The 115,343-nt window shown below is 42.8% G+C and carries 103 protein-coding genes, 5 tRNA genes and 1 riboswitch (2 of these 109 running past the window's edge); of the genes, 30 read left to right on the top strand and 78 right to left on the bottom strand.

Annotated features, from left to right (window positions below; all coding sequences use genetic code 11):
- The 6 genes from L870_RS0101000 to L870_RS0100975 all read right to left on the bottom strand — a co-directional run.
- Positions 1 to 621 carry the 5' portion of a zinc ribbon domain-containing protein gene (locus L870_RS0101000; protein WP_278244591.1) on the bottom strand. Its footprint begins 273 nt before the window's first position, so 621 of the gene's 894 nt are visible here — the first part of the coding sequence; the start codon lies at positions 619 to 621; its stop codon lies beyond the left edge, outside the window.
- Between the two features lie 102 nt (positions 622 to 723).
- Positions 724 to 1,470: a type 1 glutamine amidotransferase gene (locus tag L870_RS0100995; protein WP_028516520.1), complete on the bottom strand. Its 747-nt coding sequence runs from the start codon at positions 1,468 to 1,470 to the stop codon at positions 724 to 726.
- Positions 1,467 to 2,804, bottom strand: coding sequence for a Mur ligase family protein (locus L870_RS0100990; RefSeq protein WP_028516519.1), 1,338 nt, complete (start codon positions 2,802 to 2,804; stop codon positions 1,467 to 1,469). The genes L870_RS0100995 and L870_RS0100990 overlap by 4 nt, the downstream gene beginning before the upstream one ends.
- 17 nt (positions 2,805 to 2,821) lie before the next feature.
- Positions 2,822 to 8,596, bottom strand: a complete 5,775-nt coding sequence (locus L870_RS0100985) for a DUF4011 domain-containing protein (RefSeq protein ID WP_037270707.1) — start codon at positions 8,594 to 8,596, stop codon at positions 2,822 to 2,824.
- A gap of 125 nt (positions 8,597 to 8,721) precedes the next feature.
- Positions 8,722 to 9,597, bottom strand: a complete 876-nt coding sequence (locus L870_RS0100980) for a hypothetical protein (protein WP_028516517.1) — start codon at positions 9,595 to 9,597, stop codon at positions 8,722 to 8,724.
- Positions 9,598 to 9,615: 18 nt separating this feature from the next.
- Complete coding sequence (locus tag L870_RS0100975) at positions 9,616 to 10,281, bottom strand: acyltransferase (RefSeq protein WP_028516516.1); 666 nt, start codon at positions 10,279 to 10,281, stop codon at positions 9,616 to 9,618.
- Positions 10,282 to 10,498: 217 nt separating this feature from the next.
- Between L870_RS0100975 and L870_RS0100970 the strand changes: the two genes are divergently transcribed.
- The gene (locus L870_RS0100970; RefSeq protein ID WP_028516515.1) at positions 10,499 to 11,395 is read left to right on the top strand and encodes an SGNH/GDSL hydrolase family protein; all 897 of its coding nucleotides are present in this window, start codon (positions 10,499 to 10,501) and stop codon (positions 11,393 to 11,395) included.
- 38 nt (positions 11,396 to 11,433) lie between these two features.
- Here L870_RS0100970 and hisE read toward each other — a convergent pair whose 3' ends face one another.
- From hisE to pyrH, 26 genes are all read right to left on the bottom strand, one after another.
- Positions 11,434 to 11,772: a phosphoribosyl-ATP diphosphatase gene (gene hisE, locus L870_RS0100965; protein WP_028516514.1), complete on the bottom strand. Its 339-nt coding sequence runs from the start codon at positions 11,770 to 11,772 to the stop codon at positions 11,434 to 11,436.
- Positions 11,772 to 12,122: a phosphoribosyl-AMP cyclohydrolase gene (gene hisI, locus L870_RS0100960; RefSeq protein WP_028515665.1), complete on the bottom strand. Its 351-nt coding sequence runs from the start codon at positions 12,120 to 12,122 to the stop codon at positions 11,772 to 11,774. The genes hisE and hisI overlap by 1 nt, the downstream gene beginning before the upstream one ends.
- Positions 12,123 to 12,139: 17 nt before the next feature.
- Complete coding sequence (locus tag L870_RS0100955; RefSeq protein WP_028516512.1) at positions 12,140 to 12,538, bottom strand: cytidine deaminase family protein; 399 nt, start codon at positions 12,536 to 12,538, stop codon at positions 12,140 to 12,142.
- 3 nt (positions 12,539 to 12,541) lie between these two features.
- Complete coding sequence (gene hisF, locus L870_RS0100950) at positions 12,542 to 13,297, bottom strand: imidazole glycerol phosphate synthase subunit HisF (RefSeq protein WP_019678610.1); 756 nt, start codon at positions 13,295 to 13,297, stop codon at positions 12,542 to 12,544.
- A gap of 12 nt (positions 13,298 to 13,309) precedes the next feature.
- Entirely contained in the window at positions 13,310 to 13,876 is a 567-nt protein-coding gene (locus tag L870_RS0100945) for a DUF1648 domain-containing protein (protein WP_028516511.1), read from the bottom strand.
- On the bottom strand, positions 13,869 to 14,594 hold the full coding sequence (hisA, locus tag L870_RS0100940; protein ID WP_028516510.1) for a 1-(5-phosphoribosyl)-5-[(5-phosphoribosylamino)methylideneamino]imidazole-4-carboxamide isomerase: 726 nt from the start codon (positions 14,592 to 14,594) through the stop codon (positions 13,869 to 13,871). Before hisA ends, L870_RS0100945 begins: the two co-directional genes overlap by 8 nt.
- 22 nt (positions 14,595 to 14,616) lie before the next feature.
- Positions 14,617 to 15,030, bottom strand: coding sequence for a hypothetical protein (locus tag L870_RS0100935; protein WP_028516509.1), 414 nt, complete (start codon positions 15,028 to 15,030; stop codon positions 14,617 to 14,619).
- Positions 15,031 to 15,043: 13 nt separating this feature from the next.
- Positions 15,044 to 15,733, bottom strand: a complete 690-nt coding sequence (locus L870_RS0100930) for a tyrosine-protein phosphatase (RefSeq protein WP_028516508.1) — start codon at positions 15,731 to 15,733, stop codon at positions 15,044 to 15,046.
- A gap of 12 nt (positions 15,734 to 15,745) precedes the next feature.
- On the bottom strand, positions 15,746 to 16,525 hold the full coding sequence (locus L870_RS0100925; protein ID WP_028516507.1) for a P-loop NTPase family protein: 780 nt from the start codon (positions 16,523 to 16,525) through the stop codon (positions 15,746 to 15,748).
- On the bottom strand, positions 16,522 to 17,127 hold the full coding sequence (gene hisH / locus L870_RS0100920; RefSeq protein ID WP_028516506.1) for an imidazole glycerol phosphate synthase subunit HisH: 606 nt from the start codon (positions 17,125 to 17,127) through the stop codon (positions 16,522 to 16,524). Before hisH ends, L870_RS0100925 begins: the two co-directional genes overlap by 4 nt.
- Positions 17,127 to 17,708, bottom strand: a complete 582-nt coding sequence (gene hisB, locus L870_RS0100915; protein WP_028516505.1) for an imidazoleglycerol-phosphate dehydratase HisB — start codon at positions 17,706 to 17,708, stop codon at positions 17,127 to 17,129. The genes hisH and hisB overlap by 1 nt, the downstream gene beginning before the upstream one ends.
- Before the next feature lie 11 nt (positions 17,709 to 17,719).
- Complete coding sequence (locus L870_RS0100910) at positions 17,720 to 18,778, bottom strand: pyridoxal phosphate-dependent aminotransferase (RefSeq protein WP_028516504.1); 1,059 nt, start codon at positions 18,776 to 18,778, stop codon at positions 17,720 to 17,722.
- Between the two features lie 58 nt (positions 18,779 to 18,836).
- The gene (locus tag L870_RS0100905) at positions 18,837 to 19,616 is read right to left on the bottom strand and encodes a hypothetical protein (protein WP_028516503.1); all 780 of its coding nucleotides are present in this window, start codon (positions 19,614 to 19,616) and stop codon (positions 18,837 to 18,839) included.
- Positions 19,609 to 20,892: a histidinol dehydrogenase gene (gene hisD, locus L870_RS0100900; RefSeq protein ID WP_028516502.1), complete on the bottom strand. Its 1,284-nt coding sequence runs from the start codon at positions 20,890 to 20,892 to the stop codon at positions 19,609 to 19,611. The genes L870_RS0100905 and hisD overlap by 8 nt, the downstream gene beginning before the upstream one ends.
- Positions 20,892 to 21,521 carry an ATP phosphoribosyltransferase gene (gene hisG / locus L870_RS0100895; protein ID WP_028516501.1) on the bottom strand — a complete coding sequence of 210 codons (630 nt, stop codon included), beginning with the start codon at positions 21,519 to 21,521 and terminating at the stop codon, positions 20,892 to 20,894. The genes hisD and hisG overlap by 1 nt, the downstream gene beginning before the upstream one ends.
- Positions 21,518 to 22,714, bottom strand: a complete 1,197-nt coding sequence (gene hisZ, locus L870_RS0100890; RefSeq protein WP_028516500.1) for an ATP phosphoribosyltransferase regulatory subunit — start codon at positions 22,712 to 22,714, stop codon at positions 21,518 to 21,520. The genes hisG and hisZ overlap by 4 nt, the downstream gene beginning before the upstream one ends.
- A gap of 73 nt (positions 22,715 to 22,787) precedes the next feature.
- Complete coding sequence (locus tag L870_RS0100885) at positions 22,788 to 27,113, bottom strand: PolC-type DNA polymerase III (RefSeq protein ID WP_028516499.1); 4,326 nt, start codon at positions 27,111 to 27,113, stop codon at positions 22,788 to 22,790.
- Positions 27,114 to 27,177: 64 nt separating this feature from the next.
- On the bottom strand, positions 27,178 to 27,465 hold the full coding sequence (locus tag L870_RS0100880) for a hypothetical protein (protein WP_028516498.1): 288 nt from the start codon (positions 27,463 to 27,465) through the stop codon (positions 27,178 to 27,180).
- Between the two features lie 37 nt (positions 27,466 to 27,502).
- Positions 27,503 to 28,540: a flavodoxin-dependent (E)-4-hydroxy-3-methylbut-2-enyl-diphosphate synthase gene (ispG, locus tag L870_RS0100875; protein WP_028516497.1), complete on the bottom strand. Its 1,038-nt coding sequence runs from the start codon at positions 28,538 to 28,540 to the stop codon at positions 27,503 to 27,505.
- Between the two features lie 23 nt (positions 28,541 to 28,563).
- Positions 28,564 to 29,478 carry a ribonuclease Z gene (locus L870_RS0100870; protein WP_028516496.1) on the bottom strand — a complete coding sequence of 305 codons (915 nt, stop codon included), beginning with the start codon at positions 29,476 to 29,478 and terminating at the stop codon, positions 28,564 to 28,566.
- Positions 29,471 to 30,541, bottom strand: a complete 1,071-nt coding sequence (locus tag L870_RS0100865) for a M50 family metallopeptidase (protein ID WP_028516495.1) — start codon at positions 30,539 to 30,541, stop codon at positions 29,471 to 29,473. Before L870_RS0100865 ends, L870_RS0100870 begins: the two co-directional genes overlap by 8 nt.
- A gap of 16 nt (positions 30,542 to 30,557) precedes the next feature.
- Positions 30,558 to 31,721 carry a 1-deoxy-D-xylulose-5-phosphate reductoisomerase gene (locus L870_RS0100860; protein WP_028516494.1) on the bottom strand — a complete coding sequence of 388 codons (1,164 nt, stop codon included), beginning with the start codon at positions 31,719 to 31,721 and terminating at the stop codon, positions 30,558 to 30,560.
- Positions 31,722 to 31,825: 104 nt separating this feature from the next.
- Complete coding sequence (locus L870_RS0100855; RefSeq protein WP_028516493.1) at positions 31,826 to 32,704, bottom strand: phosphatidate cytidylyltransferase; 879 nt, start codon at positions 32,702 to 32,704, stop codon at positions 31,826 to 31,828.
- On the bottom strand, positions 32,704 to 33,444 hold the full coding sequence (gene uppS / locus L870_RS0100850; RefSeq protein WP_028516492.1) for a polyprenyl diphosphate synthase: 741 nt from the start codon (positions 33,442 to 33,444) through the stop codon (positions 32,704 to 32,706). Before uppS ends, L870_RS0100855 begins: the two co-directional genes overlap by 1 nt.
- Before the next feature lie 10 nt (positions 33,445 to 33,454).
- A complete protein-coding gene (gene frr, locus L870_RS0100845) occupies positions 33,455 to 34,009 on the bottom strand; it encodes a ribosome recycling factor (RefSeq protein ID WP_028516491.1) in 555 nt (184 codons plus the stop codon).
- 36 nt (positions 34,010 to 34,045) lie between these two features.
- Complete coding sequence (pyrH, locus tag L870_RS0100840) at positions 34,046 to 34,756, bottom strand: UMP kinase (RefSeq protein WP_028516490.1); 711 nt, start codon at positions 34,754 to 34,756, stop codon at positions 34,046 to 34,048.
- A gap of 278 nt (positions 34,757 to 35,034) precedes the next feature.
- Here pyrH and L870_RS0100835 point away from each other — a divergent pair.
- Both L870_RS0100835 and L870_RS0100830 read left to right on the top strand, forming a co-directional pair.
- Positions 35,035 to 35,123, top strand: a tRNA-Ser gene (locus L870_RS0100835).
- A 35-nt stretch (positions 35,124 to 35,158) separates the two neighbouring features.
- Positions 35,159 to 35,248 (top strand) — tRNA-Ser (locus L870_RS0100830).
- A 71-nt stretch (positions 35,249 to 35,319) separates the two neighbouring features.
- On the opposite strand, the gene L870_RS18205 is transcribed toward L870_RS0100830, so the two are convergent.
- Positions 35,320 to 36,210 (bottom strand): hypothetical protein, encoded by an 891-nt coding sequence (locus L870_RS18205; protein WP_051411318.1) that lies wholly within the window; start codon positions 36,208 to 36,210, stop codon positions 35,320 to 35,322.
- A gap of 330 nt (positions 36,211 to 36,540) precedes the next feature.
- Between L870_RS18205 and L870_RS0100820 the strand changes: the two genes are divergently transcribed.
- On the top strand, positions 36,541 to 37,494 hold the full coding sequence (locus tag L870_RS0100820) for a glycoside hydrolase family 5 protein (protein ID WP_028516489.1): 954 nt from the start codon (positions 36,541 to 36,543) through the stop codon (positions 37,492 to 37,494).
- A 44-nt stretch (positions 37,495 to 37,538) separates the two neighbouring features.
- On the opposite strand, the gene L870_RS0100815 is transcribed toward L870_RS0100820, so the two are convergent.
- Both L870_RS0100815 and L870_RS0100810 read right to left on the bottom strand, forming a co-directional pair.
- Entirely contained in the window at positions 37,539 to 39,506 is a 1,968-nt protein-coding gene (locus L870_RS0100815) for a hypothetical protein (protein WP_028516488.1), read from the bottom strand.
- A gap of 13 nt (positions 39,507 to 39,519) precedes the next feature.
- Positions 39,520 to 40,080, bottom strand: coding sequence for an RNA polymerase sigma factor (locus L870_RS0100810; RefSeq protein WP_028516487.1), 561 nt, complete (start codon positions 40,078 to 40,080; stop codon positions 39,520 to 39,522).
- 457 nt (positions 40,081 to 40,537) lie between these two features.
- Here L870_RS0100810 and L870_RS0100805 point away from each other — a divergent pair, with 457 nt between their 5' ends.
- Positions 40,538 to 41,173, top strand: coding sequence for a glycerol-3-phosphate acyltransferase (locus tag L870_RS0100805; RefSeq protein ID WP_028516486.1), 636 nt, complete (start codon positions 40,538 to 40,540; stop codon positions 41,171 to 41,173).
- Between the two features lie 72 nt (positions 41,174 to 41,245).
- Positions 41,246 to 42,607 (top strand): MATE family efflux transporter, encoded by a 1,362-nt coding sequence (locus tag L870_RS0100800; RefSeq protein ID WP_028516485.1) that lies wholly within the window; start codon positions 41,246 to 41,248, stop codon positions 42,605 to 42,607.
- Positions 42,608 to 42,677: 70 nt separating this feature from the next.
- Here L870_RS0100800 and L870_RS0100795 read toward each other — a convergent pair whose 3' ends face one another.
- The 5 genes from L870_RS0100795 to L870_RS0100775 form a co-directional block, all read right to left on the bottom strand.
- Entirely contained in the window at positions 42,678 to 43,295 is a 618-nt protein-coding gene (locus tag L870_RS0100795; RefSeq protein ID WP_028516484.1) for a rubrerythrin family protein, read from the bottom strand.
- Between the two features lie 83 nt (positions 43,296 to 43,378).
- On the bottom strand, positions 43,379 to 43,600 hold the full coding sequence (locus L870_RS0100790; RefSeq protein WP_028516483.1) for a hypothetical protein: 222 nt from the start codon (positions 43,598 to 43,600) through the stop codon (positions 43,379 to 43,381).
- Positions 43,601 to 43,717: 117 nt separating this feature from the next.
- Positions 43,718 to 45,466 (bottom strand): NADH-dependent [FeFe] hydrogenase, group A6, encoded by a 1,749-nt coding sequence (locus L870_RS0100785; protein WP_028516482.1) that lies wholly within the window; start codon positions 45,464 to 45,466, stop codon positions 43,718 to 43,720.
- A 14-nt stretch (positions 45,467 to 45,480) separates the two neighbouring features.
- Positions 45,481 to 47,382 carry an NADH-quinone oxidoreductase subunit NuoF gene (locus L870_RS0100780; protein ID WP_028516481.1) on the bottom strand — a complete coding sequence of 634 codons (1,902 nt, stop codon included), beginning with the start codon at positions 47,380 to 47,382 and terminating at the stop codon, positions 45,481 to 45,483.
- A 31-nt stretch (positions 47,383 to 47,413) separates the two neighbouring features.
- Positions 47,414 to 47,908, bottom strand: coding sequence for an NADH-quinone oxidoreductase subunit NuoE family protein (locus L870_RS0100775; protein WP_019678580.1), 495 nt, complete (start codon positions 47,906 to 47,908; stop codon positions 47,414 to 47,416).
- A gap of 600 nt (positions 47,909 to 48,508) precedes the next feature.
- Between L870_RS0100775 and L870_RS18845 the strand changes: the two genes are divergently transcribed.
- Positions 48,509 to 48,685, top strand: a complete 177-nt coding sequence (locus tag L870_RS18845) for a DUF4250 domain-containing protein (RefSeq protein WP_080676304.1) — start codon at positions 48,509 to 48,511, stop codon at positions 48,683 to 48,685.
- A gap of 52 nt (positions 48,686 to 48,737) precedes the next feature.
- Positions 48,738 to 50,246, top strand: coding sequence for a dockerin type I repeat-containing protein (locus L870_RS0100765; protein WP_028516480.1), 1,509 nt, complete (start codon positions 48,738 to 48,740; stop codon positions 50,244 to 50,246).
- Positions 50,247 to 50,281: 35 nt separating this feature from the next.
- On the opposite strand, the gene L870_RS0100760 is transcribed toward L870_RS0100765, so the two are convergent.
- The 23 genes from L870_RS0100760 to L870_RS0100650 all read right to left on the bottom strand — a co-directional run bounded on the left by L870_RS0100760 (position 50,282) and on the right by L870_RS0100650 (position 69,805).
- A complete protein-coding gene (locus tag L870_RS0100760; RefSeq protein WP_028516479.1) occupies positions 50,282 to 50,851 on the bottom strand; it encodes a manganese efflux pump MntP in 570 nt (189 codons plus the stop codon).
- Positions 50,852 to 51,082: 231 nt separating this feature from the next.
- Positions 51,083 to 51,583 carry a GNAT family N-acetyltransferase gene (locus L870_RS0100755; protein WP_037270696.1) on the bottom strand — a complete coding sequence of 167 codons (501 nt, stop codon included), beginning with the start codon at positions 51,581 to 51,583 and terminating at the stop codon, positions 51,083 to 51,085.
- A gap of 59 nt (positions 51,584 to 51,642) precedes the next feature.
- Positions 51,643 to 52,377, bottom strand: a complete 735-nt coding sequence (locus tag L870_RS0100750; protein ID WP_028516477.1) for a YebC/PmpR family DNA-binding transcriptional regulator — start codon at positions 52,375 to 52,377, stop codon at positions 51,643 to 51,645.
- 5 nt (positions 52,378 to 52,382) lie between these two features.
- The gene (locus L870_RS0100745; protein ID WP_028516476.1) at positions 52,383 to 52,799 is read right to left on the bottom strand and encodes a Mini-ribonuclease 3; all 417 of its coding nucleotides are present in this window, start codon (positions 52,797 to 52,799) and stop codon (positions 52,383 to 52,385) included.
- 1 nt (position 52,800) lies between these two features.
- Entirely contained in the window at positions 52,801 to 54,078 is a 1,278-nt protein-coding gene (obgE, locus tag L870_RS0100740; RefSeq protein ID WP_028516475.1) for a GTPase ObgE, read from the bottom strand.
- A gap of 67 nt (positions 54,079 to 54,145) precedes the next feature.
- Entirely contained in the window at positions 54,146 to 54,430 is a 285-nt protein-coding gene (gene rpmA / locus L870_RS0100735; protein WP_019678572.1) for a 50S ribosomal protein L27, read from the bottom strand.
- Between the two features lie 2 nt (positions 54,431 to 54,432).
- Positions 54,433 to 54,744, bottom strand: a complete 312-nt coding sequence (locus L870_RS0100730; protein ID WP_028516474.1) for a ribosomal-processing cysteine protease Prp — start codon at positions 54,742 to 54,744, stop codon at positions 54,433 to 54,435.
- A 2-nt stretch (positions 54,745 to 54,746) separates the two neighbouring features.
- The gene (gene rplU, locus L870_RS0100725; RefSeq protein ID WP_028516473.1) at positions 54,747 to 55,058 is read right to left on the bottom strand and encodes a 50S ribosomal protein L21; all 312 of its coding nucleotides are present in this window, start codon (positions 55,056 to 55,058) and stop codon (positions 54,747 to 54,749) included.
- A gap of 174 nt (positions 55,059 to 55,232) precedes the next feature.
- The gene (locus tag L870_RS0100720; RefSeq protein WP_028516472.1) at positions 55,233 to 56,429 is read right to left on the bottom strand and encodes a DUF6348 family protein; all 1,197 of its coding nucleotides are present in this window, start codon (positions 56,427 to 56,429) and stop codon (positions 55,233 to 55,235) included.
- A 47-nt stretch (positions 56,430 to 56,476) separates the two neighbouring features.
- On the bottom strand, positions 56,477 to 57,442 hold the full coding sequence (gene prmA, locus L870_RS0100715) for a 50S ribosomal protein L11 methyltransferase (protein WP_028516471.1): 966 nt from the start codon (positions 57,440 to 57,442) through the stop codon (positions 56,477 to 56,479).
- Positions 57,443 to 57,457: 15 nt separating this feature from the next.
- Positions 57,458 to 58,696, bottom strand: a complete 1,239-nt coding sequence (locus L870_RS0100710; protein ID WP_028516470.1) for a dockerin type I repeat-containing protein — start codon at positions 58,694 to 58,696, stop codon at positions 57,458 to 57,460.
- A 19-nt stretch (positions 58,697 to 58,715) separates the two neighbouring features.
- On the bottom strand, positions 58,716 to 61,049 hold the full coding sequence (locus L870_RS0100705) for a transglutaminase-like domain-containing protein (protein WP_028516469.1): 2,334 nt from the start codon (positions 61,047 to 61,049) through the stop codon (positions 58,716 to 58,718).
- A gap of 3 nt (positions 61,050 to 61,052) precedes the next feature.
- Positions 61,053 to 62,225 carry a DUF58 domain-containing protein gene (locus L870_RS18200; RefSeq protein WP_051411316.1) on the bottom strand — a complete coding sequence of 391 codons (1,173 nt, stop codon included), beginning with the start codon at positions 62,223 to 62,225 and terminating at the stop codon, positions 61,053 to 61,055.
- Positions 62,225 to 63,160, bottom strand: coding sequence for an AAA family ATPase (locus L870_RS0100695; protein WP_028516468.1), 936 nt, complete (start codon positions 63,158 to 63,160; stop codon positions 62,225 to 62,227). The genes L870_RS18200 and L870_RS0100695 overlap by 1 nt, the downstream gene beginning before the upstream one ends.
- Before the next feature lie 167 nt (positions 63,161 to 63,327).
- Positions 63,328 to 64,020, bottom strand: a complete 693-nt coding sequence (locus L870_RS0100690) for a DUF6709 family protein (protein ID WP_028516467.1) — start codon at positions 64,018 to 64,020, stop codon at positions 63,328 to 63,330.
- Between the two features lie 67 nt (positions 64,021 to 64,087).
- A complete protein-coding gene (tsf, locus tag L870_RS0100685; RefSeq protein WP_028516466.1) occupies positions 64,088 to 65,005 on the bottom strand; it encodes a translation elongation factor Ts in 918 nt (305 codons plus the stop codon).
- 86 nt (positions 65,006 to 65,091) lie between these two features.
- On the bottom strand, positions 65,092 to 65,838 hold the full coding sequence (gene rpsB, locus L870_RS0100680; RefSeq protein WP_028516465.1) for a 30S ribosomal protein S2: 747 nt from the start codon (positions 65,836 to 65,838) through the stop codon (positions 65,092 to 65,094).
- Between the two features lie 160 nt (positions 65,839 to 65,998).
- On the bottom strand, positions 65,999 to 66,298 hold the full coding sequence (locus L870_RS0100675; protein WP_028516464.1) for a YlmC/YmxH family sporulation protein: 300 nt from the start codon (positions 66,296 to 66,298) through the stop codon (positions 65,999 to 66,001).
- A gap of 39 nt (positions 66,299 to 66,337) precedes the next feature.
- Positions 66,338 to 67,357 carry a leucine-rich repeat protein gene (locus L870_RS0100670; RefSeq protein WP_028516463.1) on the bottom strand — a complete coding sequence of 340 codons (1,020 nt, stop codon included), beginning with the start codon at positions 67,355 to 67,357 and terminating at the stop codon, positions 66,338 to 66,340.
- Positions 67,338 to 67,505 (bottom strand): LPXTG cell wall anchor domain-containing protein, encoded by a 168-nt coding sequence (locus L870_RS19160; protein WP_155250122.1) that lies wholly within the window; start codon positions 67,503 to 67,505, stop codon positions 67,338 to 67,340. Before L870_RS19160 ends, L870_RS0100670 begins: the two co-directional genes overlap by 20 nt.
- A gap of 101 nt (positions 67,506 to 67,606) precedes the next feature.
- Positions 67,607 to 69,058 carry a [FeFe] hydrogenase H-cluster radical SAM maturase HydG gene (gene hydG, locus L870_RS0100660; protein ID WP_028516461.1) on the bottom strand — a complete coding sequence of 484 codons (1,452 nt, stop codon included), beginning with the start codon at positions 69,056 to 69,058 and terminating at the stop codon, positions 67,607 to 67,609.
- Positions 69,059 to 69,075: 17 nt separating this feature from the next.
- Positions 69,076 to 69,543: a pyridoxamine 5'-phosphate oxidase family protein gene (locus L870_RS0100655; protein WP_028516460.1), complete on the bottom strand. Its 468-nt coding sequence runs from the start codon at positions 69,541 to 69,543 to the stop codon at positions 69,076 to 69,078.
- Between the two features lie 13 nt (positions 69,544 to 69,556).
- Entirely contained in the window at positions 69,557 to 69,805 is a 249-nt protein-coding gene (locus L870_RS0100650; RefSeq protein ID WP_028516459.1) for a TM1266 family iron-only hydrogenase system putative regulator, read from the bottom strand.
- Positions 69,806 to 70,233: 428 nt separating this feature from the next.
- On the opposite strand from L870_RS0100650, the gene L870_RS19825 reads away from it, so the two are divergent.
- The 4 genes from L870_RS19825 to L870_RS0100630 all read left to right on the top strand — a co-directional run bounded on the left by L870_RS19825 (position 70,234) and on the right by L870_RS0100630 (position 72,163).
- Entirely contained in the window at positions 70,234 to 70,869 is a 636-nt protein-coding gene (locus tag L870_RS19825) for a hypothetical protein (RefSeq protein WP_037270693.1), read from the top strand.
- Positions 70,870 to 71,010: 141 nt separating this feature from the next.
- A complete protein-coding gene (locus L870_RS0100640; protein ID WP_028516458.1) occupies positions 71,011 to 71,517 on the top strand; it encodes a hypothetical protein in 507 nt (168 codons plus the stop codon).
- A 93-nt stretch (positions 71,518 to 71,610) separates the two neighbouring features.
- Positions 71,611 to 72,072, top strand: a complete 462-nt coding sequence (locus tag L870_RS18190; RefSeq protein ID WP_051411315.1) for a hypothetical protein — start codon at positions 71,611 to 71,613, stop codon at positions 72,070 to 72,072.
- A 6-nt stretch (positions 72,073 to 72,078) separates the two neighbouring features.
- A tRNA-Leu gene (locus L870_RS0100630) sits at positions 72,079 to 72,163 on the top strand.
- A gap of 525 nt (positions 72,164 to 72,688) precedes the next feature.
- On the opposite strand, the gene L870_RS0100625 is transcribed toward L870_RS0100630, so the two are convergent.
- The 7 genes from L870_RS0100625 to L870_RS0100595 form a co-directional block, all read right to left on the bottom strand.
- Positions 72,689 to 77,314 (bottom strand): leucine-rich repeat protein, encoded by a 4,626-nt coding sequence (locus L870_RS0100625; protein ID WP_028516457.1) that lies wholly within the window; start codon positions 77,312 to 77,314, stop codon positions 72,689 to 72,691.
- Between the two features lie 347 nt (positions 77,315 to 77,661).
- Positions 77,662 to 78,609: a DMT family transporter gene (locus L870_RS0100620; RefSeq protein ID WP_028516456.1), complete on the bottom strand. Its 948-nt coding sequence runs from the start codon at positions 78,607 to 78,609 to the stop codon at positions 77,662 to 77,664.
- Positions 78,602 to 79,714: an ABC transporter ATP-binding protein gene (locus tag L870_RS0100615; protein WP_028516455.1), complete on the bottom strand. Its 1,113-nt coding sequence runs from the start codon at positions 79,712 to 79,714 to the stop codon at positions 78,602 to 78,604. The genes L870_RS0100620 and L870_RS0100615 overlap by 8 nt, the downstream gene beginning before the upstream one ends.
- A 1-nt stretch (position 79,715) precedes the next feature.
- Positions 79,716 to 80,729 carry a FecCD family ABC transporter permease gene (locus L870_RS0100610; RefSeq protein ID WP_341349455.1) on the bottom strand — a complete coding sequence of 338 codons (1,014 nt, stop codon included), beginning with the start codon at positions 80,727 to 80,729 and terminating at the stop codon, positions 79,716 to 79,718.
- Between the two features lie 5 nt (positions 80,730 to 80,734).
- Positions 80,735 to 81,847 carry an ABC transporter substrate-binding protein gene (locus L870_RS0100605; RefSeq protein ID WP_028516453.1) on the bottom strand — a complete coding sequence of 371 codons (1,113 nt, stop codon included), beginning with the start codon at positions 81,845 to 81,847 and terminating at the stop codon, positions 80,735 to 80,737.
- 1 nt (position 81,848) lies between these two features.
- Positions 81,849 to 82,781, bottom strand: coding sequence for a hypothetical protein (locus L870_RS0100600; protein WP_051411313.1), 933 nt, complete (start codon positions 82,779 to 82,781; stop codon positions 81,849 to 81,851).
- Positions 82,782 to 82,840: 59 nt separating this feature from the next.
- On the bottom strand, positions 82,841 to 83,881 hold the full coding sequence (locus tag L870_RS0100595; protein WP_341349454.1) for a sirohydrochlorin cobaltochelatase: 1,041 nt from the start codon (positions 83,879 to 83,881) through the stop codon (positions 82,841 to 82,843).
- Between the two features lie 144 nt (positions 83,882 to 84,025).
- Positions 84,026 to 84,227, bottom strand: a riboswitch (cobalamin riboswitch).
- A 247-nt stretch (positions 84,228 to 84,474) separates the two neighbouring features.
- Between L870_RS0100595 and L870_RS0100590 the strand changes: the two genes are divergently transcribed.
- The 4 genes from L870_RS0100590 (at position 84,475) to L870_RS0100575 (ending at position 90,052) form a co-directional block, all read left to right on the top strand.
- Positions 84,475 to 87,210, top strand: a complete 2,736-nt coding sequence (locus tag L870_RS0100590) for a family 43 glycosylhydrolase (RefSeq protein WP_028516450.1) — start codon at positions 84,475 to 84,477, stop codon at positions 87,208 to 87,210.
- Positions 87,211 to 87,372: 162 nt separating this feature from the next.
- Positions 87,373 to 89,721: a clostripain-related cysteine peptidase gene (locus tag L870_RS0100585; RefSeq protein WP_028516449.1), complete on the top strand. Its 2,349-nt coding sequence runs from the start codon at positions 87,373 to 87,375 to the stop codon at positions 89,719 to 89,721.
- A gap of 128 nt (positions 89,722 to 89,849) precedes the next feature.
- Positions 89,850 to 89,926, top strand: a tRNA-Pro gene (locus L870_RS0100580).
- A gap of 42 nt (positions 89,927 to 89,968) precedes the next feature.
- A tRNA-Leu gene (locus L870_RS0100575) sits at positions 89,969 to 90,052 on the top strand.
- A gap of 101 nt (positions 90,053 to 90,153) precedes the next feature.
- Here the strand turns inward: L870_RS0100575 and L870_RS16235 are convergent.
- The 4 genes from L870_RS16235 to L870_RS0100555 all read right to left on the bottom strand — a co-directional run bounded on the left by L870_RS16235 (position 90,154) and on the right by L870_RS0100555 (position 93,557).
- Positions 90,154 to 90,885 carry a glycosyltransferase family 2 protein gene (locus tag L870_RS16235; RefSeq protein WP_051411310.1) on the bottom strand — a complete coding sequence of 244 codons (732 nt, stop codon included), beginning with the start codon at positions 90,883 to 90,885 and terminating at the stop codon, positions 90,154 to 90,156.
- A 20-nt stretch (positions 90,886 to 90,905) separates the two neighbouring features.
- Positions 90,906 to 92,105 (bottom strand): nicotinate phosphoribosyltransferase, encoded by a 1,200-nt coding sequence (pncB, locus tag L870_RS0100565; protein WP_028516448.1) that lies wholly within the window; start codon positions 92,103 to 92,105, stop codon positions 90,906 to 90,908.
- A gap of 18 nt (positions 92,106 to 92,123) precedes the next feature.
- Positions 92,124 to 92,648, bottom strand: coding sequence for a cysteine hydrolase family protein (locus L870_RS0100560; protein ID WP_028516447.1), 525 nt, complete (start codon positions 92,646 to 92,648; stop codon positions 92,124 to 92,126).
- A 93-nt stretch (positions 92,649 to 92,741) separates the two neighbouring features.
- A complete protein-coding gene (locus L870_RS0100555; protein WP_028516446.1) occupies positions 92,742 to 93,557 on the bottom strand; it encodes an NUDIX hydrolase in 816 nt (271 codons plus the stop codon).
- Positions 93,558 to 93,741: 184 nt separating this feature from the next.
- On the opposite strand from L870_RS0100555, the gene L870_RS0100550 reads away from it, so the two are divergent.
- From L870_RS0100550 to L870_RS0100535, 4 genes are all read left to right on the top strand, one after another.
- Positions 93,742 to 94,806, top strand: a complete 1,065-nt coding sequence (locus L870_RS0100550) for an iron-containing alcohol dehydrogenase family protein (protein WP_028516445.1) — start codon at positions 93,742 to 93,744, stop codon at positions 94,804 to 94,806.
- Positions 94,803 to 95,435, top strand: coding sequence for an HAD family hydrolase (locus L870_RS0100545; protein ID WP_028516444.1), 633 nt, complete (start codon positions 94,803 to 94,805; stop codon positions 95,433 to 95,435). Before L870_RS0100550 ends, L870_RS0100545 begins: the two co-directional genes overlap by 4 nt.
- 1 nt (position 95,436) lies before the next feature.
- Positions 95,437 to 95,922, top strand: coding sequence for a hypothetical protein (locus tag L870_RS0100540; protein ID WP_028516443.1), 486 nt, complete (start codon positions 95,437 to 95,439; stop codon positions 95,920 to 95,922).
- 195 nt (positions 95,923 to 96,117) lie between these two features.
- Positions 96,118 to 96,774, top strand: coding sequence for a GNAT family N-acetyltransferase (locus L870_RS0100535; protein ID WP_028516442.1), 657 nt, complete (start codon positions 96,118 to 96,120; stop codon positions 96,772 to 96,774).
- An 86-nt stretch (positions 96,775 to 96,860) separates the two neighbouring features.
- Here L870_RS0100535 and L870_RS0100530 read toward each other — a convergent pair whose 3' ends face one another.
- From L870_RS0100530 to L870_RS16230, 4 genes are all read right to left on the bottom strand, one after another.
- A complete protein-coding gene (locus L870_RS0100530; RefSeq protein WP_028516441.1) occupies positions 96,861 to 98,555 on the bottom strand; it encodes a vWA domain-containing protein in 1,695 nt (564 codons plus the stop codon).
- Positions 98,555 to 99,229 carry a hypothetical protein gene (locus tag L870_RS0100525; protein WP_028516440.1) on the bottom strand — a complete coding sequence of 225 codons (675 nt, stop codon included), beginning with the start codon at positions 99,227 to 99,229 and terminating at the stop codon, positions 98,555 to 98,557. Before L870_RS0100525 ends, L870_RS0100530 begins: the two co-directional genes overlap by 1 nt.
- A gap of 431 nt (positions 99,230 to 99,660) precedes the next feature.
- Positions 99,661 to 101,187 carry a ribosomal protection-like ABC-F family protein gene (gene abc-f / locus L870_RS0100520; protein WP_028516439.1) on the bottom strand — a complete coding sequence of 509 codons (1,527 nt, stop codon included), beginning with the start codon at positions 101,185 to 101,187 and terminating at the stop codon, positions 99,661 to 99,663.
- A gap of 365 nt (positions 101,188 to 101,552) precedes the next feature.
- Entirely contained in the window at positions 101,553 to 103,511 is a 1,959-nt protein-coding gene (locus L870_RS16230; protein ID WP_051411308.1) for a glycoside hydrolase family 3 protein, read from the bottom strand.
- 204 nt (positions 103,512 to 103,715) lie between these two features.
- On the opposite strand from L870_RS16230, the gene L870_RS16225 reads away from it, so the two are divergent.
- The 10 genes from L870_RS16225 to mreB form a co-directional block, all read left to right on the top strand.
- The gene (locus L870_RS16225) at positions 103,716 to 105,218 is read left to right on the top strand and encodes a serpin family protein (protein WP_051411305.1); all 1,503 of its coding nucleotides are present in this window, start codon (positions 103,716 to 103,718) and stop codon (positions 105,216 to 105,218) included.
- A gap of 264 nt (positions 105,219 to 105,482) precedes the next feature.
- Positions 105,483 to 105,944, top strand: a complete 462-nt coding sequence (locus L870_RS0100505; RefSeq protein ID WP_028516438.1) for an RNA polymerase sigma factor — start codon at positions 105,483 to 105,485, stop codon at positions 105,942 to 105,944.
- On the top strand, positions 105,941 to 107,155 hold the full coding sequence (locus L870_RS0100500) for a hypothetical protein (RefSeq protein WP_028516437.1): 1,215 nt from the start codon (positions 105,941 to 105,943) through the stop codon (positions 107,153 to 107,155). Before L870_RS0100505 ends, L870_RS0100500 begins: the two co-directional genes overlap by 4 nt.
- Positions 107,156 to 107,329: 174 nt before the next feature.
- Positions 107,330 to 108,784, top strand: a complete 1,455-nt coding sequence (locus L870_RS0100495; protein WP_028516436.1) for a dockerin type I domain-containing protein — start codon at positions 107,330 to 107,332, stop codon at positions 108,782 to 108,784.
- A gap of 14 nt (positions 108,785 to 108,798) precedes the next feature.
- Positions 108,799 to 109,752, top strand: a complete 954-nt coding sequence (locus tag L870_RS0100490) for a hypothetical protein (RefSeq protein ID WP_028516435.1) — start codon at positions 108,799 to 108,801, stop codon at positions 109,750 to 109,752.
- Positions 109,753 to 109,758: 6 nt separating this feature from the next.
- Positions 109,759 to 110,805: an acyltransferase gene (locus L870_RS16220; protein WP_051411303.1), complete on the top strand. Its 1,047-nt coding sequence runs from the start codon at positions 109,759 to 109,761 to the stop codon at positions 110,803 to 110,805.
- A 52-nt stretch (positions 110,806 to 110,857) separates the two neighbouring features.
- On the top strand, positions 110,858 to 111,598 hold the full coding sequence (locus L870_RS18185; RefSeq protein WP_051411302.1) for a GNAT family N-acetyltransferase: 741 nt from the start codon (positions 110,858 to 110,860) through the stop codon (positions 111,596 to 111,598).
- Positions 111,599 to 111,672: 74 nt separating this feature from the next.
- Entirely contained in the window at positions 111,673 to 112,008 is a 336-nt protein-coding gene (locus L870_RS0100475; protein ID WP_028516434.1) for a hypothetical protein, read from the top strand.
- A gap of 172 nt (positions 112,009 to 112,180) precedes the next feature.
- Complete coding sequence (gene recD2, locus L870_RS0100470; protein WP_051411300.1) at positions 112,181 to 114,403, top strand: SF1B family DNA helicase RecD2; 2,223 nt, start codon at positions 112,181 to 112,183, stop codon at positions 114,401 to 114,403.
- A gap of 15 nt (positions 114,404 to 114,418) precedes the next feature.
- Positions 114,419 to 115,343, top strand: the 5' portion of a protein-coding gene (gene mreB / locus L870_RS0100465) for a rod shape-determining protein (protein ID WP_028516432.1). Its footprint extends 95 nt past the window's final position; 925 of the gene's 1,020 nt are visible here — the first part of the coding sequence; it begins with the start codon at positions 114,419 to 114,421; its stop codon lies off the right edge, out of view.

The raw sequence follows: 115,343 nt of genomic DNA, 5'->3' as shown, positions 1-115,343 counted from the left end.
AATAAGCTGCTTCTTGAAAAGTTCAAACTTGCCGCCGTCCTCAAGCTCCTTATGATTTTTCCAGTAACTGAGCTTCGGCAGCATATCCTTCATATATTCACGAGCCTGTTCCTCAGTGAAGCCCTGCCCAGCCATATGCTTTACACATATATCAATAAGATCGTCCATATTATGATAGGTATACTGACCGTCAGCATAGCACCATTTGCAGTAATCCTCGTTGAATGAACCGTCCTTTTCCTTGCTTATCAGAGAGTTCTCAAGTGGCATTCCGCAGCACTGACACACAAGCTTTCTCGGTGAGCCCAAAAGCTCGTTTATGGAAACATCAAATAGCTGCGACAGAAGCTTCAGTGTTTCAGTATTAGGGATAGTACCGCCTGTCTCCCAGCGCGACACAGCCTGTCGTGTAACAAAGACCTTTTCTGCAAGCTCGTCCTGAGACATTCCGTGTTTAGTCCTGAGTTCAAGTATTATATTTTTGGTATCCATTATCATCACCTCTGATGTCATTATAACATATCTGCCGTCAAAATCAAGCAACTGTCTGTTGCCCTTGTAAGTCATTAGCTTGTAGAGAACGGCGCCCTCGCCGTTCCATGAAGCACCGTTACATAACAAATGGGACGTCGAGGACGCCGTCCCCTACAGAATGTTTCAGGCTGCATATTCAAATCTGTCCACGAAAGCGGACACGATTAATTATGAATTACGCATTATGAATTATGAATTTTTAAGAAGTCTGTCCAGCATTACCTGCCTGCATTCTTTTTCGAGAGTATCGTCAAGAGCTTCGATAGCAATATGCTCTGACTCTCCCCTGTTTACGCAGTATTCTATCATGTAATCGGATATTTCAGGGTTTTTTGAAAGACATGGTCCATGAAGATAAGTTGCGATGACATTCTTTTCACAATATCCTTCAGCCTCACTCTTGGAGCAGTTTCCGTTTCCGTAAAGAACCTTGCCAAACGGAGCTTTCACTCCCTGAGTCTGACCGCCGTGATTCTCAAAGCCTACTACCTTTACAGGCTTTCCCGTGAGCTTGGTCTCAATGACGATATTGCCGATACAGCGCTTTCTGCGGCTGTTGGGAGCTACAGTGAAATAGTCAAAAAGTCCGAGTCCTTTTATATCGTTGCCGTCAGCATCACGATAGTATTTTCCCATGAGCTGATATCCGCCGCATATGAGGAACAGAAATGTGCCATTCTTATAAGCTTTTACAATGCCGTCTTTGCATTTGAGCAGGTCGGCGGAAATATGCTGCTGTTCAAGGTCAGCGCCGCCGCCTATATAAATAAGGTCATAGGAGCTGAAATCAGGCATTTCCGAGTCGATGGAATACTTGTCTATCTGACACTCTATACCACGCTTTTTGCATCGGAACGCCATGACCTCCATGTTTCCGCTGTCACCGTAAAGATCAAGCATATCGGCATACATATGAAGAATTTTTATTGTTTTCATTTGTTACCTCCATGCTTTGCGATATAGCGTTTAAGCGCACTTCTTGTAGGCTGTACAGCCGTATAGTTTGCGATTATGAACTTTCTGCTCTCTGTACTTGCAAGCTCCTCGACCGCCTTGTCAAGATCGGGACGAACAACTATCTTCGCAGGATCATAGCCTGCTGTCTTTATTCTAACAGCAATGTCATATGCTCTTGTACCCGATGTAACTACTCGTGAAACACGTTCAAAGATGCTGAAATTTATATCGTAGATCCAAGAAACGTCAAGTCCGTCCGCAACATTATCGTTGAGTACGAAAAGAAGCTCTTTTTCTCCGTTCATTTCGTTCATTACACGAAGAGTCATATTTGCTCCGACCGGATTTTTAGCGAGATTGAGAGTTGCCTTGCTATTTCCAAGCATGAAATTTTCCATACGTCCGTTTTTGACAGTATAGCTGTTGATAACTTCGTCGGTTATCTTCTGGTCAATGCTGTAGAGCTTTGCTGCTGACGCAACTGCGGTCATATTGTAGACATTGTAGATACTGTTCAGCTTTGGTGAATAGGTATGACCATCAGCCGTAAATACGGGCTTTTCAAGGTCAATATCCTTTGCTGTGATGTAAGGCTCATAATCTCCGAAACCGCACTTCTTACAGATGAACTTTCCGATATGTGAATACTGATAGTAATCATACTCCAATGTTTCACCGCAGAATGGGCAGAAACGTCCCTCAGAGGCTTCAAATATCTTCTTTGTAGCAAAAGCATATGGCTCTGCGTGGAAGTATCTTACATTCTTGTTCTTGGGATTGGCTCTTCCAAGACGAGCTGTATTCGGGTCGTCACCGTTGAGAATAAGATTGCCCTCAAATGTCTTGCAGAAGCCGTTTATTTTCTGGATAAGGGTTTCCATTTCGCCGTTTCTGTCAAGCTGGTCGCGGAAGAAGTTCAGTACCACAAGTGTATCAAGCTTTAGCTGAGAATACACCACAGGTACATGAGACTCGTCTGTTTCAAGTATAAGGTAGTCAGCCCTGACCCTACCTGACATATCACAGTATTTCAGCAGCATGGAGCATATTCCCGTATCAAGGTTGTTGCCTTCTTTGTTTATGATGATCTTCTTGCCGCTTCGTTCAAAAAGCTGAGCTATACAGTTAGTGACGGAGGTCTTTCCGTTGGTGCCTGTTATTGCTATTATAGGGCACTCAACCTTGAACATGGAAACTGCCTTATGCCGTGACAGGTGCCACAGCACAATACCGGGCAGATTTCCTGCATTGCGGTGCAGAAGCTTCAAAAGCTTTACTATTATTTTTCCAATAATTATGAGAAGTCGTTTCAATTTCGTCCTCCATATTTTTAGTTTCCTGTGTAGGTCACTCTGCCATCCTCGGCAAAGCCTACCCAGCCGCGGTTCTTAGCCGCCTTTATGCCAAGAGCTACAGACGTTTCGAGAGTACCTGTAATTCTTGTAAATCCGAAGAGATGTGCTACCTCACGGAGCAAGTCCTCACGAGCCATAGCTACCTGTCGTAACATTATCGCTTTTATTCCCACTGCTATCTCCTCAGGAGCTACCTCGTCGATATCACGCTTTTCATCGCTGTTATATACAGTTCTGCACTTGTCATATGCCTCCGGAGACTGCTCCTTCAGCCATGCATACTCGTTTTCTCCTGCTGTCGTTACCTGTGCATCTGAATTTTCAAAAGCTTTATCGAAAAGTGCCTTCATATTTGCTCCCGGACGTGATATGCCCCAGCATGAAAATGTCTTTTTAGCAAGTGTTTTCTTGTTCATCGGAGCTTCGGCAGTAAGTATATCGTTTATACACTTGGTTATCTTAGCAGTACTGCTTTCGTTGAAGTTTTCGGAAGTTCCCAGAGCTTTTATCTTGAATGACTTGAACTCGTCGAAGCTCTCGGAAAAGCTGCTTACTTCTTCTGTCTCAAACACGATCTCCTGCTTCTTCTTTTCCTCTGCTTTCGGAGCAGCCTGAGGGTTACGATATCTCACAATCGCACCGTCTATCTCAGCCTTTATCTTACTGAGTACTTTTTCCTTATTGTCAAGCCAGTCTATGATATAAACGCTCATAACGTTCCAGCCCAGTCCCTTGAGTACGCTTGGCTGCGAAAGAGTTCTGTCGCTTGCTGTACCATTGTGGAAGTTTGCTTCGTTGCCGCAGTTTATACCCATAATGTAAGTATCAGGCTTATCGGGATTTACTACTGCAACATCTACCTTATAGTCAGAGCAGCCAACACTGCATCTGCACTCATAACCGAGCTTTCTGATCTCTTCGGCTACTACTGTCTCAAAGCCGTCAGAGCTGCCCCTTGAACCAGCTCTTACAGGAAGTGCACTTCTTCCCTTTGCGGCAAATTCAAGGAAGCCCTTGAGCCCCTCAACACCGTCGGAGCGTGTACGTGAAAGGTCTATCATATCTGGAGTGATAACGGAGAATACAATCATCTGACACTTTGAACGTGAGATAGCGACGTTAAGACGTCTCCAACCGCCGTCACGGTTAAGAGGACCGAAGTTCATTGATACCTTGCCGTCCTTGTCAGGACCGTAGCCGATAGAGAACATGATAACATCACGCTCATCCCCCTGTACATTTTCAAGGTTCTTGATGAGGATAGGCTCATACATCTCATTTGCGTATTCTTCAAGCTTAGGGTCATCGCGGTATGCGTCCATGAGAAGGTCGTCAATGAGATTCTGCTGAGGCTGACTGAATGTTACAACACCTATGCTGAGCTTTCTAAGCTTTTCATCTCTAAGTCTGCGGCATATCTCCTCTACAACTGCCTGTGCTTCTGCCTTGTTGGTGCGTGTAGAGCTCTTGTCATAGTAACCTTCAACGTGTACCCAACTTACCTCGGATACCTGATCGTCAGGCGACGGGAAAGTATAGAGCTTGTTCTCGTAATACTTTGAGTTGCTGTAAGCAATAAGGCTCTCATGGCGTGAACGATAGTGCCAGAGCAGATGCTTCTGAGGCATAGAAAGTGCGAGACAGTCGTCAAGTACGCTTTCAAGATCTTCCTTCTCGTAGTTCTCCTCGTCAACCTGATTTGAAGCAAAGAAGCTTGTAGGCGGAAGCTGCTTCGGGTCGCCGACAACTATAACGTTCTCGCCCCTTGCAATAGCTCCTACAGCCTCGCAGGTAGGAAGCTGTGAAGCCTCATCGAATATAACAAGGTCAAACTTAGGATATGACGGGTCTATATACTGAGCTACGGAAATAGGGCTCATAAGCATTACAGGACACATTCTGCGGAGCAGATTAGGTATGCTGTCAAAAAGCTTTCGTATGGACATCATTCTGCCGTTTGACTTTATTGCCTTTTGAAGAATTCCTATCTCTGAGCTGTTTACGGAGCTGCCGGGAGTAGGTATCTTTGCAGAAAGATCGGCTGCAAGCTCCTTGATAGAAAGTGTAGAGAAATCGTCGAGGACTTCGCCGAATTTTCTGATAGTCTCCTCAAAGAGAGTACCCTGAAAACGTGATAATACGCTGTTTCGGGAAATAGTGCTTGTTACCATAGCTTTGCTTATATCACTGTCGAATGCACCGATAAGCTGTTCTGTCGGCACATCGCCGTTCATGTAAGCATCGGCAACATTGCCTATGCCAAGCTCACGGAGCTTATTGCATATGGTAACAATACCTGTCCATTCCTTTAGCTGTGGAAGAGACTCAATAACCGCATCTGCTTTCTGCTGAGCGTCAATTCCCCAGCTTTCGCCTGTTATGAGCTTGTCTGTATTTATACCAAAATTGCTCCTTAGCTGAGATGATACATTCTCCAATGCTGCGTAATCAACAGATATCTTCGATGTATCACTGCTGACTCCGTTAGTCAAGCTCTCACAGAGCTTCTGCTTTATTTCGGGAGCAAATGACGAAGCTGACATTCTTTCGCCAAGCTCAGATGAACGTGCAACGCACTTCTCAATGCTGATCCAGTCGGCATTTTCATCAAGCTTAAATGAGCCGAAATACTTCACAAGCTCAGGCTGAGCGGAAGATACCTGATCTTTAAGAGCATTGAAATGGTTTATCTTGTCATAATACTCGGTGATATTGGACTTTGTGACCGTTGACGACGATTTGGCATGAGCGGAAAGCTCCTTGACAAGCTTCTTGCTGCCTAAAGCCTTTCCTATGAGCCATTTGCTCTGCGCAGTTTTCCATCTTACAAGAGCATCGCTTGCATTATAGCCGAGGACAGAAGGCTCAAACTTTGTGAGGAGCTCGTCTTTCGCCTGTGAAAGCTCCTTACCTGTATTTATAATCCCCTGTGCCGACTCCTTGAAGCCGTTCCAGCGGCTGTCACCGATAATATCGGGAAGAAGCTGGTCTCCGCCAGATGCAGCGGTAAGTATTTCTGCGGCAAGCTTGCACTGCTCAAATGTCATTTCGCTGCTGCCTGTAAACGCAGCAAGCTGCTGTGTGTCGCTCTGAGCAGCGGTAAGAGCTGTTTTCAGCTCTCGGAGCTTTGCCTCCATAGCTCCCCTTGTTTCGGGAGTGCATGAAGTAAGCTCGCATACTCCGAGAGCCGTTGTAGTAACGTCACCGAACTCTCTCCCTGCCGCAGTAAGGCTTTCGAGAGTCTCACGCCATACAGAATAAGATGTTTCGCTCATTGCGTCGATCTGTTCATTGGTAAATGTGAATTTACCGCCATAGCTGCTGTTCTTTTCATATCTTACAGCTGCATCATACATTGAGCAGCCGAAATTACGCTTTTTATGTATCTCCTCCATTGTACTGTTGAGTTCTTTGCGCATTTCGGATATCTTGTCAGCCTGAGCCTTGTATTCGGCAGGCTTTTTGATGCGTCCCACATTTAAAGTCTCTTCAAGCTGCTTGAGAACAGCACGTTTCTGTGCCTTATTGGAATGGAGCTCAATACAGAAAGGTCCCAGACCGACCTTGTTAAGACGCTTCTGAACAACGGATAGAGCTGCCATCTTTTCGGCTACGAAAAGTACAGATTTTCCCTGATACAGCGCACTTGCTATCATATTAGTGATTGTCTGTGACTTACCGCTTCCGGGAGGTCCGTGAAGAACGAAGCTCTTGCCCTGAGATGCAGCATATACAGCCGCAAGCTGCGATGAATCAGCACTCAGCGGCACTACAAGGTCAGAGGGTGCTACTTTGTTATCAAGATCAAGAGGAGATATGTACAGGTCATCGCCTGCCCATTCAGTCTTGCCTGAGATAAGACTTGCAACGACCTTATTCTTTGCCAGCTCGTCAGCACGGTTGCGGATATCGTTCCACATGATGAAACGATTAAAGGAGAACTGTCCTATGAAGGCATAATCAACGATATCCCAGCGCGGCTGAGACATTATCCCCTGACGGATAGTGTTGAATATTATCTGCAAGTTTACGCCGTTTTCGTCCTCGGGAACAGGATCAAGACCATTTATATCAATACCGAAGAACTGCCTCAGCATCTCAAGCATGGTTATATTCACCTGCGTATCCTCATCACGCATACGGATAAGATAGGTCTTTTCCTGTACCTTTCTGATTATATCTATAGGTACGAGTACAAGAGGTGCATAACGAGGCTTATCACTCTTATCAGTCTCATACCAGCGCAGGAAGCCAAGTGCAAGATATATGGTATTTACACCGTTTTCTTCAATACTTACTTTAGCCTGTCTGTGGAGCTTTTTCATTACTTTTTCAAGGTCTGTCTCACTCATGAACGTCCTCAGACGATGGCTCTTAAATTCAGACTCTGAAATGGAAGTAATAAGGTCACGGTCATTCTCTATTTCGTATATCTTACTGTCGGACATCTGTAATGTAGTATCATTTGGCATGGACATGACCTTGAAGTCCTCGCCCTTGGATATCTCGTCCTCAAGTACTCCAAGGTCACTTATCATCAGCTGTACGCTCATAGCTGACGGACGGAAATTGAGCAGACTGTTTCTCAGACTGAGGTCAAGAAGCTTTCTCTCCCATATCACCTGTTTCGTGACCTCTTTAGCCTCACCGCCCGCAATAGCCTGACCGATAATATCTATTTCATTGGGAGCAGATGTTATCTCAGATTTTTTACGCTCACCGTAGTCAACTGCCTTGAATGCACCGTTTTCGTATACTCTTGCAGGTACGGGGCGTATTCCGCTTGAACGGGTACGGCTTATATCTATTGCAAAGAAGAACTTGGCTGCATCATCAAGATGACCTGCTGCGTGCTTCTCGGCGCTGTCGAAGTCTGTATTCTTTCCTGCAACAAAATCTGTACACTCAACTGCACATACAGCATCTATACCGTGAGCTATACGCTTTGTAACAGCGGACATATCATATTGCAGACAATCGGAGAAGGTCTCGTTATCCAGCCAACAGGCTGCAAAAGCGTGCCCCTGCACAAGAACTATCATAGGGTTGAGTCCTGCTGCTTCAAGGCATGAACAATAAAGCACTGACAGATCAAGACAAGTACCCTGCTTAATTTCAAGCACAGTATCGGGCATACGTATGCGCTGAGACTCCTCAAAGCTTGCAGGCGGCATGGCATAGGCTATGTTCTGTTCCTGTAAGGCTGCATATATCGCGCCCATCTGCTGCTTTACTATATTCGGATTCTTTGTCTGATAACCAGTAAATGCAGGATCACCGCACCATTTTTTCAGATACGTGCCTGCAACAGACATTATCTCCTGAACCTTCGGGTGATTGGGACTTACAAAAGCTGCAACAGTCTCGGGCATGAAATTTATGCCTGACCACTGATCATAGGCAAGAAGTTCTATGCTGCTTGTCTCCGATGCAATTACTTCTTCGCCCTGAAGTGCTTCTATGGTAACGCTTCCAACAAGCTTTTCAGTAAGACTGAAAAGATAATCGGAAAGCATGATAATATTTATCGGAACTATCTCTACAGGCTGTGCAGGCAGAAGATCAATAGGAGCTGATTCAAATACCTTTGCGAATTCAGGCTCAAAGCTTATCCTCAGTCTGACATTTTTAATTTCCTCATCGGAATTATTTGTCATAACGATATTTCTGAATACAGGGACATAATTCTGCTGCATTGCAAAATTGATCTGAGCGGTCATATTGCCGCTGAAAGTGATTTTATTATCCATACAGTCCTCCATTCTGCCTTTAGCGGTGTAAAAATACTACTTCTATGATACCACATTTTGCTGTATTTTACAATATTTACAGCAAAAAAAATCAAACAAAAAAGCTGCCCGAAGGCAGCTCTGTGTTATCTTTGTGCGTAAACTCTTATATTATGTCCGCCGTTTTCTATGAAATCAAGCCCGTCAGCGGAGAATACGCCTTCAAAGTCAATGAATTTCTTATCATCGGCTTCTACGATCCACTCCGAACCTTCAAAGCTTGCAGTTACTTTTCCGTCGGGAGCGATATTGGTTACCTGACCAATAGTTATAAAGCTGGACTTCTTTCCCATCTGGGGCTCATATTCAAAAACAGCCTGCAAATCGCCGTGATCTCCTACGTCCTCAACAGTGAGCTTTATAGTATTGTCACCTGTATCAGGGGAATAGATGCCGTCATAATTGTTTATAAGATAAGTGAGATCAGCACCTGCTGATTTTTTCAGCTTTATTTCATAATCATCTGATTCAAGCGTACCGTTTTTAACATCAAAAACGGCCTTGAATTCAATTATATGATATGTTTCAGGCTTTTTCTCCCATTCTGCACCCTTAAAAGTAACTGTTACAATATCATCATTGTCGGATTTTTCAACAGTACCTTCCATATGATAGCTTCCTGTAGGTACACCCGGATTTGCAGGATCTTCATGAAACGAGAACAATGCCTGTATTTTACCTTCTTCATCAGTACCGAATACTGAAAAATCAAGTCCTGTCAGTCCCTGAGTTGCTACATAAGTACCGGAATATGTACTTACAAGCTCCTTGTACTCTTTCTTAGCAGCAGTAGCAACTTCGGTAGTCGTCTCAGTTGTGGTAGTCGTTTCTGTAGCAGTTGTTGTTACTGTAGTTGCCTGTTCTTTGAGATAATCGTCACTGTTATTGTCGGAGCAGGCAACTGTTATTGTAAGTGCAAAAGCAGCTGTCATAATGACAGAAGCAAGTATCTTTCTTTTCAAATCCAACGCCTCCGAATATCAGACTTTGTGGACAATGACTCCGCCTGTCTTGTAAATGCTGTCAGAGGGTATAACTCCCCTCACACAGCTTGTAGGGTAAATATTTGAATTCCTGCCGATAACAGTACCGGGATTCAAAACGCTGTTGCAGCCGACTTCAACGAAGTCACCAAGCATTGCACCGATCTTCTTTATTCCTGTTTCGATCTTTTCATCGCCCGACTTGATAACTACATTGGTCTTGTCAGACTTAACGTTTGATGTAATAGAACCTGCACCCATATGTGACTTGTAGCCGAGGATACTGTCGCCAACATAATTATAATGAGGTGTCTGAACATTATCAAAAAGGATAACATTTTTAAGCTCTACTGAGTTTCCAACAACACAGTTCTCTCCCACAAGTGCGCTTCCTCTTATGAATGCGCCGTGACGCACCTCTGTGCCTGCACCAATAATGCATGGTGAACCGAGATAAGCTGTTGAAAATACCTTTGCTGTCTTGTGTACCCATACGTTTTCTGACGGGTTATCATATTCATCGGGACTCAGAGTTGCTCCGAGTTCGATAATAAAGCTGCTTATTCCCTTTAAAGCTTCCCAAGGGTATGTAAAGCGGCTGAGATATTCCTTTGAAGCTGTATGAGTAAGATCATACAATTCTGATATTTTTACGCTGTCCATTTGTATCAACTCCTGAAAGTTCATAAATATTGCAAATATTATTATACTATCCATTTGCCATGATGTCAAGGAAATATGACAAAAACACTGCTTATTCGCAGCTACTTTACAATTTCGTAAAAATATGGTAAAATATAATTTGCACTTAATGGTGCGTTAGCTTTTGCACAGAGTTTGTGCGAAAATTTTTCCACGTTTTACACAGGAAGTGTATCTAATGAAATACAAGCTTTTATTTCTGCTGAAATATCCTATGACGGCACTGCTTCTGATACTTTTATCGGTATGTCTGTCTTTCTGCCTTACCTCTTCTCTCGGACACGCAGAAAGAACACAGGATAACATATGCTGCTTTGCTGATACTATAAAATCTGCCGCGGATATATTAAATAATGAGTTTACCTGCCCTCCGACAACTGCAAATACCACTTCAGCGACCACTACAACCACAACTGTAACTACAACTTCAAAGTATGAGGTGTGTGAGCCCGAACGACTTGCAGGGCAGTCTCCCAACAGCAAGTTCTATCAAGAGCGACTTGCAATTGCAGGCGACTCTATAACTCTCGGATTATGTTACTATGGTTTTATTCCCAATATGCACAATATTGCAGCCGACTCTGTATCAATGTGGAATCTTGATTACTTTACATTTGACCTCGGCGGCGGAGAAATGGGAATGGTCGATGCCATAGATTATGTACACCCAAGACTGCTTTATATGTCTGTAGGTATGAACGATGTAAATCTTAACTATCCCGATCCATACGTAGAGCGATACCGTGAGGTCATAGAAGAGCTTATAAAGCGTATGCCTGATATAAATATCGTTGTCGCCGCAATTACACCTGTAAGCTCTTACTGCAATGTTGTGCGGAACGATATCATACGCGAATATAATGCGGCACTTAAAGATATGGTAATGGATATGGATCTTCCGCAGGTAGTCTTTTTCGATACATACTCAGTAGTATGTGATAATGAGCAGAATCTGAAAGATGACTATTCATCAGGTGACGGTATGCATCTTTATATTCCATGCTACAATAATATCCTTACAGCATTGTTTGATTTCCTTGACACCACTGATTTCAAGCAAAGACTCGGCGGATAAAAATTCAAGCCTGAGAGTTTAACCTCTCAGGCTTTTCATCATGTATTCTTGTCAACTTCGTGGAATTTCTTGAGATTGCCTATTTTCTCGTTTCTTTCATCAAGAACTCTCTCAACGTCAGACCAGTCAAGTCCCTGATTTGCACAAAGTACCATTACGTGATAGAGAAGATCGTTTATCTCGTTCATAAGCTCATCGTTGTCGCCGTTCTTTGCTGCGATAACTGTCTCTGTAGCTTCCTCGCCTACCTTCTTGCATATCTTATCTACACCTTTTTCAAAAAGGTAGCAGGTATAAGAATTTTCAGCAGCAGTTCCATTCTCGAACTGCTTTTTTCTTTCCTTGATAACTTCAAAAATTTCCTGATAAACTGTCATTATTCATTCTCCTCTGTATTATATATTTCATTGAAAAAGCAACTGTAGCTGCCTGTATGACAGGCAACTCCCGTCTGCTCAACATTTACAAGCAGTGTATCGTTATCACAGTCGCCGTATATAGAGACAACCTTCTGCAAATGTCCCGAAGTTGCACCCTTGTTCCAGTACTCCTGACGGGAACGGCTCCAGAACCATGTATAGCCTGTTTCGAGAGTCTTTTTCAGGCTCTCCTTGTTCATATACGCAAGCATAAGAACTGTTTTTGTATTGACCTCATAGCATATCGCAGGGATAAGTTCACCCTTTACGAAGAATTTGTCAAGGTCGTTCATGTCTATCTTTATCATTGTTTTTACCTTTCGTTTCAATAATCTATCCACCAGTTTGGAGTTATTTCTCCCAGTTTTATTACCTTGCCGTTTCTGTAATCGAGCATTATCTCGATATCCTTGTAGCTTTCCGGCATCAACTGTACCATAAGCTCACGGCAGGCACCGCATGGAGCTCCTTTGCCCTCTCTCGGCGAGATACACAGTACCTTGTCGATCTCATTCTCACCGTTGGTTATCATGTTGAATATGGCGTTTCTCTCCGCACATATTCCCAGCGTTGAACAAGTGTCGATACATACGCCTGTGTATATTTTACCTGACTTGCTGAGCACAGCCGCAGATACTTCACCTGCCGTAACATACTCAGATATACGCCGAGGTGCAAGCACAGTTTTAGCCGCCGCATACATTTCTTCCCATATCTTTTCCATAGCTTATCTCACTATTACGCCCTTTCCACGGCAGTAGTCCTTGACTTCGCCGACAGTAAGCTCCTTGAAGTGAAAAAGAGAAGCAGCAAGAGCAGCAGTAGCTCCTGTTTTCTCAAACACCTCATAGAAGTCGTTTATCTTGCCTGCTCCGCCGCTGGCGATAACAGGTATAGAGCAGTTGTCGCATACAGCTTTCAGCATAGGGATATCGAAACCTTCTTTTGTGCCATCGGCATCAATGGAGTTGAGACATATCTCACCTGCTCCAAGCTTTTCGATAGTGTGTACCCAGTCGATAAGGTCAATGCCCATATCTTTTCGTCCGCCGTTTATATAAACAGTCCACTTGTTATCAGCTATCTTCTTTGCGTCGATACCTACACAGATGCACTGACTTCCGAATATGTCTGCACCGTCCTTTATAAGCTGCGGATTCTGTACAGCCTGAGAGTTTACGGATACTTTATCAGCACCTGCTCTCAGAGCTTCGCGGATATCGTCAACTGTCTTGATACCGCCGCCGACTGTAAGCGGTACGAATACCTTCTTAGCTGTATCTCTTACTACATCGAGGAAAACTCCGCGTCCCTCAAATGAAGCAGTTATATCATAGAATACTATCTCGTCTGCGCCCTGCTTGTTGTACTCCTCAGCACACTCCACAGGATCGCCTACATCACGTACTCCCTCAAAATTTACGCCTTTTACTACCTTGCCGTTTCTTACATCAAGGCAAGGGATTATTCTCTTTGCAAGCATTTTCTCACTTCCTTAAAAATTGTTCTTTATTATAACTACGAATATTACCACTGCAATTAATAATAACTCAGCAGTGATTATATACTTTTTAGACTTTTTCAGTCTGACTTTGCTGTCAGCTGCCAGAAAAGCTCCTATTATTATCAATAATGGCAAAGTCTGTAATTCCCTTATAGGTAAGCCGAAAGTGAACATTCTCGTCTGGTGTATAACACAGTGCGCCCATATGGTGTAGAACACTGACCAGAACAGCTTCATTGCGTCAAGAGCTGCAATGAAAGTTATCCTGATGAACCTGTAATCTTCTTCAATTAATTTCTTGCCGATACGCTTTATCTTTCCGGCCGCTATCTGAGCTAATGTGAATATCCACGTAAGTCCGAAACCTGCCATAAACGGGAAAAAAGCCAGCCATTTTGAAGCGTAAACATCAAATTCGTTATCCTCGCCGTAATGTATGCCTATCTGTTTTGGAAAGTTCCTGTAAACCGACAGCATATACACTAAATACACAGCAAGCATACCGAATGAAATGATATTTACTGCTGTATGAAGCTTTTTAAAAGCCTTTTCATTCATTTGAATACTCAATTGCTTCCTTGAGATCTAAAGTTCCCTTGTATATGGACTTTCCGCATATTGTACCATAAAGTCCCATTTCCTTGCAGGCAACGATGTCGTCCATTGTATGAACTCCGCCGCTTGCTACGATATTGGCTCTGCCCTCAGTAGCGTCTGCAAGCTTTTTGAGCTGCTCGCGGTTTACGCCTGAGAGTGTGCCGTCTTTGGAAATATCAGTGAAAATGAAGTACTTCACGCCTGATTCTATCATCTTGTTTGCAAGGTCGATATAGTGTACATCGGAGCTTTCCAGCCAGCCCTCTGTAGCTACCATTTCGTTCATCGCATCTATCCCTACAACTATCTTTTCACTGCCGAATTTCTCAACAGCTTCACAGACAAGCTTGGGATTTTTCAGCGCTACTGAACCGAGTATCACCCTTGTGATACCCATATCAAGATAAGCCTTTATAGTCTCAAGACTGCGGATACCGCCGCCAAGCTCTACCTTTAAGTTAGTTTTCTCGGCAACATCGGTATATATCTTTGTGTTGACAGGTCTGCCCTCTTTTGCGCCGTCAAGGTCTACCATGTGTATCCACTGTGCTCCTGCCGCCTCAAAGCTCTTTGCGGTTTCAAGGTAGTCGGAAGCTACCTTTTCTACTGTGGAAAAATCGCCCTTGAAAAGGCGGACACAGTTGCCGTCCTTTATATCTATTGCGGGAAAAATTATCATATTAGTCCTCCTATTTTGATCTTTAGCGGTAAATGGTCTTGTCCTTTACCTGATCGTCACACTTTATCTCAACCGTTCCTTTAGCGTGTTTAAACTTCATTTTTACAACATATCTGCCTGTTTTATCAGCAGTAAAATAAGTATCTGCATCTTTGATATTACTTATGACCTCGCCCTTTTTTTCGCCCTTACAGGTAAATGAGACCTCTGCCTTACCTTTCTCAATATGAGCGTCAAGGTGAAGCTTTTCGCCTGTTTCAAGCTGAAATTCAATTACTTCTTTTCCGTTGAAGGTATAAAAATCAGAATAGTATCTTCCTTCAAAAAAATGTCTGCCCTCACCTTTGAAAGTATATACATTGTCCCATATCAAAAATCCTGCCAGACCGGCTGCCAAAATCGCTCCTGAAATTTTTTTCAATGTTTTTTTCTTCATTTTTTCTCCTGTATCATTTTATAAGTTTGCTGCGTATCCTTTCAATATGGCCGATGGACAATCCTATTCTTTCAAAATAGTTTTCTACAGTGCCGAAGCGCTTTGTAAAAAGGTCAATAAAAACGTTCATACTCTTTTCATTTGCAAGGACGATATTCCTGTCCACCTCGGGGTGAGCTGAAAGAAATGCTTCGAGCCTTTTGCGGTTGTACTCGCGGCTGATGACATAATCTCTGACTATTGACTCTCTGTCAGTTCCGCAGGTCATAAGTATTATTGCACTTACTACGCCTGTTCTGTCTTTTCCTGCCGTACAGTGAAAAAGAACACCCTGCTCTGCTTCTGCAAGGACTTTCATCACCTTCGGCATATTTTCAGCAGTCGCTATATTCATATATGACACCGGTACAGCCTCAAAACTTTCGGGAACACTGCTTCCCTCAATTATCGGGAAGTGATGGTATTCAAACTCTGAAAGCTCAGATAATTTATTTGGAATCTTTACTCTCTCCGCTTCTGTACGCATATCGATTATAGTCGTTATATGAGCTGAAATAAGCTTCCTGATATCATCAGCCTGCGGAGAAGAAGGTACATCGCTGCGCCAGTACACATTATTCTCCGTAATACTGCCGTCAGCTGTTTTGAAGCCGCCAAGCTCACGGGTATTATACGAGCTTGAAAGCATACTCTTATATACCATGATAACATTCCCTCACTTTAACTCTGCAAGTATGTCCGAATACGCTTTGTTCCAGTCTTTCTGCGGATCGTCAAGAACACTGCTGCTGATATCAAGTCCGCTGAGAATATCCAGTTCACGCCGCTGTCTTTCTTCAAGTGCAGATATATATCCGTCAAAACCTGTTAGTCCAAGACTTTTGCCATACTCACCGTTACAGTGGTAGTCGATGACTGCATTGAGCCACTCTTCTCCTCGTTCAACGGAAGCCCTTTTTACGCTTTCGTAAACTTCACTGTTTTTGAGATATACTACAAGCGGCGAAAAAGACTTTATTATTTTGCAAATTTCAGCTATATATCCAACAGAAACCGACTTGTCAAAGCCAAAACGCATCATAGTCTCGCACATGGGATTCTGCAAAAGCACACAGTTGAAAACATATCTGCCGCCGTCATTTTTAGCTGCAAATTCACGCCATTTATCAAGCATTACAGCACGTTCGGTCTCCCACGGAAGAAAATCGTATATCTTGTATTGCAGAAGCTTATTGAATAGCTCTCCGCTGAATTCTCCGAGACTAACGATATTACCGCCTGACTTTTTTACAGTATGCCGAGCTATCTTTTCACGCTCGTCTGATGTGAAACTTTCAAGCTGGTTATCCGTCAAAAATGCATGAAACTCATAGTCCGCAGGATGATCGCCCGTGCCTTCGTCAATGAAAGTCATATCAAGATGCTGAGCAATAAATCTTGCAGTTGTACTCTTCCCCGAGCATGGCAGTCCTTCGACTATGATGAGCTTGTTCATTTAATAAGTCCTCCAAAGCTGCGGAGAATTTTAAGTCCTGTTTCGCCGCTCTTTTCGGGATGGAACTGTGCGCCGTATACGTATTTTCCGTCGTAAACAAGTGCAGGCACTCTTCCGCCGTATTCAACATACGCAGCTATATTCTTATCCTCACAGTGAGCCTTGTATGAATGAACAAAGTAAACATACTCGTTGTCGCCTACATTTTCAAGAAGCGGACAGTCATTGAGCTTTTCGAGCTTGTTCCAACCCATGTGCGGGATTATAAGCTCGGGCTCTTCCATTTTTCTTACACTGCCGCCGATAAGTCCAAGACCGTCACATTCCTCGAATTCATAGCCCTTTTCAAATATGAGCTGCATACCGAGGCAAATACCGAGGAAAGGCTTCTTCGTTGCTTCTTCCTTGATAGTGTCCACAAGTCCTGTAGCCTCAAGCTTTTTCATTGCCGCAGGAAATGCTCCGACTCCGGGAAGTATAACAGCGTCCGCAGACTTTACGGACTCCTTGTCGCTGACAAGCTTACTTTCAAGTCCGAGGTAGTCCAGAGCGTTCTTTACGCTGAAAATATTGCCTGCGCCGTAATCAATTATAGCTATCATCAGAGAACTCCTTTCGTTGAGAGAGTTGAACCGTCTGAATTTTCTGTCACAGCTGTTTTAAGTGCATGAGCAACTGCCTTGTATACAGCCTCTGCCTTGTGGTGGTCATTTGTGCCGTAGAGCAGATTAATGTGCAGAGTCATGCCCGAATTAAATGCGAATGCACGGAAGAACTCCTCCGTCATGCAGAGATCGTACTCACCACAGCTCTGATTTGTAAAATCGCAGTTGAATACAAGGAAAGGTCTATTGCTCAGGTCAAGGCTTGCCATTGCAAGAGACTCGTCCATAGGTATATATGCCGTACCGTAGCGGACGATTCCCGACTTTGTACCGAGAGCCTGTCCTAAGGCAGCTCCGAGAGCTATGCCTGTGTCCTCAATGGTGTGGTGACAGTCAACGTGCAGATCACCCTTGACTTTGACAGTCATGCTTATGCCGCTGTGTACAGAAAGAGCTGTGAGCATATGGTCGAAAAATCCTATTCCTGTGTCGATTTCAGCCTTACCCTTTCCGTCAAGTGTAACAATTACCTTTATCTGAGTCTCTTTTGTATCTCGTTCGATAGTTCCTGTACGCATACTAACCTCCATTACTTACTGAAGTACCTATCAAGAATGCTTATAAACCGTGCATTTTCAGCTTCTGTACCTGCTGTTATACGGATAAAGCCCTTGAACTTCCTTATTGCGATAGAGTTTTCCAGCATAAAGCTGTATATCTTTTCAAATTCGTCTGTCTTTATTAATACGAAATTCGTGCATGGTTCGTATATCTTCTCAAAGCAACTGTACTTTTTATCTATTTCAAGGATATCGCCGTAGAGCTTCTTTGTATTTGCAACGATTATATCGCGGCACTCCTTAAGATATTCCTTTTCGCTGAGAATGTCAGCAACGATAGTCTGAGCAACTGTATCATTGTTGTATGGTGACTTAGCTGCACGGAGCGCGTTGGTTATAGTCTTGTTTGCAACTGCAAAGCCAAATCTTACTGCTGCAAGTCCTATAGCCTTTGAGCAAGTCTTGAGTATTATAAGATTGTCATAATTATTGACCTCTGAAAGTATGGACTGATCCCAGAAGTCCATATAAGCTTCATCAAGGATAACGAGTACATCGTCAAGTGACTCGATTATCTTTCTGACAGCTGCTTTGTCCAGACCAAGTGATGTAGGATTGCAGGGATTTGAGAAGATGAGACCCTTTGCTCCGTTCTCCTTGCAGAATGCAATGAGCTTATCGGGATCAATTGTAAGATCAGCTTCCTTCTGATATGTTGCTACTTTGACTTCATAAAGCTGAGCGTAAAACTCATACATTGAGAAATCGTGGGATACATTTACGATAGTATCTCCAGCCTCAAAAAAGCAGCCCTCGATTATGCTGATAAGCTCGTCAGAACCGTTTCCCGAACTGATAATCTCTTCGGGAATATTGTAAAGCTCTGAAAAAGCCTTGTTTGGAGCTTTTGCAAGGCAGTCGGGATAGCGGTTGAAGTCTATCTGAGATATGCTTTTGTTTATCTTCGCTTTGAGCGCGTCATTGAGATTGAAGCAGCTCTCATTTGCGTCGAGTCTTATGTCATAGTGTCCCGTGATTGGGTCATAAGGCACTAAATTTACCAGCTTTTTATTAAGTTTGTAACTCATAATATATCCTTTCCGAAAAACACCTATAGGGCAGCTGTTTTTCAAGCCGCCCCATAAATTATCCTAAATGTGTAAACTCTATCATATTTTCAGCCCTGTTGATTATGACTGCACCGCTGTGTGGGTGATTCCAGTAATGGACAGCAGAAATAACATAAACTGTCGCATGATCTTCACAGCCCTCCCAGAAGCCTTCATCATAAGCAACTACAAGTGAGTTATCTCCTTCAAAGACAATTTCTGCCTGAGGACTTACTTCTTTTAATTCTTTATGCCACTGACCATTAAAATCTGCAAGTGGGATAGTGTATATCGCCTGAGCTGAATATTCATTTTCATACTGTTCAATCTGCTGCGCCGAAGTCTTGAAATGTACACGGAAATGTCCTGTTCCCTGCATCATACTCGGTAAATACTCGATCTTATAATCGCTTATTTCTTCGGGGAGTTTATCGGGAAAGCAATCGAAGCTTCCATTGTTCATCATATCAACATATTTCAGCTGAAACCCGTATCTCCATCCCATTTGTGAAGAAAAAGGACTCGGTAATAAAAACATAATGCTTACAATAAATGCCCAGAAAATATTTCCGAATAATGCAAGCCCAAAGCCTTTTTTTCTGCCTTTTCTGATGCTCTGCATAAGAGCTGCCGCCCACACTGCCACAAATATCAACTTGATTATCCCTACGCCGATAAACACAAGGGAAAATACTGTTATTAGTGTAAGTATTAGAGCGAGAACAAGAAAAAATAGATCGGCGATCCTGTTTCGTCTTATTGCCTCTGCTTCATATCCGTTCTCAGGCACAACTTCATAAGGCTTCAACTTATTCAAATCTTACCTTTATAGCGTTAGCGTGAGCGGTAAGTCCCTCGCGCTCTGCAATAAGAACGATATCGTCCTTAGCCTGTCTGAGAGCTTCCTCAGTGTAGTAGGTATATGCAGTACGCTTTGTAAAGCTTGCAACACCTAAAGGCGAGAAGAAACGTGCAGTACCGCTTGTAGGAAGAACGTGGTTTGGTCCTGCATAGTAATCGCCGAGAGGCTCGGAAGCATAGTGACCGAGGAATATAGAACCTGCGTTGTCAAGACTTCCAAGAAGCTCAAATGGATTTTCCATAAGGACTTCAAGGTGCTCGGGAGCTATCTCATTTGCAAGTTCTACACACTTTTCGCGGCTGTCAGCAATAATAATAGCACCGTAATCCTCAAGGGATTTCTCAATGATATTCTTTCTTGAAAGATACTCTTTCTGACGCTCTATCTCCTTGATAGTGCCGTCAGCAAGCTTTTCACTGGTAGTTACCATAATTGCGGAAGCAAGCATATCGTGCTCAGCCTGTGACATAAGGTCGGCAGCTGCGAACTTAGGATTTGCAGTATCATCTGCAATGACCAGTATCTCACTTGGTCCAGCTATCATGTCGATATCAACTACACCGTAAAGAAGCTTCTTTGCAGTAGCAACATAAATATTTCCCGGACCTACTATCTTGTCGCACTTTGGTATCTCTTCTGTACCATAAGCAAGTGCAGCTATAGCCTGTGCACCACCTGAGAGGAATACCCTGTCAACTCCACAGATAGCAGCTGCAACAAGAATATCCTTGTTGGGAGTACCGTCCTTTAATGGCGGAGTTACCATGATTATCTCCTCAACGCCTGCAATCTTTGCAGGGATAGCATTCATGAGTACGCTTGAAGGATAAGCAGCTGTACCACCCGGAACATAAAGTCCTACTCTGTGCAGTCCGCGCACACGCTGCCCCATGATAACACCGTTTTTCTTGGGAGAGATGAAGCTCTGCTCAACCTGTCTCTGGTGGAAATCGGCGATATTCTCCTGAGCATTCAGCAGTGCGTCAACAAATTCCTGATCTGCTTCTGTGAGAGCATCATTTATGACCTCACGGGGAACTTCATAATACTCAGGAAGATTTCCGTCAAATTTAAGTGTATAATTCTTAACAGCTTCATCGCCGTTATTCTTTACATTCTCGATAATCTCCGATACAACTTCCGTTACCTTTTTGTTTGTCTCGCCGCTTCTTTTTTTTAAATCGTTAAGAAAAGCAACTTCGTCAGTACCGTTAGCGAATATTTTCTTCATTAAAGATTCTCCTCTATAAGTGTGATAAGTCTGTCTATTTCAGCGTGTCTCATTTTGAGACTTACGGTATTTGCAATAAGTCTTGCAGAGATAGGTGCAACGTCCTCGATAACTTCAAGTCCGTTTTCCCTTAAAGTAGTACCTGTCTCAACGATATCAACGATACCGTCTGCAAGCTCAAGGAGAGGAGCAAGCTCAACAGAACCTTCAATCTTGATTATCTCTGTATCCATGCCCTTTTTCTCAAAGAAGCTTCTTGCAACATTAGGATACTTTGTAGCGATAGTCTTTATACCATAGCCACTGTAAAAATCGTAGCCCTTCTTCGTAGCAAGTGCGAACTTGCACTTTCCAAAACCGAGATCAACCAGTTCGTAGAACTTTCCCTTCATTTCCATGATAGTGTCCTTGCCCACAACTCCCATATCACAAACACCATGCTCTACATAGGTGATAACATCGTTTGCCTTTGCAAGAACTACTTCAAGATTTGCGTCAGGTACAGGAAGTATGAGCTTTCTGCCTTTATCACGTACAGCAGTACAGTCAAATCCAAGCTTTTCAAGGAGACCTACCGTATCTTTTTCAAGTCTGCCCTTTGTAAGAGCCATTCTTATAGGCTTATTCATATATTGACCTCCTTGCTTTCGCCGTCTATAACAACTACCTTTGCTATCTTCTTTTCCATTGCATAAGCACGTACACTGTCAAGATCGTCAAAAAGTGCATTCTCAACTATCATGCCCTGATCACGAAGCTCCTTTGCAGCTTTAAGTGCAGCCACCTCGCAGCCTTCCTCAGCATATACAATAACGTCGGGTCTTGGCTCAGCAGGAAGAACATCGCTCTTTTCCATAAGCTTTGCAACTGCATTGATATTTACTGCAAAACCGATAGCAGGTACATCATATCCGAACTCTGATATAAGCTTGTCATAGCGTCCGCCTGAGAGAACTTCCTCACCGTGTCCCTGTAAATAGCCCTTTATGATAAGACCTGTATAGTAGTCTGTTTTATTGACAAGTCCGAGATCAACTGTAATAGAGCCTTCGCCGCCGCAGAGCTCGGAAGCGTCTGTGTATATTTCTCTGAGTTCATCAAGTATACGCTTGATATTGTCATCAGGCATGAGCTCCTCAGCCTTTTCAAATACTTCCTCACCGCCAAAGAGTGCAGGAAGCTTTTTAAGTGCATTTGTAACAGGTGAATTTCCGAAGCTGTCAAGGAGATCGTTGAGTGCAGGGAAATTCTTGTTTTCGATAAGCTTTCTGATGCTTTCCTTGTCATTTTCTGAGGCATCGAGCTTTCCTACAAGCTCCTTGAAAATACCGATATGACCGAGTTCAAGCGAGAACTCCATACCGAATGAGCTGAGTGAATCAACAGCTGTTGATATCACTTCAAGGTCTGCTATCTTGAGCTGTGAGCCTATAAGCTCTATACCAGCCTGTACCACTTCATCGCTTCTGCCCTTGAGAGACGGCTCAGTAGTGTATACAGCCTGAGCATAACAAAGCTTCAGCGGAAGTTCTGCATCTCTGAGTCTTGTTGCAACTATTCTTGCGATAGGCATAGTTGTATCAGGACGCATTACAAGCAGTCTGCCCTTGCTGTCAGTAAGCTTATAGAGGTTTTCCTGTGGAAAATAACGCGAATTAAGGTTGAATACATCATAAAATTCAAGTCCGGGAGTAATTGTTTCATTATAACCGCGGCCCTTGAAAATCCCCATGAGGGTGCTTTCTATATTTCTTCTTACGATACACTCTCCGAAGAGCAGGTCTTTCGTACCCTCGGGAGTTATAAGGTCATAGTTTTTCATGTGAACCTCCTCGTTAATCACTTTAGTCTGCTAACATGATAATATGATAACATATTACTAAAAGAAAGTCAAGTCAAAAGAACGACATTTGTGTGGATTCGGGCAAATCACCAAATGCGCCTATGCTTTTCAACATATCTATTGTTGTTTTTGACGCACCGCTCTCCTGCTGGAATTCCTCAATAGACATAAATCCGCCCTTCTGAACAGCTTCGTAAATGCCCTTTGCAGCGTTATCTCCGACACCGCTCATTGCGGAAAAAGGTATTCTCAGTTTGCCGTCCTCAACAAGATAATCGGTAGCGTGTGATTTGAACAGATCAATGGGCAGGAACTCATATCCTCTCGACATCATCTCATTGGTAATGAGCAGGATATCATACAGTGCACTGTCCTTGTTGGTCTTGTCGTTGCCCAGTGCCTTTATCTCCTCGATCTTTGCACGAACTGCCCCTTTGCCCTTTATAGCAAGCTCCGCATCGAAGTCCTCACCTCTTACGGAGAAATACGTAGCGTAGTATTCAAGCGGCATATGCAGCTTGAACCAGCCCAGCTTTATTGCAGCGATAACGTACGCAGCCGCGTGAGCCTTCGGGAACATATACTTAATCTTCAGACAGCTCTCGATGTACCATTCAGGTACATTGTGGTCGCGGAGCATCTGTATTATCTCAGGTGTGAACTGCTTTGGAGCTTTACCCTTACGTGTCCACTCCATTATCTGGAACGCCATTTTCGGCTCTACGCCTTTATATAAAAGGTAAGTCATAATAGAGTCACGAGTTCCGATAACGTCTGAAATTGTACATACGCCGTTATCTATAAGGTCTTTCGCATTGCCGAGCCAAACGTCGGTACCGTGGGAAAGTCCCGATATTTGCAGGAAGTCGCTGAACTTTGTGGGCTTTGCGTCAAGAAGCATCTGTATGGTAAAGCCTGTACCCATTTCAGGTATACCGAGACTTCCCGTCTTACAGTATATCTCCTCGGGGGTTACGCCAAGCACATCACAGTTGGTACACATACGTATAACATCGGGATCTGATGTAGGAACGTCCTTTATCTTGATGCCTGTTAAGTCCTCAAGATGCTTGTAAAGTGTAGGTACAACGTGTCCAAGTTCGTCAAGCTTCAATATGGTATCATGAAGTGAGTTGAACGTGAAGTGAGTCGTAATAATTTCGGAATCCGCAGTATCGGCAGGGTGCTGAACGGGAGTGAAGTCGTATACATCGTAATCCGACGGAACAACAACCATTCCGCCCGGGTGCTGACCTGTAGTCCTCTTGATTCCGGTACAGCCGATAGCAAGACGGCTCATTTCAGCATTGTTTAGTGTTATACCGTTTTCCTCGCAGTATTTCTTTACATAGCCGTAGGCTGTCTTTTCAGCAACTACGGATATAGTACCCGCCTTGAAAACGTTGGATTTACCGAAAAGCTTTTCGGTGTAACGATGTGCCCAGAACTGATATTCATCGGAGAAGTTAAGGTCTATATCAGGAGCTTTATCGCCGTCAAATCCGAGGAAGGTCTCGAATGGGATATCGTGTCCGTCTCGGTTCATGTCCTTTCCACAGTCAGGACACTTTTTAGGCGGCAGGTCAAATCCCGAACCATAAACACCGTCCAGCAGGAACTCACTGTGCTTGCAGTTAGGGCAGACATAGTGCGGCGGAAGCGGATTTACCTCCGAGATACCTGCCATAGAAGCAACGAATGACGAACCGACCGATCCTCTTGAACCAACAAGATAACCGTTGTCAACCGAGTTCCACACAAGCTTCTGCGCGATGATATAAAGCACTGAAAATCCGTGCTTGATAATAGATGAAAGCTCTCGGTCAAGTCGCTTGTCAACAAGCTCGGGAAGCGGATCACCGTATATCTCATGTGCCTTGTCGTGAGTTATCTTTACAAGCTCTTCCTCAGCGCCGTCGATAGTAGGCGTAAACGTTCCCTTTGGTATAGGACGTATAACCTCTATCTGGTCTGCAATGGCATTGGTATTGGTAATAACTACTTCCTTTGCCTTGTCCTCACCCAGATATGCAAATTCAGCTATCATTTCCTCGGTAGTCCTCAGATACAGCGGAGCCTGCTCCTCTGCGTCCTTGAAGCCCATGCTTGCAAGGATTATCTTACGGTATATAGCGTCCTTTGGATCTATGAAATGAACATCGCAGGTGGCACAGGTCGGAATACCAAGCCTGTCACCCATATCAACGATGTATTTATTGAATTCACGGAGCTCGTCATCGTCCCTTGCAACGCCCTCACGCACCATGAATGCATTGTTGCCTATAGGCTGTATCTCAAGGTAATCATAGAACCTTGCAAGATTGTCGATATAGTCCTGATCGCGTATATCAAGCATCGCCTGAAAAAGCTCTCCTGCTTCACAGGCACTTCCGTAGATAAGTCCCTCTCGATGTTCGATGAGCTTGGACTTTGGGATAAGAGGCTTTTTATAGAAGTATTCAAGGTTACTCAGTGATACAAGCCTGTAGAGATTTTTTAGTCCTGCCTGATTGCGTACAAGTATGATATGGTGATAGCTTTTCAGCTTTTTGATCTCTATTTCATCAACAAGTATATTCAGCTGCTGTATAGACTTGAAGCTTCTCTCGCTTTTAAGCCTGCCAATAAGCTCTATATATATTTTTGCAAGCATAAGAGCATCGTCTGAAGCTCTGTGGTGGTCGAATTTTCCGAGTTTGAGCTGTTTTGCAACGAGATTGAGCTTATGACGTCCCATTTCGGGAAGCATAGACTGACACATAACAAGCGTGTCCACCCATGTATACGGGAAGTCGATATTCTGACGCTTCTTCACCTGATTTATCATGTTGGTATCATAACGGGCATTATGAGCAACAAGCACTGGCTTGTCTCCGCAGAACTCCATGAACATACGCAGTGCTTCCGCTTCATCGGGAGCATTGGCAACATCTGCATCGCTTATTCCTGTAAGCTCCGTTATCCTCTCTGGAATATGAAAACCGGGGTTTACCTTTGTATTGAAGCTGTCGACTACCTGTAAGTTTTTCAGCTTTACAGCACCTATTTCAGTGAGTCGGTCATTACGGAAGCTGAGGCCCGTTGTCTCAACGTCGAATATGATTATCTCATCATCAAAGGAGCGGTCATCGTCGCCGTAGACTACCATATCACGCTCAATATCGTTGACAACATAAGCCTCCATTCCGTATATCGCCTTGAAGTTCTTAGGCATATTATACATACAGTCAGGGAAAGCCTGAACGTTTCCGTGATCGGTTATCGCCATAGCCTGATGTCCCCATGCTGCAGCTCTGTTGATAAGTGTAACAGGATCGGTAACAGCGTCCATTGCAGACATATTGCTGTGACAATGGAGCTCGACGCGCTTCTCGGGATAGTTGTCCATTTTCGGTACGCGCTTTACTTTGATAAGAGAATTTGCGGATATAACAATATCTCTTGCATATGAGTCGTAATCCAGCTTACCGGAAACGAGCAGTGTGGCTCCACTCTTTATAGAGCCCAGCTTCAGCTCCTCTACCTCTTCATTCTTGGCGAATATCTTAACCTTGAGTGAACCGCTGTAGTCTGTGATATCATATGTAACTACAGTCTTTTCGTTGCGGACTTCCTTAAGCTCGGAAGCAAATACATCTCCCACAACAACGACTCTTTCGCCAAGTCGCTGTACTGCTTCGCAGATCGGTACAGGCTTTTCACGTATAGCCTTGCCCTTGACTATCTCTGCGGACTCTGCATCAAAGTCTTTGTCAAGTGCGGTAACATCAATAGTTACAGTCGGGATAACCGACTTCATCTCCTCGGCTCTTATCTCGTCGGGAGTCTTGTCGGGAATGAGCTGACTACTGTAATCAGGCATATCAGCTTCAATACGCTCGATCATTTCATCGAACTGCTGTGCACTGACATTGTTCTCTCCGTCAAGAACGACCTTGACTTTCACGCCGAACTGATTATATATCATTCGTGAAAAATACAGGCAGAAGTTATACCTGTCAAGGATATCCCTGCCGCCGTGTACGATCTTTATACGCAGTTCTCCGTTTCCGAGAGTTACTTCCGCATCGTCGAGAAAGCCGTTGACTACAGGGATATCACGCTTCAAAAGCTTCAGAAGCTCACTGTAGCATTCCATACCGAATTTCTCAGACGGATAGCGCGGAGCAAGTCTCACCTGCTCCACCTTTATAGCTGTCTCCACAGCCTTTTCAAACCCGAAGATATCATCAGCGGGCACTATATCACCGAAATGCGCATGAAAATGTATCCTCTCGAGATTTTCACTGTAAGTCAGCTTGAATATCTCACCGCAGAGTATACTTTCAGGCAATTCAATTGCATAGTCCTTGAGAAAATCGGATATTTTTATCTGCATCGGTCAAACGTCCTTTTTTTAAATTCAACAGGGGGCGGATATCATCTGCCCCATAGTTATTACGTTACTCACTTTTGTTGAAAGCCTTTTTTAAACCTATAGCGATCACATTAACTACAGTGATCCCAACAACTAAAATAAAAATTTCAGCTGTATATCTAAGTAATTTATTACCAATAAGTTCTTCCAATCCTATGATATCTGTTACTATAAATCCTAAAACAAGTCCTAAAAAAGATAAAAAAGAGTCTTTCCAATCAAACTTATGGGGCTTTTTTATCTCTTCCTTCATGGTCTCATTTATCAGCTTTTTATTGTAGTATTCCTGTTCTTTTTCCTTTGTGTATTCCATGACTACTCCTCCGTTTAGCTGAGCAATTAAAAACTTATCAGAGCTTGTCTATCTCTGCAAGAAGCTCGGGAACTATATCCTCTTCACTTATCTTACGCTGAGTACCGTCTTTTTTGAAAATGATAGCACAACCGTCACCGCCTGCGATTCCAACATCGGCTTCACGTGCTTCTCCCGGACCGTTTACGATACAGCCCATAACTGCAACAGTTATATCCTTGTCCATATCCTTTACAGCTTTCTCCACCATTTTTGCTGCCTTAACAAGGTCTATACGAGTTCTTCCGCAGGTAGGACATGAAACTATCCTTACGCCGCCGCGCTTGCCGATGCTTTTGAGTATATCCTTTGCCGCAGCTATCTCACGGATAGGATCATCGGTAAGAGATACTCTTATGGTCTCGCCTATACCGTCACAGAGAAGTGAGCCGATGCCTATTGCGGACTTGATAAGTCCCATACGCTCTGTACCTGCCTCGGTAACTCCGAGGTGAAGCGGATAACTGCACTTCTGTGCTGCAAGTCTGTATGAAGATATCATCTTATTTACGTCCGAAGACTTTATGGAAATAACGATATCGTTAAAGTCAAAATGTTCCAGCATAGCTGCGTGTCCCATAGCGCTTTCAACAAGAGCTTCTGGAGTCGGTGAACCGTACTTTTCAAGTATCTCCTTTTCAAGAGAGCCTGAATTTACGCCTATACGTATAGGGATATTTCTTGTACGGCAAGCATCTACTACAGCCTTTACCCTGTCCATACCGCCGATATTTCCCGGATTAATACGTATCTTGTCAACACCTGCGGCAGCAGATTCAAGCGCAAGCTTATAGTCAAAATGTATATCTGCAACAAGCGGTATCTTTACAGCTTCCTTGATCGCAGGGATAAGCTTTACAGCTTCCATGTTCGGGATAGCTGCCCGGATTATCTCGCAGCCTGCCTTTTCAAGCTCAACTGCCTGCTTTACACTGCCCTCGATATCGTCCGAGCGCATATTCAGCATCGACTGTATATAAATATGCTTTCCGTCAAGGACACAGTCCCCGACTTTTACAGGTCTGACATTTCTCATATTATTCCTCCATAAGATGTAAATTACAATGTGATCTTTTCACCGTCAGCCGATATAACGGTATCAGGAAAAATCTGTCTGAGCTCATCTGAATACGCAGAAGGCTCTTTTTCAGCAGGACTGTAGTGTGTGAGCCACAAACGTTTTACTCCTGCCCTTTTTGCTATATTACAGGCATCCTGCATGAGCATATGATGCTTTTCGTTCATTGACTCTTTTTTATCGCAGAGTCCGTACATTCCCTCGCATATAAAAAGATCGGAGTTTTCTGCAAAACGAACTATATCATCAATCGGGAGGGTATCCGTGGTATAAGTTATTTTCAGAGGCGGTCTTTTTTCACCTGTTACAGCCTCAGGCGGAATTATCCTCCCATCACCGAGAATAACTGTTTCACCGCTGTGAAGCCTTTTCCACATCTCCACGGGGATATCCAGTTCCTTTGCCTTATCAGGCATAAAAACAGGCTTTTTTTCAAGAATAAGACTGTAGCCAATACAGCCGACTCTGTGAGAAAGGGGCAGAGTCTTTATTGTAAGCATAGGGTCTATCATATCAGCTGTAATCTCATACGTTCTGTCCTCGGGAATAATATGCAGACGCACCTCATACGGCAGTCCGCCACATATGCTGACAAGCTTTTCAATAACAGAGATACAGCTTTCGGGAGCTGCGATATCAAGAGGTGCAGTACGCGAACAGTTACCTAAAGACAGGAGAAGCCCCGTAAGTCCCATAACGTGATCCGCATGGCAGTGAGTAAAAAGTATAAGCTCGATCTTACTCATTTTAAGGTCGTGCTTTGCAACAGCTACCTGTGTCCCTTCGCCGCAGTCTATTAGCACAGCTTTTCCGTTATACTCGGCATAAAGACTCGTAAGGAACCTATCCTTCAGGGGCAGCATACCGCCTGTTCCGAGAAGGCATACGTCAGCCATTTTTGCCTCCTGTAATAAGAGTAACTATATCATTGTATGTTGCAAATATCATTATGCCGAAAAGAAGCACCATACCAGCAAGGTGGACATATCCCTCATGTTCAGGCTTGATAGGCTTGCGGCGTACAAGCTCAATGAAACAGAAGAGAAGTCTGCCGCCGTCAAGTCCCGGAATAGGAAGAAGATTGAAAATACCTACGTTTATGGAGATAAGTGCCATCATGTAAAGGAGATTGAAAATGCCGTCCTTTAAGCTTTCAGACTCTTTGGCAGTCTCATTGATAGCCGAAACTACTCCTACAGGACCTGATACATCTTCCTTCTCAACCTGTCCTGAGAAAAGCTGCTTCAGCGAAAGACCAATGATATGTGTCATGGACATGAATTGTCCGCCGCTTCCCTGCAAAACAGTGATGGGATTTTTATTCATGTATCTGACAGCAAAATCCACAAACTTTCCGCTGCCGTCCTTTATTCCGAATGCTACATCATCAAGCTTTATTCTTTCACCGTTTCGCTTGACAATTACTTCATGTCCTTCATGCTCCTGCATATTATAGAAAACATAATTGAAATCAAGGATACTGTACACTCTTGTACCGTCAACAGAGATTATCTTGTCGCCTCTTTCAAGACCTGTGTCAAGGCTTTCAGCGTAATAGGTTACATCTCCATTCTCTTCCGCTTTTGCAAATTCTCTTACTGTAGTTGTCGGAACTCCGTCCATCATACTTACATAAATTATTATAGCCACAAGACCGAGAACAAAATTCATTCCCGCACCTGCAACAAGTACCACCATTCTTTTCCAGAGCTTGGCATTTCGGAAGCTTCTGGGATCACTGTTGGTAGCATCTTCGCCTTCCATAGCACAGTAACCGCCAAGGGGAAGCAGTCTGAGAGAATACTTTGTCTCGCCCTTCTGTTTCTGGAGCAGCTTCGGTCCCATACCTACCGAAAACTCCAGCACCTTTATTCCGCTGAGCTTTGCACAGATAAAGTGTCCGAACTCATGCACGGTAACTATCAAACCGAAAATTATAATTGCAATTACAACACCCATGTAGTATGATCCTTTCTCAAACAAGAGCAGCTTTAAATTTTATCTGCTCTCTTACAAATGCTCTTGCAGCCTTGTCTGCTGCCATAACATCTTCATAGCTTTTTATATCCGATATCCGGAAATTTTCAAGTACCGATGAAACAATCTCGCCTATCTCCACGAATTTTATCTCATCGTTCAGAAAAGCTCTTACAGCCTCTTCATTTGCGGAATTAACAAGACACGGATAAGCCCCGCCGCGTTTTATAGCTTCTATAGCTGCTGAAAGACACTTGAATGTTTCATAGTCAGGCTTTTCAAAGGTCAGCTTTCCGTAATCTGTAAGTGAAAGCCTTCCAGTAGGACACGGCATTCTGTCTGGATAAAGGAGAGCGTACTGTATCGGTATCTTCATATCTGGTACACCGAGCTGAGCAATGACTGAATAGTCATTATACTCCACTGCGGAATGTACAACGCTCTGACGATGAACAACTATCTCTATCTGCTCGGGAGCAAGGTCAAAAAGCCATTTGGCTTCGATGAATTCAAGGCCCTTATTCATAAGTGTAGCAGAGTCAATGGTTATTTTATTGCCCATCTCCCAGTTAGGGTGATGAAGAGCCTGTGCCTTTGTGACTTTTTTTAGTTCATCGTAACTTCTGCCGAAGAAAGGTCCGCCCGAAGCGGTAAGTATTATCTTGCTCAGCTGTGAACGCTTATTTCCCTGTAAGCACTGGAATATAGCGGAATGCTCGCTGTCTACGGGATATATCCTTACTCCTCTGTCGGCTGCCGCTTTCATTACCAGCTCACCGCCTGCAACAAGAGTCTCTTTATTGGCAAGAGCAAGGTCTTTTCCTGCATCTATTGCTGTAAGCGTTGGAAGAAGGCCAACCATGCCCACAACAGAGTTGAGAACAATATCTGCTTCTTTCAGAGATGCAAGAGTACAAAGTCCCTCCATTCCCGAATAAAGCTTGACATCCATATCGGAAATGCGGCTTTTAAGCTCACTGTACTTTGCTTCATTGTATATGCAGGCATATTTAGGACGGAATTTTCTTATCTGCTGCTCAAGAGCCTCGATGCTGCTGTGAGCAGCAAGAGCTGCCACATTTATGCCATGCTTTTCGCAGACCTCAAGAGACTGCGTACCTATGGAACCTGTTGAGCCAAGTATCGACACAGTTTTGTCCATTGTTTTTTCCCCTTTTCACGGAAATATCTTCCCGTAAGATTTTATGATAAAATTCACTATAAAATGCGAAATGGACTATCCATGAATAGTCCGTTTCAGCAATATCACTGTACGCCAAATAAGGCGATGAATACATAGAATGTAGGTAGCACAAAAAGAACGCTGTCAAAGCGATCCATAAGTCCGCCGTGTCCCGGCATTATCTTGCCGTAATCCTTAAAGCCTATCTGACGCTTTACCATTGACGCAGAAAGGTCGCCCACAGTGCCTATAACAGCGCAGACTGCACCTGTAATAAATGCAATAGCGGCTCTCTTTGCTGTAAAGCCGTAATAGCAGGAAAATGCGACAGTATAAGCTATAGCAGTTGTAAGGATACCTCCAACAAGTCCCTCGATAGTTTTCTTGGGGCTTATCTCAGGGCAGAGCTTGTGCTTACCGATAGCAACGCCTGTGAAGTATGCTCCCGTATCTGCTATCCATGCGCCGCAGAGTCCCATAACGAGCAGGAACAGTCCGCTTTTGGGATCATAGCGTTCCATGCGCACCATTGTAGTCATAGCCTGCGGAACGAGTATCATTACAGCAAGTACAAAGAATACCTGCTCATAGCGTATCTCCTTGTGCTTTTTAAGCCATGTTATGAATATAACAAAAGCACAGAGAAGCATTATGCCAAATACATATATTTTATATTTATCCTCATAACGCCATGAAAGGAACTCAAAGCGTCCCGGATATTCAACTCCCATAACGCTGATCTTTGTCAATATGCCATAAAGGATCGGTTCAGCTATACCGCAAGCCTCTGCTGCCAAAAGTATCGGGAGACACTTATGGAGCTTCACTGCACGAAGCAGCTCAAAAAGCATTACTGCGATTATTGCTGCAACTGCTATGGGCAGAACTACAGTATCGTGAAAGAAAAGCACTATACCGATAAGAACAACGCCTACAGCTCCCGAAATTATACGTGTAAGCATCACACACCTCCGAAGCGGCGGTTTCTGTTTGCATACTCAATAAGTGCCTTGTCAAGCTCGGCAGGTGTGAAATCAGGCCAGAGCACATCTGTGAAGTAATACTCCGCATAAGCACACTGCCAGATAAGGTAATTTGAAAGTCTCAGCTCACCGCTGGGACGAATAAGCAGGTCAACATCAGGTATACCTGCTGTGTAAAGCTGGCCTGCCACAGCCTGCTCGTTGATGTCCTCAGGACGTATCTCGCCGTTTACAGCCTTCTGCGCAAGTATCCTTGCGGCATGGGCTATCTCATCGCGTCCGCCGTAGTTTACTGCCATCATTAGAGTCATTTCGTCATATTTGGCAGTATCCTCCTCAAGGCGTATCATTTTCTCCTGCAAATCCTCGTCAAAGGCAGACTTGTCGCCGAGAAATACCATACGTGTATTCTCGCTGAGGAAGTTTCTTACATCAACGATATAATCACGGAAAAGCTCCATGATAGTATTTACTTCATCGGAAGGACGCTGCCAGTTTTCTGTTGAAAAGGCATAGAAGCTGATATTCTTCAGTCCGATGTCCTTACAGTAGCGGACTATCTTCTTGAACTGCTTTGCACCCTCACGATGGCCGAAGGAACGTGGCAGACCACGCTTCTTAGCCCATCTGCCGTTTCCGTCCATAATAAAGCCTACGTGCTCGGGAAGCTTCTCGGGCAGCGTAAGCTCAGATTTTTCTTTTTTTCCGAATAATGCCATATTTCACCAATTAAACTGTCATGATCTCTTTTTCTTTATCAGCGACCATTTTATCTACATCAGCACACATCTTGTCAGTAAGATCCTGTACCTTCTTCTCGCAGTCCTTGAGATCGTCCTCTGTGATCTCTGAATTCTTCTTCATAGCTTTGTACTTTTCCATTGTATCACGTCTGATAGAACGTACAGTTACCTTACACTCTTCACCATACTTCTTGATGCTCTTGCAGAGTTCCTTACGGCGATCCTCAGTGAGCTGAGGGAAAGCAAGACGGATAACATTGCCGTCGTTTACAGGCTGGATACCGATATCAGATGCCTGTATTGCCTTTTCGATAAGCTTGAGTGTGGACTTGTCCCATGGCTGGATAACAAGTATTCTTGCCTCTGATACAGATATAGCTGCCATCTGGTTTACAGGTGTAGCTGCTCCGTAGTAATCTACCATTACCTTGTCAAGTACTCCGGGATTTGCTCTTCCTGCACGGATAGATGCAAATTCGTTTCCGAGTGCATTAAGGCTTTTATTCATCTTTTCCTTAGCGAGATTAAGCTGTTCTTTCATTTTTATAACATTCCTTTCAGTGTAAATTGTCGTTTATCAGTCTTCAGATACAACTGTACCTATATTCTTGCCCATAATGGCATCATATATATTATCAGGACGGCTGAGATCAAATACCAGCATCTTCATGTGGTTATCACGGCACATAGCTGCCGCTGTGCTGTCCATTACGCCAAGATCATCACCGATGACCTGTGAGAAAGTAAGTGTCTCATACTTCTTGGCATCATCGTACTTATGTGGATCCTTATCGTATACACCGTCAACAAGTGTTGCCTTGAGGAGTATATCAGCCTCTATCTCTACCGAGCGGAGAGCAGCTGCTGTATCAGTTGAGAAAAACGGGTTGCCTGTTCCACAGCCGAATATAACTATTCTGCCCTTATCGAGATGTCTTACAGCTCTGTTGCGGATATAAGGTTCAGCTATAGCTGACATCTGAAGAGCAGTCTGTACTCTTACAACACAGCCAAGTGACTCAAGTACATCTGCAAGTGCAAGTGCGTTCATTGTAGTTGCGAGCATTCCGATATGGTCTGCACGTGTCCTGTCCATAGCTCCGCTTGAACGGCCTCTCCAGAAGTTTCCGCCGCCAACTACGACTGCTACCTGAGCACCTACGTCACTGCACTTCTTGATGCTCTTACATATATCAGTAACTACATCATAATTAAGACCAGTTTTATTGTCGCCTGCGAGAGCCTCGCCACTGACCTTTAATAATACTCTTTTATACTTTGGTTCCATATAAGCACCTCACAAAAAATTATCTATAGTTTATTTTACACTAAATTTAATAATATGTAAAGTACATTTTCCGAAAAACCCGAAAAAATTCCTCTGTTTTTTCTGAAATCACGAATTTTAAGCGGTCAAAATATTATTCAACGCACCGCCTTGTTAATCATTAACAAAAATGTTGAAAATTTATTGTTACAACTTTTTCTGATTTTTTCTTGACAACTTCCCCTCATCGTGATATAATATAAAAGCTGATTCAAGCAGCGACAACAAAACACAAAAATGGAGAGGTATCGAAGCGGTCATAACGAGGCGGTCTTGAAAACCGTTTGACTTAACGGTCACGTGGGTTCGAATCCCACCCTCTCCGCCAATTTTTTTATCGGTGAGTTTCTCGCTCGTCGGTTTGCGGATTTACCCAAGTGGTGAAGGGGCTCCCCTGCTAAGGGAGTAGGTCGGGAAACCGGCGCGAGAGTTCAAATCTCTCAATCCGCGCCATGCCTGCATTCTTTGAATGCAGGTTTTTTATTTTGTATAAAAATTCCCACCTCAATTGAGGTGGGATTCATTTACTCAGATATCTCTACTTTTATTTTTATAAGCTTGTTTTCGAGTTCAGAAGCATAATTTTTTAATCCAATTCGTTGATATGAACTCAAATCCTTAGACAAAAACACTTCTAATTTTATTGATTGCAGATTTTCGTCTAATTCATCAATTTCGTTTTTAGTAACACCACGGTCGAGTCTGCATTCAATATCACGCATTTTTCTCATATATCTACGATATTGTATTAGCCCTGTAGGTTCCGAATATTCGTTTATTACATTTTTATTACTTTCTCCTTTATCTTCAAGCCTTTCTAATCTAACGCTCATACTTCGAAGCATATTAAAAATCTGTTCTTCTTTTGATACTTCAGAATTTTTTGTTTCAGCCTTTAGTAAATTATATGTAGAAATAAGCGAAGATGGCATTTTTCCTTCATAGGTCTCTTTTATAGCTTCAGCTATTATTTTCTGATCTTCCTGGACTTTTTCATATATTCTTTCGCTGCTGTATTTAACTGTACTAATTGCGGATACATCAAATATTCTCTCAGTTACATCATCCTGTATAAGCACAACAGGTTTATCATACGCCTGTCTAATTCCAAGTTCATACATCACGTTTGGTTTTCTTCCGCTCAGATCACATATAGCCATATCACATTCAATAATATTTTTCCATATCTTGTCAATAATAGAATCGCATATCTTATCTTCATCTACCCTTTCTGGTTCAAAACCAGCCATTTTTATAGCAGGCTTGATAATGGTATTATATACTTTTTGAAAGTGATCCGCCTCCTTATAACTTGGAGGTGTAGTAAACGGCATAATTACAAAGCACTTTTTCTGTTCAGTACTTTTTTCCTCTTTTGATTCTTCTGCTTTTTTTCTGTTTCTTGGTTCCGACATTTTATTCAGCTCCTATCAATTTTATGATAATTAATAATATCACATATATCGACAAATAGCAACTTTTTTTATCTTTTTCAGTTGATTATACAAATCAGCAGCATCTAATTTGCTGTTTCTTACAAAAGAAAAGCCCCTCCATACGGAAGGGCTTTTCATGGTAGTAGAAGTTCTGTGATTTCTCACAAGTTTATTATATACAATATCACCTGCTTTGTTAAGTAATGACAAAAAAATGCTTATACATCATAAATTTATTATTTTTCACATAAAACAAGTATATTTTTCATACAGAATGTGCTATACTTATTGTACAGGAGGCGATGAGAGATGAAAAAAACAACGGGTTTCTATAAAGGTATTAATTTCGGCGGCTGGCTCTCACAGTGCAATTACGAAAAAGATCACCTCGACACCTTCATCATAGAAAACGATTTTAAAACGGTCGCAGCATGGGGAGCTGACCATGTCCGCGTTCCTTTTGACTATAATATAATAGAAAACAATGACGGTTCATTCAATGAGGAAGGCTTCGGCTATCTTGACAAGGCTGTGGAATATTCAAAAAAATACGGTCTTAACCTTATTCTTGATCTTCACAAGACCGCAGGCTTCTCGTTCGATTACTACGCAGAAAATGAAAGCGGATTTTTTGACAGTGCCGAATATCAGGAGCGTTTTTACCGTCTTTGGGAGGAAGTTGCAAAACGTTACGGCTCCATGAGTTCCTTTGTGGCTTTTGAGCTTCTCAACGAAGTAACCGACGCAAGCTTTATTGGCGCATGGAACAGGATAGTTAAAGAGTGCATTGGCAGAATAAGAAAGATCGCTCCCGATACACTTATACTTGTGGGCAGCTACCATAATAACAGTGCCGATACAGTTCAGTTCCTTGAAGCTCCTTATGATGACAAGGTAATTTATAATATGCACTGTTATGAGCCCCTTAAATTCACTCATCAGGGTGCTTACTGGACTGACGCTATCATTCCTGAAGAGCGTATGCCATTTGAGGAAAGCGAAACTTCTGTTGAATATTTTGAAAAGCTTTTCTCCACCGCTATCGCTAAAGCTGAGGAATTCAATACAGGACTTTACTGCGGAGAATACGGCTGTATTGATGTGGTTTCTCCCGAAGATACAATAAAGTGGTATAAAACCATCAATTCCGTATTTGAAAAGCATGGTATCGGTAGAGCTGCGTGGAATTACAAGGCTATGGACTTCGGTATTGCCGATACAAGACTTGACGGTGTAAGAAGCGAACTTCTGACTCTTATATAAAAGCTTATCCCCTTTGCATAATGCAAAGGGGATTTTTTTAGATATCAGAAGCCTCCTCTCTCATTCTCTACGAAAGTATATCCTGTAAGGTCATAATTGACTTTCTCAACAGGTTCGTTGAGCTTTAATTCAGTGACCTCAGTAGTTTGTGATAAAACATCACTCTTTGTTGATGACTTCAATACCAGACCTGTTCTTATGTCTATCCATCTATCGACGGTATTTTCATTAAAACCGTCATTATAAACGAGATTTACATGAGCACAGTCTCTGCCGAGGATATTTTCTACGCCCTCAATATGCCACTGGTCAAAATCACTAAGTAATACAAAGCTATCCAGATTACTTAATTCTCCGAATGTATTGCCGAATTCCCAAGCTTCTTGTACTCCAGGCTTCTCATAATCATCACAGTAAGCTACTCTGTAATTATCAGGGATATATGCTCCTGCCATTTTTATATAATCTTCAGAATAAGTTTGTTTACTATATGTCTTATCTATCGGATAATAATCTACACCCTCATTTCCGTCCTGAACATACACGCTTACTTTTTCGTTTTCATTATCACTTCTGCTTGTGTTCTTAGTGTAAAAATAGAGTTGATCGTTATCTAAAATGCGTTCACTCTCTTCGTGGAATTTAAGTGCCTGCTGTTCTCCGTCAATGACGAATTTCACCTCTGCTGTATCATAATAATGGAACACATTTGCGCAAATATGATACAGATAGCTCTTGTTTTCAAGTGTGTTGAGTTCATCTGCATTTGCTGCTGAAAGCAACTGGTCTGCATACTTTTCAACGTCAACTTTCTTGAATTCGTATGTATGATTTTTCCATGCATCCTGAAACTCAACAAAAGCCTGTTCTGCTTCTTCCTTTGAATGATATATCTTCATTTCATGGAGCTCTAACTCTGCAAACTCACCATCTGCATCTGCGTTTGTAACATTCTCAATATTCTCAGGATTAAAGCTGTTCTTTGATTTCTTACGTGTCAGCACTTCACCTTCGCTGTCTTTCTCTATTATGTCCCATTTGTTTATCTTCCATGCCGCACCGTTTTCATCTTCTTCCGAAACAATATCCAGAACGATCGTAACGAACCTGTCATCGCTCATTTTATATATACGCTCGCACTTGATAACATCAGAGCCGTAACCGAGCAAGGACGTTCTTTCGCCTGCATCGTTCTCATCATAGAATTCAGAGCTTACAAGTTCATACCTGCTGAATTCAGTTAAATTTACAGAGTGCTCCTCAAATGATTTGTCTCTGCTGTATAATGAGTCATTGTAACCAACAAAGTCACAGCCCATTTTATTTTCTTCAATTGGTTTAGAAAAGATCAAAGAAGTAGCATCTTTATTGTTGTCATCATCTTTTACTGAGACAAAATCATTAGAACGCAGATCTGCTGTAAGGAAAGACTTACTGAAAGCCATCATTTTATCTATACTGTTCAGTTCTTCATCTGTGACCTTGCAATATCTCAGCTGTAACTTTTCAGCATCAACGGAAGGATCATCTGTCAATGCAATGGAACCGCTAAAACAATCCTCTGTATCTACTCCAACGCCATAATGGAAAGCTTCATATCTTTCAAACTTGCTGAGCAGTTCATCTGTTACAGCATTCAGCTCGTCGATAAGCTCCTGCGGTACTCCCGGCTCTATCTGCACAGGATCAGTAGTGCCTGCTCCGAAATTGTTCCAATTTCTGTTCTTCATGAATGCATAACCGCCGACACCGCCTGCAACGATAGCAACTGCTGCTGCCACACTGAGGAAACGGTATAACTTAGGACGCTTATACACCTCAACGCCCTCTGCCTGCTTTATAAAGCCGTCACTCTCTGACTCTTTCTCCTCTGATTTCTGTATATTATACTTTCTTTTGCATATTTCATATATCTTTTCTTTTTCTCTCTGTCCTGCCGCAGGATAGTTATTGGCAATTTTCTCGATGTCGCTTTCTTCTCTGCTGAACAGAATATCAAAATTATCTTTCATTGTATTTTCCTCCTTATCCATTTATGCCTACTTTTACAAGCAATTCGCGTAATTTCTTAATTGCTCTGCTGCACCTTACCCGCACAACATCTCCTGACATTGATACTATCTCACCTATTTCTGTAGATGTTCTGCCGTAATAGTACTTATGTATGATTATAGTACTTTCTGGTTCACCAAGTTCTTTGACTTTGCTGTATAATATCTGTCTGAGTTCAGACGTTTCCGATGTTTCAACAACATCTTCGGACGAACGAAGCTCCTGATCACATTCTTCTATGGAAATATTTCCGCTGTGCTTTACAAGCTTTCTGTATGTGTCCACTGCTCTGCGACGCGCTATTGATGCTGCAAGAGCCTTCATATCGCCTTCAATTGTTTCCTGCTTGTCAAAATACAGAAAACACTGTGCAAATACATCTCCAACACATTCATCTACGTCCTCTGTTCTTCCACAGTTTTTCAAATACGAAAAGACGATCGTATAAACATAGTTGAAGTATTTGTCATAAAATGCTCTCTGTCCTTTTTCGGGATACGACTTAATCAACTGTCGTAATTCATTATCATTCATAATTAATTCTCCTATTTCTTTTAATGCGCATTGTTTTTCCCTTTCATATACTCTAATCGTATATTTCTTTCAAACCGAAACAACTTTTTCAAATTTTTTGCTGAACTCGGATTTTTCAGGGGATTACTTTTCAATGCGCATCGTTTTTTCACCCTTCATATAATCTAATCGTAAGTTCACTTCAAACCGAAACAACTTTTTCAAATTTTTTGCTGAACTCGGTTTTTTCAAGGGATTTACTTTTCAATGCGCATTGTTTTTCCCTTTCATATACTCTAATCGTATATTTTCTTCAAACCGAAACAACTTTTTCATTATTTTTTATGCAGAACTCAAATTTCTTTTGAGGTATTTACTTTTTCATCAAAATATGGTAATATAATATTGAATAAAGTTTATTAGATATTTATTTAACAAGGGATTTATACACTTTAGCAAAAACATGGGGGGATCAAATATGCAGGTCACGCTCTGTGCTCTGATTGGTTACTTCTTCGGTAACATCAATCCCGCATTCATTCTTTCAAAGCTGAAGGGCTTCGACATTCGTAAAAGAGGCTCGGGAAATGCGGGGGCATCAAATATCGTTATTACGATGGGTAAAAAAGCAGGTCTTTTTGTGGCAATTTTTGATATTACAAAGGCTGTGGCAGCTTCTCTTATCGCATACTATCTGTTTCCACAGATAAAATTTGCAAAGATACTGTCGGGAGCCTGCTGTATCCTCGGTCACATTTTCCCTGTACTCATGAAGTTCCACGGCGGAAAGGGTCTGGCTTCACTTGGCGGTACTATCCTTGCTTTCAACCCTATACTGTTTATTACCATGCTGCTGTTCGAGATTCTTCTCGGATTTTCAATTGACTATGTATGCGTAGTCCCCATAACAGGCTCGGTAATATTCACACTTGTTTACGCCCTTATGACAGGCGATCCCATAGGTACTTCTATTCTGTCAGTCATTTCACTTGTAATACTATTCAAGCACATTGAAAACTTCAAAAGAATTCAGAACGGTACGGAAGCACATATCAGCTTCCTGTGGAAAAAAGATCAGGAGATCGCAAGAATAAGGAAGAACACCAATGATTAAAAAGTCCCTTCGGGGGCTTTTTTGCGCCGTTTTTCAGATCGCCGCTATGTATGCGGCAGTTAGGAGTTTTTTATGCAAAGCAAATCATCTGATATGTGCGAAGGACCTCTGGTAAGCAGAGTCCTGCTTTATACAATACCTATTATCCTGACAGGTATCCTACAGCTTTTGTTCAATGCTGCCGACCTTGTTGTCGTAGGACAGTACAACGGATACAATTCTGTGGGAGCTGTAGGAGCTACAGGTGCTCTTATAAACCTTATCGTAAATCTTTTCATAGGTCTTTCAGTAGGTGCAGGAGTAACTGTCGCTCACGGAATAGGCTCGGGAAGAAGTGAAGATGTTCGCAGAACAGTGCATACAGCCATACCTACAGCAATAATATGTGGTGCTCTTCTCACAGTCATAGGTGTATTCTTTTCCGAGACATTTCTTCGCCTTATGAATACTCACCCCGACCAGCTGAAGCTTGCAGCTTCATATCTGAGGATATATTTCTGCGGTACTATTGCAAGCATGATCTATAATTTCGGCTCAGCTATCCTGAGAGCCGCAGGTGATACAAAAAGTCCGCTGTACTATCTTACCGCGGCAGGAATACTGAATGTTGTGCTCAATCTGATATTTGTAATCGCATTCAGAATGAACGTTGCAGGTGTAGCTCTTGCAACAGTAATTTCACAGACCCTATCGGCAGCACTTATACTCCGCGCACTTATGAAAAGGAATGATGCCTGCAAGCTTGATCTGAAAAAGATGCATATTTACGGCAGGCAGCTGAAAAGGATACTTCAAATAGGCTTTCCAGCAGGAATACAGTCATCGCTCTTTGCGGCATCAAATGTAATAATACAGTCCTCTATAAATTCATTCGGACCTATTGTCAATTCAGGAAATGCTGCTGCTCAGAACATAGAAGGCTTTGTATACACCTCAATGAACTCATACAGCCAGACTGCCCTTAACTTCACGGGGCAGAACTACGGTGCAGGTAAGCTTGACAGAATACGCAAGATAACATGGGTGTGCCTGATATCTGTTTTCTGTACTGGTGTCATGCTCGGACTTACTGCTCTTTTCTTCGGAAGAAATCTTCTTTCCATATACATAACAGACTCAAAAAGCGCTATTGATTATGGCATGATACGTATGAAGTATATTATGATACCGTATTTCCTGTGCGGACTTATGGACGTTGCTACAGGTCTTATAAGAGGTCTTGGACGTTCTGTACTCCCCATGCTGATTACTATTGCAGGAGTTGTCGGAATACGTCTTGGCTGGATCTACATAGTATTCAGGATACCTGAATATCACTCAATAAAAAGTCTCTACCTCTCCTACACGATATCATGGTCAGCAACATTTCTTGCAGAGATAATCGTATTTATCGTAATTATGAGAAAGATAAGGAAACAGCGCATGAAACAGTAACAAATAAAAATACAGCCCGAAAGCAATTTTTCTTAAATGCTTTCGGGCTTGATTTTTGCGTAAGAGAAAACTATCTGCCTATGATATCACATGACGTAAAAGCCGCTTCCGTTTCACGTATGAAATATCCTTGCTGTACATTGCATACGGGACAATCCTTCGGAGGCTCTGTACCCGTGTGGATATGCCCGCAATTAAGACATATCCATCGCTGCTGAGTATCGTCGCTGCGGAAAAGCTTATCCTCACGGTAAAGCTTGGCATAATAAGCAAAACGTTTGCGGTGACTGTCCTCGATCTCTGCAATCATTCTGAATTTAGAGGCTGTATCTTGATATCCTTCACTCGCTGCAATACGTGCAAAATCAGGATAAACCACAGAAAACTCCTTTTCCTCTTCCTTACCGGATGCATCAAGAAGCTGCTGAACCTCATCGAATACGTCCGCAGGAAATCCTGCACTTATATCAATGCTCTGACCTGCTGCTTCCTTCATCAGTTTCCAGAATACCAGCGCATGACGTTCCTCCTGTTCGGCAGTAAAGCGGAACATTCTCTCAAGCCCCACAAACTTCTGCTGCTGTGCTTTCAGCGCCGCCTGATAATAACGCTGACGGGACTGGCATTCACCTGCAAAGGCCCGCATGAGATTTACTTTTGTCTGACTGTCATTAAAACTTGTCTGCATGAATATTACCTCCTTTTGGAAGTATTATGCTCACGCAGACGTATTTTATTCACGCACCATACTTTTCCGCTGAATCTTTCGTATCAGTCATCAAGGATAGTATAACGATACTTCATAATATTCTCAGGATCTTTCAGACGAATATTCTGAATATGTCCACACTGCGGGCATGCATCACAGATGACCTGACTTCTTTTAGGCTTTAATTTTTTCTCCTCGCCCTCAGGATAAAACTGAACTGCATATGGAGTTGTCAGTATTCCTGTTACCACTTTAGCGGCACAGAATTCACACACCTTATCCATGTACTTCCCCCCATTTTTTTATTATACCTAATTATATCACTTTATTCTGTTTATGTCAACAAAACTCGCATAAAAAGAGCGGACATACAGTCCGCTCTCAATGAATTCAGCTATTCATTATATTTCATTAACTTTTCTCTTTACATATGTTGTATGGAGAACCTCATGTGCCTTGTGGCTGCCCGGCTTCTCGAAGAATTCTTCGTAAACCTTCTTGATAGCTGGGTTTTCATGAGACTGTCTGATAGGCATTGACTTGTCGAGGTTGTAGAGAACCTTAGCTCTCTCTTCTCTGATGTCAACGAAGTTTCTAACGCCCATTGGAACCTGTGGCTGACCGCCGCCGTTTACACAGCCGCCGGGACAAGCCATGATCTCGATGAACTGAGCGTCGCACTTGCCTGCTCTGATATCGTCAAGAACCTTTCTTGCATTAGCAAGACCGCTTGTTACGATAACCTTGACCTTATTGCCTGCAACATCGTATGTTGCTTCCTTGATATCCTTTGTACCACGAACCTCCGGGAGATCTGTTACGTTCTCGCCTGTGAGTGTATATACAGCTGTTCTGAGAGCAGCTTCCATAACACCGCCTGTAGCACCGAAGATAACACCGGCACCTGTTGAGATTCCGAGCGGATCATCGAACTTCTCCTCAGGAAGTGAGTTGAAGAGGATACCAGCGCGCTCGATCATTCTGCCGAGTTCACGAGTTGTAAGTGCATAGTCAACGTCAGGAACGCCAGCTGCGCTCTGATCAGGTCTGCCGATCTCGAACTTCTTAGCTGTACATGGCATGATAGATACCATAACAATGTTCTTTGGATCGATGCCCATCTTCTGAGCATAGTATGTCTTAGCTGTTGCACCGAACATCTGCTGTGGTGACTTACAGCTTGAAAGGTGATCGAGAAGATCAGGATAGTAGTGCTCACAGAACTTAACCCATCCAGGTGAGCATGATGTGATAAGAGGAAGTGTTCCGCCGTTTGAGAAACGATCGAGGAACTCGTTAGCCTCTTCCATGATAGTAAGATCAGCAGCAAAGTCTGTATCGAATACCTTGTCAAAGCCAAGTCTTCTGAGAGCAGCTGCCATTTTGCCTTCTGCATTTGTGCCGATAGGATTGCCGAAGCACTCAGCAAGACCAGCACGTACAGCAGGAGCTGTCTGAACGAGAACTGTCTTCTCAGGATCAGCGATAGCTGCCATAACTTCCTTAGTATAATCCTTTTCAGAGAGTGCGCCGACAGGACATACTGCAATACACTGACCACATGATACACAGCTTGTTTCGCCAAGTCCCATGTCAAATGCAGAACCGATATATGTCTTAAAGCCTCTCTCGTTAGCACCGATAACGCCGATGCCCTGTGTCTTTGCACACACTGCTACGCAGCGGCGGCAAAGGATACACTTATTGTTGTCACGATACATATGAGGAGCAGAATTGTCAACCTCATACTCGTTCTTTACGCCGTCATAAACTGTAGCGTCTTCAACGCCGTAGTCCTTAGCAAGCTTCTGGAGCTCACAGTTACCGCTTCTTACGCATGAGAGACACTTTCTGTCATGTGTTGAAAGGATAAGCTCAAGTGTCTTCTTTCTTGCAGCGATAACCTTTGGTGAGCTTGTGAGTATCTCCATATTGTTTGAACATGGATATACGCAGCCTGCTACAAGACGGAAGCCTCTGCCCTCGTTGACTTCTGTAACGCAGATACGGCAGGCACCGATCTCGTTGATCTCCTTCATATAGCAAAGTGTAGGAATTTCAAATCCAGCCATGTGAGCAGCTTCAAGAACAGTAGTGCCCTTGGGGACTTCTAATTCAACACCGTTGATTTTTACTGTAATATTTTCCATTACTAATCCTCCGCTTACTTCTTGATGATTGCCTTGAACTTACATGTAGCGATACAAGCACCGCACTTCACGCACTTAGTCTTGTCGATCTCCATTGCAGCAAGCTTCTTGCCTGGAGCGATATAGTCAGTTCTTGTGATAGCGGAAGCAGGACACTGCTTAGCACACATACCGCAGCCGATACACTTATCCTTTTCAATCTCGAAGCTGAGGAGGTCCTTACATACGCCAGCAGGACACTTCTTATCAACAACGTGAGCGATATACTCGTCACGGAAGCATCTGAGTGTAGAGAGAACAGGGTTAGGAGCTGTCTGTCCAAGTCCGCAGAGTGAGTTAGCCTTGATGTGGTAAGCGAGTTCTTCGAGCTTGTCGAGATCCTCAAGAGTTCCCTTGCCCTTTGTGATCTTGTCAAGGATCTCCCACATTCTCTTAGTACCGATACGGCATGGTGTACACTTACCGCATGACTCGTCAACAGTAAATTCGAGGAAGAACTTAGCAATATCAACCATACAGTTGTCTTCGTCCATAACGATAAGTCCGCCTGAACCCATCATTGAACCGATACCGATGAGGTTATCATAGTCGATCGGGATATCGAAGTTTGAAGGATCGATACATCCGCCTGAAGGACCACCTGTCTGAGCAGCCTTGAACTTCTTGCCGTTCGGGATACCGCCGCCGATCTCTTCGATAACTTCACGGAGAGTTGTTCCCATAGGAACTTCAACGAGACCTGTATTCTTTATCTTACCGCCGAGAGCGAATACCTTAGTACCCTTTGACTTCTCAGTACCCATTGATGCGAACCACTGTGCACCATTGAGGATGATCTGTGGGATATTAGCATATGTCTCAACATTGTTGAGGATAGTTGGCTTCTGGAAAAGACCTTTTTCAGCAGGGAAAGGAGGTCTTGGACGAGGCTCACCGCGGTTGCCTTCGATAGAAGTCATAAGAGCAGTTTCCTCACCGCAAACGAATGCACCTGCACCGAGACGGAGATCGATATCGAAGCAGAAATCTGTACCGAAGATGTTCTTGCCGAGCATACCTGCTTCACGAGCCTGCTTGATAGCAATGTTAAGTCTCTCAACAGCGATAGGATACTCTGCACGAACGTAGATATAACCCTGTGAAGCACCGATAGCATAACCTGCGATAGTCATAGCTTCGAGTACAACGTGTGGGTCACCTTCGAGAACTGAACGGTCCATGAATGCACCCGGGTCACCCTCGTCAGCGTTACAGCAAACATACTTCTGATCTGCATTTGGAACTATGTTTCTTGCGAGCTTCCACTTCATACCTGTTGGGAATCCACCGCCTCCGCGTCCACGGAGACCAGAATCGAGGATAGTCTGGATAACGTCCTCAGGTGTCATAGTTGTGAGGACCTTACCGAGAGCCTCATAACCGTCACGTCCTATGTATTCGTTGATATTCTCAGGATTGATAACACCGCAGTTTCTGAGAGCAACACGGTGCTGCTTTTTGTAGAATGATGTATCGTCAAGTGACTTGATCTCGTCGCCGACAACTGTTTCCTCATAGAGGAATTCCTTAACAGGGTTGCCGCCGATAAGGTGCTCGTCAACGATACGTGGGATCTCTTCTACCTTAACACGTGAGTAGAATGAACCCTCAGGATATACGATCATGATAGGACCACGCTCGCAAAGTCCGAAGCATCCGGTCTTAACGATCTGTACTTTATCTGTAAGTCCTTTTTCTGCGAACTGCTTCTCAAGCTCTTCAATGATCTTTGGTGAGCCTGAAGAAGTACAGCCTGTACCGCCGCAGACAAGAACGTGTCTTTCATATTTTGAAGAAGCATTGCCATCCTTAGTTCTGAGAGCAACTTCGCCCTTCATGCTGTCTCTGACAACCTTGAGTTCTTCAAGAGTCTTCATAAGTTAACCTCCTAAATGGTAATGTTTGGAATTAAGCGTATTTTTCGATGATCTTGTCAACGTCATCTACTGTGAGACGTCCGTAAACGTCCTCGTTGACAGTAAGTACAGGTGCAAGTCCGCAAGCACCGATGCAGCGGCAAGCGTCAAGTGAGAACTTACCATCGGGAGTGCACTCGCCTCCGCCTATTCCAAGCTTTTCCTGGAGCTTATTGTAGATATCTCCGGAACCCTTTACATAGCAAGCTGTACCAAGACAGACAGAAATTGTGTATTCACCCTTTGGATAAAGAGAGAACTGAGCGTAGAAGGTAACAACACCGTATATCTTTTCGAGAGGGATACCTGTATTGTCGGAAATAATTGCCTGAACCTCGATCGGAAGGTAACCGTAGATCTCCTGAGCCTTCTGAAGGATCGGCATAAGAGAACCCTTATCGTTCTTCTTTTCTTCGATCACCTTGAGGAGCTCAGCCTCCTGCTCGGGAGTACCCTTAAAGGGAACAGTTGATTTAGCTGAATTCATTAAATGGACCTCCTTATTTTATCTGTGAAAAATGTAACAATGTCACGCATAAAATTATGAGATGACATACCACACCTCACATATCCTAAATATTATATCATATATAAATGCAAATTTCCATCTCCATTTTAGCCTAATTAGTCGTAACTTTACTGTCTATTTTGCACAATTGTGCATAGTGGAACAATGTTTGTATTTCTTAACATTTACAACTGTCAATGCTCCGAGCATACGTATAGGTATAGTTGTTTGGGCGCATCAAATAATATCATGTCAAGTTTTTAATGAATTATAACTTATTTAAAATATTTTTCATTATTTTTTGTCATCAGACTACCCTTTTATCCCCTTTTTCCGTTATAGGCTGTGCATTTATTGTTATGTTTTTCTGGCATCTTTACATTTAATCTGATAATACTTATTTACATAAAATTCACATTTGATATTTTTGAATATTTATTGACAAATCGAAATTATTATTGTATATTATTTTTATAACATATACATAATCAGCGAAAAAGCGCTGTTTCCGTACAGTTCATGGGATGTCCTGCACTGCATTCCGAACGATATCACCGCCATTGCGGCAAAGGAGAAAATATGAGTTTACCTAACGACCCCGTGATCTTACTTAGCTATATCAATACTCTTCTTCGTGATGAGTATGCGACATTTGAGGAACTCTGCAAGAGTCTCTGCACCTCTGAGGAGGATATCCGTTCAAAACTGAACAGGATCGGTTATGTCTATGATCCAAAAACCAATTCATTCAGATAGTATCCATTGACATGGATACAGAGCGATGCTCACGCATCGATGGGAGGGCACTATGAAACAATTATTAAAATCTCTATCGGCAGTAACAGCTTCCGCAGCGATAGCTGTCTGCTCTATGACATCGGGGCTCGTAACAGCAGCCGATACAGAGGAGAAAACTTCCTGCACAGTTCATTATGATCTAAGTGAAGAATGCGTTATAATCCCCGCAGATGAAGACGGAAATGTTCCCGAACTTAAGGATACGACCGTTTCACCTAATTCAAGCATTATAATAACAGACATAATCCCCGAAAAGGAGGGCTATTCCTTCTCAGGCTGGACAGCTGACAATATACGCGGATATGAATCACTTGATGTATTCCGCGTACTGGAGGATGATGTAACTCTCCACCCTGTATGGGTGAATAAGGACGATAAGGAATTCCACACTGTTTCCTACAAAGTTATAATCAACGGAGTAGAGGACGAAGATGCAAAACTCAGAGTTCCTGATAAAAAAATGCTTGCAGGCCGTATTTTTAAAGTTCCGCTTGATGTTTTTACCAATCCCGGCTATAAGCAAAGAGGCTGGACAGACGGTGTTAACGAGTTCCTTCCCGAAACAAAACTCGTTGTACACGACGAGGATATGACCTTATATCCTAACTACAAGAAAATTTACAACCTTATTTATACTGTTGGCGATGCCGACAGAATAAACGGTATTACAAAGCTCGAATTTGAAATTGCCGAGGGAGATTCCACAAATATCCAGAACACTTCCAGATTTTCGAGAAACGGCTTCAGAAATTTAAAATGGCATTGTGAAACTGACGGTAAGGATTATACATCTGATGCTTATTTTGTAATGCCGGGCAGTGACGTAGTCATGACTCCTGTATGGGATCCTATCCGTTACACTATAAACTTCAAGCCAAGCTCAAAGGCTTCCGATAATATTAAAGTATCAGGCTATACAGATACTGCTATCGTTGCTCCTGAGTGCGATTACGTAAATCCGGGTTACAAATTCAGCGGCTGGCAGCGAGATGACCTTATTATACAGCCCGGTGAAGAATACGTTATACCCGGCGCTGAGCCCGGTCTGGGTATCTCATTCAAGGCTGTATGGACTCCTGACAACGGTGAAACCACTACTACAACTACCACAACTTCAACGACTACTGCTACTTCAACAACTACCGTAACTTCTACAGTTTCTTCATCAGTATCTTCATCTTCAAGCACAACATCAACATCAACTCCGCCTGCTTCTTCCACAATTGTTTCTACAGTAACTTCATCTTATCCAACGGAAGTCAAATACGGCGATGCTAACTGTGACGGAACTATTGATATGTCTGACGTAGTTCTTATAATGCAGGCACTTGCAAATCCAAACAAATATGACGTAGGCGGAAGTGATATAAACGCTATAACTGCTATTGGCAGAAAGAATGCCGATGTATGGAATACAGGCGACGGTGTTACAACACAAGACGCACTCCACATACAGAAATATCTCCTCGGCCTTTGTGAGATAACAGCTGAAGTTACTGTTTCTCCAATTCCAGAATAAAATATAAAAGGACTGCAAAAGCAGTCCTTTTTCTTTTATATAACTCCGAGACCTTCAAGCAGAAGCTTTACGCCTATACTTATGAGTATCAGACCTCCTGCTATCTCCGCGCCCTTTTCGTATTTGCTTCCGAACTTGTGTCCGATAAATACTCCCGCCAGTGAAAGTGCAAATGTTATAACACCTATCATAGTCACGGAGAAGAATAAGTCTGTCTTTTCCGCAGCAAATACTATACCTACTGCCAGAGCATCAATACTTGTAGCGATCGCAAGCAATACAAGTTCCTTTATATCAAGTCTGTATTCTTTCCCGCATTCAGCCTCGTCATCGCCCTTTATGGCTTCAAATACCATCTTGCCGCCGATAAATGCAAGAAGAACGAATGAGATCCAGTGGCTGAACGAGCTGATCACATTGGCAAAACGGCTTCCGAGAAAATAGCCTATAGCAGGCATTACTCCCTGAAACACACCGAAAAACAAAGCTGTGACCACTCCGCCTTTCAGGTCTATTTTTTTCATGCTCAGTCCCTTACAGACCGATACAGCAAATGCGTCCATCGCAAGTCCAACGGAGATCAATAGAAGTTCTGTTAATGTCATAAAAACGTCCTCTCATAAAAAAAATTCGGATACCTGCGTACCCGAACTTACACTCAGGTACAGCAAAAAAGCCGTACATGAGTCTCATTATTTAAGGCAAAACCGGACCGCTTCGGTCAGTATGTCGGCTTGCCGCATACATCGTATGTTAACTACTCCCTCATATAACAGACTTTATTATACATTATACCGAGTATTAAGTCAATATATTTCTGTTAGCTCTATAAAACATTATAGATCATATCCGAAGATATAATCGTCCATGACATAGCCGTTTCCGATATCGGTAACGACTTCATCTATGATCTTGAAACCAACCTTTTTATATACAGCAATTGCGTGATCGTTATGCTTGTTTACAGTTAGATAGACCTGTTTCTTACCGCAGGCTCTCGCCTCTTCAAATACCTTCTTAAGCATTTTGGAAGCTATTCCATTTCCGCGTTTGTCACTTCTGAGATACAGCTTGCTAAGGAAAAAGCGCTCATCTTTTTCGGGCTTCATGCCAATATATCCGCAGAGCTCACCCTCATCACGAACTGCATAATAGCTGTAATCCTGTTCGCTTATCTGATCTGTCATAGCTTCATATGACTGGAATTTTTCCACCATATAATCTATCTGACCTTCACTTATTATATCAACAAAACACTCATGCCATATGCTGTCAGCCAGTACAGCAACTTCCTTCAGCTCCGCATTACTGCTCACCTTGTTTATTGTCACAGCCATATATTTTCTCCTTAAAAAAATGGAGAATAGATATTCCCTCTATTCTCCATTGTCTGTCATTATTCTTCGTCGGGCATTTCCCAGTTGTGATAAACGTTCTGAACGTCGTCGTTTTCTTCGAGGTGCTCAAGGAGAAGATTCATCTTCTTGATGTGATCTTCGTCTGTAAGAGTTGTATATGTTGAAGGGATCATCTCAGACTCAGCAGAAATTACATTGTAGCCCTTTTCTGTAAGTCCTTCACGAAGAGCATGAACGCTCTCAGGAGCGCACTCGATCTCAACTGTTTCATCATTGATATCGAAGTCCTCGCCGCCGAACTCGAATACGTCTTCCATTACCTTATCCTCATCGAGTCCTGTATTCTCAAGGATAACTACGCCCTTATTAGTGAACATAAAGGATACGCAGCCGATAGTACCAAGGTTGCCGCCGAACTTATCGAAATAGTGACGTACCTCGCCTGCTGTTCTGTTTCTGTTGTCTGTAAGACACTCAACGATAACTGCTACACCGTTAGGACCATATCCCTCGTAAGTGATATTCTCGTAGTTGTTCTTGTCGCCGTCGCCTGCTGCCTTTTTGATGATACGATCAATATTATCATTAGGCACATTGTTTGCCTTCGCCTTTGCGATAAGATCACGAAGCTTTGCATTGTTGTTAGGATCAGGACCGCCTTCCTTTACAACAACAGTGATCTCACGTCCGATTTTTGTAAAGATCTTACCCTTTGCAGCGTCGGTAGCTTCCTTCTTACGCTTGATGTTATTCCATTTTGAATGACCTGACATTATTTTTACACTCCTATCTGTTCATTGATATCAGAATTTATAATAAGTTCAAAAAGTTCACTTATACGGTCGTTTCCGCCTGTAAGATAAAGATAGCCGAAAAGGCACTCTAAAGCTGTTGCCCTGCGGTATTCCGCAGCATCAGCGTGCTTTGGCACTGTATTTCCCGTAGCATTCCTGCCTCTTTTCAGCACCGCAAGCTCATGCTCACTGAGCTGCTCAGCCACAAGGTCATATGCCTTTGACTGAAACTCGGCACATACAAGCTTTATCTTTGCGGAATGAAGCTTCGCAACAGGCATATTAGCCTGTCGGAGCAGATACTCTCTCACAAGAGTATCGTAAACGCTGTCACCTAAAAATGCAAGTGTCAGCGGACTATATGAATTAGCTTCACGCTCTGTAAGTTTTTCTGTACTCATATCAGTTGATAAAGTCGAACTCGAAACCTTCAAGGTTTACGGTGTCGCCCTCCTGAATTCCCATTTCCTCAAGCTTTGCAATGATACCGCTGTTGATAAGTACACGCTGGAAATACTGGAGCGATGAATAGTCATCAGGATCAACAGTACGCATGATGGGCTGTATCCACGGAGCATCCACAAAGTAAATTCCGTCCTCAACAGTTACCTCAAACTTCTTATCAACGCCCAGCATCTCATCAAGCTCTGCCTGCGGTATAGGCTCTGCCTCAAATTCTCTTATAGGCGGAAGTGTGTCAAGCACCTCCGATACCTTATCCATAAGCTGAGCTGTACCCTGAGTGGTTGCAGCAGAGATACAGAAAAATGGTATATTCTTATCCTCGATATATTTACGGAACTTCTCAATCTGCTCCTCTGTAGCCATATCAGATTTATTAGCGGCTACTATCTGAGGACGCTCTGCAAGCTCTTCATTGAATTTTGCGAGCTCCGCATTTATGACCTCAAAGTCCTCACAGGGATCTCGTCCCTCTATTCCCGAAACATCTACTACATGAACGATAAGGCGGCATCTTTCAACGTGTCTGAGGAACTCGTGTCCGAGACCTACGCCATCGCCCGCACCCTCGATAAGGCCCGGGATATCAGCCATGACAAAAGATTTCTCTTCGTCAACTCTGACAACTCCCAGAACAGGTGTCAATGTAGTAAAATGGTAATTTGCTATCTTTGGTTTAGCTGCACTTACTACTGAGATAAGTGTGGATTTGCCCACATTTGGATAGCCTACAAGTCCTACGTCTGCAAGAAGCTTCAGTTCAAGTGTTACCTCAAACTCTTCACCTGGATATCCTGGCTTTGCAAACTTAGGTATCTGACGGGTAGAAGTAGCAAAGTGAACATTGCCCTTGCCGCCCTGACCGCCTCTTGCTATGACCTTTGGCTCATCGCTTGACATATCCGCCATTATCCTGCCGCTTTTTGCTTCGCGTATAACAGTACCTCTCGGCACTTTTATAATAAGCGGCGGAGCACTCTTGCCTGTGCAGTTCCTTCCGCTGCCGTTTTCGCCGCGCTGAGCCATGTACTTTCTTTTATATCTGAAGTCGATAAGAGTCGAGAAATTATCATCGACCTGAAAGACCACATCTCCGCCGCGTCCGCCGTCGCCGCCGTCGGGACCGCCTGCCGCTACATACTTTTCACGGTGGAATGATACCGCACCGTCGCCGCCGTCTCCTGCTTTGATTTTTATCCTCGCCTGATCAACGAACATTTCTGACCTCCGTTTCTAATGAAAAATCCCAAGCATATGCTCGGGATTTATTGTCACGTTATGGCTGTTACTGCTCAATCTCGTAAACAGAAACCTTCTTACGGTCACGGCCGTAACGCTCAAACTTAACCTTACCGCTTACTGTTGCGAATAATGTATCATCTGAACCGATACCTACACCGTTACCGGGATGGATATGTGTACCTCTCTGACGAACGAGGATATTGCCTGCCTTAACGAACTGACCGTCAGCTCTCTTGACACCGAGTCTCTTAGCCTCAGAATCACGACCGTTCTTAGTAGAACCAACACCCTTCTTATGAGCGAAGAACTGCATACTGATCTTTAACATACTTACACCTCCGAAATAGTGATATTGATTGTGTTCGGGAATTCCTCAAGTATAGCTTCAAAATGAAGTCTGAGCTGTTCAAGTATAACACCTGAAGCATCATCAGGTCGTTTTACGACACAGCGGATAATGTTATCACCAACACTGACATCCGGCTCAAAACCAAGACTGTCAAGAATATTCACGGCAAGCTGTACCGCTGATGAAACTGCCGCACAAGCGATATCCTCGCCTGCTTCCGCATAGCCTGAATGTCCGCTGAATTCAAAGCCGTTAAGAATCCCTTTCGATCTAAAAAAATCTGCGCGGATCATGATCAAGCCTTGATAGCTTCGATCTTTACCTGAGTGTAAGGCTGTCTGTGACCCTGCTTCTTCTTCTCACCCTTCTTAGGCTTGTAAGTGAAAACAGTGATCTTCTTAGCCTTGCCGTTCTTCAGAACCTTTGCGCTTACAGCTGCACCATCAACATAAGGTGTACCGATCTTAAGACCATCGTCTGCTCCGAGAGCAACTACCTTGTCAAAAGTAACTGTCTCATCAGCCTCAACTGCGAGCTTCTCGATGAAGATGATATCTCCCTCGTTTACCTGATACTGCTTTCCGCCGGTTTCAATAACTGCGTACATATTGTGGCACCTGCCTTTTCAATAAACTCGCTGTTACAGGCGTTGTAGGCACAACTTTAAAGCCTGTTTACAAGCGGCAATAATATTTTATCACAAACATAGCTCTTTGTCAAGCATTTTTTGCAATAAATCCTAAAAAACTTCCCCTGCTGCACACAGGGGAAGATATTTCTTTTACCAGACTCTGTAGCCTTCGTGACCGATCTTGTAAGAAGTACCGGGAACGAAAAGATCATCAGGTTTGATCTCCTTTCCCTGCTCCTTAGCAGTCTCGATAGCATTTCTGAGCTCTCGGAATGCCACGCTGTTAGTAACTATGCGTGATACCTCCTCCTGAGTGGGCTTTCCACCGAGATATTCAAGAACAGCCTGCTGCATATAGAAATATGAACGGAGCTGAGTTTTCTTGAACTCTATGCTCTGCTGCTCCTCGCCTTCGCCTTCGAGAAGGAAGAGGCTGTCGCCTTCTTTGTAGCCAAGTGTGAGCTTAGCAAATATCTCAGGTATAAATACTCTTATCTCTGAAGCGAGATTCATGTCGCCTTCAGTAAGCTCCTGAAGCTTTTTGAGCATATCCTGATATTCCTCAGCGGACTTGATATTTGACATAAGCTTTATAGTTTCCCTTGAAGCATTCATAACCAGATCCTTCTTGAACGGACACTGGTCGTCCTCGCGCTGAACAAATATAGCATACTGCTTTTCCGATACGAATGTCTGTTCTGCGTCCATTTCCTTTTCAACATATTCCTCGAAATACTTAGGAAGTTCTACGCACACAGAACCATTTATACGTACCTCTATTATCTTCTTTTCCTTATATTTTGCAAGATAAACTCTCAGCCAGTAATACTTCTTTGAACCGAGATACTTAGGTATCTCGTTTCTGATAAAGTTTATGAGCATTGTAGGCTGCTTGTTCTTTACTCCTATTCTTACAACTGACTGAGCATACATATCGAAATCGTAATGCTGTCTGAGGAAGTCAACAGAGATATGCTGAGGGTTCTTCTTAGTCATTGACTGATCGAGAGGATGCCATACACCACCGTTAAAGATCTCAACAGCCATATTTGCAGCCTCTTCATCAGTCTGTCCCTGTGAGTCAACAGGCTCGATGATAGGCTCGTCAAAGTCGTCGTTTGTTATAACGAAGATAGTCTGAAGGATCTTTATACCTTCATTTTCTTCCATTCTGCCTATCTGAACGTCTATTGTAAAGCCCTTTGGCATGATAACACAATCATCATAAAGAGTACCGTTAAGCTTTGCATTAAGACCTTCAAGAACCATCTGCTTTATTGCAGCTTTTGGATCAGCAGCAGGTATGTTTTCTTCCTTCTGATTGTTCTTCTTCTTAAAAATTCCCATTTTCTATTCTCCTTAATAATAATTATCAATATATGCTCTGCATAATATTAAACTGTTAATTTAACGGCTGCCCAGCCTTCTCTTACCTCAGGCTCCGGCTCCTTGAAGCCTGCCGAAACAAGAGCATCTATGACCTCGTCCATACGCTCCTCAATGATACCCGAAACTATGAGTATGCCTCCTTCTTTAAGGTATCTGCGGAAGCTGTCCTTCATAGCGATAAGCACATCTGCAACTATATTTGCTGCAATGATATCGTACTTATCATCTATCCTGTCAGCAAGCTCGCTGTCAGTGAGTATATTACCGAAATACGTCTTGTATACATCAGGTGAGATGTGATTCTTCACTGCATTTTCAAGAGCAGTAACAGCAGCGTTCTCTTCAATATCCACAGCTACAGCGCTCTTTGCTCCCAGAAGCATGGCACCTATTGAAAGGATACCGCTTCCGCAACCCATATCGAGCAGCTTGTCGCCCTTATTGAGATATTTCTCAAGTACCTCAAGACAAAGTCTTGTGGTATGATGCTTGCCTGTACCAAAGCTTGATGCAGGATCAATTTCAAGGATTATCCTGCCGTCAGTATTATCGTAGTCCTCCCATGAAGGCTTGATAACAAGCTTTTCGCCTACCTTGAAGGGCTTGAAATACTGCTTCCAGTTGTTAGCCCAGTCCTCCTCGCGGATACTTGTCATTTCTGCTTCAAGGCGACCGTAAACTCCGTCCTTGTCATTCGCCTTCATGTCAGAAAGCATAGACTTTATTGCAAGCAGCATTTCTGCTCCCTGTCCGTTTGAAGGTATATAAACTGTTATACAGGTCTCACATTCCGACAGCCCCATAAGATCATCATCTATGTAGTCCCACTGACCGTTCTTGTTTTCAAGAAACTCCTTGAAATCTTCAGAGTCCTTGATAGAAAAGCCCTTTATGCCTATATCGGTCAGCTTTGAGCAAAGCAGTTCTATTCCTTCGGTGGTAGTGTAAATATTGACTTCTGTCCATTCCATTAATAATATTTCTCCTTAATTGCAGATGAGCATGAGATATAACAGCACATCTGTATTATTTATTATTTCATCGCCGCTAAGATCAGCAGCCTTTATTTCCTGACTTGTAAGTACTGAAATACCCTCGGGCAGCTTTTCACGGCTTATGATATATTCATTCAAAAGCGCAAGGTCGTAAGCATCAGCCGAACCGTCTCCGTTTATATCACCTGCTGAAAGCTTCTTGTCACTGTCTGCATATTCAAGCTTATCAAGACTTATCCAGCCTTTTTTACCGTCTATACTGACTTCGCCATAGCTGCCGTTAACACTGATGATATTCACCACGTTACCGTATTCAAGAGCAGCGATAACAGACTTTGTGTCTTTGATATCGGCATAGATATCAATTTTTTCATCTGACGTACAGTAATACTCGCCTGTTTTGTACTCCTTTGGAGCAGCCTTTGAGGTGCTTGCAGCAACGGTTGTTTTCGCAGAAGTTACAGTGGTTTTAGCAACCGATGTACTTGTTGCTGCCGAAGTCTTTACAGTTGAAACCGCAGCCTTTGTTGTTGAAGCAGCAGTTACTGTCGTTGCAGTAGTTGCAGTTGACGATGAAGCTGAAGTCGCTACCTCTGCGGTATTTGTCTTAAGCGGAGTAAAGCCGCTGTATGGATTCTTGCCCTTCAAAGCCTGATAACAGTTGATTCCTGCATTATTATAGGCTTCAAACATAAGAATATCGTCCTTTGCGGGATCAGCCATATAAACGTCATCGCCTATGATGCCGTCTACATATACCCAATGTCCGCCGACATTGCATATAACATACATACCTTTATCAAGGTATTCCTTCATTTCGGCCGCTTTTCCCTTCTGATCTCCCGATTTGAAGCTGATGTTTGCTGTTGCAATGCTTATCTCGGGAATAGCCTTGTTTACTGATGCCCATGCTATAAGCGCACCGCCGCTGCTGAAAGCTCCCATATCATTGAGCTGCTTTGCAAACACTCCGGGATCAAAGCTGTCTGTATCACGAGCGCCCGAAGCCACTGCAACCATTGCTATAGAAGTGATATAACAGCCTGACCTGCGTACAGTCGTACCGCCCATAGCAGTATTTCCCCAGCGATCGTCAAGCTGACGCCACATACGGAAATCTTCTGCCGCCAAGGCATACTTTCGAGGGGTGAACACTCCTGCAAACACTCCTGCAAACATAAGAAGTGTAAGCAAGAAACATAGTATTCCTTTTGCTTTTGCCTTTTGCATAATAAAACCTCCGTTCAGACTATCGGTTTGTTATGCCCTTTCTTTTTTTGTATTCTCTGAACGCTTCATACGCCTTTATGTATTCCGTCAGAGCTCTTTCTTTTTCGTATTCATCTACAGGCTTGTCACCGTAAACGGACTTATCGAAAATAACTGCGGTCTCTGCGATATCCGCACCTGTTGTCTCATGTACGAGATCACAGACCTCCTGCGACGTATTAACGTCCTCGATGTCGTATATCTTGCAAATCCTGTGCATTACAGCCCTTACAAGCTCCTTTGGCGAACGCTTCCTGCTTCTGTATACGAATATCTTATGTGACAGCCACGGATATACAAACAGGAAAAGAAGTGCAAGCAATCCCGCTAAAAGAATTCCGAGGCCAGCCTTTGAGAGCATTGCTGTTGCAGAGTTCTTATTTGTTGTTTCAACCACACTATCTGTAACCGTAGGTTCAAAGCTTACCCAACCGTATCCTCTGATGTAGAGCTCAGGGAAACCGTGAGCATCCTGAGTGGTGATATAATAATTCGCATCTTTGAACGTCAGTTCATCGTCCTGCCTGTTCATATTATAGCCTTCACAGTACCTTGCAGGTATTCCGAGTGATCTTGCAAGAAGCACCATGGAGGTAGCATATTCATAGCATACGCCTGTTTTTGTGTCAAAAAGGAAATCCTCGGCATTTTCGCCCTTTTTCTTTCTATAACCCAGATCGTACTTATAATCGTTGTCATAAAAATACATTTCAAGCTTCTGTGCTTTTTCATAATCTGTTTCACAGCCTGCGGTTATCTGCTGTGCAAGCTCCTTTATATTCGATTTATCACCGTAATCAAGGAGATAATCATAAAAATCACCGTAGAAATAGTACTGAACATTGAAATAATCATAGATAAGATCGAAATCTTCGCTCTTATCAGTATCATCATAGTGTTCGCTCAAGACATCATCTGTATCATCAAGCAAAGTCTTATAGTCATATTTATTGAGCTGAGCAATAAAACCAAGATTCTTATTGCTGAGGAAGAAGGTATCCGCACTGTAATCAAATTCAAAGCGCTCGGTAGTTGAAAACTCGTCCCACCTGTTTTTATCTCCTGACTGCCTTACAGCTCCAATAACACCGCCATGGTATCTTACCATAAGACCCTTTCTCGTGCAGTCTGTCATTCTGACAGCGAACTGCGGAACAGGAGCGGTTTCAGCGCCGTTTGAAACACCAATGATTCCGCCCATACTGTAAAACTTTACGTGTCTGAGCGCAGGAACATCAAGTCCTTCGCTGACATATTCCGTAAGACCGTATCGCTCTGCGAAATCACTGTCAAGCCTTGCTGCTTCAAGGAAAGCATCAGCAAGCCCCATTCTTGGACATAGATCCATAGGAGCAGAATCTGTTACTGTCCTGTCATAGTAATAATTATCAATCCGCTTCAGGCTCCACTGATCATTTTCAAAACTATAGGTTGAAAAAGTCTGAGTCTTTATACGCAGCGGCTCACTTGCAACAGCATCATATACCCCCCAGTTCTGATTTGATCTGAACTGCTGTCCCGAGGTTGTATCTCTGAATGCATTAAGCATAGCATCGAGTCTGTCAGTGAGCTGTTCAGCATTGATAAGGGTTTCGATATATGTTCTGTTTGCCGTAATATTCGGCTTTGGAAAGATCGCTGCTATGGACGCAAATGCTACAGCATATGACGCAATTACCTTCCATGAACGCTTTCTGTCAATAAACTCTGTATTCTCACTGTCCTTCAGCTGCCTGTAATATACCATAAGCAGTATATATCCGACTGCAAGGAATATTATGAACAGCGTCGGCATTTTCTCATATTCCTTACCATAAATAGCAAACGGTATTATAAATATCAGGAAATTCATAAATATCCTGTATCTCACATGAGTGAAATAATATATTACCGAAGCCATAAATAAGAAGAATAATATGAAAAAGCCGATCGTATACCATCTGTTGTAATCAACTGAATCCTGAGGAGTAAGGAACCAGAGCAGCCATGAGATAGGATAGTTTTCATGTCCCTTGTCAATAGCAGAACGTACTATAAAACCGAAAACAGCCGCAAGCATCGAATATATAACGAAGCCGATAATATGATGCTTCTGCATATAATCGAATATCCTGAAAACCAGCCAGCCGATCAAATACGTTGCAACTCCCCAGCCTATAGCAAAAAGGTAGCTTTCAAGGTCCTCATCGGTACGATCACGGTAATGGTACATCAAAGCAGTCATTATAAACACTGTATACCAAAGTACGGGATCGAGGAGAGTCCTCAGCAGAAATGATCCAAGACTGAAATTTGTCTTTTTGATTTCATTCATTATTTATACCAATTTAAAGTTGTTTTCCTCGTCAAGATACCACAGCGGCAGCGATGTGGAATTCGCAGACGCTACGGAAAGACCGATTATACTTACATTTTCATTACTTTCTATCTGATCTGTCACAGCAGAGAAGCCAGCTCCTGCGTCTGTAGTTGCAATAACACAGGCACAGACGGAGGCTCCAAGCCCCGAAAGGTCTACTCTTTTATCAGTCACAACTCTTGTCGAAAGAACTTTCAGAAGAAGCTGATTGGGATAATCGGGATTATCCACGCTTTCAACAACACTGTCGCCCGAAGAATTGCGATATACAAAGTTGCAGGCTATTCCCTGCTTTACCAGCAGGAAAAGAAGTCCGAAGACCGAGCGAATGAGCTGCTCCTCTCCCCTGACTGCGTTTTCAGCAGGAACACTGCTTCTGCGGAACAGGTCAAGTACGATAACAGGCTGCACCGAAGCTACAGCTTCGTCGAGTCTGACCATAAGCTTTGACTTTTTAGACGACAGCTTCCAGTTTATACGCTTCAGCGGATCGCCGTGCTCATATTCACGGTGCTCATATCCGGGAGATGTATTGGAAGAAAAAAGCATACTTGTATCATTTTCTTCTTCCTCATCACTGGTATGCACCACATTTGCTATAGAACGGAAAAGCTGTGAAGAAGATTTTATATCGGGTATCTGCGGAATAACTCCTACAGAGGCAGGCTCGGGAAGCTTTGTCTTAACAGGAAATCTCATAAATCCGAGAAATCCGCATGAATATACAGCATATATGCCTACTTCGCCGTTTCCGCCGATCAAAGCATCAAGACTGAAGGTAAAAGTTCTCTTTTCTTCATTAAACATCGTAAGCTTGCGTTTTTTTACCCTCTGTCCGAACACATCGCTTGCATACGGACATATTTCAAGTATAGCAAGCGGAAAGCCTCCGTTTTTTCTGACAGTAACTTCTACTTCGAGATAGCTGCCCTTCTGTACATATGCATCACAGTTAAACGTAACCCTGACTCTCTTCCGAGCATAAAGCGCAAAGAAAAGAGATACAAGAGGTGCAAAAACAACGAATGCAAGCAGGATAACGCCCATTTCGCCGTCTATATAGAATGTGAAAATATATACAAGAAAAGCAACAGCGATAACACTTACGATGCTTTTTATATGCTTAGCCATCAGCCCATTGCAGGAACAGGACAGTTCCTGATGACATTTTCTATATACGCCTCACCTGTGACAAAAGTCGTTTTGCCCTGCGGAGAAAGGATAATTCTGTGCGCAAGTACAGATACAGCTGTATTTTTTACATCATCGGGAGTAACATAGTCACGCTCATAGATGTAAGCATATGCCTTTGCTGCCTTGAACAGCGCAATGCTTCCACGCGGACTTATACCGAGAACGGTATTTCTGTCCTGACGGGTAGATGAAACGATATTTATTATATACTGCTTTACACTGTCAGTGACCTTAACACGCTTTACAGCCTCCTGCATAGCGGCAATATCGTCAACAGTCATTACAGGTTCGGTTATATTTGCGATAGGATTGTGATCCTCTGTCCTGCCGAGTATCTCAAATTCCTCATCCAATGAAGGATAGCCCATAGACAGCTTCATAAAGAATCTGTCCATCTGAGCTTCGGGAAGATGGAATGTACCATAAGTTTCAACAGGGTTCTGGGTTGCCATTACAAGGAACGGACGAGGCAGCTTATGTGTAACACCGTCAAGACTTATCTGGCGCTCCTCCATAGCCTCAAGAAGTGCCGACTGTACCTTCGGCGAAGCACGGTTTATCTCGTCAGCCAACAAAAAATTACACATTACCGCACCGTCACGGTAAACAAAATCCCCTCTGCTCGAATCAAGCATAGTAAAGCCTGCGATATCTGAAGGCATTACATCGGGAGTAAGCTGGATACGGTTGAATTTTCCGCCTATAGAGCGTGAAAGAGCCGTTATGAGCTGAGTCTTTCCAACGCCCGGAACATCTTCAAGAAGTACATGACCCTCACAGAGAAGGGCAGCAATAAGCTTTATAACAGTATCCTTCTTACCGACAATAACTCTCCCAACAGAGCCTGCAAGTTTACTGATATTACTATTCATAAATCCTTTACCTCATTATTCTGAACAATATCATTCAATTAAAACTATTATAACATATTTTCCAAATTACTTCAAGGGAAAACCATACGAAAAAAGACCTGTATTATTGTAACATCTTACAATAATACAGGTTCAATTCTGTGGAATATTTGTCCAATTAATTGTTATCAATAATAATCAACATCATTTTTCTTTTTTCTTCCGAGGATAAAAGGAACAATAAGAAAAGCGAGTCCGCCAAGAGCTATAAGCGCTCCGATAGCAACTACTATAATTGATGTTTTGTCAGGTCTGTTGTCCATAGCCTTGAGCTCGGCTATCTCAGATTCATCAAAGCCCCATTCATCAAGAGCCTCTTTCTTATAATTCTTATACTTTTCCTCTGTCGGCTGTCTCCAGAGCTTTCCTTCAAAATGAACAGGCTCGGGCATAGTATCTGTCTTACCGTCAAAATATTTGACCCAGCCGTTAGCGTTAGCATCAAGTGCTGCCTTCATTTCATCAGAACCTGCTGAAACAACGTATGCGAAATAGTTATCAGGCTCTTCGAAATCCTCATCCTCTGTAAACCATTTTTTCAAAACATCCATTGAAAGGTTTTCAACTATGTAATAGTTAGTCTCACGCTTGCTTGTTGTGATGCCGAGAGTCTTATCCTTCTCCTCATAAACAGCAAAGCAGCCAACAACGTAATTTATATCACCTTCAACAACGATCTCCTTGCCAAAATCGTCCATTGTTGCTGTATTAAGGTCGAGTACCTTGCCGCTGAGGTATAATTGTACATCTTTCATTCCAACAACTACAACAGCGATACCCAAAACAACAGCTAAAATCTTATATATAATACTTTTTTTCATATACATCACCCTTTTAATAAAAAAGCGGCAGCCATAAAAAGGGACTGCCGCATATATTGAACATTGATTACTTGATCATCTTAGCTACTTCGTCAGCGAGGTTGTCTTCCTTCTTCTCAACACCTTCGCCGCGCTCGTAACGGATAACATCAGTTACCTTGATAGAGCCGCCGAGCTTCTTAGCCTCTGCGTCAACATAACCCTGAACTGTGAGCTTGTCATCCTTAACGAATGCCTGCTCAAGGAGGCAGTTCTCGCTGTAGTACTTACCAACCTTACCTTCAACGATCTTTACGCGAACCTGCTCAGGCTTTGATGCCATCTTAGGATCCTCAGACATCTGAGCGAGCATGATCTCCTTCTCCTTCTCGAGAACCTCAGCAGGAACCTGCTCACGGCAGAGATATGGAGCATTAAGAGCTGCTGACTGCATAGCAACGTCCTTACCGATAACTGCGACCTGATCAGCAGAAAGATCTGTGTCCATCTTTACGAGAACGCCGATGCTGCCGCCATTGTGGATATAAGAAGCAAGCTTGCCCTCGAGTCTTACGAAACGACGGATAACGATGTTTTCTCTGATCTTCATGCCAGCGAGTTCTGTAAGAACTTCGCCTACTGTATTGCTGCCGCCGCTGATCTGCATAGCCTTGAGAGCCTCAACATCAGCAGGGTTCTTTTCAATGATTGTGTTTGCTACATTAGCAACGAAGTTTCTGATATCATCTGTGTTTGCAGCAAAGTCTGTTTCAGTGTTTACTTCGAGAAGAACACCAACTTCACCGTTAACTACAGCAGTAACTACGCCTTCAGCAGCAGCTCTGCCGCTCTTCTTAGCCTGTGTAGCGAGACCTTTTTCTCTGAGGAACTCGATAGCCTTGTCCATATCGCCATCGTTCTCTTCGAGAGCCTTCTTGCAGTCCATCATACCAACGCCTGTGGACTTCATGAGTTCTTTGATTTCAGCAACGGATACCTTACCCATTGTAATTACCTCCTATAATGTATTAATCCGCAAAAACCCGAAGGGTTAGTTCGGGTTTTTGATTGTTTTCAATGTTTGTATTATGATTATTCAGCCTCTGCCTCAGCAGCCTCAGCTGTTTCCACTTCTGCCTCAGCAGCTATAGCGTCATCGCCCTGTCTGCCTTCGATAACAGCGTTAGCGATAGAACCAGCGATAAGCTTTACAGCTCTGATAGCGTCATCGTTACCAGGGATAACATAATCAACTTCATCAGGATCGCAGTTTGTATCAACGATAGCAACGATCGGGATGTTGAGTTTCTTAGCTTCTGCTACAGCGATCTTTTCCTTGCGTGGGTCAACGATGAAGAGTGCTGCGGGGAGCTTCTTCATTGTCTTGATACCGCCGAGGAACTTCTCAAGCTTTTCGATCTCGAGGTTGAGCTTTACAACTTCCTTCTTAGGGAGAAGTGCGAATGTACCGTCTTCCTCCATTGTGTGGAGCTGCTCAAGTCTCTTTATTCTTGTCTGGATTGTCTTGAAGTTTGTGAGCATACCGCCGAGCCATCTTGCATTTACATAGTGTGCACCAGCTCTTGTAGCCTCTTCCTTAACAGAGTCTCCAGCCTGCTTCTTTGTACCTACGAAAAGAACTTCGCCGCCCTGAGCTGCAATGTCACGAACGAACATATAAGCTTCTTCGAGCTTCTTAACTGTCTTCTGAAGGTCGATGATGTAAATTCCGTTTCTTTCTGTGAAAATGTATGGTGCCATTTTCGGGTTCCATCTTCTTGTCTGGTGTCCGAAGTGTACGCCAGCCTCAAGAAGCTGCTTCATTGATACTACTCCCATGGTGTAGTCCTCCTTAAAAATTGGTTATTATTAATCCTCCGCCAGACTTAACTCAGCAGCAACGCAGACATCTGCGCACCAACCGCCGAAAGTACAGGCGTGCGAATTGCCTTAATATTATATCATTTTCTGTCAACTTTTGCAAGACTTTTTGCAGCCGCTATTTCAACAAACTTAAAAAACTGTTTTTTTTATATTTTGTTAATTGTGCACTTCCCGCCGACTTATCACGTTCAACAAGCACCACGTCTTCTCCTACGACCTTTATATCCTTACAGGAAATGATAGTATCATCTTCCCTGCCAAACAGTCCGAAAAGCTTTGCACAGCCGTAAATGATAAGTGATCTTACACTGCCGCTTTCTATATCGACTTCTATATCGTCTATAAATCCGAGTCTTTCTCCTGTTGCGATATCTATGACTTCCTTCCTGCACAGCTCTTCAAAGCTCAGAAGCATATCATCACCTCACATGATTGATTTATATATTATATTGTATCATGCAAGGAAAAAGTATTCCTCGGGAGTTCTCATATCACCGCTTGAAGCGTGTGAGTAATACGAAAGGATCAGTGATGCATCAACAGCATCAACAATAAGATCATCATTAACATCTGCTTTAACATCATCGGTTTTAGAAAATTTCGATTTTCCGTCTTCAGTAGATCTTCTCGAATACTCTGCAAGCACTGCCGATGCATCAACAGAATCTACTTTTCCGTCACTATTCACATCACCGTACCTGAAATCAAATTCGTTGAACGGGATGTCGTTATCTTTTGCATATCGTTCCGCCTCAGTACCTTTTTTGCCATATATTTCCACATTGGAACAAAGGTTATAATCAGGTGAATAGTAACGATACCCTACAGCGTATTCCTGTATTTCTTCAACAGAAGGAGGGATTATAATCCTCGAAATCTTATATGAATTCAACGCCGCAGTTTTCTCGATTTTTTTCACTCCTTCACAAAAGCGCAGCGTTTCCATACTGTGCATTCCATGCAGAGCGTGATCACAAATCGTTTCAACAAGAGGAGGTATAGTTAACGCTTTTACAGATATACAAAGCTGAAATGTGTCATTTTTTATTTTCCTGAGCCCGCTGTTAAGCTTTATACCATCAAGAGAATGGTTGGTATTGAAAGCATATCCACCGATACTTTCAAGTGACGATGGAAAATTGATGCTTTTAAGATTTTTGCATTCACTAAAAGCCGATTCATCTATTTTACTGATAGTTGAGGGTAAGGTAACATACTTGATATCAGGATTACCGCGAAACGCCTCATCAGCAATACTTACAACTTTATATCTGCCCAAAGCGGCTGGTATTTCTACTATTGAAGCATTACCGTTATATTTTGCGACGGAACAAGTGCCGCTTTCATCGTCCACATCATAAACAACATCATTTTCAGTCATTAATTCTGCATTAGCCCTTACAGGAACAGAACAGAATAAGGCTGCTATAGCTGTAAAAATCGCTGCAATTTTCTTATTCATCATCGTCTTCATCGTCATTGCCGCCTTTTTTCTTAGCGAATACCGCTGTACCTACTGCAAGGATAACAGCTGCGATGATTATAACAAAAATAATGCCTCTCGGGAATGTATCTCCTGTTTTCGGTGTATTTGCTGCAATAAGCATTAAAGTATTTATCATTATATTGTCCTCCTTTTTATATGGTAAAATACTTTCATATTGTATCACAGTATCAAAGCTTTGTCAAATGAAAAGCCCTGCATTATGCAGGGCTTTTATCATCAGAATCTGAAATCTCGCTTGCCGCCGTTCTTTATCTCGTCAAGATATTCCATAGCACGCTGTCTGCGCTTTTCATCAGGTACATTCAGAATCTCCTTAGAAATAAGTGCTTCGCCAACCTTTTTGGTCTCTGGTGATGCATAGTCGCTGAGATATTCCTGAAGTGTCATAAGTGCATTAGGGTGACAGCAGTTCTGTATCTGTCCCACCTTGCAGAGAGCCATGAAACGGTCACCTGTACGTCCTTCACGGTAGCAGGCTGTACAGAATGACGGGATATGCCCCTGATCCATGAGCCACTTTACAACTTCATCAAGTGAACGCTGGTCTGATACGTCGAACTGCTCTGTATCATGAGGGCGCTCTTCAGCAGTATATCCTGCATAGCCGCCTACAGATGTTCTTGAACCGCCTGATATCTGTGATACACCAAGTTCAAGCACCTTTGCACGACATTCCTCGCTCTCACGTGTAGAGATTATCATGCCTGTGTACGGAACAGCGATACGGATACAAGCTACTATCTTAGCAAATGTATCATCGTCGATACCATTGTCAAATACATCGGGGTCAATGTCCGAAGCCCTTCTTAAACGAGGCACACTGATAGTATGAGGTCCTACGCCGTGTACAGCTTCGAGGTGCTCTGCGTGCATAAGAAGTCCTGCAAACTCGTATCTGTACTTGTCAAGTCCGAAAAGAACTCCGAGACCTACATCGTCTATACCGCCCTCCATAGCTCTGTCCATAGCCTCTGTGTGGTATGCGTAGTTGTGCTTTGGTCCTGCCGGGTGAAGTACCTCGTAGCTCTCTTTGTGATATGTCTCCTGGAAAAGGATATAAGTTCCGATGCCTGCTTCCTTGAGCTTGCGGTAGTTCTCAACAGTAGTAGCCGCAATATTAACGTTTACACGGCGGATAGCACCGTTCTTGTGCTTTATTGAGTAGATAGTCTTGATACATTCAAGGATATACTCGATAGGATTGTTTACAGGGTCCTCGCCTGACTCGATAGCAAGTCTCTTGTGTCCCATATCCTGAAGTGCGATAACCTCCTGTCGTACTTCCTCCTGTGTCAGCTTTTTACGTGGTATCTCTTTATTCTGGAAATGATAAGGACAGTAAACGCACTTGTTAACACAGTAATTTGAGAGATAAAGAGGTGCGAACATAACTATTCTGTTGCCGTAGAAAGCTTCCTTTATCTCACGGGCAAGGTCATACATTTTTTCTGTCATCTCAGGAATATCGCAGGCAAGAAGTACGCTTGCCTCACGGTGTGAAAGTCCCGAACATTCTACTCCCCTGCCTGTCTTTCTCGGCTTTGCCTTTTCGAGTATCTGCTCGATAAGCTCACGATTGTGCTTATTCTGCTCGGCATATTCAAGAGTAGCCTTTATTTCCTCATCATTTATAAAATCGTCCGCATTCATAGACTTTACATCATACATATTTATTTCCTCCAGTTTTATTTTGCCTTACAAGACATCTTTTTTACATTAAGTTTAAACACGGCAGTACGTCCGAGTACATTATTGTCATACTCAAGTCCTGCCCTGCCTGCTGCCTGCTTCATTATTAATTCAAGAGCAGCCTTCTTTTCATCATTACCTTCTATGATAGATAGTATTCCGTTTCCGATTACGCTCATATACTTAGCAGAGTGTCCGCAAGCTGTCTCAGCTCCCAAAAGCTCATGGTTACCGTCGATCTCAAATCCTACTGAGGGGGCTGACTTTGCAAGCTCATACTTTCTGCCTGCAACAGCTCCGTGAAAATAAAAGGTATATTCTCCACTGTCATCAGAGTAACCATAGTTCACAGGAACTATGTAAACTACACCATTATCACAGAAGCCTATACGTATTATCTTCTCTTTCGAGATGAATTCCTCTATTGCTTTTTTATCGGTTATTTCTCTGTCAGCTCGTCTCATATGTAACTCCATTTTACTTCTTTGATATTGCGGCTTTGACCGAAACACCGTTAATCTGTCCGAGCCTGCCTGTGAGACTGCTTATAACATCAGGCTCTGCATCAAGTGCAACAGATATCAGTGATATACCGCGTTCCTTATAAGGTATCCCCATGCGTCCGATAATTATATCGCTGTAGTCATGGAGCACGTTATTGACTTCTACAGCTGCCGACTGTTCATCAATAACTATCGCCGCTACTGCTATACGTTTGTTTTCCATTCTCTCCTCCTTTAAAGGCAGGAAAAGCAGTTAATAAAAAATCCGCCCAGCATGGACGGAGAATATCTGCATAGTATAATACAAACTGCCATCCGATAACAGAGTTTTCACCCTGATGCCCGAAAACAAAATTATTTTACAGCCAAAAACAGAATAAATCCTGCATTCCGCTGATATCATTCTAACACATTGTTACATTATTGTCAATTTATGATTGTTAGTATCTGCTAAGACTGTTAATTAGTTTCTATATTGCTTTTTGTTGCAGATATTAATATCATATTGACGCTTATTGTCCGATATTTGTGCATTTCAAACAATGAAATCGCTATTATTTCAAAAAAATATATAATTTTTCAAAAATCACTGGACAAATTCTTTTATTTGTGATATACTAATTTATAGATTTATTTTTGAGGTGATTATTAATGGGTTTATTCTCATTTTTCCAGGGTGGAGCTAAATATTTCGATAAAAAGATCGACCCTAAATGTGATTACTGTATGTACGGAAAAAGAACAAAGGACGGAAACAGGGTACTGTGTGAAAAAAAGGGCCTTGTTGAACAGAACTATTCCTGCAAAGCATTTATCTATTCTCCATTAAAGAGAATACCTGTTAAACAGCTTAGATTTGTCGGAAGTATCGCCGACGATGACCTTTATATAGAGTCAAAGGGCGATCGCTCGGAAAAAGAAGAAGCAGAAAAACAGACAAACAATGAAAAGCAGAAAAACGACAAGAAGCAGGCTGCTCCTGCTAAACAGGCTGAGTCCGAAAAAAAAGCAGAGCCTTCCAAGAATACAGACACAGCTAAACAGCCTGAAGCTCCAAAGCCTCAGAATGCTGAGAAGAAGGAAGCTGCACCTGCTGAAAATAAAGAACAGGCATCTAAAAAAGCTGATGAAACTCCTGCTCCAACCCCTGAGAAAAAGGAAGCTCCGACAGCTGCACAGGCTGCTCCTCAGCAACAGGTCCAGCAAACAGCTCTTCAGGCTGCTCAGCAGGCAGCACAACAAGCTGCTCAGGCTGCTCAGCAAGCATCTGCAAATAATCAGAAATAATAGAAGTTATAAAGAGGAGTGTTTACCGCGCTCCTCTTTTTATTAATCATTTCTTCCATTTTTACTTGACAAAAAACAGTTTACAGGTTATAATATTACTTGTCTGTTGGAAAGATCACAGTTTCTTTTTGGAGGCACATCATGAATTACGAACAGGAATGCAGTCATAACAGAATGATGCTCAAGAAATGCAAAAGGTTTTATAATATGGCATCTGTATTTTATATTGTTGCATATGGCTTTTCAATTTTTACTTCTGTGTATTTCATGATACTTGCGCTGTTTGATCTTGTTTATTTAAAACTGATATTCATTAATATTGTAATTCTTGCCACAGGATTTCTGAGCGTATACCTGAAGAATAATATCCTTCCTGTAGCAGCGTCCTCTCTTGCACTAATAGACTTGTTTTGTTCAAGATTCGCACCTGTTTTCACACCTTTAGTCATCATCTTTTCTGTTTTTACAATAATAGTCAACAGAAAATATAAATGGCTTGAACAGCAGGACGGTTTCCCTTATTTCAATACAAGATTCAGAGATCAGGAGCTTGACCGTGTACAATGGAATATCAAGGATCCGTATCAGCAGAATTATGAGGAAATAAAAAAACGTTACAATAATTCAGGCGATATGGACGAATTATGATATTACTCTTTCTTCCAGATCAATAGCTTATACGCTGATGTTACGAATCGAAATATCATTGTTTTTTAACCGCTTTGACCATGTGAGGTTCATATGTTTGGTATAGATAAAATATGTACATTCGGGATCGCATCTCCTATTTGGATAATATTGCATGGTTACCCGGATCCATCAGATATAAATCCTAATCTTTCAAAGATCATGGAAATCCTCGGATTAAGCATTGATATAAAAGAAATAAATTCCATATATGACAATACACCTTGCGATAAAGGCGATATATTAGTATATGGTGATCATGCAAACAATTGCATAGTCTTTGACCTTTACAAAGATCCAACAGATCAGTTAGATGTCATAGATTTTGGTGTGATTTGCAAAAAAAGCATATCTGATAAGGTCAGAGAACTTGTTGATGCTATGCGAAACGAAACCGATAAAAAAGTCAAAATAAGCGGTTACGACTTTACTTCTCCACGTTGGGCACATTGTGTCCTCAAAGGTGAAAACTATATATACAGCTACGTCAAACAGGCAATAATTTATTGTAATTAATAAAATGCGGATGTGGTGAAACTGGCAGACACGTTAGATTTAGGTTCTAATACCGAGAGGTGTGCAGGTTCAAGTCCTGTCATCCGCACCATTCAAAAAGTCCGATTATTCGGGCTTTTTTCTTTTGCTCTCTTCTATTCCTATCTTGGTACCAGGTAATGAGACACAAAACGTGTATTTCATGTGTATTCCGACAAATGGAATAGCCGCAGGTCTCCCTGCGGCTTTTTATATACCTATTCATTGATCTCAAAGCACACCGTACTCGAGTCCTTGAAGTCGCCATTGAATTCAAGGTTTACATCAAGGCTGCCGTCATCGTTTTCGTGAAAAATTATCCTCCCCACAAGCAATCGCATATTCGCATCAGAGATAGTAGATATGTTTGCAAGAAACCTTTCTTTTCATCATATTATAAAGGCAATAATTACATTATTGCAAATACAGCTTTTTCAGTTGAAAACTTACTGTATTTACGCTATAATATGCATAAAAATAACAGTCTGAACAGACAGTGAGTGTGTTAATCAAACCTCAAGTATTTGTCCGCAAATTAAATTCTGACAGATTAAACTTAAAAATAATGAGCCTGCAATTACAGGCTCATTATTTTTTATTAACTTGCTTTTTTCATAAATGCTTCAAGTGATATAACATTTTCTTCCGTTGTTGAAGCATACGCATAGTATGCAAGGATATTCGACGCATCAACAGCGTTTATCATACCGTCATGGTCAACGTCGGCTGCAAGCTTCTGATTATCATTATATCCGCCATCTTTATTAGTCGAAACCAGGGCATAATATTTAAGTATCGAAGAAGCATCAACTGCATTTATCAGTTTATCATTATTAACATCACCTAGCATATAATCAGTTGGAGATGAAACTGTTGTTGTAGTAACAGATGTAGTTGTTACCTTTGTAGTAGTCGATGTATTAGTAGATGTTTTAAGTGCTGATGTAGTGGTTATTGCAGATTTAGTTGTAGTAGTTGATGTTGCGGTTGTTGCAGATTTAGTTGTAGTAGTTGATGTTGTGGTTGTTGCAGGTTTAGTTGTAGTAGTTGTCGAAGCTTTGCTCGTTGTGGTAGTAACTGTAGTTGTAGCAGTTGCAGTACTTGTTGTACTTGCTTTGTTGCTTGCTTTCATAGTAATATTAACATTTGTTCTTATAGGAGGAACTTCAAGCCATTCTGACTCTGCATCTTCATATCCGTCCTTATGGCAAACAACCTTCCACTTTCCCTCTGGAACGTCCCATAAGTAGTTTCCGTCGCTGTCGGTATTAAGAGGATTCATCTGATCGTAGTCCTCCGCATTCCATTTTACACTCTCCCCCGTTTCGGGATCAAGGTAATAGAGCGTGACAGTTGCATCCTTTATTGGTTCTCCGCTGTCGGCATCATAGACTGCACCGCTTGGATCCCATATCCATTTGAGATGAGCTGGGGTAATATATTGTAAGAAACCTTTAAATGATGGATCTTCACCATTTTTCATACATTGCTCAAGATAATCTTCCATTGTTTTAATCGCTTGACCGAGGCACCATGATGCAACTGGAATTAAAATTGGCGGAACTCCTAATGCTCCTAATATATATGCTCCACCAAATGTTTTTATACATTTTAAAGCATATATAGCTGTAGCCCAATCCTTGTAATTTTGGTTATTGCCTGCTCTATACATTTGTGAAGCCCAGTTCCAAGTATCACTGGCAACTGATAATCCTTTTACAATATCGCCGTAGTCAGAGCCCCACATGCTCTTCATGCAGTCCATATATCCCTTAGACGCATATTGATTGATTATCTGGAATACAGGATGATCTGCATCTTTTCCTTCAATGCATTTAAACCATGTGGTTCCTGACATTTCACCGGCAGACACATTGTATATATCGCCTATTACATCAAATACATTATCGTCGGATTCTGCTTTGACCTTATTACTTGCAAATATTGAAGGTACATTCTTTCTGTTTGCTTTTATATCACCTAAAATAACATCAGGATTTGAATCGGCAATATAATATTTTACTTTTTTATTATTTTCAATTAATGTTATACCCGGATCGTAAAGACCAAGTGATTTATAATTTTGAGATATTTCTTCTAATGTATAATACGTGCCATTAATATAAGCTCCACTTGCATTTTCGTTGTAATAAAAATCAAACGAATTACTTGTTTTGCCGTCTGAAATATTTATTTTTACACAAAATGCTTTGGAAGCATCATCTTTAGCAAGCAGTTCGACATTGCTGTTGTCATAGAATTCCTGCGGAACATTTTCAAAACCTGTTGTTAAAGACATAAGATCTTCGTATGAAGGGGATTTTTCTTTTTCAAGAATGAATATATTCAGAGTACCGGGGACGTAGTGCGGATCATTTTCATCGAAGTTTCCTTCAGTGCTCCATAAGTCTTTTTCAGGATTATAAAACGCTTCTATGTATTTGATGTCATTGCCCTTCTGGCTTGTAACAAACAGTCTGTCAATTTGATCTGTGTTTACAGTAGTTATATCAAAGCCGAGATTAGAATGATATTCAACAACAGGTGTTGCACCCTTTGTAAATACATCAGTAATATCAAGTTCTTCATATTTATTGCCGTGAACACCGTATTTAAAAACGACCTTTTTTACAGAAGGTCTGCCTGCGGAGTATTCAACTTTTATCTCATCGCTCTTCAGACTTCCGCATTTTGCATAAAGAGTATAAACCGAACCATCAGGCGATTCAGGAAGAGAAATAGTTCCGTGATATTTTCCTGTAGACTTATTTGTTCTGAATACACCTGCACTCTTGTCGTTCACGAATATCTCAACATCGTGATCGCGCTGTGATACGCCGTACACTTCTGCTTCATAACTATTAACTACTGTTGGTGCACCGATAGTGATATCAGGACAATCAACATATACACTTCCTATAGGCTGATCCCATTTTGTCTTGTTGGACTCAAATGTAAGAGAAGCTGTTATCTTGTAATTGCCGATATCTGTAACACGTACTGAGAATTCCATCTCTCCGCTTCTTGAATTTACAGGGATAACACCCTCCTGAATGTCATCTGTATTGATATTCATATTCTTGCTTCGGATAGTATCGAGCATAAGTGTTAAACCATCGGGTACATTGATATTCAGCTTCATGCTCTGTGCGTCGCTTATAACAGAAGGGAGCAGATCATATTTGAGCTTATAGTTTATGATACCGTTTACACTTCCTCGCTCTGTATTGGCAATGAAGTATGTATTTTTAGGATCAAATACAGTTAAACGCTTATCGTTGAGGCTTTCACAGCCCATAAATGTATTTGAACTGAATTTCAGAGATGAGTTTGAAGATTCAACTTTTTTAAGAGCTGTGCAGTTCTCAAAAGCGTGATTGCCGATCTCTGTAACAGTATCGGGAAGTATTACGGTCTTTAATTCCTGAGCATCTTTTGCGATATACTCGGGAACTTTTTTCATGCCGTTTCCAAAGCTGAGATATTCAACACCGCTTCCTGCAATAACTCCTGTATCAACTCTGTTTCCACCAACAATTCCAGTCTCGCCGCTTACATTAGTAACGCCTGCTGGGATATCGAGGTATTTGATCTTATTACAGCCGCTTATCATTTTCTCACCAAGAGTTGTAACGCTGCTCGGTATTTCAAGCTCTGTAAGCAGGACACAATCCTTGAAGCATTCTTTTTCAAGGGTTTTAAGTCCGTCAGGAAGTGAAATTGATTTAAGAAGCGAACAGCCTTCAAATGCGGACGCACCAATATTTGTAAGGCTTGCAGGCAGCTCTATAGATTCAATAGCAGTTCCTTCAAATGCGCTCGAACCAATAGAAAAGCCTTCCAACGTTTTTGAAGGAGCTTCGGGAATTATTACAGTCTTAAGCTGTGTTGCACCTGCACAAATGCAATGGGGTATGCTCCTTATTCCCTCTTCAAATATAACAGTCTCTACACCGCATCCTGCAAGACAACCGTAAAGATCAAATTTACTATCAACATTTTCAACACTTGCAGGGATGGTTAATTCCTTGAGCTTTTTACAGCCGTTGAAAAGATCATGTCCGAGGTTTTTGACATTCTTGTTGAATGTAAAGCTTTCAAGAGCAGTACAGTCACTGAAACAACTGTTACCTATACTTTCAACATTTTCCGGAAGAGATATGGTTTTGATCCTTGGACAGTTTCTGAATGAACTTTCACCGATATTTTCTACACTTTCCGGCAGAACGATAGTTTCAAGCTCAGAAGAATCACGACAAATGAAGCTAACGATGTTTCTCGTTCCGTCCTCAAATATTACCTTTTTAACGCTGCTTCCGTAAAGGCAGCCGTTACATACTGCATCTGTTCTTATCGCAGTAACAGATGCAGGGATAGTGAGTTCCTTGATCTTGCTGCATTTTTCGATCATATTTCTTCCAACAGTAGTAACATTCGTACCAAGTTTGAGTTCGGTCAATAATTCACAGCCGCTGAAACAGAATTCACTTATTATTTTTAGTGACTCAGGAAGAATGATATTTTTCAGTATAGAGCAGCCCATAAAAGCTGATTCGCCAAGCTCAGTTACATTTTCAGGAATCTCAATACTTGATAATGATGTGTCTGCAAAAGCATATTTTCCAATGGTAAATCCGTTCTTTGTCGCCTTAATTGTAGGAAATTCCACTGTATCAAGCATTTCAGCACCGTTACAGATATAATCAGGTACAGACTGTATTCCTGATTCAAATATCACTTTTTCTACGCTGCTTCCTTTAAGAGCACCACCCTTGTCGCTTCCGCCATAGGCAACAGTTTTAGGTATCGTGATCTCTTTAAGTTCAGGACAATCCTTAAATAAGTAATTTCCGAGCTTCTTAACAGTTCCGAGATCAATGCTTACAAGTTTTGAATTGCCGCTGAAAGCTTCATTGCTGATCGCTGTTACTGTTTTCTGGTCAATGGTTGACGGTACTTTCAGCTCGGTATCCGAGCCTTTATAGCCTGTGATGGTTATTTCATCATCACTTTCGGTGTACAGCCAGCCGTCTTCAGTTTCTTTGATGTCTTCTGCCTTGATCGGTTCCCATATTATATTACCTTCTATGGAAATCGGGGCAGACGTTTCTGCGTTTGCTGTCAGTATGTGTTTGCTTATCGGTTTTGAAGGGAAATAAGCAAGAGATGCTGAAACAGTCAGTACAGCAGCAGAAAGTGTTGCTATTGCTTTTTTTAGTTTCATAAACGATCCTCCATTATAAATTTTTTCTTCAAATAATTAATAGGCGAAAAAATAATTATTATCCAAAAAAGTTATGCTATATATTCAATTGCATAACACTTTACCCATTATAGCATAGTTAAAAACTGTGGTCAAGTGTTTACGCTAAATCAATTAAGCAACGTATTCCTTAGTCTTGTCATTTTGAAGTATCTATGAAGATACACACAAAAAGGAATCCCGACAATGTCGGGATTCCTTTTTATATAACTTTAGTGTGACAGTTCACATATTTTATGAGCAAAAAGAATCGTTTTTTCTTTGCTATAGCTCATACGCGTAAAAAAACAGCCTTGCCATTCCGGATTTTATACTGTTTTTTTACTTAGTTTATTTGTTCTGGGAGCAAAATTTACAATAATAATGCCTGCTGCCACAAGTAAAAGCGCAGCTGCCACCCTGTACGGACCTGCCTCGCTTCTCTCCGACAGAAGAAGATACGAAAGAATAACTCCGAAAACAGGATTCATAAAGCCGAAAACAGAAATCATGGAAACAGGATTGTGTTTCAGAAGTACGCCCCATATTGAGAACGCAGCCGCAGAAACAAAGGCAAGGTAAAGCAGCATGAATATCCCTTTTGTATTGATCACAGTGATCCTCCCACCTGTAATACACCCGAAAACAGTCATAACAATACCGCCTATGATAAACTGCCAGCCGCTGAGAAGCACCGTATCCTCAGTGTGAGAATAACGTTTTATAAGTCCTGCCGAAAAGGCATAAGACAGCGCGGACAAAAACACAAAACCTTCTCCCGTAAGCCTGAAGCCACCGCCGATACCGCTGAGATTAATGAGTACCACACCTGAAAATCCGATCAGGCAGCCTGCTATTTTTTTTACAGTAAGCTTTTCGGTACGGAAAACAACAGCAGCAACGATTATGGAAAGAAACACATTTGAAGCCGTAATTACAGAGCTTTTCATGCCCGTACTTCTTGAAAGTCCGATATAGAAGAATGTATATTGCAGTATAGTCTGAAAAAGCGACAGCTTTGCAGCTTTGGGTATCGTTTCTTTCCTCGGTATAAGCAGCTTTCTCTGAATGATACTGCCAATAAGAACAGCAAGAATGCCTGCAAGAGTAAATCTTAGTCCTGCATACAATATCTGGGTATAGGTATCATCAGAGGCTATATGCGAATATCCGCAGCCAAGCTTTATGCACGGGAAAGCACTTCCCCACAGCAGACAGCAAAGCATGGTCAGCGGCAGCACAACTATTTTCTTAGTAAGCAACGACTTATCACTCATATGACTCTATACCTCTTAAAATCCCCATTTTCTCAGCTTCCAACATGAGCTGCCTGCATTTCTCATTCATAGTGCCAAAGCTTTCAATGGTACAAACAGCATTTCCACAACTTCTCATAAGCTGCAGTGCTTCTTCATATTTCTCATCTGAAACAGGCTCGAAAGCCTGCTCCGAAACAAGCTTTGATGCAAGAGCAGCAGCAACAGGATATTCGATATCATTCTCATGTATGATACCTGCCGCAAAGGCTATACCATTACAGCGGAGACTTCGATACAAAGCTACTGCACTTCCGCCGCCACCGATTATAAACACCTCGGGAGCGGAATTAAGCCTTCCAAGCTCGGGCGAACCATAGGCTTTACAGAAGCTTCCCTTTTCTACTCCGTAAAGCTCCTCTATGCAGCTTCCCGAGAATATTTCCTTTGGAGTACCTGTGCGGTAAATGCCGTTTCCTTTTATACAGATGATAGTATCTGAAACACGCTGAGCAAGCTCCAGCTCATGAAGGGACATTATAACAGCTATATGCCGCTCAGAGGCAAGCTTTTTCAGTATATTCATAAGTTCAAGCTTGTACTTTATGTCAAGAAAAGTTGTCGGCTCATCGAGTATAAGGATATCAGGCTCACGGCATATAGCTCCTGCAAGCATTATCCTCTGACGCTGACCGTCGCTTATCCTGTCGAAGTCACATTCCGCAATATCCTCAGCATCAACGAGCCTGAGCGCTTCCCTTACCTTTTCCCTGTCCTTGTCGGACAACACTCCCAGCCTGCCCGTATAGGGGTAACGTCCTGTCTCAACAACGTCTATGCAGCGCATATATTCGGCCTTTACCCTGCCTGTAAGAAGCACCGATACCGACCTTGCAAGCTGATTGCCGCTCAGATCATCGAGCTTTTCTTTTCCAATATAAACAGCGCCGCCAAGAGGTCTTAGCTGTCGGCAGATAGTTTTCAGCACAGTGGACTTTCCAGCACCGTTAGGACCTATGAGAGTCAGTATCTTCCCCTGCTCCGCATTTATCTCAACGCCCTCAACTATGACCTTTTTGCCGTAGCCTGCCGAAAGAGCCTTTGTGCTAAGCATTATCCCGTTCATTTCAGCCTCTCCTTTCTTTGTGAAGAAGCATATATATGACCACAGGCGCACCGAATACAGCCGTTACCGTACTTATACTCAGCTCCGTAGGAGCAAAAAGCGTTCGCGTTATCAGGTCGCACAGCAGACAGAACACCGCACCTCCGAGAAAGCAGGCAGGAAGAATACGAATAGGCTTTGCCGTACCGAATCCGCTTTTTATGATATGGGGCACTGCAACCCCCACAAAGGAAACAGGACCTGCAAAAGCCGTAACGCAGGCTGAAAGCACACTTGAAAGCAGTATCAGCGAAGCTCTGAAGGCTTTTATATGTACTCCCGAATTTACTGCATATTCTTCACCGAGCTGATAAGCGTTCATAGGCTTTGAAAGCATGAAAGCAAGGATACAGGCAGGAAAAACTATAGCTGCCGAAGTAAGTACGTCGCCCTTTCCGATACCCGAAAAGCTTCCCATTGACCAGTTATGCAGGTTCACGATGTTGGAGTCGTCGGAAAAATTCACCACAAGCTCAGTAACAGCAGAGCATATATATCCTATCATAACACCGCAGACTATAAGCACCGACATACGTTTGACCTTGCCCGATATGAGCAGAATGATACCCATTGATATCATTGAACCTATAAAAGCCACAGTTACCATGCCGAATGAATTCACAGCAAAGCCCCGTGACAATGAAAACACCATAAGCAGCGCCACCATAAGCTTTGCACCTGATGATATACCGAGGATATAAGGACCCGCAATAGGATTTGCAAAGAAATTCTGAAGTAAAAATCCCGAAACAGACAATGCTCCTCCGAGGATAACAGCCGCAGCGGTACGAGGAAGTCTCAGTCCTGTTATTATATTGTACGCAGCCTTGTCAGACTCGGGGTGCTGAAGTGCATTTATCATTCTGTGAACGGATATATCAGCACTTCCTGCACAGATATTAATAACCGCAAGCAATACGAGCATTACAAGTAACAAGATATATCCAAGTATAATTCGCTGCCGCTGTGCTTTCATCATTATCACTCCAGACGATACATAAAATTCATATTGTCATCGGCTTCACCCTTGAAAACGCTGTGAAACTCCTTTATCATATCAGCAGCACCTGTAGTCTGCTGAAATACATTTTTTTCCGTACACCAGACCTCACCGTTTTTTACGGCAGTAAAATCTTTTATGAGAGGATATTTCGCTGTGATATCATCTATACTGCTTACACCGCCTGTTATATCGCTGTTATAGAAAATTATATCAGCGTCCCATGCCTTCTCATAAAAGGACTCAGGCTGAATAGTCATGGAAGAAAGGGCATTCTCATCGGTTTTCAGGTCGTCATTTGAAAAGATGTACTCTCCACCTGCCATTCTCATCATTTCGGGAACGTAATCCGCTGGCTTGCGGACTACCACACCGCCTGCGGAGTTGATATAGAAAAAAGCTGCTTTTTTACCTGTGTTTTCCTCAGTGAGTATATCTTCTATCTGCTTTGTTTTCTCATCAAAGAGCTTCTGCGCCTGTTCCTCGCAGTCGAACAGGATACCGTAAAGCTTTATCCATTCCATTCTGCCGAGAGGGTCTTTTTCGTAGCTTGATCTCTCTACCAGCACAGGTATGCCGAGAGCTTCTATCTGCTCCTTGACCTCTGGACTGTGATATATCATGGTAGACTCAATTGCAAGTCCGCATTCCTCTTCAAGAAGAGCCTCATAATCGGGAGCGCTGTACTTGCCGATATATGTAATATCTCCGCTGTCTATCCTGTCACGGATATTCTGCAAGCTCCAGTCATCATACTTTGTGGAAGTCATGGTGACATCAGCCAGCGCGCCTGCTCCGTCAATGAGATCCATAGCAGATGAAGCTGCATTGTATACGTTATTCAGCGGCTGCTGTATAACAACGGCGTCACCTGCCGACTTGGGAGCTTCACCATTTTCGGGGACTACAACATACTTATCCTCACCTATAGTCAGAAGCACACAGTCATTGTCGATATACTCCGCCGAAAATTGCTGAGCGTATTTCAGCTCAAGCATTTTTCCGCCCTGAGAAACATAGGCTGTACTTTTCCTGTCGGCACAGCCAACGATCAGAACAAGTGCAGCCGCTGCAAAGAATACACGTTTAAGCATATTATTCGGTAATTGTAGAAGAATCAAAGAAGATAGTATAATCTATCTCATGGGGTGTACTCATAGCCGTAGTATCAGCCTTAACCGGCATCTTATAATCAAAGCCCGTAACAGGTATCTCGAATATTGAGAATTCTTCTGTACTTACAGGCATTATCTTCTCATCTTCAACTACCATATAATCATATTTGTTGCTGCTCCAGATTATTTCGGCAGAAGCCTTTCCGTCTTTGACAGTAAGCTTTGCCGGCGAAACAACAGAGGCTTTTCCCGAGCCGCCTTCGAGCTTAATATCAATATCGTATTCTCCGTCCTTGAGAGCGAGAGACTCAGCGGTATTATATCTGCTTTCTGTAAAAGCTTCATCAGACAATGAATCGGCACGGAACACAAGGGTTCTGTCATACCACATTCCCTTGCGCTTGCTGTAAGCAGCACAGTCGATCTCCTTGTCAAGAGCTTCAACAGGCACAGTGAAAGAAACCACATCTCCGCTTTCCTCAGCCTTGATAAGATCATCTTCGGAAGCCTTTGATGCATCTTCACCAGTACCCATGAACAGATATTCGTAGCCGCTTCCGCTCATTGTTATCTTTGCAGTCATTTTGCCGTCTGCAACTGTAAGCTTACATTCGGTTATCTTGAACATTGAAGAGCTTGAATCAACGTTTATATCGTATTCACCGTCTTTGAGCTTATCAGCTGCAACAGCCACCATGCCCTCGTAACCGACCTCCTGCTGAGGTGCAGTGACCTGTTCGGTAGTTGTTTCTGCTTCGGTCTCGGCAGCGGTAGTTGTTTCAGCTTCTGTTGTAGTCTCAACAGAAGCAGTTGTAGTCTTTGCCTCAGACTCAGATGAATTATTCTTATTGCCGCATGAAGTCAGTACAGCAGCGGTTAATAAAAGTGATACTACAGCAAGTTTTTTATACATATTAATTACCTCTTAATGAAGCAGCCGACATAAAGCCGGCTGCAATTTCAATTTTTTTTTTACTTTACAGAGTCAATTGCCTTCTGAGCGTGCTCAACGTAGAGCTTCTGGATATCCTCGTTCTCACCGAGACCTCTCAGTAAGCACTCAACGTCATAGCCCTCAGCAAGGAATGCAGACTTCCATGAATCTTCGTCATCGCCTGCCATGTCGTTATTGGCGTGATCACCTGCAACTACCATAAGAGGCTCAAGAATGACCTTCTTATAGTTTCCTTCCTTTACCTTTGCAATAACGTCATCTAAAGAAGGGGTAGCTTCAACAGTGCCTACATAGTAATTCTTGAAGCCGTCGTTTGTGAGCAGATCCTGAATCTTCTGGTATACTTCATTTGACTCAGCCTCAGTACCATGACCCATGAAGCAGATAGCTGTCTCGCCGTCATCATACTCCTTTGTCCACTCAGTAATAGCCTTTTCTACCTTAGCAAAGTCATCATCGCTTGTGAGGAGAGGCTCACCGATAACAACCTTATCAAAAGCATCTGAGTACTCAGCGATCTTGTCTGTAAGCTCCTCATACTCAAGACCGTTCATAAGGTGGGTAGGCTGAACAACGAGAGTCTTTACTTCGTTGTCAACAGCTCTTTTAAGAGCAGCGTCGATATCATCAATGAGAACGCCGTCTCTCTTGTTAACATGGTCTATAACGATATTTGCAGTAAATCCGCGGCGAACCGAGTAATCAGGGAATGCCTTTTCGAGAGCGTTCTCGATCGCACCTATAGTAAGACGGCGGCTGTCGTTGAAGCTTGTACCGAAGCTTATAACGAGGAGCTCATTGTCACCGATCTCGTCCTGATTTCTGATATTATCGAGAGAAGCATCACCTGTATCGTAGTTCTCTTCATCGTCTTCCTCAGCCTCAGTAGTTATTTCAGCTTCTGTTGCTTCGGTTGTATCAGCCTCAGTTGTTACAGCAGTTGTAGTTGCTTCAGTTGCAGTTGAATCATTGCCGTCCTTCTTCTCGCTGTCGCCGCATGAATTGAAGCAGGCAGCAGTAAGTGTAAGTGCAGCAGCGGCTGCGATCATTTTTCTCATTTTCATTTTCTTTTCCTCCTGTTTTTTCAGGAGACATAGGTCGTGCGCAAAAAGACCTTCCGCTCAGGCAGAAGGCATCACAATAAACCCGTCTTTTTACGGGCGCCAATGGTACGATCAATGCCTCGTGATCTTGGGAATTATCCCATGTACCGATAAGCGGCAGGTTTCCTGACTTACAGGCAATAGCACATTTTTCCGCCTTCCCGTTTTTACACAGTGGCTGTACGATGTACGTGAAAAAATGCTGCCCGATCACAGTGACGAGATCGTGCAGGCATCGCACCTGCTTCCCTTTTAACCTTTGCGGCATCAGCCGAAAGGCACCGTTTATCTTCATTGATTTAAAATATCCATGAATACAAGTGTATTATAGCACAGATTTCACATATTTCCAATAGTTCAGCCAAAAATCGGAACATTTGACAAAAATAATTCTTTCTTTCATAAAAAAATCTATATAAGAAGCGTTATATAGATTTTTACACTATATGTAACAGCAAGAATACTTTTGTGCACACAAAATCTATTGACATTTTCAACAAAAAAGAGATATAATTATATAAAGTATTCTATATTCGGAGGATATTAAAATGAAATTGAAAAAGCTAATATCAGCAGCTGTCTCAGGTTGCATATTTTTATCGGCATTCACGGGACTTAGTGCTTTTGCAGCAAATCAGCGCGTATCCGTACACGATCCTTCTATAGTCAAGGATAACGGTACATATTATGTATTCGGTTCACATATCGAAGCTGCAAAGACCACTGATCTGCGTAACTGGAAACGTTTTTCAAACGGCTATGCCACCACAAATAATGTTGAATTCGGCAGCCTTTCACAAAATCTGCAAAAAGCCTTTGCATGGGCAGGCGAAGACCTTGAGGACTGCGCAGGCGGCTTTGCAGTATGGGCACCCGATGTTGTTTGGGACGCAGACTATATCAACTCCGACGGCAGCAAAGGTGCGTACCTCATGTACTTCTGCACCTCCTCAACATATATGCGCTCGGTAATAGCTTATGCCGCAGCAAAGAACATTGAAGGACCGTACACATTTGTGGATACTCTCATTTATTCAGGCTTCACAAACAATGACACATATGTAAAGAGTTCAACAAAAAACGTGAACAAGAAGTACACCTCCACGAACATAGACGAGCTTATTGCCGCAGGACAGGTAAGCTTCAACAACAGCTGGTTCAGAAACAACGACTTCAACAATCAGCTCTTCCCAAACGCCATCGACCCTACCATATACTATGACACCAGCGGAAAGATGTATATGTGCTACGGCTCATGGTCAGGCGGTATATTCACCCTTGAGATAGATCCGAAAACCGGACAGTGCATACACCCGAAAACAGGCACTACCTCTGACGGCAGAATGGTGGACAGCTACTTCGGCACAAAGATATCGGGGGGCTACGGCAAATCAGGTGAAGGTCCCTTCATCGAATACAATGCCGATACAGGCTACTATTACTTATGGGTAACATTCGGCGGACTCACCTCAACAGGCGGGTATAATATGCGTGTATTCCGTTCCGCATCGCCTCTCGGACCGTTTACCGATCCCGCAGGCAGACAGGCAGTTCTCCCCACAAATCCCAACCTCGACTCCACTGGTCTGAAGGTAATGGGCAACTACAAATTCAGCTCACTTAGCAAGGCATATATGGCTTGCGGACATAACTCCGTACTCCGTGACGATGACGGCAAATGGTATCTTGTATATCACACACGTTTTGACGACGGAGCAGAATTCCACGAGGTTCGTGTACACTCCATGTACTTCAACGATGAAGGCTGGCCTGTTGTAGCCCCATACGAATATGCAGGCGACGAGATATCTGCATCTGGCTACGATGACTCCGATATTATCGGCGACTATGAATTCATCAACCACGGCACCTCCACAGACGGAAAGATAATAAACTACAGCAGCATAAAACTCAATTCCGACGGTACAATAAGCGGTGCAGTCACAGGTAAATGGTCACAGTCGCAGGAGAGCGCGGCTGCTGAGATAACAATAGGCGGTCAGAAATACAGCGGTTACTTCCTTGCAGCCAAGGACGAAAACGGCAAAAAGGTAATGTCCTTTACCGCTGTAGGCAGCAACAACCAGACCGTATGGGGTGTGCAGACAAAGGAATACAACGGCTCAGAGCGTAAAACAGGCATTCCAGATTACACTGACAAAGACTCAAAGATAGTATATTCCACAGATTTTCTGCTGCCAAGCAGCTATACTCCCTATATTTCAGGTACCGACCTTCACTCCGATGTATCATATTACATCATCAACCGTAACAGCGGTAAGGCTGTAGACCTACCCAACGGCAGCCTTGATATCGGGACTAACATACAGCAATGGGAATTCAACGGAAGCTGGGCACAGCAGTGGAAACTCACGTCTATTGACGAAAAATACTTCTGTATCCTCTCCGCAGGCGATGAGCACAAATGCATCGGTCTTGCAGAAAATTCAGGCAGCGACGGCGTAAACATTGAATTACAGGAGTTCACAGGCGCAGAAAATCAGAAGTTCATGATAAAAAAGCAAGGCTCATACTACGGTATAGTTACCGCTTCGTCCAATGACAAAAGCGGATTTGACGTATATGAATGGTCAAAAGAGAACGGTGGAAACATCAACCAGTGGGAATACAGAGGCGATGACTGCCAGCTGTTCAGCCTTGAAGCTGTTCACCCAACCGTAACTGACGGTACATATTCAATGCGCGATATTTTCTCAGATTGGCTGTACAATTCAGCCGAAAGGAACCTCAATTTAGACAGCTATATGCAGATACATCAAATAAACGGCGACTCATTAAATCACGCAGACGACCATATCTGGAAATTCAACAAACTTGATGACGGCAGCTATACAATTATAAACAAGTACGGCGACGCACTCACATCTGACAGTGCAGGAAATATCACTGCAAAGGAATACACAGCCGACAGCTCACAGAAATTCAGAGTCACCTGCAATAAAGACGGCTCGTATTCCCTTGTGCAGAATGAAAAATGCGTTACAGTCATCAACAGCGGCAGCGACAACAACTATATCCTCTCCTGCCGTCTTGAAGATTATAACGGTACAAAGAATCAGAAAATAATACTCACTCCCGAAAAAGCGCGTACAGGCGATGTAAATTTTGATACAGACGTAACTGTTGCAGACCTTGTAATGCTACAGAAATTCCTGCTGAAAAACGAACCTGTAACAAGCTCGGCATATGCAGATATCAACTATGACGGAGTTATTGACATCTTCGACAGTATCGGACTCAGAAAGCTTCTCATAAGCAAATAACATTCATCAGCGCAGCTGCAAGCCATAAACTTGCCGCTGCGCTTGTTTTTTCGACAAAATACAAATAATTCATTTTAACTTGACATTCTATGTGAAAGTGTGTAAAATATTAATAAGTAGGTCTATTTGACCTGCTAAAGAGAAAAAATTACGGAGGTTAATATGGATCCAAGACAAAACAGACCGCAGAACAGACGTAAAAACGTCACATCCGGCGGAAGTGGAGCACATAGACGCGGCGATGGACTTGGCACAGGTCCTGTCGGTTCAGGAAGCTATTCAGGCGGATCAACAGGCGGCGGAGGCGGCGTAAAGAGAGCAGCTGCCGGCGGCGGCGGAATAATGACGCTCCTTATAATCGGTTTCCTTTTATTTAAATTTATGGGCAGCGGTGCAGGCGGCGGTGCAGGAAATCTCCTCGGCTCACTCTTAGGCGGCGGTTCAGCACCGTCGGGCTTTGATTTCAGCACTGAGGATACAGCATCAGGCAGTGCTACCAGTGATACATCAGTAGATACATCTGTTGCCACAGGTTCACGTGAAAAGCGTACAGTTATCAAGGGCAACAACGAGGACGTTGTAACTATCATGGTATATATGTGCGGTACCGACCTTGAATCAAAATACGGCATGGCTTCTTCCGATATGCAGGAAATGGCAGGTGCTTCCTACGGTGACAACGTAAACGTAATCGTATTCACAGGAGGCTGCTCAAAGTGGAAGTCAACAGGCATAAGCAATAAAGTCAACCAGATATATCAGATAAAGAACGGTCAGGTGGGCAGACTTGTTGAAGATGCTGGCTCAAAGGCAATGACCGATCCTAACAACCTTGCATCATTTATACAGTACTGCTCCAAGAACTTCCCTGCTAACAGAAACGAGCTTATCCTCTGGGATCACGGCGGCGGATCAGTTACAGGCTACGGCTACGACGAAAAGAACAAGAGCAGCGGATCTATGAGCCTTGCAGGTGTTAATCAGGCACTCAAGAGCGGCGGAGTAAAATTTGACTTCATCGGCTTTGACGCCTGCCTTATGGCAACAGCAGAAACAGCACTCATGCTCAACGAACACGCTGATTATCTCATCGCTTCTGAGGAAACAGAACCCGGTATCGGCTGGTACTACACAAACTGGCTCACAAAGCTTGGCAGCAACACTTCTATGGCAACACTTGACATCGGCAAGAACATTGTTGACGATTTCGTTTCCGAGTGCGCAAAGAAGTGCAGAGGTCAGAAAACAACACTTTCCGTTATCGACCTTGCTGAATTCTCAAATACTGTACCAAAGGATCTCAATGCATTTGCTAAGTCTGTCAGCACAAAGATTTCAAACGATGAGTACAAGGACATTTCAAACGCAAGATACTCTACCCGTGAGTTTGCAGAAAGCTCTCGCATAGATCAGGTAGACCTCGTAAACCTTGCTGAAAATATTGGAACTCCCGAGGGTAAGGCACTTGCTGAAACTCTTAAAAAGGCAGTCAAGTACAACCGCACATCTACAAACATGACAAACGCATACGGAGTATCAATTTATTTCCCGTATCAGCGTACATCATACGTAGATACAGCCTGCAATACTTACAACCAGATCGGTATGGACTCTGAGTACTCCAAGTGCATCAAGCAGTTTGCAAAGCTTGAAACAGGAGGACAGATCGCAGCAGGCGGCACAGGTTCCGCCCTTAGCTCACTCTTCGGACTCGGCGGTTCATCAAGCTCATCAGGCAGCTCTGATATGATCGGGTCACTTCTCTCCAGCTTCCTCGGCGGCGGCGGAAGAAGCATAGCAGGTCTCGATGATTCAAATACTGCATTTATGCAGGATACAGATGTTGACGACACAGCTGAATATCTTTCAACTCACTACTTTGACGCATCAAAGCTCACATGGGAAAAGCAGAATGATTCATATACTATGAAGCTTGCTGACAATCAGTGGGAAATGGTACACAAGCTCGACCTTAATATGTTCTACGACGACGGTCAGGGCTACATCGACCTCGGACTTGACAATATCTACGACTGGACAGAAGAGGGAGACCTTATTGCTGATACTGAAAAGAACTGGCTCTCGATCAACGGAAACGTTGTAGCATACTATCACACAGATACAACAAACAGCGGTGATGATACGATAATCACAGGATATGTACCTGCTTTACTGAACGGTGAGCGTGTAAACCTTATAATCGTATTCAACAACGCTAATCCAAACGGCTTTATCGCAGGAGCTTCCACAGATTACGTTAACGGCGAGACAAACGCTGTAGCAAAGAACCTTACAGAGCTCAATGTTGGCGACAAGCTTGATTTCATCTGTGATTATTATGATTACGATATGAATTATCAGGACAGCTACATGATCGGTGATCAGGTAACAGTTTCCGATAATATGACCATAAGCAATACAGACGTAGGATCAGGCGCCTGCCATATCCTTTATCGCTTCTCTGATATTTACAATCAGGATTACTGGTCAGAACCAATCGTTATCAAATAAAATGTTAAAGAGCAGCTTTCGGGCTGCTCTTTTTTATGATAATAAAATTGTAAAAAAATAAAATTATTATTTTATTGATATTTTTACTTGACATCGCCGCTCATTTGATGTATAATATTAATGCTGTCCGAGGTGTGGCTCAGTTTGGTAGAGTACTACGTTCGGGACGTAGGGGCCGCAGGTTCAAATCCTGTCACCTCGACCAAAAAGCGGTATAACCCTAAAAAGTCGTACCGCTGTATATTTTGCCGCTGTGGTGGAATTGGCAGACACAAGGGACTTAAAATCCCTCGGTAGCAATATCGTACCGGTTCAAGTCCGGTCAGCGGCACTGTTTATGAAACGTCGAATATTCGGCGTTTTTTGTTTCTAAAAAAACTGCATTGCATACAGAAGAAAAGGCTGCGTAACTTAATTGTTACACAGCCTTTTTTATCTTACATCATAATAGAATTTATCGGCAGCTTTTCTGTCCCTTCCCGTAAAAATAGCCTTTGTCATTTTACGGTCTTTGAGCAGATACCAGTCCCCGAATTCATCGAATTTACGGCTTGAAGTTATGACCCTCGACTTCTTCAGAGTGCCGTATTTCTTACCGAATTTCTTTCCGAGAGCTTTCAGCCTTCTTGCGAAATCCATATCCTCAAGGCTCACAAGACTCTCATCAAAACCGCCTATCCTGTCAAAATCCTTACGCCTGCACCAGAACATAGTTCCAGACAGCATACCGCCGCTCTTTATCATAACAGGTATCAGATTTAATGCAACATATGCAGTAGAAACTGCAATTCCCAGCGACATACGGTCAAATTTCGGCATTGCACCGCCGCCGATATATTTTCCCGAGAAAAGCATCTTTTTTATCTCAGCCAGTGAACACTTTGTCATAACGCTGTCAGCGTCGATAGTTACGATTATTTTTCCGTTTGAAGCTCTTACTCCTGCGTTTCTGATGCTGCTGATACATCTGTCCTCATTAGGCACAACTAAAGCTCCGTAATGTCTCGCCACATCGGCAGTCCTGTCAGTACAGCGGTTAGCCACTACCACGATCTGTACTCTGTCGTTTACTTCCTTTTCAGCACGTTTTATTGAACGCAGACATTTTCCTATATACTTTTCTTCATTATGCGCAGGTATTATGACTGAAAACAATGTCTCCACTTGTTACGTCCTCCTGAGCATTAAATATATTCTGTTTCTCTTTTAAGTCTGAATTCTACCGAACGCTTGAGATAGCCGAGATACTCGTCATCTCTGCACATAGCCTTCCCTATGTCGTCAGACAGCTTTGCAACGGGTCTGCCGTTTACATACTGGAGCTTAATAACTATATTAAGTGCTTTTTCCTCTGTATCATTGGAACAGAACGTGCCTATACCAAAGGATACCTTTGTCTTGTCACAGAAGTAATCATGCAGCTTCTGTGCTCTGTCAAAGTCGAGGCTGTCACTGAAAAGCAGGAGCTTTGTTTTCGGGTCAACTCCGTACTTTTTGTAATGAGCGATCATCTTTTCTCCCCACTCATAAGGGTCGCCGCTGTCATGACGAACTCCTGTATAGTTATTGACCATAGAGCGGTTGAAATCAAGGAGGAACAGGTCTGTTGTGACTGTATCCGTAAGTGCAGTACCGTTATCGCCGTCGTACTCGTCATACCAGTCCTTCATTGCGTAGTGGTTGGTATAAGCAAGCGGGATAGAATCTATTCCCTGATACATCTGCACGAATTCATGTGCATAAGTACCGATAGGAGTTACGTTATACTTCATTGCAAGGTATACATTTGAAGTACCTACGCAGTTTTTAGTTTCAGTAACCAGTCTTTTTACAACAACGTCCTCCCACTCACGGGAAAGTCTTCTGCGGCAGCCGAATTCAGCGAACTTGAATGTATAAGTACCATCGTTCATAGCCTTTATCTTAGCGTCAAGACGTTCCTCAGCCGACTTTCTCAGCTTCTCGTAATCATATTTCATACGGAAGTATACTTCGTTTACGATTTCAAGCAGATATATCTCGAACTGCATAGCCGAGAAAAGAGGACCGTTTACTTCGATATTGAGTTCGCCGTCTTTAAGTTCAACTGTAACGTAATCACGGATAGGTCTCCACAGTCTCAGGAATTCAACGTAGTCATTCTTTATGAAGCGTATGGAACGCAGATAATCAAGCTCCTCTTTTTTGAAGGTAAGTGAGCAAAGGTGATCTATCTGTTCATTTATTTCCTGAACCATTTCGGGAGTAAAAACAACGTCCTTGTTGCGGCACTTGAAGAAATACTGTCCGCAGAGATCTGTATGCTTGTGGAAGATGACCTGATCCATATTGAATTTATAGAGATCTGTATCAAGAAGTGAAATAACGATCGGTTCGAGTTTCATAGCTTTCTCCTTTCCATATTATAAAATATCTATCTGGCAGCTTCTCATTGTTTCTATTGCAGCAGCGTGCTTCTCGGGAGTTACACCTGCACAGCACTTTTCGACTACTGCAATTGGAGCTTCGGGGAAGCTTGCCTTTAATAAAAGCGCATTGCTTACAACACATATATCCGTGCAAAGACCGATAAGCTCAATGCTGAATTCATCGCTGCCTGCTGCCTTTCTTATAAGCTCGGGAAGCTTGACCGAACCAAATGTATATTTCTCTACAGGAGTAAACTTTCTGCTTTTCAAAGCAGCAGAGATATCCTTGTTCAGCTGCCAGCCCTCAGTGCCTTTTATGCAGTGAGGCACAGGTAGCTTTTTGCCCTCTGCCGTATCCATATAATCGTCAAAATGAGTATCATATGTTGCAAAGATCTCGCCGTCAAAGCCTGCTATCTTTTCGGCAGCAGCAGGTACTATGGCACAAGCCTCTTTTGAACCGAGAGCTCCATCTATGAAATCCTTCTGCATATCAACAACGATCAAAAACTTTTTCATAACCTCATATCCTCCTATGATAAAAGTATTATAAATCAATTATACCTCAGTACTTATGCAAGAGTCAAGCATAATTTTTATGCCTGATCCGTTTTACGCCTTGCGTTTATAGAGCTTTGCCGGACGATGCCCCTCTCCTCTTACATATTCGTCTGTCTCCTCAACATAGCCGCTTACCATACGGCGAAAATTCGCAGGAAGTATTGATATGTTCATTATAGTTTCCTGCACCTTCTGAAAAGATGTCAGAGTGAACTTTTCGGGCAGAAAATCAAATATAGTATCGTAATTTCTTGCCGCATTCCGGAGAGCTGTAAGAGCTGCAGCGATTATTGCAGCATGGTCAAATGCAAGACTGCTGCTGTCAACTATACGGAATTCAGTGCGTCCGAAGCTTGTTTTCTCCTCTGTAAGCACTGCTTTCAGTTCAGTATCTTCATATTTCAGAGTAAGCTCGTATTTTCCGCTGTCATCGCGCTCAAAGCTTACGCTGAACCACTGTGCATCGGAAGCGTCATCGCTGCCTACCTGTTTTACCGCCTCTTCACTTATTACAGAGACATATGCATTTGAGATTATCCAGCCTCGCGGATCACGGTCAGGCTTGCTGAAAACTCCCACAGGCATAAGTGCAGTCGGCATGACATTAGTCTCTTCCTTTGTCTCCCTGAGAGCACATTCCTCGATAGTCTCACCCTTCTGCAAAAAGCCTCCGGGCAGAGCCCACATTCCCTTGAACGGATGCCCTCCCCTTTTTATCAGCAGAAGCAGGAGCTTATTTTCGGGATTTTTCCGATAACTGGTCTTATCCTCCGAGCTTACCATAAAAGCCGCCACATCAGCCGTTACGGACGGTCTTTCGTAGTCCTTTATGTTATAGTTTTTCAGAAATTCCTTCTCGCTGTCCATTGCGGATCGCCTCCTTAGTTATTTCTATTATGATAATATCATAAAAATAATAAGATGTCAAGTGTTTTTGAAAAAAATTTCGGATTTTTTGTGATATTATCATGAAGCCTTTTTCTCTGCCGATATTGCATATTTTTACGGAATGTGGTAAAATAATTATAACATTATTTTAGGGGGTAATCATATGAACCAGCATACAAGATTTAATCTTCCCATATGTCTTGCAGTCGAAGAGGACGCATTCTTTCACTCCGATGAGATAGTCAAGAGATACATTCCCGATATAATCGGACAAAAGACTATCATAATATCCGAGGAATTTCTCATCGGCATATACAAGGAAAAAATAACGGATATAAGCAATGATTTCGGCAATGCAGAAATATTTGCAATAAAAAATGCAAGCTTTGATGAAGCTGTTACTATTGCAAAGAAAGTCTGTATCGAAGATATAAAAGTGATAATCGGTATCGGAGGCGGCAGAGTACTCGATACCGCAAAGTATGCCGCTCATATCAGCAAGGCGGTATATATATGTATGCCAACTTCTCTCAGCAATGACTCTCTTGCTTCTCCGTTCTCAGTCCTTGAGACCGAAGGCAAAGCACGAAAAACTATTGAATGCAAGATACCTACTGCAATAATCGTCGATACCAATATGATAACGAACGCTCCCGAAAGTCAGACACTATCGGGCATAGGCGATACTATCGCAAAGCATACTGCACTTTTCGACTGGAAGCTTTCCGCGTCAAAGACCAATTCCCGTGTTGACGACTTTGCCTACGCCCTAAGCCGTATGAGCTATGATTCGGTTTATCACTGCGACGAAAAAGACATGAAAAGCCGCGTATTTATTCGCATCCTTTCACGAGCACTTGTTATGGGCGGCCTTGCAATGGAAATAGCAGGCTCTTCCCGTCCGTGCAGTGGCAGCGAACACCTTTTCGCCCATGCTATCGAGGAATACTATCCAGATATAAAAATATCCCACGGACTTGCAGTTGCACTCGGCAGCATACCTGCCTGCATATTCCAGGGACAGACTCCGCAGGGACTTCTTGACTTTTTCAGGACATATAAGCTTGACATCAACCCAAAGTCCTACGGCATCACCGAGGATATGTTTGCGGATATATGGGAAAAGGCTCGCACAGTCAGAACAGGCAGGATAACAATACTCGATGACGTAAAGCATGACAGAGTACAGCTCAATGAAATATACAGCAGAATGGTGGAAGGAAAATGAAAAAAGGCATTATTTTTGATATGGACGGCACTCTCTGGGACTCCTCAGCAAATGTAGCCGCATCGTGGACTGAGGCAGTCCGCAAGTCCGAATACGATCTCCCCGATATATCTCAGAAAGATGTTATGGGCGTAATGGGACTTACAATGGATAAGATCGCAGATAAGCTATTCGGTACTCTACCGAAAGACAAACGCATGGAGCTCCTTGACATCTGCTGTGAAAAAGAAAACACCTATCTGCTTCAACACGGCGGCGTACTTTATCCCGACCTTGAAAAAACTCTCAAACGCTTGAAAACAAAATATCATCTCTATATAGTCAGCAACTGCCAGAAAGGTTATATAGAAGCTTTTCTCGAGCACTACGGCTTCGGGAAGTACTTCGATGATATAGAATGCTACGGCAACAACCTCAAAGGCAAGGGTGACAATATCGCTCTCGTCGTAAAGAGGAACAAACTTGAAAAAGCATGGTATGTTGGCGATATACAGGGAGACTATGACGCCACTATGCAGGCAGGTCTTGACTTTATCCATGCAGCTTACGGCTTCGGAAAAATAAAACAAACTGTTCCCGAACTTGCACAATTCAGCGATCTTCCCGAACTGATGGAAACACTGCAATGATATGAAAAAACGTGAAGAAAAACGAAAGTCTCCGTTCACCTCATACAATGACGGACGTATTTACGGATTTTTCGTCATGCTGGGATTTGATGCTTTAGCTATCATTTATTGTATATACCTCTGTAAAAAGCGTGATCTGCCGTTAAACTCTCTGCTTGGATTATTCTCTATCAGACATGGCTCACCCTACATCTGGGCATTCACTATTGTAGGTCTGTATTGTCTTATTACATGGATGATCTATAAGATACGCCGTAATATCATAATAAAAAACGGCAAGCTACATAAGGAAGCTGAACTGATAGATTTTGATTATGTATCAAAGCTGGGGACACGTTCGAGATATTACTCCTACAAAGTCAAGCTGCCCGACGGACGTATTATAAAGACGGAAAAATATATGTTCAACAATTACTACGAACTTGTCAGTAAAAAATGTACGGTGTACGAATACAAAGGCAGGTATTACTGCACTAAATTCAGATGAAAGTATTGACACCGCTTTCTGAAAGGTGTATAATACAATCAGAAATACATATATAGTATTTCGTAATTTATTTTTAAGGAGAAGTTGTTTGAAAAATAATAACAGACCTGAGATAGCAGCGTAAACGGGTGGTTTGCGAATACTGTCTCACACAAACCTCCCGTGTCTTGTCAGCTGATTCAGGAGGAAAAAATAATGAATAAATATGACTACATCATTCGTAAGGAAACAAAAGACGACTACCGCGAAACCGAAAATCTCGCACGTGAAGCGTTCTGGAACATGACCAAGCCGGGCTGCCATGAGCATTACTTCATACATATTATGAGAGATCATGCAGACTTTATCCCGGAGCTTGACTATGTTATCGAGCTTGACGGTAAGGTCATTGCAAACGTTATGTATTGCAAGGCTACTCTCACAGATGAACAGGGCAATGTGAAGCCTGTAGTCACTATGGGACCGCTGTGCGTGCTCCCCGAGTATCAGCGTATGGGCTTCGGAAAGGCACTTCTTGAACATACATTCAAAATTGCAGAAGAAATGGGCTATGACACGGTCATAAACTTCGGTAACCCCGACAACTACGTTGCAAGAGGCTACAAGAGCTGCAAGAAGTATAATGTATGCTTTGAAGGTGATATATTCCCTGCTGCACTGCTGGTAAAGGTATTGAAGGAAGATGCTCTCGACGGACGCAAATGGTTATATCACCCAAGTGAGGTAGACAAGCCATGCGATGACGAGAAGGCAGTAGAGGAATTTGACAAACTGTTCCCGCCCAAGGAAAAGGGCTGGCAGCCAAGTCAGGAAGAATTCTATATCCACAGCCATTCAACTATAACGTGGTAAGCAATAACATCAAAGCCGACAGTTCACGCTGTCGGCTTTTTCATACTGATACGAAAACAGCCTGACTTTCGTCAGGCTGTCTGTATTTACATCTGTGCATTGAAGAGAGCAGCAAGCTCATAAACAACGTCGTCGTTGTCAGCGTCAATGTATACTGCTTCGTTTATTGAAGAAAGATCCTTCAGAGAGTCGATATCCTCGTTATAGCCGATAGTGTAGATCGGTATACCGTAGTAATCAACGATATCTGCCGCTGTTCTGTAATCATATCCCTCATTGCACTGTCCGTCGCTGAGAAGGAATATCATAGCTTTTGCATCAGGAACATTCTGCTTGTACTGATTGATAAGATCAACGCCTACCATCAGAGCATCGTATGTAGCTGTATTTCCTCCTGTTCTCATTCTCTCTACAGCTCCTGCAAAATAGGACTGCTGTTCAAGTGTGAACTGAGCTATAGGAAGCTCAATGGATACATTATCGCTGTATGAAAGAAGTCCGACATAGTTATCAGGCTTGATGTTCTTTGAAGCCTCAAGAAGAGACTCTTTAAGCCTTGCAAGAGGATCACCGCCCATACTTCCCGAAACATCGGCAATAAAGAGAGCAACTGTAGGTGTGCCCGAATCCTTTTCCTGCTTCCACAGACGCTGAGCGCTGATTATGTCAGCACCGCTGAGCTTTGAAGTATTGTAGCTGTATGAATTATCCGGATCAAATCCGTATTCCCTTGCATGAGCCTGCGGAGCGTCGCTGAGTGCATAATTAAGGAAAGCAGAAAGTGCTTCATGCTGGTCTGCTGAAAGATCACCTACACTGTAAAGCGGATTGCTGTGCTTGTAGCCAAAAGGTACAAAATCATATCCGCCCTTTAATACAGCACTGTTAGTATAAGCCTGATACTCAACAACGCCTGCCTGAAGAGTTCCGCTCTGCATAGCGTTTACCATCTGATCTGTAGTATAGCATACAAAAGGAATGCCCTTCTGGAGCTGCTGGAATTTCTCTATTGCAGCACTGCTGAGCATATCACTGCTGTCAAAGTGCTGGAGCGCATTAACAAGGAAGTTAAGACCTGTTGCCGATGTATAAGGATAAGTATATCCCATTTGCAGCTCGCCTGCTGCGACAGCATCTACTACAGTCTCAAATGATACATCACCGTACTTTGATTTAAGAGTCGATGCAGCTGTACGTGATACTGCAATTCCTGCAACATTTGATACAAGTGACTCTGCTTCGAGCTTGAGCTTTGCACCGTTTTCGGAAGCAAGCTCACCGAAAAGCTCGTTTGAAGGAGTATAAGCCTGTGGAATATAAACATTATTTGTAATATAATCGCAGGAAGCTCCTGAAGCAATGCTTCTTACACTTACTGAAATTGTCTTTCCGTTTGAAAGACGGTTGCCTTGTCTGTTGAATTCCTCAGCAACCTCATTGAGCCAGCCGTTGTTATTCTTGCCTGCCTTTTCAGATGTTGAGAATATCTCTATGTCAACATCTCCGTTTCCTTCAACAGTAAGCGGATACTTTGTATTGATATTCGGCAGATTTGCTGCCCCCTTATCAGAGTAATCAACATTACCCTTTATCAGTTCCGCACTCGTTACCTTTATATTTTTAAGGCATGACTCAAGACTCTGGGAAATATTCTTCTGCGGAACAGGAGTCTTTTTCTCTTCCTTCTTTGATGAATTGTTGTATATAACTACGATTATGAGTATCATTGTTACCAATGCACCGATAACAGCAATTATAACGGGTGATTTACTTTTATTCATTATATATCCTCACTTTCCATTTCTTTCTTATAATCATGTATAGATTCTATTATAAGTCTCAGCGATTTTATCTCGGTATTCTTTCTTTCACTGTCCGTCATCTGAGATACCTCAATAAGCAGATTTGTATAATCGTTAAGTATCTTTTCGTTTCTTCCTGTAAGCATTCTAAGATAATCCTTGTGCATATTGAGTTCACCGTTGCGCGAAGCAGACTGTATTATAGCGGTTCGCTTCATAAAGAGCATCATATTGCTGAGCATTACCGACTGTATATCCTGATTTACAAGCTCATAAACTCCTGCTCCGTCACTTATTGCATTAAGGGTAACAGATTTCTTCTGAAATGCTTCCCACTGTTCAATAAGCCTTGAAGCTTCCTGACGGCAAGGAGCATAGTCCTTCAGGTCTTTCATTACCTCGATATAATCCTCAGGCTGATTCAAAGATTCAAAAGTATGCTCATCTATTATATACGCGCGCTGAAAAGCCTTTCTTCCAAGGCTGGCAGCTCTGATAAAAAAATAATTACCCCATGACAGAAGTGCCACCATGGCAATTATCACTATTATCGACAATATCGCAGAATCAAGAAGATCAGTACATCCGAACAGTAATACCGATATTGCAGCAACGCACACATTGAATATTATCTGTCCTAAATATTTTTTCAACGTCATCCCCCCCGTAATCATGGTTTTAAAAATTACATTTTATATATTATATATCATATTTTTCAAAATGTCAATTACCACTTCACCCGCATAAAGCACCCATATCCTCATATTATGCCCCTGCAATTATAAAGCTATGAAATTTTTCATATATATCTACCTCATGCCATATTCTTAGGAAGTGAATATCCGATATCAATATCAAACTAATATAAGTTCACTCGACCATATAATACGGTCGCTTTAGCCTATTTCAGAGACAAAATCTGACATTTCATTCGCCCACATATTATGTTCGATGCAGGTCACACTTATAAACAATTAGTATATTTCATTTTAATAATCAAATATAGTATAATATGTAAAAAAAGATGTGCCAAAGGGAAATATAAAGAGCCGCAGGACGTATTTATCCTGCGGTTCCTGTTTTACTAAAGCTCTATTGCGCGCGTGCATATTTTCTCACGAAATCTCACATCATGCTCTACAAAAAGCATAGTAGGCTGATATTCAAGCAACAGTTCTTCAAGCTGTATACGTGAAAAAACATCAATATAATTGAGAGGTTCGTCCCATATATAAATATGTGCAGGTGTAAGCAGACTTGCTGCAATAAGCACCTTCTTTTTCTGTCCCTCAGAAAACTCTGAAATATCCTTTGAAAGCTGTACGCGTTCAAGATTCAGATTGCGCAGAATAGTGCAGAACATACTTCTGTCAAGTCCGTGCTTCTCACAGTAATCCTCTATACTTCCGCAAAGTTCTCTTGTATTCTGGTCGATATAGGATATTATGAGCCCTGATGCGATATCGCAAGTCCCCTTTTCGGTTATATTGCTGATAACATCGTTGTATCCCGCTTTATTCAGTATCGCTTTTATAAGAGTAGACTTTCCGCAGCCGTTACTGCCGTGCAGTGCAATGCGTTCACCGCTCTCCACATTAAAGCTTATGCCGTCAAGCACAGCCGACTCCGAATCATTGTATCTCAGACTGTAATCTGCAAAGCTGATAAGATTTTTCCTGTAATGGGTAAGCTTTTCAAGCTTCAGCTGTTTAGTTCTTTCGATATCGCTGAGAAGTCCCTCTTTTTCCTCAATCTGACGGTCTATGCGCTTTTCGATATTCTTGACTCTGCTCTGCATCTTCTTGGTTTTAGCGCCTATAAACGATCGCGTAGAGATACAGCGATCATTTTCCTTTATTGGATCAAAGCCTATTTTTGTACGCTCGTTTTTATCAGCCCAATCAGAAGTTTTTTTCGCAGCCTGTCTTAGCTTGCGTATCTCTTTTTTATGCTTTTCGTTTTCAGCGATCGCAAAGCTTTCTTTGCGCTGTTTGTTCTCCCACCACACAGAGAAATTACCGCTCTGCACCTCTATACTTTTACGGTTAAACACAAGTACATGGTCGATGCAGGCATCAAGCAGGTCTCGGTCATGGGATACAAGAATAAAGCCTTTCTTTCCCGAAAGATACTCCTTTACCTTTTCACGTGCTTCATAGTCAAGGTGATTTGTAGGCTCGTCTATTAGCAGGAACTCATTCTCACCAGAAAAAAGCACTGCAAGCAGCACCTTTGTCTGTTCACCAAGACTGAGTGTGCAAAAGCCTCTGTAGAGTATTTCCGCAGTTTCTCCAAGCTTTTCAAGCTCGCATATCACACGCCATTCCTCGCACTCGTTCCTCAGTTCGTAAATCAGCTCAGAACCTGTCATTTCTCTCTGAGCATCGCTGACATGATACGGGAAATACTCGAATTTTACAGAAGAATCTATGCTGCCTCTGTACTGATATTTTCCAAGCAGAAGATTGAGGAAGGTAGTTTTCCCCTTTCCGTTCCTGCCGATAAAACCAAGCTTCCAGTTGGTATCAATTGAAAAGGATACGTTCTCGAATATATTGTCATAGCTTCCTTCGTAATAAAATGTAAGATCGTTAACTCTGATCTGTGACATAAAAATTCCTCCTTCCACGGTCCTGTATGCAAAAAAGCAGAACCATTTGCTGCCAAACAGTTCCATTACATACTTATAACCTCATGGTCGGAGGGATAACATCACAATACACCTATATTGTGACATATATACGCAAAAAAGAGGTTATGAGAACATAATCCACTTTTGGCAACATGATAAGACAGTACGGCAAATTCCACACTGTCAAGTAATTATTCATGTGTTCAAAAGCAGATTATCTTTTCATCCTGACACCTCTCTTTGGATTTTTTTATATTGTAACATACGTACAGTGATTTGTCAAGTATAATAAACATAAAAGGCAGTAGCCCGCCTTCAATGCAGGATACTGCCATATTTACAATTTATTCAGCCGCACTCACGCGTTCAGGCTCATCAAGAGGCTTGAAGCCGTCACCGTATGAAAGTCCGTAGCCCTTTTCAAACCAGCATTTATCAGTACCTATCTGATCTACAGAGCTGTACCACGGTGAAGGGAGCTTGCCCTTGAAATCAGCACAGCCGCAAAGCACATCGGATATGCCCTTGCCCTCAGAGCCTGGGAGATAGCACATTACCACGCTGTCCCAGCTGTCATAGTCAGCCTTGTCAAGTATCACCTGTCTGCCTGCAACTATACAGGTAACAGTAGGCTTGCCAAGCTTCTTAGCTTCGTCAATAGCCATACGGTTCTTTTCAAGTCCGAGCTTGCCGCAAAGCTCCATATCCTCGCTGTCGCCGTTCCACTCGGAATATACCTGCTCGCCGAGAACATTTACAACAATATCCGCATTTTTCGCCTCATCGGGATTGGTGATAACTTTTATACCGTATGACTCGGCATATGCCTTGAAAGCTTCAAGTACTGTAGTTACTCCTGGAATGACCCTTGTATAGCTCTCAGCCCAGTCAAGAGTCCAGCCGCCGCACTGTACACTTGCATCATCGGAAGCAGGACCTATAACATAAACAGAAGAGCCGCTCTTTATAGGAAGTACATTATTATCGTTTTTCAGCAGTACAAGGCTTTCCTCAACAAGCTTTTCAGCGATCTCCCTGTACTCGTCTGAACCTGTTGTCTTTTGCTTTGTTGCCGACTTCTCAAACATCGGATCATCAAAATAACCGTTTTCCTTCTTGACCTTGATTATACGTGTAACAGCATCGTTGACACGCTCCTCAGTGATATCACCGTTCTTTACAGCATTAATGATAGCATCTTTTGCTTCATCAAATTTATTCGGCTCCATGAGCATATCTATACCTGCATTTATGGCAGCAACTACCTGCTCCTCATAGCTCTTGTCGGGAATATTCTGGATAGACTCCCAGTCGCTGACGATAAAGCCCTCAAAGCCCATTTCTTCCTTGAGCATCATTATGTACTTCTTGTTCTCATGCATTTTTACACCGTTAAGCGAAGCATGACTTATCATTATAGTCTGTGTACCTGCATCTATCATATCCTGATATACTTTAAGGAGCTTGTTTATCTCATCATCGGAAAGTTCAGCGTTACCGCGATCTATGAGTCTGTCAACGAACTCCTCACCGTTCATTGAGTCCTCGCCTGTACCGTATGCAGCACTTCCCTCAGCAAAGAAGTGCTTGGCGCAGGTTATTCCGCCGCCGTCGATATAGCCCTTTATGTATGAAGATCCAAGCTTTGATATAATATCAAGGTCAGAACTGTAGCACTCGTATGTACGTCCCCAGCGAGGGTCAACAGATGGAGTTACTACAGGGAAAAAGTTCCACGGCATATGGCATAGCCTTGCTTCATCTGCAACGACTTGTCCCATTTTATATGTCAGCTCTTCATCGTTGGCAGCTCCGATACCGATATTATGCGGAAATATTACTGTATCAAGGCAATAGTTAACGCCGTGTGCATGATCCATTCCGTATATAAAAGGTATGCCTGCTTCTGAATTTACAGCCCCCTTCTGTAGCTCATCTATCGTCTCCTGCCACTCCTGACAGGTAAATTCCATACCTGAAAGCTCACCGAGAACGCTGCCGTAGTCTTCCTCCTTCATTATCTCTTCGGGCTCATCTATCACCATATATATAGCAGGCTGAACCATCTGAGCTGCTTTCTGCTCAAGATTGAGCTGCGCAGTTATTTCCTCGGGAGTCATGGAAGCGTACTTTTCATACTTAAACTGTTCGCTTACGCTGTTATCTGTTGTAGCGGCAGCAGCCGTTGTTGTTTCGGTTGTTGTTTCAGCTTTTTCAGTACTGTTTTCACTTTTTTTGTCTGAACATGATGCTAAAACAGTTATCATAGCAAGTGACAGCAATATTGAAACGACTTTTTTCATAGCTTTCTCCTTTACATTATTAAATACGTAAAAATAATAAAATCATTATAACATCTAAAGATTTTTTTGTCAAATCGCCCTGTTCCACCTGCTTCAATTCATAAAATGTTTACATTTCCAGCCGCACATCTCCCCTTTTTTTCCGTTAATGTATATGAAAAGCGAAAGACTTCGCTAAGAATTAAAATATGAGGAGGTTTTTTTATGAAATTCAGAAAGCTCATCTCAGCAGTTATAGCTGCTTGTATCGCTATCCCGTCAGGTATTGCAGGAACGGTCAGCGCACTTGAAGAACCCGTAAAAGGCGACGTAAACGGTGACACTTCCTTCAATCTTGCTGACGTAGTAATGTACCAGCGCTGGCTCAATGGCAGCGGCGAGCTCAAAAACATCAGCAATGCTGATGTAAACGAGGACGGCGAGCTTGATATCTTCGATCTGAGTGCAATGAGGAAAATGCTCATCGAATGTATAAGCAGTGTTCCAACGCCAAGCTATGCGCCGAATTCGAGAAATCTCTGTGCAGGCATAAACAAGTCGGCTGTAGAAGGTAAAGAGGCTGACGAAAAATTCATCGAAAGCCAGATGAAATTCACCGTAGATATGCTGAAAGCCACTACAAAACAGGGCGAGAACAGCATGATATCTCCTTATTCCATAATGCAGGCACTGGCAATGACAGCCAACGGTGCAAACGGCAAGACACTTGAAGAAATGGAAAAAGTACTTGGAAACGGTATGTCCATAGAGGAGCTTGACCAATATCTGCTTGCTCAGCGCAAAAGAACAATTAACCCCAATGAATCCGAATATAACAAGTGGTCAATGAGTACAGCTAATTCTATCTGGGCTATCGACAATCCTTACCGTATACAAACTCGCCCCGAGTTTATACAGAAGTGTGTTGACTACTACGACAGTGAATACTACATCGCTCCCTTTGATGATACTACACTCGAAGATGTAAACGGCTGGGTAAACGAGAAAACTAACAAAATGATACCGAGTATCCTCAATCAGATCAGCGATGACGACGTTATGTACCTTGTTAACGCAGTTGCTTTCGAGGCAGAATGGATGAGACCTTACGATAAATACCAGATAGCAGATGGCAAGTTCACTGCTGCTGACGGTACAGAGCAGGAAGCTAAAATGCTTTCCAGCGACGAAGTTTATATCGGCGATGATGATACCGACGGTATGCTGAAATACTACAGCGGCGGGAAATATGCCTTTGCTGCTCTTCTCCCCAAGGAAGGCACTTCCGTTGAACAGTATGTTACAGATCTTACTCCCGAAAAGCTCAGCAATATCCTCGGCAGCTACAAAGAAAAATATGAAAAAGCCCAAGTAAAGCTTCCTAAGTTCAAATGTGAGTACGGAGAAAACATTTCAGATTACCTTATAAATATGGGTATGCCCACTGCTTTCAACATGGGTGATGAAAAAGCTGATTTCTCCAATATGTCGTCCATAGCAGATGTACACCCTATCTTCATAGGCTATGTTGTCCACAAGACCTTCATAGACCTTGATGAAAACGGCACAAAGGCTGCTGCCGCAACACTTGTTGCAATGAACGACGGCGAAGCATTCGAGCCCGAAGATCAGAAGAAAGTTATCCTTGACAGACCTTTTGTTTACTGTATCATAGATACACAGACATCAATCCCTGTTTTCATCGGTGTACTCAATTCACTCTCATAAGCTGTAACTGCACTTTGCAGCTTCCAATAAAACATATCCTGTAAGGGGGATAATCAAAAGGGGGACTTTATTCAAAGTTCCCCTGTTTTTCAGAAATAGGAAAATTATCCGTCTGTTAACCTGCGTTAACATCAGAAAATACGTCCGCATATTCTATTCCGATAACAAAAGCTCAAAAATTTTTCTCTCCTTAGTTGCTTTCTTCATTATTATGTGATATAATGTAATGATGTATACTATGATTTTTTATGAGGAGGTGTCTCTTTGGCTTTTGATATTGACGAACAATACGATAAAATATACCGCTACTGCTACATTAAAGTAAAACACAAAGAGACTGCTGAGGATATTACTCAGGAGACCTTCCTACGTTACCTTGAACACCCTCAATACAGCAGCATTGACAAAACTTTGCAGCTTCTCTACACTATCGCAGGCAACCTTTGCAGAGATGAGTTCAGAAAGCATAAGACCGATGAGCTTACAGATACAGAGGCTTCATCGGAAAATGTTGAAGAAAACGTACTCTCTGATCTGGAACTGAAAAACGCCCTTAAAAAACTTTCAGATGATGACAGAGAGCTGATACTCCTCAGGTATATAAACGGAGTACCTGTAAATGTAATGGCAAAGCTTTATAATATCTCACGATTTGCACTTAACCGAAGGATAAACCGTGTCCTCGGTCAGCTGAATGAGTACATGGGAAAGGAGGAGTTAATATGACAGATAAAGAAAAAGAAAAACTGCTTGAAGCTTTTGAAATTCCCGACCCCGACAGAAAAAAACAGTTTGCGGACGAATTCAGGAAGCGTACACCCGAAAAGCTGAGAAAGCCTTTGCTTCCTTTGGTAATAAAGACTTTAGCTTCCGCTGCAATGCTCACACTGGTCATCGCAGCAATAACACGACTTCCAAAGCAAGAACCGAATATGTATCAGAATACAGACGAGATAGCTGCAACTACGGAAAATAGAGTTATTGAAGTATCTGCTCAGACTACCGCAGATACCTCATCAGCTGTAACTACCACTGCTGCCGATAAAGGTGGCAAAAATACAACAGCGACTACAAAGGCAGTTTCTACCGATCAAAAGGATCAGGCCGAAAAAACTACCGACACAGATAAAGCGCCTGATGAAGATGATGATAATACAGCTCCGCGCGTAACTGCAAAAACAAACAGACCTAACAATGATACTGCAACACCACGTACCACAAAAACTACACCCGTCAGAACAACAGACTCCCGTGAATCTCAGCATTCTGCTTCAACTACAAAGCCATCTCCTCAGCCTGTCAGCACAACCACTGCAGCACCTATAACAGGCGAAATCATCTACGGCAGGGATATGACCGTGGATCTCGATGTAACTTATGATATACGCAATGAGATCCTTACTGCTGCCGATCTTGTACAAAGCGACGGAAACGGCAGCAGTGACGAACTTCCCAGCGGAAATGATAAAAGCGGTATCCCTGCTGATGAGAAGATCAGACAGATGTTTGATGATTCTTACGACGTAATACTTGCAAAAGTTGATAAAATAGTGTATACTTCTATAGATGAAGAAGCTTATACTGCCGAAAATCTCACCATCAGAGAGGTTTTCAAGGGTAATCTGAAAACTGACGATAAGATAACCCTTTTCATCAGCGGCGGCTATATATCTGCCGAGGATTATATAAAGATCCATAAATACATATTCCTTCCCGATGCAGAGAATTATTCCATCTTCGATGACGGAGGCTGCGACGGAAAAGAATATGTGGGAGATACTTATCTGTTTTTCATTAAAAACGGCAGCTCCTCATTCCCGCACAACTCATTTGAGCTTATAAGCAGGGGTGACGAGGCTGTATTCAGACAGGCAGGAGACATATACGTCTCTATGCACGACGAATCGCTTTCATTGGACATTTCATCGCTGTACTGACATTTTATGCATGATATGTTCGCTGTTTTCAGCGTAAACACGTTCCTTTATACGACATAAACAAACATTTCAGAGATTTTTTAAAAAACTTTTTCCGTTTTTTTGTCACATTTCTGAAATACTGTACGTTATGTTAATATAGAACGCAAAACAATCCATGAAAGGAAGATACTTATGAATAACAAAAAGCTGTTGAGCATGGTCCTCTCAGCTGCTATGGCAGCTACTTCCATATTTCCTGCTACCGTATATGCAGCTGTAAGCGGCGACATCAACGGAGACGGTGTGCTGACTTCCGCCGATCTTGACATTTTACAGGGATACATCCTCGGAAAGCACGATATTACGGAGGAACAGGCAAAGCTTGCCGATCTTAATGCCGATCAGTCAGTCGATATTTACGACGTTACAGCTCTCAGGAAGAAGATACTTGCAACAGACAGAACACTCAGCTTCAAATCAGTTACTGACAGAATGAACGACGGCATAACAGACGCCCTCAAAAAGCTTGATTTTCAGGCAGGAGGAACCGTGGTAAAATCAACAGCCGAGCTCAAAACAGCTCTCTCCCCTTATTTCTCAGAAACAGTGGTAAATAATTACTTAAAAAAATATAACGACGCCTTCTTCAAGGATTCTGTACTCCTTGTAAAGCCTGCTTACTTTGATCCTGCCAAGTATACAAAGAACGGCACTTTAACAAAGCTCAGCTGCGGCTGTGACAATTCATATGCAGGTCTCTATACTACAGGTCCTACAGTAGATCAGGGTCTTAATATCAGAAAAGAGCACGACTTCAACTCTGCTTCGCTCGGTCAGATACCTCCGGGAGCAAAGTTCAATATAACCTACGCTCACGGAACAGCAAACGGAGACTTCGGTCACGTTACATACAATAATATATCAGGCTATGTTAACATGGCATTCGTTACAAAGCTTTCAAGCACAGCACCCGAAACTATAGCTGTACCTGACATAAAGGTAGATTCTGTAAAATATTCAAAGGGTACGGTTACTGTTTCTGCAACGGAATACAATGCAAGCTCAAATGTAAGCTTTGCAGCTGCTGTTCTTGCACAGGCTGTAGTACCAAAGAAGGACTACTATGCTTCAAAGGCACAGTGGACAGTAACTACTACTACCACAACAACCACTACAACAACGACAACAACTACTACCTGCCCATATCCTCTTGCAAAGACAAGAATGGAACAGAAGAACATAAAGACTCTTAAAGACGCTTTCTACGACTGCTCAACAAAAAATGTAACCGCTGTATATGTAGAGTGGGAGAAGGACGCAAGCAAGCTCACATTACAGAAGGCTGCCGACTACGGCTTCAACTCCAGAAACGGAAATGCAAACGCTGTAGCTAAGGGCAACTGCTATGTACTTGCTGCAATGTTCTGTGAAATGGCAAAGCTTCTCGGATATGACGCTCACCTCATAAGCGGTCAGGTACCGCTGCTTGCAGGCGGATACGGCCCTCACGGCTGGGTTGAGATAATTGATAACGGAACAACTTATGTTTATGACCCTGATTATACATTAGAGACAGGCGGAAACGGCTTCGCACTTACCTACGGTCATACAGTATGGCCATTAGAGAAGATCAGTGAGATAAAGTAAAAGGAGATAATATTATGAGAAAGAAAATCGCAATACTTGCTTTCATTTCTGCTCTTGTGCTTACAGGCTGCGGAAATGTCACACAGGCTGCAAATGTTCCCGAGACGACTACTTCGGTAACAACTACTGCCGAGCCGACTACAGAAGCAGCTACAGAGGCTGAGGAATTAAAGCTTATCGGTAAAAAGGCAGAAGGTTCAGATGTACTGATCGCTGATCTTGAGAACAAGACCGACAAGGAAATAGTAAGTTTTACAATAAAGGCTGAAACAGAGGAAAAATATCCCGAGAATATGCTTGAGGAAAAGGATACATTCGCAAAGAACGAAAAGCGCAAGCTTTACTATGTACCTAAAAAGGTAAGCGATGTATCATACGGTGATTCAGACAAGATCGCTACTCTTCAGTACTCTGTAAAAATAGAGTTTGCTGACAAAACAGAAGCTGTTCTTCACAATTTCCCGTTTGACGACATCGACAAGATCGCTGAGATCCACCTTGAGGACGGCATAACATTTATCAGATACACTTCAAAAACCACTAAGGAAAAGGTCGATACAAAGAGTGCAGAAGAAATGACTGCTATGCTTCCTGAGTCTACAGAGGCTATTCACGAGCTTGATCCTGATGCAAACAATAACATCGACGCATCATACGTTGAAGAAACAACATATGCACCTGTTCAGCAGCAGGCACCTGTTGCACAGACTCCTGATACAGGCTGCGGAAACAATTTCGCTACTAATCCTGATGCAGGCTGCGGCAGCGGCTTCGCAACAAACCCTGATGCAGGCTGCGGCAGCGGCTTCGCTACAAATCCCGATGCTGGCTGTGGAAGCGGTTTCGCTACAAATCCCGATGCAGGCTGCGGAAGTGGCTTCGCTACAAATCCCGATGCTGGCTGCGGAAGCGGTTTCGCTACAAATCCCGATGCTGGCTGCGGAAGTGGTTTCGTAACAAACAACTGATAATATATGAATAACAGAATACTATATCTGAGCCGTCTTAAAGCTTTAGCCTGCATAGCGGTAACTATACTGCATACCTTCCTTGCAGCAAATATGTACTCAAAAAATGCAGATACTCAGGGTGCTATGATGGCTGTAAGAAACTGCATGATGTGGGCTGTTCCCTGCTTTGTAATGACTTCGGGAGCACTGCTGCTGGACAGCAAGCGCGTGCTCTCTATGAAAAAGCTGTTCGGCAAATACGTATTGCGAATGGCTGTGGCGCTTATAGTCTTTTCGGTACTGTTCGCAGTATTCGACGGTATGTTTATAAAAAAATGCGGTGCGGGCGAAATGTTCACTGATTCGATCGACGCTATCTTCTTTGGCAGCGGCTGGATGCATATGTGGTATATTTATTTGCTTTTCGCACTTTATCTTATGCTTCCGATATACAAGATAATAAGCGGAAATGCTACAGCAGCTCAGATGAAATATATGCTCCTCGTCTATGCGATATTTGTATCCGTGATACCGTTTATTGAAACCATTGCAGAAAAAAAGCTGCCGTTTTATATCTGCATTTATACCGTTTATCCGCTTTACTTTTTCTTAGGACACGCTCTTCATACGGGCATAATAAAGCTCCCCAAAAGAGCAAGCGGACTCATGCTTCTGATATGCCTCGGTATAATCGCAATGCTGACTGTCCATGCTTACAGTAATTCAGCGGAAACTCCCGAAACAAGCGGCAAGATGATAAATCTCCTCGGAGTTTACTCCTTCCCGCTATATGTAGCAGCGTCAATAGGTGCCTTCGGTTACTTCCGAAAGACTAAAAATCAGCCTGTACCTGTACTTGACAAGATCGCCGCAGAGCTTGACAGCTGCTCCTTCGGTATCTATCTCCTGCATATGGCTGTACTCAGATATATATTCTTAGTTATGAAGTTTAACCCCTTTGAACACGGCGGTACGATATCTATTATAGGCGTTTGCCTGCTTACTCTTGTTATCTCTTATCTGATAACAAAGGGACTGAAATTCATACCGTATGTAAACAAACTCATATAGATCAAAGCTCCCGAAATGGGAGCTTTTTATTACATATCTCAGAGGTGATACAATGAAAGAAATACCGATTTCAGAATACAGCCGCTTTTTATCTCTGGCTCAGAACTCTCTTTTTTGCAGGGTGTATCCCATGTCAGTAACAGAGGGCAGACAGTGCGGCTGCATATACACAAACGAAAGTGAAAGCGTTGTACTTATTCGTCACAAGGGCAATTTTACTTTTATTTACGGAACTCCCTACGGAAACGATATCCGTGAGATACACAAGCTTATCCTGTCAAAGGGACTGAAATTCCTGTGTCAGGACACTACACTAACCGATAAGCTCCTGCAATACGGCGAAGTCGAGCTTGTTATGCGAGATGCATACTGCTTTCCACATGGCAAAGCTCCTGATATTGATATCCCCGACAGTTATTCTTTACACAGTATAGATGAAGAGCTCTTCAACACGCTCACAGGCAGAGTCGTCCCCTCGCTTTACTGGAAGAACTACGCCGAATACAGCAAAAATGGCAGGGGTATCTGCGTCATGCACGGAAACGAACCTGCTTCATGGGCTTTTTCGGCTGCTTCAAGCAGCATAGAATGTGATATCGGTATCGAGACTGCCGAAGCCTACCGCCGCCGCGGACTGGCTTTTATTGCCGCAGCTGCCGCCATAAGGGATATGCTCCCAGAAAAGCGTCCTGTGTGGACTTGTCAGCGTTCAAACCTCGGCTCGGCAAGAACTGCTGAAAAGCTGGGATTTGTAAAATGTGCCGAGTGCATACTGGTACGCAAACCTTTATAAGCTCCCTTTTCGGGAGCTTTTTTGTAACATTTTTCACACTGTTCTCATAATATAATGAGAAAGGAGTGGTTGGAATGAAAACACCCGAGATGATAGCCATAATAGTTGTTGCTGTTATCGCTACCGCAGAGCTCATATGCCTTTTTATCTTCTCAAAGCACACTGGCAAAAGCTATCCCCTATGCACTGTGATACCTGTTCTGGCTGCTGATACTGAGCTTTCCGAACGGCTTGAATACCTTTCCTCCATAATTGAGGACGGAAGCCTCATAGCTGATACGATCCTGCTCATAGACTACGGCGGAAGTGCAGAGCAGATACAGCTGTGCAGCGAGTTTTGCGACCGTTATCACTCCGCAGAGCTCATAACTGTACAAGATATTGAAGCAAATCTGAAAAACATGATTTAGTTTTTGATTTGAATGTTGATTTTTACTTAAATATATGCTATAAGGGGGGAGCCTCCGCTGTCCTTTTCACGCCTTAATTCATTGTTATGCAATTTTTTCTCCGCGACTGTTGCTATTTTTCTGCTTTTATGTTATAATATATGATGTATTTTTGTGTGCAGAGGTGAAAAGCTTGGAGCATGAGGTCCTTCACATTGAGGGCACGGTCGAAAATGTCCTTTACAAAAATGAAAATAACGGTTATATCGTTCTGGACCTTGATGCAGGCGGCGAGCTTATCACCGTTGTGGGAGAGCTTGGCGACATTGAAGAGGGCGAAGGTCTTATCCTCGAAGGCAACTACATCAATCACCCACGCTTCGGCACCCAGTTCAGCGCAGTTTACTGTGAGAGAAAGCTTCCTGCTACTGTTGTGAATATCGAGAAATACCTTGCTTCGGGAGCCGTCAAGGGCATAGGTCCGGGGCTTGCAAAAAAGATAGTTGAAGTATTCGGCGACCGCACACTCGATATAATGGAGAATGCTCCCTTCAGACTTTCGGAGATAAAAGGCATATCACCTAAAAAGTGCGATGAGATAGCAGCTGAGGCTCAGAAGCTTTTCTGCCTGCGCAATCTTATGGCGTTTCTTTCACAGTACGAGGTGAAGTCAAGATATGCCATGAACGCCTACAGGAAATACGGCTCTGACTCTATGACGCTTCTCAGGCTCAATCCCTACCTGCTCTGTACTGACTATATAGAGCTTGACTTCAACAGTGCTGACACTATCGCTCACGACCTGCACATAGCAAGAAATGACAACAAGCGCATAATCGCAGGCATACAGTATATACTCCGCGCTAACGGCGGTATCGGTCACACCTGCCTGCCTCTTGAAGTCCTTGCACAGAAAACGCAGTCCACTCTTGGTGTTACCGAAAGTGACTTTTACACTGCTTACAACGCAGCTCTCGATGATGACGAGCTGTTTGAATACATAAAAAATGAGATAGAATTCGTGTATCTCCCCGATTATTACTATGCTGAAAGCTTCATTGCCGACAGGATACACATTCTCAAAGACTTCTCCTCACCTGAGGATTTCAACTATGATACCCTCATTGATATCGAGGAAGAGGAGCATAACATCAAATACGAAAAGCTCCAGCGTCAGGCAATAACCACTGCGGTATCACGAGGACTTATGGTACTTACAGGCGGTCCCGGTACAGGTAAGACCACTACACTAAATGCTATAATCTCAATATTCGAGAAGCGCGGTATGAAAGTACTCCTTGCCGCTCCTACAGGACGAGCTGCAAAGCGTATGTCCGACTTGGCAGGCTGTGAGGCAAAGACTATACACCGTCTCCTTGAAGTAGTCTACGATTCGGGCGAAAGGCTAACATTTGCTCATAACGAGAATAATCCCCTTGACTGCGATGTGCTCGTTATAGACGAGATGTCAATGGTGGACGTTGTGCTCTTTGAGAAGCTCCTCCGTGCAGTAAGGCTGGGCTGCCGTCTTATTATGGTGGGCGACAGCGATCAGCTCCCTTCTGTGGGTGCAGGAAATCTCCTCGGTGATATCATCGACAGCGGTATAGTCCCTGTTACTGAGCTGAAAGAGATATTCCGACAGGCTCAACAGAGCTGTATAGTTACCAATGCTCATAAGATAGTTGCTGGAGAATACCCTGACCTTACGCGCAAGGACTCGGACTTTTTCTTCTTCAAGCGCACCGACTATCAGCAGGCACTTCAGCTCATAGTTGACCTTACAAAAACAAGGCTGCCCAAAGCCTATAAATACTCCCCCACTGAGGATATACAGATACTTACGCCGTCTCGCAAGGGCGTTACGGGTACTGTTGAGCTTAACAAGCTTTTGCAGGATCAGATAAATCCCCCTGCCAAGAACAAGCAGGAGAAAAAGGGCTACGTTTATACCTACCGCGAAGGCGACAAGGTAATGCAGACGCGGAACAACTACGACATCACATGGTCGAAGGAAGGCGAACAGGGCGCAGGTATATTCAACGGCGATATCGGGCGCATCATAAGCATAGACAACCGAAGCTCACTTGCTGTCATAGATTTTGACGGCAGAAAGGCTACATATACCTTTGACCTGCTTTCACAGGTAGACCTTGCCTACGCAGTTACGGTACATAAAAGTCAGGGCTGCGAATTTGAAGCGGTCATACTCCCCATAATGGGCGGATTTGACAAGCTGTGCTACAGAAATCTGCTGTACACAGCCGTTACAAGAGCAAAAAAGCTCCTCATAGTCATAGGCAGTGAGGAGAATATATATAAAATGGTAGACAACAACAAGCGCACAAGGCGATATACCTGCCTGCGCCATATGCTTGCAGGGACGAAGAAGTCACCTTCTCCCTTTGAGCAGTAAGAAAGGAAGAGAAAAATGGCAAACACTGATATCGGTATCGACCTCGGTACTTCCAATATCGTTATGACTATGGGCAATAAGGGAGTAGTTCTTAGTGAACCCTCCGTTATCGCTTACAATACAAGAACTGAAAGAGTTCTCGCTGTCGGCAAGGAAGCCTATGAGATGATAGGCAGAAATCCCGATTATATCGCTGTTAAGCGTCCTATAAGCGAGGGCGTTATCTCAGACGATGACCTTACTCACAGCATGATACGCGAGTTCATACTTAAAGTTACAGGCAAACAGCTTGTAAAACCACGTATCGTTATATGTATCCCCTCTTTCATCACTGATATCGAGAGCCGTGCAGTTGTAGAAGCTGCAAAGAGCGCGGGTTCAAGACAGGTATACCTCATACAGGAGCCTATTGCGGCTATGATAGGTGCAGGAGTCAACATCACAAAGGCTAAGGGACACATGATAGTCGATATCGGCGGCGGTACTACCGATGTGGCTATCGTTTCCATGAACGGCGTTGTTACTTCACATACCGTAAAGGTAGCAGGAAACGCTATTGACCGCTCTATCATCAAGTATATGCAGAACAAATACAAGCTCCTCATCGGTGAGAGAACTGCCGAAAAGGTAAAAATAGAGCTCTGCAACCTCTACGACCCAAGCGATGAGATGACATATATCGTAAAGGGCAGAAGTCTCCTCAAAGGACTGCCTGCACAGGTGCTTCTCAGCGAAACAGAGCTGTTTGAAGCTATTGAGGACGACACCTTCACTATCATGGAAGCTATTCGCAAGGTGCTTGAAGATGCTCCACCTGAGCTTGTGGGAGATATCTACGATAACGGACTCCTTCTCACAGGCGGCGGCGCACTTTTAGGCGGACTTACTCAGCTCATCAAGCGTACACTGGGTATAAGCTGCAATATCGCCAAGGACTCCA

The organism is Ruminococcus flavefaciens ATCC 19208, from assembly GCF_000518765.1.
Taxonomy (GTDB): Bacteria; Bacillota; Clostridia; order Oscillospirales; family Ruminococcaceae; genus Ruminococcus; species Ruminococcus flavefaciens.
This window is presented reverse-complemented; position numbering and strand designations above follow the sequence as displayed.

Excerpts from the sequence above, each read along its gene's own strand:
- L870_RS0100640 (WP_028516458.1), top strand. The coding sequence starts at position 71,011 with ATGAATTACGAACAGGAATGCAGTCATAACAGAATGATGCTCAAGAAA.
- obgE (WP_028516475.1), bottom strand. The coding sequence starts at position 54,078 with ATGTTCGTTGATCAGGCGAGGATAAAAATCAAAGCAGGAGACGGCGGC.
- L870_RS19160 (WP_155250122.1), bottom strand. The coding sequence starts at position 67,505 with ATGATAAATACTTTAATGCTTATTGCAGCAAATACACCGAAAACAGGA.
- L870_RS0100955 (WP_028516512.1), bottom strand. The coding sequence starts at position 12,538 with ATGGAAAAGATATGGGAAGAAATGTATGCGGCGGCTAAAACTGTGCTT.
- hisH (WP_028516506.1), bottom strand. The coding sequence starts at position 17,127 with ATGATAGCTATAATTGATTACGGCGCAGGCAATATTTTCAGCGTAAAG.
- L870_RS0100970 (WP_028516515.1), top strand. The coding sequence starts at position 10,499 with ATGAAATACAAGCTTTTATTTCTGCTGAAATATCCTATGACGGCACTG.
- L870_RS0100750 (WP_028516477.1), bottom strand. The coding sequence starts at position 52,377 with ATGTCAGGTCATTCAAAATGGAATAACATCAAGCGTAAGAAGGAAGCT.
- L870_RS0100540 (WP_028516443.1), top strand. The coding sequence starts at position 95,437 with ATGAAAAAACGTGAAGAAAAACGAAAGTCTCCGTTCACCTCATACAAT.
- L870_RS18190 (WP_051411315.1), top strand. The coding sequence starts at position 71,611 with ATGTTTGGTATAGATAAAATATGTACATTCGGGATCGCATCTCCTATT.
- L870_RS18205 (WP_051411318.1), bottom strand. The coding sequence starts at position 36,210 with ATGTCGGAACCAAGAAACAGAAAAAAAGCAGAAGAATCAAAAGAGGAA.
- L870_RS0100590 (WP_028516450.1), top strand. The coding sequence starts at position 84,475 with ATGAAATTGAAAAAGCTAATATCAGCAGCTGTCTCAGGTTGCATATTT.
- hisI (WP_028515665.1), bottom strand. The coding sequence starts at position 12,122 with ATGATAAAGATAGACATGAACGACCTTGACAAATTCTTCGTAAAGGGT.
- L870_RS0100670 (WP_028516463.1), bottom strand. The coding sequence starts at position 67,357 with ATGAAGACGATGATGAATAAGAAAATTGCAGCGATTTTTACAGCTATA.
- L870_RS0100610 (WP_341349455.1), bottom strand. The coding sequence starts at position 80,729 with ATGAAAGCACAGCGGCAGCGAATTATACTTGGATATATCTTGTTACTT.
- L870_RS0100605 (WP_028516453.1), bottom strand. The coding sequence starts at position 81,847 with ATGCTTAAACGTGTATTCTTTGCAGCGGCTGCACTTGTTCTGATCGTT.
- L870_RS0100865 (WP_028516495.1), bottom strand. The coding sequence starts at position 30,541 with ATGGGTGTTGTAATTGCAATTATAATTTTCGGTTTGATAGTTACCGTG.
- L870_RS0100855 (WP_028516493.1), bottom strand. The coding sequence starts at position 32,704 with ATGCTTACACGTATAATTTCGGGAGCTGTAGGCGTTGTTCTTATCGGT.
- rplU (WP_028516473.1), bottom strand. The coding sequence starts at position 55,058 with ATGTACGCAGTTATTGAAACCGGCGGAAAGCAGTATCAGGTAAACGAG.
- L870_RS0100785 (WP_028516482.1), bottom strand. The coding sequence starts at position 45,466 with ATGGAAAATATTACAGTAAAAATCAACGGTGTTGAATTAGAAGTCCCC.
- hisA (WP_028516510.1), bottom strand. The coding sequence starts at position 14,594 with ATGATAATTTTTCCCGCAATAGATATAAAGGACGGCAACTGTGTCCGC.
- L870_RS0100675 (WP_028516464.1), bottom strand. The coding sequence starts at position 66,298 with ATGCTTCTGAGCTTTGAAGAGCTGTGCAGGAAGGAAGTCATAGATATC.
- L870_RS0100530 (WP_028516441.1), bottom strand. The coding sequence starts at position 98,555 with ATGAATAAAAGTAAATCACCCGTTATAATTGCTGTTATCGGTGCATTG.
- L870_RS0100705 (WP_028516469.1), bottom strand. The coding sequence starts at position 61,049 with ATGAATGAAATCAAAAAGACAAATTTCAGTCTTGGATCATTTCTGCTG.
- L870_RS0100600 (WP_051411313.1), bottom strand. The coding sequence starts at position 82,781 with ATGTATAAAAAACTTGCTGTAGTATCACTTTTATTAACCGCTGCTGTA.
- L870_RS0100780 (WP_028516481.1), bottom strand. The coding sequence starts at position 47,382 with ATGAAGACTCTTGAAGAACTCAAGGTTGTCAGAGACAGCATGAAGGGC.
- L870_RS0100730 (WP_028516474.1), bottom strand. The coding sequence starts at position 54,744 with ATGATCCGCGCAGATTTTTTTAGATCGAAAGGGATTCTTAACGGCTTT.
- L870_RS18185 (WP_051411302.1), top strand. The coding sequence starts at position 110,858 with ATGAAAGAAATACCGATTTCAGAATACAGCCGCTTTTTATCTCTGGCT.
- prmA (WP_028516471.1), bottom strand. The coding sequence starts at position 57,442 with ATGGAATGGACAGAAGTCAATATTTACACTACCACCGAAGGAATAGAA.
- L870_RS19825 (WP_037270693.1), top strand. The coding sequence starts at position 70,234 with ATGGGTTTATTCTCATTTTTCCAGGGTGGAGCTAAATATTTCGATAAA.
- L870_RS0100880 (WP_028516498.1), bottom strand. The coding sequence starts at position 27,465 with ATGGAATACACAAAGGAAAAAGAACAGGAATACTACAATAAAAAGCTG.
- L870_RS0100800 (WP_028516485.1), top strand. The coding sequence starts at position 41,246 with ATGCAAAGCAAATCATCTGATATGTGCGAAGGACCTCTGGTAAGCAGA.
- L870_RS16220 (WP_051411303.1), top strand. The coding sequence starts at position 109,759 with ATGAATAACAGAATACTATATCTGAGCCGTCTTAAAGCTTTAGCCTGC.
- L870_RS0100615 (WP_028516455.1), bottom strand. The coding sequence starts at position 79,714 with ATGAACGGGATAATGCTTAGCACAAAGGCTCTTTCGGCAGGCTACGGC.
- L870_RS0100775 (WP_019678580.1), bottom strand. The coding sequence starts at position 47,908 with ATGAATTCAGCTAAATCAACTGTTCCCTTTAAGGGTACTCCCGAGCAG.
- L870_RS0100475 (WP_028516434.1), top strand. The coding sequence starts at position 111,673 with ATGAAAACACCCGAGATGATAGCCATAATAGTTGTTGCTGTTATCGCT.
- L870_RS0100720 (WP_028516472.1), bottom strand. The coding sequence starts at position 56,429 with ATGGGAATTTTTAAGAAGAAGAACAATCAGAAGGAAGAAAACATACCT.
- hisZ (WP_028516500.1), bottom strand. The coding sequence starts at position 22,714 with ATGAAAAACTATGACCTTATAACTCCCGAGGGTACGAAAGACCTGCTC.
- hisD (WP_028516502.1), bottom strand. The coding sequence starts at position 20,892 with ATGAAGAAAATATTCGCTAACGGTACTGACGAAGTTGCTTTTCTTAAC.
- L870_RS0100620 (WP_028516456.1), bottom strand. The coding sequence starts at position 78,609 with ATGAGTGATAAGTCGTTGCTTACTAAGAAAATAGTTGTGCTGCCGCTG.
- L870_RS0100690 (WP_028516467.1), bottom strand. The coding sequence starts at position 64,020 with ATGAAAAAAAGTATTATATATAAGATTTTAGCTGTTGTTTTGGGTATC.
- L870_RS0100545 (WP_028516444.1), top strand. The coding sequence starts at position 94,803 with ATGAAAAAAGGCATTATTTTTGATATGGACGGCACTCTCTGGGACTCC.
- hisF (WP_019678610.1), bottom strand. The coding sequence starts at position 13,297 with ATGCTTGCAAAGAGAATAATCCCTTGCCTTGATGTAAGAAACGGCAAG.
- L870_RS0100535 (WP_028516442.1), top strand. The coding sequence starts at position 96,118 with ATGAATAAATATGACTACATCATTCGTAAGGAAACAAAAGACGACTAC.
- L870_RS0100760 (WP_028516479.1), bottom strand. The coding sequence starts at position 50,851 with ATGACATTAACAGAACTTCTATTGATCTCCGTTGGACTTGCGATGGAC.
- abc-f (WP_028516439.1), bottom strand. The coding sequence starts at position 101,187 with ATGTCACAGATCAGAGTTAACGATCTTACATTTTATTACGAAGGAAGC.
- L870_RS18845 (WP_080676304.1), top strand. The coding sequence starts at position 48,509 with ATGAGTTTACCTAACGACCCCGTGATCTTACTTAGCTATATCAATACT.
- L870_RS0100910 (WP_028516504.1), bottom strand. The coding sequence starts at position 18,778 with ATGAGTTACAAACTTAATAAAAAGCTGGTAAATTTAGTGCCTTATGAC.
- L870_RS0100945 (WP_028516511.1), bottom strand. The coding sequence starts at position 13,876 with ATGAATGAAAAGGCTTTTAAAAAGCTTCATACAGCAGTAAATATCATT.
- L870_RS0100625 (WP_028516457.1), bottom strand. The coding sequence starts at position 77,314 with ATGAAACTAAAAAAAGCAATAGCAACACTTTCTGCTGCTGTACTGACT.
- pyrH (WP_028516490.1), bottom strand. The coding sequence starts at position 34,756 with ATGGAACCAAAGTATAAAAGAGTATTATTAAAGGTCAGTGGCGAGGCT.
- L870_RS0100585 (WP_028516449.1), top strand. The coding sequence starts at position 87,373 with ATGGATCCAAGACAAAACAGACCGCAGAACAGACGTAAAAACGTCACA.
- L870_RS16225 (WP_051411305.1), top strand. The coding sequence starts at position 103,716 with ATGAAATTCAGAAAGCTCATCTCAGCAGTTATAGCTGCTTGTATCGCT.
- L870_RS0100885 (WP_028516499.1), bottom strand. The coding sequence starts at position 27,113 with ATGCAGATAAAAATATCCGATTTTCTCAAGGACTATGCAATTGAATTG.
- L870_RS0100810 (WP_028516487.1), bottom strand. The coding sequence starts at position 40,080 with ATGAATGATAATGAATTACGACAGTTGATTAAGTCGTATCCCGAAAAA.
- L870_RS0100975 (WP_028516516.1), bottom strand. The coding sequence starts at position 10,281 with ATGGACAGCGTAAAAATATCAGAATTGTATGATCTTACTCATACAGCT.
- L870_RS0100550 (WP_028516445.1), top strand. The coding sequence starts at position 93,742 with ATGAACCAGCATACAAGATTTAATCTTCCCATATGTCTTGCAGTCGAA.
- L870_RS0100595 (WP_341349454.1), bottom strand. The coding sequence starts at position 83,881 with ATGAGAAAAATGATCGCAGCCGCTGCTGCACTTACACTTACTGCTGCC.
- L870_RS0100500 (WP_028516437.1), top strand. The coding sequence starts at position 105,941 with ATGACAGATAAAGAAAAAGAAAAACTGCTTGAAGCTTTTGAAATTCCC.
- L870_RS18200 (WP_051411316.1), bottom strand. The coding sequence starts at position 62,225 with ATGGCTAAGCATATAAAAAGCATCGTAAGTGTTATCGCTGTTGCTTTT.
- hisE (WP_028516514.1), bottom strand. The coding sequence starts at position 11,772 with ATGACAGTTTATCAGGAAATTTTTGAAGTTATCAAGGAAAGAAAAAAG.
- L870_RS0100860 (WP_028516494.1), bottom strand. The coding sequence starts at position 31,721 with ATGGACAAAACTGTGTCGATACTTGGCTCAACAGGTTCCATAGGTACG.
- L870_RS0100490 (WP_028516435.1), top strand. The coding sequence starts at position 108,799 with ATGAGAAAGAAAATCGCAATACTTGCTTTCATTTCTGCTCTTGTGCTT.
- L870_RS0100560 (WP_028516447.1), bottom strand. The coding sequence starts at position 92,648 with ATGAAAAAGTTTTTGATCGTTGTTGATATGCAGAAGGATTTCATAGAT.
- L870_RS0100995 (WP_028516520.1), bottom strand. The coding sequence starts at position 1,470 with ATGAAAACAATAAAAATTCTTCATATGTATGCCGATATGCTTGATCTT.
- L870_RS0100765 (WP_028516480.1), top strand. The coding sequence starts at position 48,738 with ATGAAACAATTATTAAAATCTCTATCGGCAGTAACAGCTTCCGCAGCG.
- L870_RS0100650 (WP_028516459.1), bottom strand. The coding sequence starts at position 69,805 with ATGGAAAACAAACGTATAGCAGTAGCGGCGATAGTTATTGATGAACAG.
- L870_RS0100870 (WP_028516496.1), bottom strand. The coding sequence starts at position 29,478 with ATGGCTGACGTATGCCTTCTCGGAACAGGCGGTATGCTGCCCCTGAAG.
- L870_RS0100930 (WP_028516508.1), bottom strand. The coding sequence starts at position 15,733 with ATGGTATATAAGAGTATGCTTTCAAGCTCGTATAATACCCGTGAGCTT.
- L870_RS0100820 (WP_028516489.1), top strand. The coding sequence starts at position 36,541 with ATGAAAAAAACAACGGGTTTCTATAAAGGTATTAATTTCGGCGGCTGG.
- L870_RS0100555 (WP_028516446.1), bottom strand. The coding sequence starts at position 93,557 with ATGGACAGCGAGAAGGAATTTCTGAAAAACTATAACATAAAGGACTAC.
- L870_RS16230 (WP_051411308.1), bottom strand. The coding sequence starts at position 103,511 with ATGAAAAAAGTCGTTTCAATATTGCTGTCACTTGCTATGATAACTGTT.
- L870_RS0100985 (WP_037270707.1), bottom strand. The coding sequence starts at position 8,596 with ATGGATAATAAAATCACTTTCAGCGGCAATATGACCGCTCAGATCAAT.
- hisG (WP_028516501.1), bottom strand. The coding sequence starts at position 21,521 with ATGAATAAGCCTATAAGAATGGCTCTTACAAAGGGCAGACTTGAAAAA.
- pncB (WP_028516448.1), bottom strand. The coding sequence starts at position 92,105 with ATGAAACTCGAACCGATCGTTATTTCACTTCTTGATACAGATCTCTAT.
- L870_RS0100790 (WP_028516483.1), bottom strand. The coding sequence starts at position 43,600 with ATGGATAAGGTGTGTGAATTCTGTGCCGCTAAAGTGGTAACAGGAATA.
- frr (WP_028516491.1), bottom strand. The coding sequence starts at position 34,009 with ATGAAAGAACAGCTTAATCTCGCTAAGGAAAAGATGAATAAAAGCCTT.
- L870_RS0100795 (WP_028516484.1), bottom strand. The coding sequence starts at position 43,295 with ATGCAGACAAGTTTTAATGACAGTCAGACAAAAGTAAATCTCATGCGG.
- L870_RS0100805 (WP_028516486.1), top strand. The coding sequence starts at position 40,538 with ATGCAGGTCACGCTCTGTGCTCTGATTGGTTACTTCTTCGGTAACATC.
- rpmA (WP_019678572.1), bottom strand. The coding sequence starts at position 54,430 with ATGTTAAAGATCAGTATGCAGTTCTTCGCTCATAAGAAGGGTGTTGGT.
- uppS (WP_028516492.1), bottom strand. The coding sequence starts at position 33,444 with ATGGCATTATTCGGAAAAAAAGAAAAATCTGAGCTTACGCTGCCCGAG.
- hisB (WP_028516505.1), bottom strand. The coding sequence starts at position 17,708 with ATGCGTACAGGAACTATCGAACGAGATACAAAAGAGACTCAGATAAAG.
- L870_RS0100495 (WP_028516436.1), top strand. The coding sequence starts at position 107,330 with ATGAATAACAAAAAGCTGTTGAGCATGGTCCTCTCAGCTGCTATGGCA.
- hydG (WP_028516461.1), bottom strand. The coding sequence starts at position 69,058 with ATGTATGATGTAAAGTCTATGAATGCGGACGATTTTATAAATGATGAG.
- L870_RS0100925 (WP_028516507.1), bottom strand. The coding sequence starts at position 16,525 with ATGAACAAGCTCATCATAGTCGAAGGACTGCCATGCTCGGGGAAGAGT.
- L870_RS0100815 (WP_028516488.1), bottom strand. The coding sequence starts at position 39,506 with ATGAAAGATAATTTTGATATTCTGTTCAGCAGAGAAGAAAGCGACATC.
- L870_RS0100655 (WP_028516460.1), bottom strand. The coding sequence starts at position 69,543 with ATGAGACGAGCTGACAGAGAAATAACCGATAAAAAAGCAATAGAGGAA.
- rpsB (WP_028516465.1), bottom strand. The coding sequence starts at position 65,838 with ATGGGAGTAGTATCAATGAAGCAGCTTCTTGAGGCTGGCGTACACTTC.
- L870_RS0100745 (WP_028516476.1), bottom strand. The coding sequence starts at position 52,799 with ATGAGTACAGAAAAACTTACAGAGCGTGAAGCTAATTCATATAGTCCG.
- ispG (WP_028516497.1), bottom strand. The coding sequence starts at position 28,540 with ATGAGAAATGTCAGACCTGTAAAAGTCGGGGACTGTGTCCTTGACGGA.
- L870_RS0100755 (WP_037270696.1), bottom strand. The coding sequence starts at position 51,583 with ATGGCTGTGACAATAAACAAGGTGAGCAGTAATGCGGAGCTGAAGGAA.
- tsf (WP_028516466.1), bottom strand. The coding sequence starts at position 65,005 with ATGGGTAAGGTATCCGTTGCTGAAATCAAAGAACTCATGAAGTCCACA.
- L870_RS0100935 (WP_028516509.1), bottom strand. The coding sequence starts at position 15,030 with ATGAAGAAAAAAACATTGAAAAAAATTTCAGGAGCGATTTTGGCAGCC.
- L870_RS0100695 (WP_028516468.1), bottom strand. The coding sequence starts at position 63,160 with ATGAATAGTAATATCAGTAAACTTGCAGGCTCTGTTGGGAGAGTTATT.
- L870_RS0100710 (WP_028516470.1), bottom strand. The coding sequence starts at position 58,696 with ATGCAAAAGGCAAAAGCAAAAGGAATACTATGTTTCTTGCTTACACTT.